The sequence below is a fragment of the Streptomyces sp. NPDC041068 genome (assembly GCF_040647455.1).
GTDB lineage: Bacteria > Actinomycetota > Actinomycetes > Streptomycetales > Streptomycetaceae > Streptomyces.
In genome coordinates this window covers 249,098-359,023 of sequence record NZ_JBEZCG010000002.1, presented here as the reverse complement: position 1 = coordinate 359,023, position 109,926 = coordinate 249,098, and the positions used below count along the sequence as shown (strand labels likewise).

The window sequence follows — 109,926 nt, the reverse complement described above, 5'->3', positions numbered from 1 at the left end:
GACCAGGAGACCGATCATGATCGCGAAGGAGAGGCCGTAGAGCCCCGAGCCGTGCCGGCCCGCCTCCTCCTGGTGGTCGGCGACCCGGTTCACGATGAGCGGCCCGAGGACTCCGGCCGTCGACCACGCGGTGAGCAGCCTGCCGTGGATGGCGCCGACCTGGTACGTACCGAAGAGGTCCTTGAGGTACGCGGGGATCGTCGCGAAGCCGCCTCCGTAGAAGGACAGGATCACCAGGGCGCAGCAGATGAACAGCGGCTTGGAGGTGTCCCCGAAGCGGGCGATCAGGAGGTACATGAGCGCGCCCACGCCGAGGTAGAGGCGGTAGACGTTCTTGCGGCCGATCAGGTCCGATGCCGAGGACCAGCCGATGCGCCCCGCCATGTTGGCGGCCGAAAGGAGCGCGACGAAGCCGGCCGCGGCGGAGACCGATACGGGCGTCCCGCTGTCCGCGAAGAAGTCCGTGATCATCGGGGCGGCCTTCTCCAGGATGCCGATGCCCGCGGTCACGTTCATGCACAGGACGACCCACAGGCACCAGAACTGCGGGGTGCGGACGGCGGACCGGGCGGAGACCTGAGGGCCGTCGAGCGCGCCGGGACCGCCGGGACCGCCGGGACCGCGTGCGCCCTCCGTACGCGGCACCCTCACCAGGAGCACGCCGAGCGACATGAAGACGGCGTACGTGAGGCCGTGCACCAGGAACGCGAGCGCGATGCCGTCCGAGTCCGTGCCGAAGGAGTCCAGCATCTGCGCGCTCCACGGCGAGGCGATGAGCGCGCCGCCGCCGAATCCCATGATCGCGATGCCGGTGGCCATGCCGGGGCGGTCGGGGAACCACTTGATGAGCGTGGAGACGGGCGAGATGTAGCCGATGCCGAGGCCGATCCCGCCGACGAAGCCGTAGCCGAACACGATGAGCCAGTACTGGCGGGTCGCCGCGCCGAGCGCGGCCAGCAGGAAGCCCGAGGAGAAGCAGACCAGGGCGACGGACATCGCCCAGCGCGGGCCGTTGCGCTCGACGAGGGTCCCGCCGAAGGCCGCGGAGAGACCGAGCATGACGATCCCCAGCTGGAAGGGGAGCGCGCTCTGCGTGCCGCTGAGGTGCAGCGAGGATTCCAGGGGCGGTTTGAAGACGCTCCAGGCGTAGGCCTGGCCGATGGACAGATGCACCGAGAGAGCGGCGGGCGGCACGAGCCAGCGGCTCCACCCGGGTGGTGCGACGAGGGGCCTCATGATCCCGAACGGTAGGAAGTGGCAGGGGTGTTGGGAAGGGGGCGCACGTACGGGATTCAACGACGCGCGCGAACCCTTGCCGCCCCAACTTCCATACTGTAGACAATATTCCGTCGACGTCTTTCGTCTTCTGTCTTCCGTCTTCGATCTTCTGTCTTCGATCTTCTGTCTTCCGTCTTCTCCCTCCGTTCCTTCTCCCTACGTTCCTCGGATCCCTCGACCGAATGGAGCGCCCCACCGTGAAAGTCGCAGTCCTCGGCGCCGGTGCGATCGGCGCCTACGTCGGAGCCGCGCTGCACCGCGCAGGCGCCGACGTCCATCTCGTCGCCCGTGGACCGCATCTGGCGGCCATGAGGCAGCACGGAGTACGCGTACTGAGCCCACGCGGCGACTTCACCGCACGGGCCCGCGCCACCGACGACCCGGCCGGGATCGGACCGGTCGACTTCGTCTTCCTGGGCCTGAAGGCCAACTCGTACGCGGCGTGCGGGCCGCTGATCGAGCCGCTCCTGCACGAGACGACCGCGGTGGTCGCCGCACAGAACGGCATCCCCTGGTGGTACTTCCACCGGCACGGCGGCCCGCACGACGGCCACCGCGTCGAGAGCGTCGACCCGGGCGGCGCGGTCAGCGCGGTGCTCGCGCCCGAACGGGCCGTGGGCTGCGTCGTCTACGCCGCGACGGAGCTCGAAGGCCCCGGCGTCGTACGCCACTTGGAGGGCACCCGCTTCTCCATCGGGGAGCCCGACCGGTCCCGCTCGGAGCGCTGCGCCGCCTTCAGCGAGGCCATGGTGGCGGGCGGTCTGAAGTGCCCGGTCGAGCCCGAGCTGCGCGGCGACATCTGGATCAAGCTGCTCGGCAACATCTCCTTCAACCCGATCAGCGCGCTCGCCCGCGCCACGATGCGCGAGATGTGCCGGCACGGCGGCACCCGCCGCGTCATCGAGATCATGATGAACGAGACGCTCGCGGTGGCCGCGGCCCTCGGCTGCGAGCCGGACATCTCCGTGGAGCGCCGCCTCGCGGGCGCCGAACGCGTCGGCGACCACCGCACCTCCACCCTGCAGGACCTGGAGCGCGGCAAACCCCTGGAACTGGACGTGCTGCTCGCGGCCGTCGTCGAACTGGCCGACATCACCGGGGTTCCGGTGCCGACGCTCCGCACCGTCCACGCCATCTCGGACCTGCTCGCACTGAGGACCGCCGCATGAACACCTCGAGGACCGCCGTATGAGCAAACGCGACCGCACCCCCAAGACGTACACCCGGCTCACCCACCCCCTGGTCCGCGACTCCCGCGCCGAGCCCTTCCGCAGGGCGACCTGGGAGGAGGCGCTGACCAGGGCGGCGGAGGGCTTCCGGGCCGCGCGCGGCGCCTTCGGGATGTTCTCCTGCGCCCGCGCGACCAACGAAATGAACTACGTGGCACAGAAGTTCGCCCGCGTGGTGATGGGCACGAACAACGTCGACTCCTGCAACCGCACCTGCCACGCGCCGAGCGTCGCGGGCCTGTCCGCGGCCTTCGGCTCGGGCGGCGGCACCTCCTCGTACGAAGAGGTCGAGCACACGGACGTCATCGTGATGTGGGGCTCCAACGCCCGCTTCGCGCACCCGATCTTCTTCCAGCACGTCCTGAGGGGCATCAGGAACGGCGCCCGGATGTACGCCGTCGACCCGCGCCGCACCAAGACCGCGGAGTGGGCGGAGAGTTGGCTCGGCCCGAACGTCGGCACGGACATCCCGCTGGCGCACGCGATCGGCCGCGAGATCATCCACGCCGACCTGGCCAACCGCGCGTTCATCGAGCGCGCGACGACGGGCTACGAGGAGTACGCGGCCCTCGTCGAGCCCTGGACGCTGTCGCTCACCGAGCGGGTGACGGGCGTACCGGCCGCCGCCATAAGGGAGTTGGCGCACGCGTACGCACGCGCCGAGCGGGCGCAGCTGTGCTGGACGCTCGGCATCACCGAGCACCACAACGGCACGGACAACGTCCGCGCGCTGATCAACCTGTCGCTGCTGACGGGCCATGTGGGGCGATACGGCTCAGGGTTGCAGCCCCTGCGCGGCCAGAACAACGTGCAGGGCGGCGGCGACATGGGCGCCATCCCCAACCGCCTGCCCGGCTTCCAGGACATCCTCGACCCGGACACGCGCCTGAAGTTCGAGTCGGCCTGGGGCACGGTCATCCAGCCCCGCCACGGCCTCAACCTGACCGAGATGTTCGAGGCGATGGAGGAGGGCACCCTCAAGGCCGTCTACTGCATCGGCGAGAACCCTGCGCAGTCGGAGGCGGACAGCGGACAGGCGATGCGGCGCCTCGGCGCGCTGGACTTCCTGGTGGTGCAGGACATCTTCCTCACCAGGACGGCCGAGTTGGCGGACGTGGTGCTGCCCGCGACCGCCGCGTGGGCGGAGACCGACGGCACCACGACCAACAGCGAACGGCGCGTGCAGCGGGTGCGCAAGGCGGTGCGGCCGCCCGGTGAGGCGCGCGAGGACATCGACATCCTCTGCGAGCTCGCGGGGCTGCTCGGCCACGACTGGAAGTACGCGGACGCGCGGGCGGTCTGGGACGAGCTGCGCTCGGTGTCGCCGGACCACTACGGCATGACGTACGACCGTCTCGAATCCCTGCAGGGCATCCAATGGCCGTGCCCGGACGAGGACCGGCTCGAACCGACGTATCTGCACGGCAGGTTGTGGGACGCGGACCCCGCGCGACGGGGCCGGCTCGCCCCCTTCGGGCTCGTCGAGCACGATCCGCCGGTCGACCTGACCGACGAGGCGTATCCGATCCGGCTGACGACGGGGCGGCGCCTCGACTCGTACAACACCGGGGTGCAGAGCGGGAGTTTCGCGTCCCCGCTGCGGCGCGGCGAGTACATCGAGCTGTGCCCGGAGGACGCCGAGCGGTACGGGGTCGTGGCGGGTGAGCGGGTGCGGGTCTCCTCGCGGCGGGGCGCGGTGGTGGCGCCGGTGTGGGTGGACCCGGGCCTGCGGCCGGGGCTTGCCTTCATGACCATGCACTTTCCCGACGAGGTCGACACCAACCAGCTGACGATCGAGGCGAACTGCCCGATCGCGGGGACGGCGGAGTTCAAGGCCTCGGCGATACGGATCGACAAGCTGACGGCGGCTGTGAGGTTGTGAGGTGACGTCAAGTGGATCTGCGCTTCGGTGACAGCAAACCGACGGACGAGGAGCGGGCGGCCGTCGACGCGGTGCTCGGGCCTCCCGATTCGGCGTGGGAAGGGGCCGACGACCGCAGTGACGCGGATCTGCGGTGGGCGCGGGGCGGGCGGGCGGCGCGGGAGCGGCGGGATCTGCTGCTGCCGGGGCTGCACACGCTCAACGATCGCGTGGGGTGGGTGAGCGAGGGGGGCCTGGACTATCTCTGCCGACGGCTGACGGTGCCGCCGGCGGAGGGGTACGGGGTGGCGACGTTCTACTCCATGTTTTCGGTGCGGCCGCGGGCGCGGACGGTGGTGCGGGTGTGCACGGATGTGGTGTGTGGGCCGGGAGCCGAGAGGCTGGCTCCCGTGCCGGGGGCGACGGTCGAGCCGAGCCCGTGCCTCGGCCTCTGCGAACGGGCGCCGGCGGCGCTGGTGGTGCGGGCGGGGCTGCAAGCGGATTCCTTCCCCGACCCCGCCCCTTCCCGAAACGGGGGCTCCGCCCCAGACCCCGCTCCTCAAACGCCGGAGGGGCTGAAGGATTCGACCCGGTCCGGAGATCATCCAGCCCGTCCGGCGATTGAGGACGAACTCGGCGAAGCCGGTGATCGACCGAGCCACGGGCCGGCGGAGCCGGATAGTTCGGGAAGGGGCGGGATCGGGGAAAGGAACCACGCCACCGCCACCATCGCCCCGGCCGCACCCGCCACCCTCGCCCAAGCCGCCCTCACCCCCGCCGACGCCCCCGCCGAACCCCCCGCCTCCCACGCCGTCCCCCAAGCCGGCCAGGACGGCCTGATCCTGCTCAAGAGGATCGGCGCCGTCGACCCCGCGTCCCTCGACGACTACCGCGCCCACGGCGGCTGCACCGCCCTCCGCCGCGCCTTCGCCATCGGCCCCGCCGAAGTCATCCGCGAGGTCACCGACTCCGGACTCGTGGGGCGGGGCGGCGCCGCCTTCCCCACGGGACGGAAGTGGCAGGCCACCGCATCCCAGCCCGACCACCCGCACTACCTCGTCTGCAACGCCGACGAGTCCGAGCCCGGCACCTTCAAGGACCGCGTGATCATGGAGGGCGACCCGTACGCGCTCATCGAGGCGATGACCATCGCCGGGTACGCGACCGGCGCCCACCTCGGCTACCTCTATCTCCGCGGTGAGTACCCCCGCGCCCTGCGCAGGCTGGAACACGCCATCGCTCAGGCCCGCACCCGCGGCCTCCTCGGCGACGACGTCCTCGGCCAGGGCTACGCCTTCGACATCGAGATCCGCCGCGGCGCGGGCGCCTACATCTGCGGCGAGGAGACCGCCCTGTTCAACTCGATCGAGGGGTACAGAGGGGAGCCCCGCTCGAAGCCGCCCTTCCCCGTCGAGAAGGGCCTGTTCGGCAAGCCCACCGCCGAGAACAACGTCGAGACCCTCGTCAACGTCCTGCCGATCCTCACCATGGGCGCCGAGGCGTACGCCGCCATCGGCACCGCGAAGTCCACGGGACCCAAGCTCTTCTGCGTGTCCGGCGCCGTGGCCAGGCCCGGCCTCTACGAACTGCCCTTCGGCGCCACCCTCGGCGAGCTCCTCGACCTCGCCGGGCGGCCCGACAACCTCCGCGCGATCCTGCTCGGCGGAGCCGCGGGCGGCTTCGTGCGCCCCGACGAACTGGACATCCCCCTCACCTTCGAGGGGACCAGGGAGGCCGGGACCACGCTCGGCTCCGGCGTCGTGCTCGCCCTGGACGACACCGTGCCGCTCCCCCGGATCCTGCTGCGCATCGCGGAGTTCTTCCGCGACGAGTCCTGCGGCCAGTGCGTGCCCTGCCGGGTCGGCACCGTCCGCCAGGAGGAGGCCCTGCACCGCCTTCTCCAGCGCAGGGGCGTCGACGCCGCGGACGACATCGCGCTCCTGCGGGACGTGGGGCGGGCCATGCGGGACGCCTCGATCTGCGGCCTCGGGCAGACCGCGTGGAACGCCGTGGAATCCGCCATCGACCGCTTGGGGGCGTACGAATGACCGCGAACCGCCCGAGGAAGGCGACCGTCGCATGACCGCCGTACCGCTTCAACCGCCGCGCCGCCTCGTCGAGTTCACCCTCGACGGCCAGGAGGCACGGGTCCCCGAAGGGGCCACGCTCCTCGACGCCTGCCGCGCCGCGGGCAAGGACGTGCCGACGCTCTGCGAGGGCGACACCCTCACCCCCAAGAACGCGTGCCGCGTGTGCGTCGTGGAGGTGGAGGGCGCCCGCACCCTCGCCCCCGCCTGCTCCCGCAGGGCCGAGCCCGGCATGACCGTCCGCACGGACACCGAGCGCACCCGCCACAGCCGCAGGATCGTCCTCGAACTCCTGGCTTCCTCCGTCGACTTGTCGATGACCCCGAAGGTCGCCGCCTGGCTCAAGGAGTACGAGGCGAAGCCCGACCGCTTCGGCCCGGACGCGGCCCGCCTGAACGAGGAGCCGAAGGTCGACAACGACCTCTACGTCCGCGACTACGACAAGTGCGTCCTCTGCTACAAGTGCGTCGACGCCTGCGGCGAGCAGTGGCAGAACACCTTCGCGATCTCGGTCGCCGGGCGCGGCTTCGACGCCCGCATCGCCGTCGAGCACGACGCGCCGCTGACCGACTCCGCGTGCGTGTACTGCGGGAACTGCATCGAGGTCTGCCCCACGGGGGCGCTGAGCTTCAAGTCGGAGTTCGACATGCGGGCGGCCGGCACCTGGGACGAGTCCGCGCAGACCGAGACGACGACCGTGTGCGCGTACTGCGGAGTCGGCTGCAACCTGACGCTGCACGTGCAGGACAATGACATCGTCAAGGTCACCTCGCCGCACGACAACCCGGTGACCCACGGCAACCTCTGCATCAAGGGCCGCTTCGGCTACCAGCACGTACAGAACCGGGACTGATCAAGACATGGGACGAGTCACGGAGCGACGCAAGGTGATCCGGATCCGGGACGGGCGCGTCTCGGAGCGGCCTGACACCCTCGTCGCCGAGGAACCTCTGGAGATCCGGCTGAACGGCAAGCCGCTCGCCATCACCATGCGCACCCCGGGCGACGACTTCGCGCTCGCGGCCGGTTTCCTGGTGAGCGAGGGGGTCCTCGGCAGCGCGGAGGACCTCCAGAACATCGTGTACTGCGCGGGCGCCACGGAAGATGGTGCGAACACCTACAACGTGGTCGACGTGCGGACCGCGCCCGGCGTCGTCCTGCCCGACATCACCCTCGAACGCAACGTGTACATCACTTCCTCGTGCGGCCTCTGCGGCAAGGCGAGCCTGGACGCGGTCCGCACCACGGCCCGCTTCCCGATCGCCGACGCTCCCCCGGTCCGGCTCGACGTCGACCTGCTCGCGAGCCTGCCCGACCGGCTGCGCGCGTCCCAGCGCGTCTTCGACAGGACCGGGGGCCTGCACGCGGCCGCGCTCTTCTCCGAGGAGGGCGAGCTCCTCGACATAAAGGAGGACGTGGGGCGGCACAACGCCGTCGACAAGCTGGTGGGGCGCGCCCTGCAGAGCGGCCGCCTCCCGCTGTCCCGCGCGGTCCTGCTCGTCTCGGGCCGCGCCTCCTTCGAGCTGGCCCAGAAGGCGGTGATGGCGGGCGTCCCGGTGCTCGCCGCGGTCTCCGCGCCGTCCTCGCTCGCCGTCGACCTGGCCGCCGAGACCGGCCTGACGCTGGTCGGCTTCCTGCGCGGGTCCTCCATGAACGTGTACGCGGGCGAGCACCGCGTCGCCCTGCGGGCCGCGGCCGCCCAGGGCTGACCCGGGGCCACCCGCCGCACGGCGGCGGCGCCCCGGCCGGCGGGGAGCGCCCCCTGCGCCGGCCGGGCCCCCTGCCGTGCGCCCCTACGCCTCCTGGCCGCCGTCGACCCCGGAGATCCGGCCCAGCATCTCCAGGAACCGCTCCCGCTCCGCGGCCGAAAGCGGCGCGAGGAGTTCGGCGTTGGCCTGTTCGGCCGCCCGGGCGCACCGCTTGACCGCGCGCCTGCCGCGCGCCGTGATCGTGATCGCGTTCTTGCGTCGGTCCGTGGGGTCGGGCGCGCGGTCGACGAGCCCGTCGGCCTGTAGGTCGTTGAGGACGCCGACCATGTCCTTGGGGTCCAGCGCGACGCTGCGGCCGAGCTCCGCCTGGGCGACCGGGCCGAGGTCGGCGACGGCGGACAGCACCACGTGATGCCACATCTTCAGCCCCTCGCGGGCCAGCGCGTCGGCGACCAGGCCGCGGCCGCGGGCGGCCGCGCGGCCGAGCAGCCAGCTGGGCAGGGTGCGGATGGTGCTGGGCGCGGGCGGTGTCGTGGGCATGGGAGAAGCCTAGCCAATAATCGTTGGACTTCCCAATGGATTCGGGCTTACCGTTGGGGCTCCCAACGATTCCTCGCATCAGGAGGTGGTGCGGATGCGTCGCGTCCGCTATGAGCACGGCGGCGGTCCCGAGGTCCTGTTCCTGGAGGACGCCCCCGTCCCCGAACCCGGCCCGGGCGAGCTCCTCGTACGCGTCGAGGCGGTCGGCGTGACCCTGCCCGTCGTCCGCAAGGTCCGCGAGGCCCGCGACCCGATCGCGCTCGGCGGCGAGATCGCCGGGGAGGTCGTCGCGCTCGGCGAGGGGGTCACCGGCCATGCGCCCGGCGACCGCGTCACGGGCCTCGTCTTCGGGCACGGGTACGCCGAGTACGCCCTGCTCCACACCGCGATGGCCTCACCCGTCCCGGAGGGCGCGAGCACCGTGGACGCGGTGGCCCTGGTCCGCTCCGGCCTCGTCGCGTACGGAGCGCTGGACGCCGCGCGACCCGAGCCCGGCGAGGCGGCGCTCGTCACGGCCGCCGCGAGCGGAGTCGGCCATCTCGCCCTGCAACTCGCCCGGTCGAGGGGCGCCTCGCGCGTCGTGGGCGCCGTGTCCGCCCCCGGCAAGGCGGACTTCGTGCGGGGGCTGGGCGCCGACGAGGTCATCACGTACGACCGCGAGGCGTGGGGTGAACCCGTCGACTACGCCCTGGACGCGGTCGGCGGCGATCTCCTCGCGCCCGCCGTCAAGTCCCTTGCCCCGCACGGCAGACTGGTCGCCTACAGCTCGGGCGGCGGCACGATCGCGGCGTACGACCTGCTCGTCGGCGCGAAGTCCGTCATCGGCTTCCAGATGGGGCTCATCGCGCGCGGGCGCCCCGAGGTGTACGAGGCGTGGCGGCGGGAGCTGTGGCGGCTCTTCGCGGCGGGCGAGCTGCGACCCGCCGTGCACGCGGAGTTCGCGCTGGAGGACGCGGCGAAGGCGCACGAGGTGATCGAGACGCGGAGCAACCTGGGGAAGGTCGTACTGATCCCCTGACGCACGGGGCACCCCTGACGCACGGAGCGCCCCTGCCGCACGGAGCACCCCTGACGCACGGAGCCTTCCTGGCGTACGGGCCCTTCCTGACGCACGGGTCCTTGTGGGGTTCTGACGGCCCAAGTAGCGTCTGTGGCGCGCACGTTGGACGTGGGATGTCAGGATGTCCGGTCACCTGACGTCCCGGGGCGCCATCGCCCTGCTCCGTCAACGCCATGAGTCGCCGTCGCCAGGAAAGGCGGACCGCACCATGCCATCGAGTCTCCGTGTACGCCTCAGATCGCTCCGCACCGCCGCCGCTGCCGTGACCGCGGTGACCGCCGTCGCTCTGCTGCCCGCGCCCTCGGCGCAGGCCGAACAGGACGTGCGGACACCGCCGTTCGAGCAGCAGGTGCTGTTCAAGGCCTCCCAGGACCCGGGGTACGCCTGCTTCCGCATCCCGGCCGTCGTGAAGACCACGAAGGGCACGCTGCTCGCCTTCGCCGAGGGGCGGGTCAACGACTGCAGCGACGCGGGCGACATAGACCTGGTACTCAAGCGCTCGCACGACGGCGGCCGCACCTGGGGCCCGCTCCAGGTGATCAACGAAGGCGCGGGCGACACGCACGGCAATCCGGCACCGGTCGTGGACCGCGAGAGTGGCCGCGTCCTGCTCGCGGAGACCTACAACACCGGCCGCACGGACGGCAAGAACTGCGACGTGCCGTGCGACCGCACGCCCCACCTCCAGTACAGCGACGACGACGGCCGCAGCTGGTCCGCGCCGCGCGACCTGAGCGACGAGATCCTGCCGGAGGACTGGAACTCCTGGTACGCGACCGGGCCCGTGCACGGCATCCAGCTGACCCGCGGCCGGCACGCGGGGCGGCTCGCCTTCGCCGTCAACGCCGAGACGTGGAACGGCAGTCGGGTCACCGTCAACCACGCCGCACTGATCGTCAGCGACGACGGCGGCGACCACTGGGAGATCGGCGCGACGGATTCGTACCCGATCGCGGACGACGGCACGTTCCGCCAGAAGCCGTCCGAGATGACCATCACGGAGCGGCCCGACGGGGCGGTGTACATCAGCGGCCGCGAGCAGGACGGCACCGACCTCGGCCACCGTACGCACACGATCAGCCGCGACGGCGGCGACTCCTTCGCCGCCCCGTTCCGCGCCGTCCCCGACCTCTACACACCCCAAGTGCAAGGATCGACACTGCAGTTCGGCGGACGCATGCTCCTCGCCTGCCCCGGTGACCCCGACCGCCGCCGCACGATGCAGATCCGCTCCTCCTACGACGGCGGCCGCACCTGGGACAGCGTCGACCGGGGCACCACGGTGACCACGGACTGGTCCGGATACTCCGACATGGTGCGGGCCGACCGCTCGCACGTCGGCCTGATGTACGAGGGCGGCGCGGTCGACGCGCGCGACGAGATCCGCTTCGCGCGGTTCACCGAGGACTGGCTGACGCCGCGCCGCGGCCCGGACCCGACGACCCGCGACCACGCGCCGGGCGCCCGGTCCGCCGCGGTGCTCGGCGGCGCCCGCGAGACCGCGGGACGCTTCGGCGGCGCGCTCGCCTTCGACGGCACCGACGACGCCGTACGTCTACCCTTCCGCACCCGACTGCCGCTCGGCACGAAGGACTTCACCGCCTCGCTGTGGTTCCGCTACTCCGCGACGACCGGCGAGCAGCCCCTGCTGTGGATGGGCGGCATCGGCACCAACCAGCCGCAGGTGTGGCTGCGCGGCGAGCCCGCGAACAACCGCGTGACCGGCCTGATCACCACGCGGGACGGCGCGGTGCCCCCGAGGTCCGCCTCCGTGCGCACCACGAGCGCGTACAACGACGGCCAGTGGCACCACATCGCGCTGCGCCGGGGCGCCGGAAGCCTCACGCTGTTCCTCGACGGCACACCGCTCACCACCGCCGACGTACCGGGCTCGGTCAGCCGCAACTCGCCCTTCGGCGTGCACGTGGGGCAACGGCTCGACAGTCGCGCCCACTTCGCCGGATCCATCGACGAAGTGCGGGTGTACGACAGGGCGTTGAACGACACCGAGATGAGGTCTCTGCGCACCACCGATGCCCTTGTGACACGGGACACCGTCGTCCGACTCCCCATGGACCACGTGCGCGGCAGCAACTAACGTCCCGGGCGTGTCCGCCCGAGAACGCCCCTCCGCACGGCCGCGCAGGCTCTGGCTCGTCCTGCTGCTCGCCCTGGCCTGCGCGGCCGTGCTGCTCATCGCCCTCCCGGAAGACGACCGGGAGGGCGATGCGGCATGCCGGCCCCGGACCGTGGCGTCCTGGCGGGCGGACGAGAAGGTCACCGGGGAGTTCGCGCGCTACGGCGACGACACGACCCGCACCGACGACTGGACCGGCGGGGACGGCACCCACTCGGTGCGGCTCCCCGACGGGCGCGTCCTGTGGCTGTTCTCCGACACCTTCCTCGGCCAGGTCCACGCGCCCCCGAACCCCGCGGGCCAGCCGCACACCTGGCGCGACACGAACACGCCGATGGTGCGCAACTCGGCCGTGGTGATGTCCCGTTCGGGCACCCTGCGGCGCACCATCGCCGCGCCACTCTTCCCCGACCCCGCGCCCCAGCAGTGGCGCTGGCCGGTGGCGGCGCGCGTGGAGCCCCGCTCCCCCGGCTCGGACGAGCAGGTCGTACGCGTCCTGCTGTGGACCCGCATGGCGAGCCAGGGCCCCTGGATCTACGGCGTGCCGGTCGCCACGGAGGTCGCCACGCTCTCGCTGCCCGACCTGCGCGTCGAGAACATCGTCAAGGTCTCCGACCAGCAGTCGGTGGGCGATCCGGAAAAGCGGGTCCTGTACGGCACGACGACGGTCGACGACGACGGCTGGACGTACGTCTTCGGCGGCACGGACGCCCAGGCGACCTCGCGCCCGACCTCGCACGCCCACGTCGCGCGCGTCCCGCACGGCAGGCTCGCCGAGGCCTCCGCGTGGGAGTACTGGGACGGCGAGGAGTGGGGCCGGGACAACGCGTCGCGGTCCGTCCTCGGGGACGGCAGGCGCAAGGGGGTGGGCAGCGCGTTCACGGTGGTGCGGGACGAGGGGACATATGTGCTGTTCACCATGGCCGCGGGCGCCGAGGGCCTGACGACCGTCACGTCGTACTGGTCCTGCTCCCCCACCGGGCCCTGGCACGGCCCGTCCAAGGGCCTCGAGGCACCCCTGCCGAGGGACGGCGCGGCACGCCAGGACACGGCCGCCTACAACCCACAGGTCCACGCGGCGCTCGGCGGCAAGGGCCGCTTCGTCCTCAGTTACGACGTGAACTGGCTGGACGCGACGCCCGCGAACGCCCAGGCCAACATCAGCCGGAACGTGTCGCTGTACCGGCCGCGGTTCGTGTCGCTGCGGCTCGCGGCGGCTCGCTGACGAACTCCTCCGGGTCCCGCGAGCGGCGCTTGGCGATGACCGCGCAGACCATCAGCTGCATCTGGTGGAAGAGCATCAGCGGCAGGACGGCGAGCGAGGCCTGCGCGCCGAACAGGACGCTCGCCATGGGCAGCCCCGCGGCCAGGGACTTCTTCGACCCGGCGAACTGGATCGCGATACGGTCCGCGCGGCCGAAGCCGAGCTTCTTCGCGCCGTACCAGGTCACGGCCAGCATGGCGGCGAGCAGCACCGCCTCGACGCCGAGCAGCGCGAGCAGCCGCAGCGGGGTCACCTGGTGCCAGATGCCCTGCACCATGCCTTCGCTGAAGGCGGTGTACACGACGAGCAGGATCGAGCCGCGGTCGACGTACCCGAGGATCTTCTTGTGCCGCGCGATGAAGCTGCCCACCCACCGGCGCAGCAGCTGTCCCGCCACGAACGGCACGAGCAGCTGCAGCACGATCTTGATGATCGAGTCCGCCGAGAAGCCGCCCCCGCTGTTGCCGAGCAGTGCCGCCGCGAGCAGCGGGGTGAGCACGATGCCGGCGAGCGAGGAGAAGGAGCCCGCGCAGATCGCCGCGGGGACGTTGCCACGGGCCATCGACGTGAAGGCGATGGACGACTGGATCGTCGACGGCACCAGCGTGAGGAAGAGGAAGCCGCTGTACAGGGCGGGCGTCAGGACGTACGGGACGAGCCCCTTCGCCGCGAGCCCGAGCAGCGGGAAGACCGCGAACGTGCAGGCGAGGACCGTGACGTGGAGCCGCCAGTGCTTGAGCCCGTCGAGCGCCTCACGGGTGGAAAGGCGCGCCCCGTAGAGGAAGAAGAGCAGCGAGACGGCCGCGGTGGAGGCGCCGGACGCGACATCGGCGGCGGTGCCGCGGGCGGGCAGGAGTGCCGCGATTCCCACGGTCGCGAGCAACGCCACGATGTACGGGTCGACCGGCATCCAGGACGGCCACTTCAGGCGTTTCACGGTGCTCCATGCTCTCGGTGCGGGGTCGTGCCCTCGTCATGATCCTCCTGTTCCGGGCGATCGGGAATCCCGTACACCGCTCTGACTGTCATCACGTATCGCGATGAGCGGGTCTAGGCTTGCGTCCGTGTACGACCCTTCGCAGCTCCGCACCTTCCTCGCGGTCGCCCAGACGCTGAGCTTCACACGGGCCGCCCGCCGCCTCGCCCTGCGCCAGTCGACCGTCAGCCAGCACGTGCGCCGACTGGAGGACGCCGTCGGGCGGCAGCTGTTCACGCGCGACACCCACAGCGTGGAGCTGACCGAGGACGGCGAGGCCATGCTCGGCTTCGCCCGCCGGATCCTCGCGGAGCACGAACAGGCGGCGGCGTTCTTCACCGGACGGCGTCTGGGCGGGCGGCTGCGGTTCGGGGCGTCGGAGGACTTCGTCCTCACCCACCTCACGGACATCCTGGAGTCCTTCCGGCACGACCACCCGGACGTCGACCTCGAGCTGACCGTCGAGCTGTCCGGCACGCTGCACAAGCGACTGGACGCGGGCAAGCTCGACCTGGTGCTCGCCAAGCGACGCCCGGAGGATCCGCGCGGCGAGCTGGTCTGGCAGGACGACCTGGTCTGGATCGGCGCCGAGCGGCTCCGCCTGGATCCCGAACGCCCTGTACCGCTGATCGTCTATCCGCCGCCGGGCATCACGCGCGCCCTCGCCTTCGAGGCCCTGGAGCGGCGCGGCCGTGCCTGGCGCGTGGCCTGTACGAGCGGCAGCCTGAACGGCCTGGTGGCGGCGGCCCGCGCGGGCCTCGGCGTGATGGCGCACTCGCGCGGCCTGATCCCGCCGGGCCTGGTCCGCGTCCCCGACCGAGCGGGCCTGCCGGAGCTCGGCCCGGTCGACTTCGTGCTCCTGCACGGCGAACGGCGCGCCTCCGCGCAGGAGGCGGCGGACGCCCTGGCGGCGGCGATCCTCGCGGGCGGGGACCCGCTGCGCCGGGGCCGGGGCTGACGCGGTCAGGGCCTCGGCGGCGCACGCCGAGCCAGGAAGATCATGCGGGTGCTGCCCGCCTCGGGACGCGGCTCGTCCACGCGGTGCGCGCCGGACAGCCGCAGGCCGCTCCCCGCGAGGGCGGCCGCGATCTCGGCCGGGGCGTAGGACCGCTGCGCATGGGTCTCGTACGACGTACCGTGCGGCCCGCGGCGCACGATGCGTACCCGCCGCACGCGTCCCCCGTACTCCCCGCCCTGGGTGATCATGTCGAAGACCGCGTGACCCTCCGGCTCGAGGGCGTCCGCGAACGCCGCCAGGGCGGTGCGCAGGTCCGGGGGCGCGAGCAGATAGTTCAGGGTGTCGAACTGGCAGGTGAGGAGGGCGACCCGGTGCGGGAGCCGCAGGGCGCGCAGGTCCTGGAGGAGGAAGCGGGCGCCGTTCCCGCGGTTCTTGGCGAGCGCCTCGGCGAGCATGTGCGGCGAGCGGTCCACGCCCCACACCGGGTGGACCCCGCGATCCCTGAGGTAGGAGACGAAGGTGCCGGTGCCGCAGCCCACGTCGGCGGCGGAGCGGAAGACGAGGCCGTGGTGGCGCTCGATCCGTTCGAAGGCCCGCCGGAGCCGGGCGAAGGCATGGTCGCCGAGCAGGGCGTCGTAGTCGACCGCGAGGGCCTCGTAGGGGACGGCCATCTCACGGCAGCGGCAGGACGAAGTCGATGTTGGCGGGCGTGACGATGGTGACCACGGTGCCCGCGGGGATCTCCTGTCCGGCGCGGTAGGGGCCTCGGTCACTGACGATCACGCCGCCGTGCCGTGTCAGCCTCGGGTACTCGAAGGCCTGGTTCCGTCGGAGCCCGCCGCCCGACTTGGCCTCGAAGAGCCTGAGTCCGCTGCGGGGCGAGAGGGAGCCGACACAGTCGATGATCACTCGGTTCCCCTGGCTGCGGCGGGGCCCCGGCTGCGTGGCGAACAGGTAGGCGCGCACATGGACCTCGCGGGCCGAGTACGGGAAGTTGCGCCGGACGCGGTCGCACACCACGTCCGCGAAGGGCGCGCCGGGCGGGCGGTCGCCGGGCTGCGGCTTCTGCCAGCGGCCCTGAGGGTCGCGGGCCTGTTCCCGGAACACCTCCTCCATGCGGGCCAACTCCCGTAGCCGCTTCTGCCAGCGGCCCTGAGGGTCGCGGACCTGCCCCCGCACGACGTCCTCCACGCGGGCCAACTCCCTTAGCCGCTCCTCCAGTTGACCCCACTCGGGGCGCGCCAGGGCCGCCGCTCGCGCCCGGAGCACCAGATAGTGGGGGTCCGCGCCCGGCGGGAACGGCGCCAGGGACAGCCTGCCCGTCCTCGCGTCGAAGAGCAGGGCGGTGCCGACCCCGGACCCGCCGATCAGGCCCGCGAGCTTGCCCGCCTCGGCGAGCGCCGCCCCGAGCGCGACGACCGCCGCACCGGTCACACCTGCGGCGACGGCGAGATCAAGGACCTGACGCGCGCGGTTGAGCAGGTCCTTCACCGAGATCCCGGGGCCCGTGTCGCGCGGGAAGTCGAAGACCTCGCGGGGCGGCGGCGGGCGCCGCCCCGGCAGGACCGGGGGCGGGAGCGGCGGCGGGAAGGGCCGGACCGGCGGGACCGGCGCGGGCACCCCCGGTATCCAGGGCCCCGGCCTCGGAGGCATGAGGACGGGCGGCGGCACGGCGGCTGGTTCCGGGGGCCGGACGAGGCGGGACCGCAGCTCCGCCCGTAGCGGCGTCGACAGCTCGCAGTCGAAGAACCCCGCCAGGGGGTCGGACAGGTCGTTGAGGCGCCCTGCGAGCCGCCGAGCCACAGGAGCGTCAAGTGCACTGAAAAGACGGCGTAGTTCATCCGCGCGCCGGGCCTGGAGGGCCGTCTGCGCCGCGGTGATCGGCAGCCGCAGCTGCGCGATCAGCGTCGCCGACGCGGCGTCGTGGGGTGTGCTCCGCCGGTTGTACGTCGCGCAGGTGGGCCGCGGCGGCCCGGCCGGGCCTTGCCCAAGTGCGCCTGACGGGCCTGGCGTTCGTACGTACACCATCGCGTCCCGCTCCTCGTGTCCGTCGTCGCTCACAGAAGGCCCGGCGCGCCCCCGAACCGGGTGTCGTACCAGTGCCGCCCCAGGATCCGCCCGCCCACCTCGGTCAGCTCGTCCGCGCGCGAGGCCCCCGTGTTGCGGACGGTGAACTCGACGACGGCGCCCTCCGCGAGCCGGATGTCGACCGGAAAGCCGGACAGGCCCCACGGGTTGATGATGTGGCCGAAGGAGAGATACGGGTCCAGGGGCTGTACGTCGCTGCGGATCTGCCACCGGTAGCCCGGCGTCGCCACCCGCCCCGGGTCGCGCGCGAACAGGTCGGTGAACTGCGCGAAGTACTCCAGGACCCCGCAGTGCGTCGACGGCAGCGCGAACCGCGCGAGCACCACCTCCTCCCCCGGGCCCGGCGCGGCCACGACACTGGAGCTGTCGAAGATCCGGGCGTCCAGGGGACGCCCGCAGACCTCGCACTGACCCACGCCGGCCCGTCCGCAGACCGTCATGGCAGCTGGCCGAGCATCTTGTAGCCGTGCAGGACGAAGAACAGCTGGGCGTCCTCATAGAGGGGGCCCTCGGACACCTCGTCCACGACGACGCGGATGGTGGACCGGGGCAGGAACAGCATCGGCTTGGCCATGGGCCTGAACGGTCGCACCCCGTCGGAGCTGCCGAGCCCCGCGATGTTGTGGATCGCCCGGTTCTGCAGCTCGCGCCCGCTGCCGCTGTCGACGATGCTGTACGTGAAGTCGATGCCGCAGAAGCGCGCGAACAGGCAACGGGCCGCGTCCGCCGGGTCGTTGAACGCCGCCCCGACCAACACGTCGAAAGGTGGCGGCAGTTGGATGGCCTGGCCGTTGATCACCCCGCCCGTGGGCGGCGCGGGGATGAAGCTGTAGCCGATCGAGGTGGCCACGAACGCGCCGTCGACACTGATGTTGACGGTGTCCTCGACCCGGTTGCCCGCACGGCCGCGCAGCCTGAGGACCGCCACGTGGTCGAAGGGGACCTCCTTGGTCGAGGGCTGCGCCCACGCTCCCCGTCCGTTGCCCCGGTCGGGGTAGCGGGCCGGGACCTGCCCGTACTGCTGGTCGTCCTGCATCGTGACCTCCAGGTCACCAGAGCGGCCGCCAGAGTTCCGGGGCCTGGGCGGGGCGGCGGAACTCCCTTGTCCTCGTGCCGCGTTCGCGGACGTAGCCGTCCATGCCGCCCGGCTCCTCGTCGGCGGAGAGCGGCTCGTCCCCCTCGCCGTAGCCGCGCAGTTCCTCGTCCTCGTCGGACGGCGGCTGCTGCGCGGGCTGCACGGGCACCATGGGAGGCGCGACGTACGGAACCGGCATGGCCCGCGGCATCGGTGGACGCCTGCCCCTGACGGCGCGCAGCACCTGGGGAAGATACCGGGCGGCCAGCGGCAGGACCGTCTTGGCCAGGGCGGGCAGCACCGACCAGAACCCCACCGGGGAGCCGAGTCCGTCGTACCCCTCCACCCACTGGTAGAGCCGCCCGTCGCGCCCCTGGCGCACCTCGCCCGGCACGCACCGGGCGGTGCGCGGGGCATGCTGCTGGTAGGCGTGGCCGAGGTCCTCGTACTGGGCGAGGTCGTCGTACGCGCCGACCTCCTCGTACTGACCGAGGTCGGCGCAGGCGCCGCACCCGCCGTGGGCGCCGCACCCGTCGAGGCCCTGGACGGTCATCAACTCCTCGTCCGCGAGGCCGTCGTAGCCGCCATGGCCGCCGTAGCCGTCGAGCTCCGCGTCACCCGCGTAACCCTCGTAGCCCGCGTAACCCTCGTAGCCCTCGTATCCGTCGTGGAACATGGTGGTTGCCTCCCTACTGGACGTCGCGCTCCAGGTAGCCGTCGAGGACCACCCAGATGTGCCGGGGGCCCGTCTCGTCCGCGACGGACGTGGGCAGTCCGCGCGGGAAGAGCATTTCGACCCGGAAGTTCTGCTGCGGTTCGATGAACACCGGCTCGGCGAAGCGGAAGGTGGCCATCGGGTCGGGCGTCCCGTGACTGAGCGGGGACGAGCCGTTGCCCGAGACCACGCCCGCTCCGGAGGGGAACAGGTACGTCGGCGCCGTGATCGCCTCCTTCTCGCCGACGAGCAGCGTCACCACGGAACTGAACACCAGGTCCGGGATGAAGGAGTCCGGATGGTCGCGCACCGGCGCCGTGTCGCTCACCACGACGCGCATCGCCCGCGCCTCGAAGGTGTTCAGACTGGGCAGCACGCCGGCTGCCTGCATATTGGTCTCCAGGCGGGTCTTGTCCTGCACGTCGACGAAGAAGCGGATGACCCGAGGATCGGTCATCCTGTCCTCGAAGCGGTCCTGTTCGTCGCGGAGGAAGAAGGCGTCGTACAGAGGGCTGTGCAGCTTCTCCTTGACGCCGGTCACCCGTGCCATCGCCTTGTGCTCCTTTCGGCTTTCAGCGGTACCGCGGGGATCGCGGAACACGCGAGTACGCGTACGGGGCGGGCCGCCAGTGGGGGTACCGACGCCTGTGGACGGGGGCCACGCGGAACGGGACCACCGGGTAGTACGAAGGCGCGAACCCGGCGTCCCAGGGCCCCTGGCCCGGCACTCCGGCGGTCGGCGCTCCCGGGTACCGGAGCGCGGCCGCGAGCCTGGCCGCCGTACGCGGCCGGTAGGCGGGCTGCAGGCCCGTCCGCCAGATCCTGCGCAGCACCTGGCTCACCCACGGGTCCCGGCCGAGCTGCCCCTGGGCGCGCAGCCCGGCCCAGACGGCCCGGACGCGCGGGTCGCGCGCGGGCAGCCCCTCCCGGCGTACGGCCGCGACCAGTTCCGCCGCCGGTCCCGCCGGCAGTTGGCCGAGGGTGCCGTCCACCGCCATTGCGTTCATGACACGCCCCTTTCGTGTTCGGTTTCGCGTACGGAGCGGAACGACCTTCTTCACCGGGCTGTCGGGCGCCCACCCCATGGGATGCGGCATCGTCGCGTCCAGGGCGATCCAGCGGCCCCGGTACTCGGCCTCGGGATACACGTGGGTGAACAGGCCGGGGCGGTCCGCGTCGGGCCCGACGAGCACGATGCGGACCTGGTGCCCGACAGACTGGAGCAGCGCGCCGATCAGGATCGTCATGTCGTCGCAGTCGCCCGCGCGCAGCTGGAGCATCCGCCGTGCGGAGTGCAGCAGTTCGACCCGGTGCGGGTCGCGGGTGTAGCGGACGGTCCGCCGCACCCACTCGAACAGGGCCCGGATCTCCCCGAGATAGTCCTTGGGTCGCACCCCTCGCTCCTTGAGGAGCCCCACCGCCCTGCGGCGTACGGTCATGTCCTTGCCGCCCTGGAGGATCAGCGACCTCATGTGCCACACGGTCCGCTCGGTCCCCGCGGCGCCGGACGGCACTCGATAGGTGGTGATGCGCATGCTCATCCCCGCACGCTGTCGATGAGTGCCCGCGCGCTCAGCCGCCGCGTGAAGCAGCCGCCCGAGGCCGGGTACACCAGCATGTCGGTGCGGTGCGCGGAGCAGAGCACCACGGTCGTGCCCGGGACGGTGGCCGCCGTGCGCGCCGCGAACGCCGCCGGGGCGCCGCCGTCTCCCGGCCCCGCCTCCAGGACCAGCGCGTCGGGGCGGCGAGCGGCCATCACCTCGGCCACCGTGTCCGCCCCGCACTCCTCGACCAGGATTCCGGGGTGCCGCAGGATGGACCTGATGCCGTGTCCCGCGATGCCGCCGAAGCCGACCACCAGTACGCGCAGCACATGTCGCCTCCCCTGGAGGGTCGTTCACGGCTCTGACAGGCTTCGACGCTAGGCCGGTGCCGGGCCGGGAACGAGAGTCCCGCGGGCAGCCAAAGGGACAGGCGGCGGGGCAGCCAGTGGGGCAGGCGGCGGGGCAACCAGTAGGGCAGCCGTCCGGGCACAGGGCCCGACAGCCGTGCCTACAGCGCGCCTTGGCGCACCACGATCGCCACCGCATGGGCCCGCGTGCGGCAGTTCAGCTTGGCCAGGGTGTCGTGCACGATGTTCTTCACGGTGCGCTCCGAGTAGCAGAGCGTGCCCGCTATCTCCCGGGTGCTGCTGCCCTCCGCGAGCAGCCTGAGGACGTCGAGCTCACGCCGGGCGAGCAGCCTCGCCGCCGCCCGCAGCACCAGGGGTTCGCCGCCCGCGCCGGAGAGGAGACCGGTGAGGACGGCGGGCGGCAGCGACCCCGCCCCCGACGCGACGGCGTCGACCGCGGCGACCAGCGAGTCGGGGGTCATGTCCGCCCGGACGAGCAGCCCTGTGAAGCCGTGTTCCAGCGCGGTGCGCACGAGTTCGGGGCGGGCCGTGTCGAGCACGCCGAGCCGCGGAAGTGGCCGCTCGGCGACGAGCCGGGCCAGCACGGCGAGCCCCGCCCCGTCCGCCTCGGTCAACAGGAGGGCGGCGGAGCCGAGTTCGGGCTCGGGACACAGGCGCGCGCTCTCCCCGACGATCACGAAACCGGCCCTGGTGAGGCAGTCGGCCATACCCCGACGGAAGATCACGTTCGGCTCGTCCAGCCACAGCGGGACTTCTGCGCGCTTCATCCGGCAAGCAGAGCAGCTCGCGGCTGCCCGGGAGAAGCGGCCACAAGGGCCGACCTCCGGGTACTCCGGGGCCGGCCTCTGCCCCGAAGGGCAGCCCGGCTTCCCCTGCGGGGCCCTTCACCGCATCCGCGTCATCCGCGTCATCCACGTCGGCTGCGTCAGCTGCGTCCTCCGCGTCAGATGAGCCCCCGCCGTATCCCCTCCGCCACCGCCTGGGCGCGGCTGCGGGCGCCGAGCCGGAGCTGCGTCTGGTGCACCACGCTCTTGACGGTGCGTTCGGAGAAGCCGATCCGCTCGGCGATCTCCCGTGTGCCGTACCCGTCGGCGAGGAGCCGGAGCACGTCCCGCATGCGTTCCGGCAGTACGCCGCCCTGTCCCCCGTCCCCTGCCCGCACCGGTGGCGGCAGCGGGCCCACGAAGAGACCGCACGCGGCGGCACGGACGGCGGCCAGCACCTGTTCCTCGGTGAGACCGGTGCGCGAGAGCACCGTGTCGGCCGGTCCTTGGGACGGCCGTCCGTCGGCCCTGCCCGGCTCACCGCAGATCAGCGTGGGCGGCCCGGGTCCTGTGAGCCCCGCGGCGGCGAGGGCCGACGCGAGGACGACGTCGACCGGTTCGGGTACGGGACCGGCCCGCGCGTCGTACGCGACGAGGAACGTCTCGTCGGTCTCCAGGCAGGCGACGAGTCCGCGGCGAAAGATGTCGTTCTCGTCCACCACCGCGACCCGGATCACCTTGCGGGGTCCGCTCCCGGACGCCCGACCGTGTCCGGACGCTTCCTGCGCCGCCACCACCCGACCACCCCCCGAGGGCAACAGAGCCCCTGCGCCTCGATTATTCGCGCACCCGCGCGGGCTGCACCAGTCCCGGCGGCTGGGGCAGCGGCCGCGGATAGGTGAGCTGCTTGAAACGCCGCAGGTAGGGCGCCGATTCCACGTGCCGCACGCCGTCGAGCGAGCCCAACTTGTCGCTCAGGTAGGCGTAGAGCTCACCCGTGTCACGGGCCACCACGCTCGCCATCATGTTGGCGGGTCCTGTGATCGCCGAGACATGGGCGATCTCGGGGTGCTCGGCCATCGCCCTGCCGACCGCGTCGAGCGCCCCGGGGTCGACGGTGACCCAGAGCATGGCGGCGGTGGAGAAACCGAAGGACGCGGTGTCGTACTCGGTGTCGATGTAGAGCGCGCCCGAGTCGCGCAGCGCCACGATGCGGCGCTTGACGGAGGACTCGGAGCGGCCGGTGAGCCGCTGGAGTTCGGGGTAGGTGACGCGGCCGTCGCTCTTGAGGGCGGCGATCAGGGGTTCGTCGTCGGGGGTGGTGCGGGCCGGTCCCGGGGCGGCCCGTGGTGCGGCGGGGCGCAGGGCGGCGACCTGGTCGTCGGTGAGCAGGCGCTGCTTGCCGATCCAGCCGGTGCGGCCGCCGTAGAAGCGGTGCAGGAGCTGGTGCGCGGTGATCTCGATGATCTGCCGGGTGCGCAGGAGCTTGCCGAAGAGCAGGTCGTCGTAGTCGCCGGGGTTGCGGGGCAGCGTCATGCAGACCACTTCGGTGCCCGCCGACGTGAGGTGCACCCAGGCCGTGTCGGGGCGGCGGGCCAGGGCCGCCGCGATGGCCTCGGCGCCGTCGGGCGCGCAGCGCAGGCGCAGCATCCACTGGTCGCGGCCGAGCCGTTCGGGGTCGCGGACGCCGACGATGCGCAGTCCGGCCTCGGCGCACATGCGCCGGTAGCGGCGGGCGACGGTCTGGTCGGAGACGCCGAGGACGCTCGCGATCCGGCTGAAGGGCGCCCTGCCGTCGACCTCCAGGGCGTGCAGGAGCTTGAGATCGAGCTCGTCGAACACTTCGGATTCCCTCACCTGATCACCTCTTGATGTCGGATTACGGCGCTGTGGACTCCCGCAGCACCGGGATCGTCCGTCACCACCTCATCGTACGAGGGCACGCACATCCGCCCGACGACGTGGGACGAGGAGAAAGAGGATGCGTACATGGGGGCCGCTCACCGCGGTGTCTCTGGGGACGTTCATGCTGCTGCTGGACGTGACGATCGTGGTCGTGGCGCTGCCCGACATGGCGCGGGCGCTGAACGCCTCGCTGAGTGATCTGCAGTGGGTCATCGACGGCTACGCGCTCGCGCTCGCCGCGCTGCTCCTGGGCGTCGGCGCCGCGGCCGACGTGCTCGGCAGACGACGGCTCAACGTCATCGGCACCGCGCTGTTCGCCGTGGCCTCGCTCGGCTGCGGGCTCGCGTCGGACGCGGAGCTGCTCGTGGCGGCCCGCGCCCTGCAGGGCCTGGGCGCCGCCGCGATGTTCGCCACGACGCTGCCGCTGCTCGGCGCCGCCTACCAGGGCCGTGACCGGTCGGTCGCGCTCGGCGTGTGGGGCGCGGTGAGCGGGGCGTCCGCCGCGCTCGGCCCGATCGTGGGCGGGCTGCTCACCGAAGGGCCCGGCTGGCGCTGGATCTTCTTCGTGAACCTGCCGGTGAGCGTGGCGTCGATCTGGCTGACGCTGCGCGTGGTGCCGGAGTCGAAGGGACCCTCCGGGCGGCGGATCGACTGGGCGGGCACGGCGGCGTTCGCGTGCTTCGCGGGAGCGGGCACGTACGGCGTGCTGCGCGGCGGCGCGGAGGGCTGGGCCTCGGCGGTCACCGGCACGGCCTTCGCGGTCTCGGCGCTCGCGCTGCTCTGCTTCGTCCTGGTCGAACGGAGCGTCGCGCACCCGCTCCTGGACCTGCGGCTGCTGCGCAAGCCCGCCTTCACCGGGGTGCTGCTCGGCGCGATCGGCTACAACGCCGCGGCCTTCGGCGTCATCCCGTACCTCTCCATCTGGCTGCAGACCGTGCTCGGCATGAGCCCGGTGCGCGGCAGCCTGGTGCTGCTTCCGCTCGCCGCGACGTCCTTCGTGGTGGCGGCGATCGGCGGTCGGCTGCTGCACGGCGTCGCGCCGCGCCTGGTCATCGGCGTGGGGCTGCTCCTGATCGGCGCGGGCGGTCTGTGCATGGCGGTGCTGGACGCCAGTTCGTCCTGGGTGGCGCTCACTCCGGGCCTGACGCTCGCGGGGATCGGCGCGGGCCTGGTGGCCCCCGCCCTCGCGGGTGCCGCGCTCGCCGCGGTGCCGCCCGCGAACTCGGGGATGGCGGGCGGCGCGGTCAACACGTTCCGCCAGCTCGGGTACGCGGTCGGCGTCGCCCTGTTCGGGACGGTGCTGACCTCGCGGATGCAGGACTCCCTCGGCCACGACGCGGCGCACACCGCGGCGGGCGGCGGCGCCTCGGCCCTGCACGGCACGGTCTCCGTGGACGCGGTGCGCTCGGCCTTCGCCTCGGGTCTGAACGGCGCGTCCCTGACGGCGGGCGTCACGGGCCTGGTCGCCGGGATCCTGGTCCTCGTACTGGTGCGCACGCCTCGGGAGGAGCCGGGAACGACGGCGGCTCCGGTCCGGGCGGCGGGAACTCCCGCCCGGACGGAGCGTGTCGAGGAGCACGTGGGGTGATCGGTTCCGCCGCGCGTCGGCGGCCGGACCGCCCCTGACCCGACCGGGCCAGGGGCGGTCCACGTCAGCCGCCCAGCGTGATCGCGGCCGCGATGGCCGGGCCGAAGGCGCCGCCGAGCTGGTAGCAGAGGCTGAACAGGCCGATCGCGGTGGGGCGTTGGGCCGTCGGCGTGGCCGCGGTCGCGTACACCGCGAGCGTCGCCTGGCCCGCGCTGGCGGTCAGCACGGCCAGGGTCGCGGCCAGCAGGAGCAGCGGTGCCCAGGGGGCGAGCGCGGCGGTGAACGGGGCGAGCACGCCGACGGTGAGCAGGATCGCCAGGACCCGGGGGCGGGTCATGCGGGCCGAGGCCGCGGCCAGCGCCATGGCGAGCGCCGATCCCGCGAGGAGGGCGACCAGCTGACCGGTGCCGATCGTGGAGGCCGACCATCCCGTGCGGTCGCGCAGCAGCTGCGGAACGGTGAACAGCAGGGTGAAGTACGAGGTGGCGAAGGCGCAGGCGAGCAGGGCGGAGAGCACGAACGCGCGGGTGCGCAGCAGGGAGACCGGGACGAAGCCGGTGGGGTGGGAGCGGATGTGCAGGGCAAGGAGCGCGGCCGCCACCAGAGACGCGGCCACTGCGGGGAGCGGATGGCGCGGAATGAGGACCAGCGCCGTCGCGGTCAGGACAAGCAGGGCGGCGCCCCGGCCGTCGAAGGGGGTGCTGTGCTTCGGTGCGGACAGGTCGGCGCGGCGCATGACCGCCGGCACGGCGAAGAGGGTGACCGCGCCGACCGCCAGGGACAGCCGCCAGGAGGCGGTGTCCGCTATCGCCGAGCCGAGCAGCGGGCCGACCGCCCCCAGCGTTCCGAAGCCCGCGGTGATCACGCCCATCCTGCGGACCGAGCCCGCCAGGCTCATCGCCGCGGTGACCAGGCCCGCGCCGCCCGCGGCCTGGGCCGCCCTGCCCGCCATGGCCAGGGGCAGCCAGGGCGCGACGGCGAGGACCGCGGTGCCCGCCACGATCAGGGCGGCGCTCAGCTTGAGCGTGACACCGAGGCCCTTGCGGCGCAGCAGGCCCGCCATCAGCGGGGTGCCGACGGCCATGGCCCAGGCGAAGACGGTGACGAGCCAGGTCGCGGTGGCCGTGCGGACTCCGAGCGACTGGGCCATGTCGGGCAGGATCAGGACGGGGCCGTTGGCGCTCGCGGCGACCGGGGTGGCCAGCAGAGCCAGCCATACGGCGGGCACTTGACGCGGGTCGGAGCCGGTTCGAGGTTCGGGTCGTGTCCGGGTTCCGGGTCGTGTCCGGGTTCCGGTTCGTGTCCGGGTTCCGGTTCGCGTGAGAACAGACATGGCAGGCAGCTCCGGCAGGTGGGGCGATCGGCGGGGAAAGGCGGTGCGGTCAGGAGCCGCGCGGATCAGACCGTCGTGACGACCTCGTCATAGGCGAGCCGCGGCGAGCGCGGGTACCAGGCGTCGGGGCCGGGGCGGCCGATGTTCACGACCATCAGCGGGGTGTGGTCGTCGTCGAGGAACTCCTTCCGCACGCCCGGGAAGTCGAGCCCGGTCATCGGCCCCGCGGCCAGCCCCGCCGCGCGCACGCCGAGAATGAAGTACGCCGCCTGGAGCGCCGCGTTGAGCAGCGCGGACTCCTCACGGACCCCGCGGTCGGCGAAGAAGAGGTCCTTGGCCTGCGGGAAGTGCGGGAGCAGCGACGGGAGTTCCTCGTGGAACTCGTTGTCGGCGGCGAGTATCGCGACCAGCGGGGCGGCCGCGGTCTTCGGCCTGTTGCCCTCGGCCATGAGGTCCACGAGCCGCCCCCGGGCCTCGGCCGACCGGACGAGGACCACCCGCAGCGGCGACTGGTTGTAGGCGGTGGGCGCGTACTTGACCAGGTCGTAGACCGCCTGGATCTGCTCGTCGGTGACCGGCTCGTCGGTGAACGTGTTGGCGGTACGGGCCTCGCGGAAGAGGAGGTCCTGGGCGGCGGGGTGGAGGGACAGCTCGGACATCGGGCGCTCCTGTCGTTCAGACTCGGCAATCTCAATGACGAGATAGAAGCATCCGACTTTCCCAGAGTCAAGTATCTCGAATCTAAGAGACTTATGACTGATAGAGTCCCATCCGAGAGAGTTCGTATCGAGAGGAGTGGCGGCGATGAGCGATGCGGTGGACGCGATCATCGGCCAGTGGGTCAAGGAGCGCCCCGACGCGGCAGGAGACCTCTGGCCGGTGCAGCTCTTCGGGCGCATCCAGCGGCTCGCCCTGGTCGTCGACAAGTCGGTGAAGGAGATCTCGGCCAAACACGGCCTCGACGTCGGCGAGTTCGACGTCCTCACCACACTGCAGCGCTCCGGACCGCCCTACGCCCTCACCGCGGGGACCTTCCTCAAGGCGTCCATGGTGTCGTCGGGCACCATCACCAACCGCGTCGACAAGATGGAGGCCAAGGGCCTGGTGGAGCGGGTGCGCGACGGAGGGGACCGGCGCACCGTCAAGATCCGCCTCACCGAGCACGGGCACGAGGTCACCCGGGCCGTCTTCACCGACCACCTGGCGAACTACGCGCGACTGCTCGCCGACGTGGACGCCGAGCTGGTTGACAAGGCCGGCGACGGCCTGCGCCAGGTCCTCGAGGCCCTCGGCGACACGTCCATCACCTGACGGCCGCCGCCGGGTGACGGCCACCCGAAGTGGCACCCGCCCACGAGGGGCGCGCACCCGTGGGGATCCGTCACCCACCCTCTGTGTGCCGCGTACAGATTCGGTGGAGATTACGCCACCGAAACTTACTCCAGCGTAAGTAAGTTGTCCGGCCCTTCCCCTTGTGGCCGCATTTCACCGGCTGACCTGTGCCGATGGTCCGCACCGAGCGCGCCGGAACCCCCTCCCGAAGCCGCGCGGCGTGGGGTACGGTCACGGCGCTGTGCGGAGCGCCACAAGGAGCATCATTGCGCGAGTTCACGAACCCTCCGATGGCGTCGGCGCCGCTGGTGGGCGGCCTTGCCGACGTCGTGTTCGACCATGCCCTTGAAGACCCCCTGCGCATCGCGTTCGGCCGCAAGACCGACGGGCGCTGGCACGACGTGACCTCGGCCGAGTTCCGCGACGAGGTGCTCGCCCTGGCCAAGGGACTGATAGCCCAGGGCGTGCGGTTCGGCGACCGCGTCGCCATCATGTCCCGCACCCGCTACGAGTGGACGCTGTTCGACTTCGCGCTCTGGAGCATCGGCGCCCAGGTCGTGCCGATCTATCCGACCTCCTCGGCCGAGCAGGTCTTCTGGATGCTGCACGACGCACAGGTCTCCGCCGCCATGGTCGAGCACGAGGACCACGCGATGACGATCGGCTCGGTGATCGACCGCCTTCCGCAGCTGCGCAGGCTGTGGCAGCTGGACGCCGACGCGGTGGGCGAACTGAACGGCGCGGGGCGCGACATCGACGACGAGGTGGTGCACCGCCACCGCCGCGCGGTCACGCCCGACTCGATCGCCACGATCATCTACACCTCAGGCACCACGGGCCGCCCCAAGGGCTGTCTGATCTCCCACGCGAACTTCATGTTCGAGGCGGACGTGATGGTGGCCCGCTGGGAGCCGGTCTTCCACTCCAAGCGCGGCGACGAGGCGACGACCCTGCTCTTCCTGCCGCTCGCGCACGTCTTCGGCCGCATGGTGCAGGTCGCCGCCGTGCGCGGCCGGGTCAAGATGGGCCACCAGCCGAACCTCAACGCGGCGGCGCTGCTGCCCGATCTGGCGGCGTTCCGGCCCTCGTTCATCCTGGCCGTGCCGTACATCTTCGAGAAGGTCTTCAACGCGGCGCGGCGCAAGGCGGAGAAGGACGGCAAGGCGGGCCCCTTCGACAAGGCCGTGGAGTGCGCCGTGCGGTACGCGGACGCGATGGAGGCCAGGGCCTTCGACACGGGTCCCGGGCCCAGCGCGGGGCTTCGCATGCAGCACCAGCTCTTCGAGAAGCTCGTCTACTCCAAGGTGCGCGAGGCGATGGGCGGCCGGGTGCGGCACGCGATGTCCGGCGGCTCGGGGATGGACCGCCGCCTCGGCCTGTTCTTCGCGGGCGCGGGCGTGACGATCTACGAGGGGTACGGCCTGACCGAGTCGACGGCGGCCGCGACCGCCAACCCGCCCGAGCGCACCCGCTACGGCACGGTCGGCCAGGCCATTCCCGGCACGACCGTGCACATCGCGGAGGACGGCGAGGTCTGGCTGCACGGCGGCAACGTCTTCCAGGGCTATCTCAACGACCCCAAGGCCACCGACGCGACCCTGCACGACGGCTGGCTGGCCACCGGCGACCTGGGCTCGCTCGACGAGGACGGCTATCTGACGATCACCGGGCGCAAGAAGGAGATCCTGGTGACGTCCGGCGGCAAGAGCGTCTCGCCGGCCCAGCTGGAGGAGCGGGTGCGCGACCACCCTCTGGTCGCGCAGTGCATCGTCGTCGGCAACGACCGCCCCTACATCGCGGCCCTCGTCACGCTGGACTCCGAGGCCGTGGAGCACTGGCTGACCATGCGCCGCAAGCCGATCATGGAGCCGGGCGACCTGGTGCGCGACCCGGACCTGGAGACCGAGGTGCGGCGGGCGGTCGTGGCCGCCAACACCCTTGTCTCGCAGGCCGAATCGATTCGTACGTTCCGCATACTGGCGCACCAGTTCAGCGAGGAGCACGGGCTGCTCACGCCCTCCCTGAAGCTGAAGCGGAAGGCCATCGAGCAGGCGTACTCGACGGAGGTCGAGGCGCTGTACCGCACCTGACGACGCGCCGCACCGCTCCCCGCGACGTGCCGTATCGTCCCCGCCAGCACAATCTGACGGCTCATCAATTACCGATGCGTCAGTTATTGACGCCTCATCAGGTCACGCACAGAATCAGCCCCACTTCGACTTCAGGGGGCTCGAACGTGTCGCGATCGATCCGCACCATCACCGCCGCCGTGGCGGCCCTGCTGCTCGCCACCTCCTGCAACTCCGCCTCCAACAGCGGCGGTTCACCGGAAGGCGGCGGGGCGAAGGAAGGCGGCTCCGTACGCGGAGTGACCGACGACTCCGTCAAGGTCGGCGGCATCGTCTCCATGACGACCGCGAGCGGCTACAGCAAGAAGGACACCGACCTCGGCGCGAAGGCCCGCTTCGACCGCGCCAACGCCGAGGGCGGTGTGCACGGGCGGAAGATCGACTACCTGGGCGCGGAGGACGACGGCCAGGACCCGGGCAAGAACCTCGCCGCGGCCCGCAAGCTCGTCCAGCAGGAGAAGGTGTTCGCCATCTCCCCGATGAGCTCGGTCACCTTCTCCGGCGCGGACTTCCTGCAGAAGCAGAAGGTGCCCACGTTCGGCTGGGGCACCATCCCGCCCTTCTGCGGACCCAGTTACATGTACGGATTCGGCGGCTGCATGGTGCCGATGCCCGGCGGCACCATCACGCAGAGCTGGCCCGAGGGCCTGAAGAAGGTCATGGGCGGCGCCAAGGGCAAGTCGGTGGCCATCCTCGCCAACGACAACGACGCGGGCACCTTCGCCATCCGCACCTACAAGCAGTCCTTCGCGGCTGCCGGGTACAAGGTCACGTACGCCAAGTCGACCGTCCCCGCCACCTCCGTGCCGAGCGACTGGTCGGCGTACACCAAGGAGATCCTGCGCTCCGACGGCGGCAGGGCGCCGGACGCGGTCGTCTCCGTCATGCAGACCCCGTACAACATCGGCCTGTTCACGGCGGTCAAGCGCGCCGGATTCAAGGGCGTCATCACCGACCCGACCGACTACGACCCCGGGCTGCTCGCCAAGAGCGCGACGAGGAAGGCCCTGGACGGCGTGCACATCCTCCTGGCCTTCCAGCCGTTCGAGCAGGACAGCGCGGACATGCGGCAGTTCAAGGAGGACATCAGGAAGGCGGCGGGCAAGGACGTGCCGCTCAACATGCACATGATGACCGGCTACATGTCGGCCGACCTCTTCCTCGCCGTCGCCGAGAAGGCGGGCAAGGACCTCACCGTCGACTCCTTCCAGCAGGCGGCGAACGGCTACTCCGACACCGACACCATGGTCGGTGACCGCAGCCTGCCCAAGGGGCAGAAGGAGTCGTTCGGCTGCGGCGCCCTCGTCCAGCTCAAGGGCGGGAAGTACGCGGTGTCGTCCCCCTTCACGTGCTACGAACCCATCCCCTTCACGTAAGGGCGGGCCGCCATGTCGGACCTCCTTGGATTCGTGCTGAGCGGTCTCGTCTCGGGCGCCCTGTACGCCCTCCTCGCGACGGGCCTCGTCCTGTCCTACTCGGCCTCCGGCCTCTTCAACTTCGCGCACGGCGCGACCGCGTACCTCTGCGCGCTCGCCTTCTACGAACTGCACTCCGGCTTCGGCTGGCCCGCCGTGCCGACGGCGCTGCTGCTCGTCGTCGTGGTCGCCCCGGCGCTCGGCCGGGGCCTGGACCGCCTGATGTTCCGCAAGCTGGCGCGGGTCGGCGAGACCGCGCAGATCGTGGCGACGATCGGTCTGCTCGTGGCGCTGCCCGCGCTGGGCCTGTGGGTGGTGGAGCTCCTTGAGGACGCGGGGGCCCCGGTCGAACCGGCGGAGAACCAGTTCGGTCTGCCGGGCGTCGGCCCGAGCCCCGCCACGTCCTGGCAGTTGGCGGACGGCGTCGGCATCGACTCCGACCAGCTGATCACCTGGGTGGCCACGGCGGTGGTGGCGGTCGGCCTGTGGATCCTGATGCGGCACACCCCGCTCGGCCTCAGGCTGCGGGCCGCCGTCGACAACCGCTCGCTGGTGGAGCTGCGCGGCATGAGCGCGGACCGGCTCTCGTCGGTGGCGTGGATGCTGTCGTCGGGCCTCGCGGGCCTGGCGGGCGTGCTCGCGACGCCACTGCTCGGCCTGTCCTCGCACGACTTCACCCTGTTCCTGTTCGTCTCCGCCACGGCCGCCGTCCTCGGCCGCTTCCTCTCCATCCCGCTCGCCTTCGCCGGCGGCCTCGGGCTCGGGGTGCTGCAGAACCTCGTGGCGGGTTACGCCGATTTCGCGGAGCGCATCACCGGCTTCCGCACGGCCGTGCCCTTCCTGATCCTGTTCGCCGGGCTGCTCCTGCTGACACGGCGGCAGCGGACGGCGGGCACGGCGGCGGTGGACGCACCGCCGATCGACTATCTCGCCGGGCGGTCGTGGGCGCGCAGATGGGGGCCGTGGGCACTGGCGGCGGTGCTGCTGGCCGTTGGTTTCTACACGGTGACGACCCCTTTCTGGAGCGGGATCCTCGCCCAAGGCCTGGCGATCTCCCTGGTGTTCATCTCCTTCACGGTGGTGACGGGGCTCGGCGCGATGGTGTCCCTCGCCCAGGCCACGTTCGTGACGGGCGCGGCGCTGGTGGCCGGTCTCCTGATGAGCCACGGCTGGCCGTTCGCCGCGGCGGCGCTGGTGGGCACGTGCGCGGCGGCGGCGCTCGGCGCGCTCGTGGCGCTGCCCGCGCTGCGGCTCGGCGGGCGCTCGCTGGCCCTCGCGACCCTGGCGCTCGCCTTCCTCGCCGATCAAGTCCTGTTCCAGATGGGGTGGTTGCGCAACGGCGACACCGGCTGGGAGATCCCCCGGCCCGTCTTCGGCCCCGTCGACCTCTCGGACGACCGGGCCATGGGGGTCGCGATGGTCGTCCTCGTCACGGCGGCGGTCGCGGCGCTCGGCGCGCTGCGGAACTCGGCCTCGGGGCGGGCGATGCTGGCGGTGCGGTCGGCGCCTGCGGCGGCGATGGCGTCCGGGGTGTCCGTGGTGCGGACGAAGCTGCTCATCTTCACCTTGTCGGCGGGGCTCGCGGGGTTCGGGGGTGTGATGTACGCGTCCTTCAACACCCGTATCACCGCTACCGACTTCACCGCGATGACGGGATTGATCTGGTTGGCGGTAGTGGTCGCGGCGGGGGTGCGGAGGCCGCAGTTCGCGGTGGTGGCGGGGCTCGTCTTCGCGATCGTGCCGCATCTGGTGACGGATTACGTGACGGAGTCCGTGCATCTTCCGGTGATTCTGTTCGGGCTCGCGGGGTTGGCGCTGGCGAATGATCCGGACGGGTATTGCGCGGCGGTGTCGGTGCGGATGCATCGGAGGAGGGTGCGGGGGGTGGGGGCCGGGGCCCGAGCGGGATCTCTTCCCCTGGCCCGCCCCTTCCCGAAAATTGCGGCTCCGCCGCGCGTGGCTCGGTTTATCGCGCTCCGCGCTCGTCCTCAAACGCCGGACGGGCTGGATCTTCCAGCCCCTCCGGCGATTGAGGAGCGGGGCCTGGGGCGGAGCCCCAGTTCGGGAAGGGGCGGGGTCGGGGAAGGAGAACCCGCCCTCGCACTCCACCGCCTGCACGCCGGATACGACGGCACCCCCGTCCTCCACGGCGTGGACCTCACCGTCCACTCCGGCGAGATCGTCGCGCTGCTCGGCCCCAACGGGGCCGGAAAGTCGACCACTTGCCTCGCCGCGGCGGGCCTGCTCGCATCGACGCAGGGCCACGTGTACATCGGCGGACGCGACGTCACCCGCCACGGCGCTGCCCACCGCTCCCGCTCCGGCGTCCTCCTCGCCCCCGAGGGCCGCGGCATCTTCCCCTCCCTCACCATCGACGAGAACCTCGCCCTGCACCTCGAGGAACGGGACGAACGCGACGCCGTGTACGAACGGTTCACCGGCCTCGCCGCGCGCCGCAAGGTCCCCGCGGGCTCCTTGTCCGGCGGCGAGCAGCAACTGCTCGCGCTCGCCCCGCTGCTGCAACACCCCCCGAAGGTGCTGATCGCGGACGAGCCGTCGCTCGGCCTCGCGCCCCGCGTGGTCGACGACGTGTTCCGCCTCCTGGTCGAACTCCGTGACGCGGGCGCGGGGTTGCTGCTCGTCGAGGAGAAGGCCGCGGAGATCCTCGGCGTGGCCGACACCGTGGCGTACCTCGCGCAGGGCCACGTCTCCTGGTGCGGCCCCCGCTCCGAGGTGCGCGCGGACCGCCTCACGGAGGCCTATCTCGGCATGGCGGCCGACGGCGGACAGCGGACGACGAAGGACGTGACACAGCCATGAGGGAGCGGGAGGCGTCCACACGGCAGAAACGAGAGACGCGGGACAGGCGGGAGTACGTCCTGGAGGCCGACGGCGTCGGCGTCCGCTTCGGCGGGATCCACGCCCTCGACGGCGTCGGCCTGACCGTCCGCCCCGGCGAGGTCTGCGGGCTCATCGGGCCCAACGGGGCCGGAAAGACCACCCTGTTCGACGTCCTGTCCGGCATCCGCAGACCCGACAGGGGACGCGTTCTGCTCGACGGGAGCGACGTGACGCGCCATTCCCCCGTGTGGCGCGCCCGCCGCGGGTTGCGCCGCACCTTCCAACGGCAGCAGCTCTTCGGGCAGTTGACCGTCACCGACAATCTCGTCGTCGCCCAGGAGTGGCGGGGCGGTGGCGGCGGTTTCGTCGCCGATCTCCTTGCGGCCCCGACCCGGCGTACGCACGAGAAGAGGCGGCGCGCGCGTGCCGCGGCCGTGCTGCGCGAGTGCGGCCTCGACGCGCTCGCCGGGCACTACGCGGGCGCGCTGCCGACGGGACAGGCCCGCACGGTGGAGCTGGCACGCGCGGTCGCTGACCCGCCAAGAGTGCTGCTCCTGGACGAGCCCGCGTCCGGGATGACGGCTGACGAGAGACGTCAACTGTCGGCTGTCATACGGCATCTCGCGGACGAGGAGGGCTGCGCCGTGCTGCTCGTCGAGCACAACGTCGCCTTCGTGATGGAGCTCTGCGCCCGCGTCGTCGTCCTCGACCTGGGCCGGGTCCTCGCGCAGGGCACGGCGGCCGAGGTGCGCGCGGACCCGAGGGTGCGGGACGCCTACCTCGGGACCGCGGGCGCCGACGGCACCGACGGCACGGCCGCCTAGCCGATCGTCACGCGGAAGATCTTGTCGGCGCCGTCGGGCTGTCCGCCCATGTTGTCGGCGTTGGTGGTGGACAGCCAGAGCGCGTTCGTGCCGGGCACGGTGGTGACGGCGCGCAGACGCCCGTACGCGCCGACGTAGTAGGACTTCGCGGCGCCGACGTCCTCGTTGCCGGCGTTGATCGGTATGCGCCACAGGCGTTGGCCCCGCAGCGCCGCCATGTAGACGGCGCCGTCGACGATCGCGACGCCGCTCGGCGAGGCCTCGGCGACGCCCCAGGTCTTCTTGGGGTTGGTCATTCCGGCGACGGAGCAGGTGCCTTCGCAGGTGGGCCAGCCGTAGTTCCTGCCGGGCTTGACGAGGTTCAGTTCGTCCGTGGTGTTCTGGCCCAACTCCGCTTCCCAGAGCCTTCCTCGGGCGTCGAACGCGATGCCCTGCGGGTTGCGGTGGCCGATGCTGTAGGCGTAGTTGCCGAAGGGGTTGCCGGGGGCGGGCGCGCCGTCCTTCGTCAGGCGCAGGATCTTGCCGTTGAGGGAGTTCTCGTCCTGGGCGAGGGCCGGCTCCTGGGCGTCGCCCGTGGTGGCGTAGAGGTGGCCGTCGGGGCCGAAGGCCAGGCGTCCGCCGTTGTGGTACTTGTTCTTCTTGATCCCCTTGAGCAGCGGTTCGTAGCCGGACAGGGTCGTGCCGTCGTACGTCATGCGGGCGATGCGGTTGCCCTCGGTCGAGGTGTGCATCACGTACACGTAGTGGTTGGTGTCCCAGTCCGGGTCGACGGCGATGCCCATGAGCCCGCCCTCGCCGCCCGTGGTCCGGGACTCGGGGACGGTGCCGAGCTGCTTCTTCTCCTTGCCGTCCTTCGAGACGCGCCACACCCGGAAGTCGTCGCGCTCGGTGACCAGGGCGGCCGATCCGTCGGGCAGCCAGGCGGTGCCCCAGGGGATGGTCCAGCCGGTGGAGACGGTGGTGACGTCGCCGGGTTCACCGGCGGCGGTGGCGGGTGCGGCTCCGGCGACCGCGGCCGGGGCGGAACCTGCCACCAGCGCGGCCGCCGCCGCGAACAGGACAGCTCTCTTCGTGACACCGTTCATGGGGGGGGTCCTCATCTCAACCAGGGTGGGGGGTTGGGGTGTTACGGGGTGGTGGAGTGTTACTGAGGCACGGCTTCCGCCGTATACGCGCGGTACACGTATCGCGGCACCGTCCCGGCAGGCGTCCTCGCCTCCTCCACCAGCGCGCGGACCAGGCCGTGGTCGGGCGAGCGGTGGCAGGCCGGGTCCGTACGGGCGGCGTCGCCGGTCAGGGCGTACGCCTGGCAGCGGCAACCCCCGAAGTCGACGGTGCGCAGCTCGCAGCCGCGGCAGGTCTCGCTCATCCAGGCCTCGCCGCGAAAGCGGGCGAAGGCTTCGGACTCCCGCCATATCCAGGCCAGTTGGTGCTCCCTGACGGTGGGCGCCGCCGGGCCGAGGAGGTCGGCCGCGGCCGGGCAGGGCAGTACGGTGCCGTCGGGGGCGACGGTCAGGGAGAGGGCGCCCCAGCCGCCCATGCAGGGTTTCGCGACGCCGTCCACGTAGTCGGGCGCCACCCACACCAGTTCCATGCGCCCCGCGAGCCGCTCGCGCCACCGCTCGACGCGCTCGCGGGCCCGCGCGACCTGGGCCGGGTCCGGGAGCAGGGCCGCACGGTTGCGCAGGGCCCAGCCGTAGAACTGCGTGTTGGCCAGCTCGACGCGGTCGGCGCGCCAGGCGAGGCCCAGTTCCACGAGGCCGTCGAGCGCGTCGAGGTTGTCGCGGTGCAGGACGGCGTTGAGACCGAGCGACAGTCCGGCCTCCGTGACGATCCGCGCCGCACGCTCCTTCGCGGCGAACGCCCGTGCTCCCGCGATACGCCCGGCCGCTTCGGGGTCGATGTGCTGCACGGAGAGCTGGACGCTGCGCAGCCCCGCGTCGACGAGCCGGGCGAGGCGCTCCGCGTGCAGGCCGACGCCGCTGGTGACGAGCTGTGTGTGGATTCCGGCGGTGTCGGCCGCGGCGACGATCTCGGCGAGGTCGCGACGCAACAGGGGTTCCCCGCCGGACAGATGGGTCTGCACCACACCGAGGTCCGCGGCCTGACGCAGCACGTCACTCCACTCGGCCGCCGTCAACTCCACTGAGCGAGCGGTCAGTTCGAGGGGGTTGGAGCAGTACGCGCAGCGCAGGGGGCAGCCGTGGGTGAGTTCGGCGAGCAGCGCCCAGGGCGGATCGGGATCGGTCATCTGAGCCATCCCTCGGAGCGCAACTGCCGCAGGAAGGGCGGCACTTCGGCGGCGACGGGCGCGTCGGGGTGGCGGCGCGCCAGCTCCGCGACGATGCCGTCGACGTCGCGCTCGCCGTCGCACAGGGCGACGATGCTCCCCGCGGCGCCCCGCAGGACGACGACGCGCTCGGGCAGGACCAGGAGATCGACGCCGCGCACCCGGTCGTGGCGGAGCACGACCGAGCGGGCCAGCTCGGGGCGCCAGAGGCCTCGTACGACATCGTGGGTGGTCATGGCGCGCCTCCGGGTCCGCGGTCCACGGCGTCGAGGAGCGACCACAGCACGTCGCACTTGAACGCGAGGGCGGCGACGGCCCGTTCCTGCTCCTCGCGGGTGCGGGCCCACTTCAGGACGAGGCCGAGCGCCTCCTGTCCGTCGCGGGCGCCCTGTCCGACGCGGCCGCGGAAGTAGGCGAGTCCGTCCGCGTCGATCCACGGGTAGTGCCGTTCGAAGGCGGCGATCCTGGTCCGCATCAGGTCGGGCGCGGAGAGTTCGGTGAGGGATGCGGCGACGGCGTCGAGCGCGGGTCTGAGCCGGCAGAAGTTGACGTATCCGTCGACGGCGAGCCGCACCCCGGGCAACACCCTGGAGGCGTCGAGGAGTTGCCCTCTTTCGAGCCCGGCCGCCCCGCCGAGCCGCAGCCAGCGCTCGATGCCGCCCTCGCCGTCCCGCTCCCCGTCGTGGTCGCGGATCCTGCGCAGCCAGCCGCGGCGCAGCGCGGGGTCGTCGAACTTGGCGAGGATCAGGGCGTCCTTGACGGGGATGTGCCGCTGGTAGTGGAACCGGTTGGCGATCCAGCGGCGTACCTCGTCGCGGGTGAGGGTGCCCTCGTGCATGCGTACGTTGAAGGGGTGCCGGTCGTGGTAGCGCTCGGCGGAGACGGCGCGCAGCCGGTCCGTGAGCTCGTCCGGGGTCCAGGGGTCGTCGGAGGCGGGGAGCCTCGCGGCGGTGGTCGTCACAGCTCGATCACCATCCCTTCCGCGGCGACTTCGATGCCCCACTCGGCGAGGAGCTTGTACTCCTCGGCGTGGGGGTCGCCCAGGGGGTTGGTGTTGTTGAGGTGGGTGTAGAGGACGCGGCCCGGCAGCCGTGTCAGGCGGTGCGCCGTGCCGGTGGGCCCCGCGATCGGGCGGTGTCCCATGGCGGTGGCGGTGCGGGCGGAGAACCCGGCGCGCACCGGTTCGTCGTCGTCCCAGAAGGTGCCGTCGACGATGACGCAGTCGGCGTCGTGGGCGGCCGCGTCGAACGCCGCGCTCCAGACGGCGAGGGACGGGGCGTAGAGCACGGTGCGGCCGGTGGCGGACTCGGTCAGGCGCAGCCCGACGGACCAGGTGTCCACCTCGGGTCCGGTCCCCGCGGCGTACCGCGGGCGCTTGGCCGAGATCGGTACGGCGGCGGCGCGGATCCCCGAGCCGCCGCTCAGCGGCAGCCCCTGTCCGGGGATCATTTCCCGCCACCGCACACGTGTGTAGGGCTCCAGGAGGGCGTCGAGGCGCAGCCCTTCGCGCACGGCGTCGCGCACGGGCGCGGTCGCGAGGAGCTCGACACCGTCACGGGCCTCGCGCAGCCGGGCGAGGCCGAGGGTGTGGTCGAGTTCGGCGTCGGTGAGGACGACCCCGGCGAGCGGGGTGCGCCGGGCGTCGGGTCCCGTGCTCGGGCGCAGGGCCGGGGTGGACTCGATCTGGTCGCCGATGTCGGGGGTGGCGTTGACGAGGTACCAGCGGTCCTCGCCCGCGTGGACGGCGAGTGCGGCGTGCCGGCGGCGGCGCTCCGGGTGGGCGCGTGCCCCGGTGCACACGGGGCACGCACAGTTCCACTGGGGCAGCCCGCCGCCCGCCGCGGTGCCGAGCACCTGCAGCAGCATGGCGGCGGGTCTACCGGTCGGCGAGGCGGTAGGCGGTGACTTCCAGGGCGGTGTCGACGATCGCGTACTCGGGGGTCTGCCAGCCGGTGGCGTCGGCGTCGGCCCTGCGCGTGGGCTCGTGGGCGGTCTTTTCCTGGTCGGTGGTGTGCATGTCGCTGCCTTTCCTGAAGAGGTGGGGTTTCAGGAGCGAGCAGGCACGTTCACATGGGTGTCCTGCGTTCAGTGATGTGCCGATGTGCCCCAGGGTCCCGGGGTGACGGAACACCGTCAATGGTCCGGACCGATCTGGCAGGAATGCGGCCAGGAATGCAGCACCGCCGCTGATCGTTGACCATGGGAGTACCACCCGACGACTTAAGGATCGAGAGCTCGTGAGCAAGGTCCCCCCGATCATCCTGAACAACGGCGTCGAGATGCCCCAGCTCGGATTCGGCGTCTGGCAGGTGCCGGACGACGAGGCCGAGAAGGCTGTCGCGACGGCGCTGGAGGCCGGGTACCGCAGCATCGACACCGCTGCCGTCTACGGCAACGAAGAGGGCACCGGCAAGGCGATCGCCACCTCGGGCGTGCCCCGCGAGGAACTGTTCGTCACGACGAAGCTCTGGAACAGCGACCAGGGCTACGACTCGACGCTGCGTGCCTTCGACACCTCGCTGGAGAAGCTGGGTCTCGACTACGTGGACCTGTACCTGATCCACTGGCCGCTGCCTTCCAAGGACCTGTACGTGGACACGTACAAGGCCTTCGAGAAGATCCAGGCCGACGGCCGCGCCAAGTCCATCGGCGTCTCGAACTTCCTGCCCGAGCACCTGGAGCGGCTGATCTCCGAGACGTCGGTCGTGCCCGCCGTCAACCAGATCGAGCTGCACCCGCACCTCCAGCAGCGCGCGTCCCGCGAGGTCCACGCCGAGCAGGGCATCGCCACCGAGGCGTGGTCGCCGCTGGGCCAGGGCAAGGGCCTCCTGGAGGTCCCGGCGATCGTGGCCATCGCGCAGAAGCACGGCCGCTCGCCCGCGCAGATCGTGCTGCGCTGGCACATCCAGCTGGGCAATGTCGTGATCCCCAAGTCCGTGACGCCGTCGCGGATCAAGGAGAACATCGACGTCTTCGGCTTCGAGCTGGACGTCGAGGACATGGCGGCGATCTCGGCGCTGAACGAGGACCGCAGGATCGGTCCGAATCCGGCGGAGTTCGACGTGGCCTGAGGCCCGCGCCTGTCAGTGGCTCGTCCGTACCGCCCTTGTTCAAGGGCGGCGCAGGCGGGCCACTCTCTCTTGCAGGGCGGCGGCCTTGTCCGTGGCACCGTACTCCCGGTACGCCTCCGCCAGGGCCTCGGCGACGGCGAGGGTCGCGGGGTGGTCGTCCCCCTGCACCTGGCCCCGCACCCGCAGGGACTGTTCCAGGAGCGGCACGCCCCGCGCCGTGTTCCCGTTCGCCCGGCACGCCCCGGCGAGCAGCTCCCGCACGGCCAGCGTCTCCGCATGCGTCTCCCCCAGGACACCTCTGCTGCGGGTGAGCACCTCGTCGTACAGGAGGACGGCTCTCCCTGTCTCGCCCGCCTCGACGTGGCACGATGCGAGGTCGGTCTGCGCGCGCAGCGTCCCCCGACGGGCGGGGCCCAGGGCCCGCCGGTACCCCTTCACCACGGATTCAAGACCGTCGACCGCCGCCCGGCCCCGGGCTGCCTGTGCCAGGGCCAGGCCCCAGCACACGGCGAGGGTGTCCGGAGCGTCCCTGCCCAGCGCCGCACGGCACGCGGCCAGCGTCTCCTCGTACTCCTCGACGGCTCGCTCCCTGCGCCCCCTCCTCCAGATACGCGTGCGCGAGGCGCGCCCGCAACTGCTCGGGCATCCACCGTCGCAGCCAGCATCCGACGTCGGCGTCCGGCAGGGGCAGCGCCTCCAGTTCGCGCAGCAGGCGGCACAGCGGGTCCTTGCCGACCACATGCTCGGCGACGTACCGGACGGCCTGCCAAGGGTCCGGAAGGCGGGCAGCGCGCGTCGGTCGGCGGGGAAGGCGCGGCGGGCGGCCAGCTCCAGGGCGCTCTGTTCGACGCGTACGCCGTCGAGCAGGGCCCGCAGTGCGCGGCGCGGCGCCTACGGAAGCCAGTCGATCGGCAGGAAGTCGTCGAGCTCCTCCCAGTGGCCGCGCAGGGTGTCGAGCGGCAGCATCCGTCCGGCGTACCCCTCGTCGTGGCCGCTGAGCACCGCGTCGGTGACGATGCCGACGACGAGGTCGGTCCCGGGGTCGTAGACGGCGGCGCCGCTGAATCCCTCGTCCAGGCGCTGCAGATGGGCGCGGACGACGTCGACCTCCAGCCACTCCTGACCGAGGAGCCGGTCGGCGCTGGTCGTCAGCGTGACGTGCTTGCCGTTCTTCTCGTGGCCCAACGGGAAGCCCAGGGCGCGCAGTTCAGGGGCCGGCGCACCCTCTGCGCGGCCGGAGCAGGTCGAGCGGAGCGAACGCGCACGGCGGCACGTCCAGCGCGTCGGCGAGCTCGACCACGGCCACGTCGCCGCGGTCGCCGAGGCGCCGCCAGTCGCCGGTCCACGCCACGGTGGCGGGCAGCGCGTCGGCGATACCGGGCAGTGTCACCAGGACCTGGGCGAGGCCCTCGACGACATGAGCACAGGTGATCAGGCGCGAGCCGTCGACCAGGACGCCCGCACCCCTGAGCACGCCGTCGACGGTGTCGATGCGGGCACGCCAGTGCATGGCGGTCATTGTCCCCCGGCGCGCTGTCCGGGTACATCGTCCTGCGCGGGCTGCGGCGCCGTCTCCCGCGACCAGGTCAGCTTGACGACCAGATGCCCCTCGGCCGCCGTCCTCGCGATGACCGCGCCCGCGGCCGCGCTGAGCTTGACGCCGAATTCCAGCTCGATCGCGTCGGGGTCGAGGGCCCGGTCGCGGAAGGTGCGCAGCGCGGACATCGCGGCGCCGCGCACATTGCCCAGTGCCGACTCGAAGCGCCCCTCGACGTCGTGGACCTCGCTGCCCTCGCTGCGCCGCGACACCGATCTGAACCCCGGGTCCCTGGAGTCCACTTCGACCACGACGGGCCCCTCGTCGGACTCCCACCGCATCAGTTCGCTCACGGGGCGGCTCCCTCGCTCGGTCGGCCGGGCCCGGCGGCCCGGCGGCCCGGCACTTCACGAAAGTACGCCAACCGGCCTTGCCGCACAGGCCGGTTGACGCCCAGTCACCCTTACGCGCCCTTCCCCCTTACGCGTCCTTCACCGCCACGTGCACCGTCTGCGCCGAGAGGACGAACAAGTCCGGGCGGCGGTACAGGCTCTGCGGGTCGTCCGCGTCCAGGAGGCGGTCGAAGGTGGCGGCGTCGTCCGGGGAGAGGCGGTCCGCCTGCATCTCGCGGCGGCGCGTGAACTCCGCCACCACATGGGCGCGGGCGTCGTCCGAGAGCGGGGCGGGCAGGTCGAGGAGGAAGCTGCGGGTGGCCTCGTACCGCAGACCGGCGGCGGTCAGGAGCGCCGGCCAGTCCTCCGTCGCGCCCTTGGAGTTGTCGAGCCCTTCCCGCATCCCGGTGAACCACTCCTCGTCGGCCGCCTCCAGGCGGGAGAGGAGCGCGGGGCGGCCGAAGCCGATGTCACGGGGGAGGTAGCGGGCGGTCAGGCCGCCTTCCAGGAGGGCGATGGCGCCGCCGGGCGCCAGGCGGTCGGCGAGGGCGGCGAGGGCGCCCGCCTGGTCACCGACGTGGTGCAGGGACCTGCACAGCCACAGCAGGTCCGCCTGCGGCACGTCGTCGATGGCGTCGGGGAGGGCGGCGCGCACCGTGCCGAAGCGGTCGGTGAGGCCCTCGGCCGCCGCGCGCTCGCGGGCGCGCTCCAGGAGCTTCTCCTCGGGGTCGGCCGCGACGACGCGCGCCTTGGGGAAGGCGTCGGCGAGCACGAGGGAGACGGCGCCGGGGCCGCTGCCGACGTCGACGACGACGCCGGGTTCGGGGACCCAGCGGGTCAGCCAGGTGGCCACCTCGCCGTACATGGGGGCGGCGATGCGGGCGAAGCGCTCCAGCATCTCGCCCATGGCGGACCAGTCCATGTCGTCGTGGCTGTGGCCGTGCCCGTGGCCGACGCCGTGGCCGTGGCCCGCGCCCTGCTGCCCGTGGCCCTGCCCGTGCCCGTGCCCGTGCCCGTGTCCGTGTCCGTGATCATGCCCCATCGTGTTGTGCCGCCTTCCGATTCTCTGCCCTCGTGGCCCTCGTAGCCCTCGCGCCCCTCATGCGGGTCGTGCGGGGACAGCACCAGCGTGCTCCCGGCTTCCGGTTCTCGACGAATGATGTTGCCGGTATCGCAAAAACTGGCAGCCGCGGGCTCCGCCGGGCGCCCGCTCAGCCCCGCTTCCGATAAGCCCGCAGGCTGAACTGCGGATCGGGCCGCGCGACCTCCTGGTCCGGCAGCCTCGCGAGGCCGGCCGCGAGGCGCTCGGCCAGCGGCCCGTCGGGCGGGATCCGCGTGAACCAGCCGCGGCGCAGGTCGTCGACCGTGGAGAGCGGGGTGCGGCCCTGCCCGTGGCCGCGGAACCCGGCCCGCCCCACCGGCACAAGGCCCCGCTCAGCCGCGAACGCGTCGACGTCGGCGGCGCGGTCGACCGCGGGCCGCACCGGGCGCGGAGCGAGGACGGCGTCGATGTCGCTGCCCACGTCGTGCGAGGCCGCCTTGTCGACGGTGGTGACGTAGACCCCGCCGGGCCGCAGCACCCGCGCACACTCGGCGACGACCTCCCTGGCCTCCTCGGCGCCGGACAGCAGGTGCAGCAGCCAGACGGTGCTCACCGCGTCGAACGCCCCGTCGGGGAAGGGCAGTCGGCGGCTGTCGCCGAGGACGACGGCGCCCGGTACCCGGTCGGCGGCCATCCGCGTCATGCGGTACGCCGCGTCGACCCCGGTCACCCGCAGCCCGTCGCGGGCGGCGAGGCGCCGCGTGACCAGGCCGGTCCCGCAGGCCACGTCCAGCAGCGTGCGGGCGTCGGCGGGCAGCAGGCCAAGGACGGCGGCCGCGGCCGCGGCGGCGCGGGGCTCGCCGCCGCGCGAGGCGTCGTAGCGGTCGGCCTCCTTGCTGTAGTCCAGCATCGCCGGACTCACTCGGCGCCGTGTGCGCGGGCGAACTCCTCGACCCTGCGGGCGAGTTCGAAGTCGAGGTCGGTGAGCGCGCCGCCCGCACTGTGCGTGTTCACCGCCAGCGTCACGGTGTTGTAGCCGAGCGTCAGGTCGGAGTGGTGGCCGAGTTCCTCCTGCGTCTGGGCGATGTGGACCACCAGACCGGTCGCCGCGAAGTGCGAGCCGAGGCGGTAGGTGCGGGTGATCCGGTCGCCGTCGAGGGACCAGCCGGGCAGTTCGGCGAGGCGGTCCTCGATCTCCTTCAGCGAGAGCGGTTCGGGGGTGGTCATGGCACGCTCCTTCCAGGAAGTCCGTCTCCAAGTCCATCTCCGGCTCACCCTGCCACAAACTGTTTCGATTACCGTCTACGTATGACAACCGCCGCGCCCGCCAAGGGGAACACCAAAGGCAAGGCCAAGGGGAACACCCAGGAGAACGCCTCCGGAGTGGGGCCGCTGCTGCGCGGCTGGCGCGAGCGGCGCCGCGTCAGCCAGCTGGAGCTGGCCCTGCGCGCCGACTCCTCCGCGCGGCACATCAGCTTCGTCGAGACGGGCAGGTCGCGCCCGAGCGAGGAGTTCCTGCTGCGCCTCGCCGACCACCTCGACGTACCGGTGCGGGAGCGCAACTCCCTGCTGCTCGCGGCCGGTTACGCGCCCCGCTTCCGCGAGACCCCGCTGGACGACCCCTCGATGGGCACGCTGCGCGAGGGCCTCGAACAGCTCCTCGCCGGCTACGAGCCCTATCCGGCCCTGGTCGTCGACGCCGCGTACGACGTGATCGCGGCCAACCGCGGTATCGCGATGATCATGGAAGGCATCCCCGAGCACCTGCTCCAGGGCCCACTGAACGCGATGCGGCTGACCCTCCACCCCGAGGGCCTCGCACCCAGGATCCGCAATCTTCGCGAGTGGCGCGGGCACCTGCTGCACCAGATGGAGCGGCAGATCGCGCTGCAGCGCTCGGACGCGCTGCGCGCGGTGTACGACGAGGTCGCGGCGTATCCGGTGGAGGACCCGGGGACGGACGCCTTCGCCGAGGGGACGGAGGTGCCGTACTTCGCGCTGCCCCTGCGGATCGAGCACGGCGGTCACGTCCTGTCCTTCATCTCGTCCATCTCGACGTTCAACACCCCGATGGACGTGACGGTCGCCGAGCTGGCCATCGAGACACTGCTCCCGGCCGACCCGGCGACGGTCAAGTTCCTGCAGTCACGCATGTCCTAGCGGCCCGGAGGGGATCAGGCCGCCCGCACCGCCCGCAGCGCCGCGTACTGCAGCACGGCGAAGCCGCCCACGGCAACGGCCTGGAGCGGGATCCACACCGTCCCGGCCGTGGTGGGCGAGAACCAGGCGGCGAGCGCGACGACGCTGAGCACCGCCCAGGCGGCGTTGATCTCGACGACCGCCTGAACGGCGAGCGTCGGCGGGCTCTTGCGCGCCCCGAGGAGCCCGACGCCCGCGGCGTACAGGACGAGCCCGACACCGAGGCCGAGCAGCAGCCCGGGGTCGACGCCGAGGAAGCGCCCGAGCGGCCCCGAGGCGGCGGCGTACGCGACGCCGTTGGCGGCGGTCACGACCGCGTCCAGGCCGAGGAAGCGGCGCAGCATCGTCGTCGGGTCGGTGGTGCGGGCCAGCGTGGCGAGGGGGTAGGTCGACGTGGTCATGGCGGGCTGCCTCCAAGCGGCGGTATGGAGCGGATACTGGTGGCGGATCCGGTCCCTGCGGGCCGGCCCTGATCCGTTGCCACCACTGTGCCGAGCCCGCGCCACCTGGTCGATTACGTGCGAGGTAATGCCCGTCCCGCCCGTCCGCAACCCGTACGGCGGCTGCCAGCAGGTGCCCCGGAGCCGCCGCACCTAGGTTCGATGGGAGGCAGACCTAGGGAGCTCCACGGTGACAGAGACGACCGAGCCCGCCGCCGCCCTGCTGCGGGCGGGGAAGTTCTTCCGGCGCGGCACCGCCGCCCCCGACCTGCACAGCGTGTCGCTGACCGGGGGAAGGGACGCGGACACCTTCTACCGGGACCGCTGGAGCCACGACAAGGTCGTGAACTCCACGCACGGCGTGAACTGCACCGGTTCCTGCCGGTGGAAGGTGTACGTCAAGGACGGCATCATCACCTGGGAGACACAGGCGACGGACTACCCGAGCGTGGGTCCCGACCGCCCCGAGTACGAGCCGCGCGGCTGCCCGCGCGGCGCCGCGTTCTCCTGGTACACGTACTCCCCCACGCGCGTGCGCTACCCGTATCTGCGCGGTGTGCTCCTGGAGATGTACCGGGAGGCGAAGGCGCGCCTGAAGGATCCTGTCCTCGCCTGGGCCGACATCCAGGGGGACCCGGAGCGCCGCAGGACGTACCAACAGGCGCGCGGCAAGGGCGGGTTGGTGCGGGCGAGCTGGGACGAGGCCGTCGAGATCGTCGCGGCGGCGCACGTCCACACGATCAAGACGTACGGGCCCGACCGCGTCGCCGGCTTCTCCCCCATCCCCGCGATGTCGATGGTGTCGCACGCGGCGGGGGCCCGCTTCATGGGCCTGATCGGCGCGCCGATGCTCTCCTTCTACGACTGGTACGCGGACCTGCCGGTCGCCTCGCCGCAGGTGTTCGGCGACCAGACCGACGTACCGGAGTCGGGCGACTGGTGGGACGCGGCGTATCTGATGATGTGGGGCTCGAACGTCCCCGTCACCAGGACGCCCGACGCGCACTGGATGGCCGAGGCCCGCTACCGCGGCCAGAAGGTCGTGGTCGTGGCGCCCGACTACGCCGACAACGCCAAGTTCGCCGACGAGTGGCTGCATCCGCATCCGGGCACGGACGGGGCCCTCGCCATCGCGATGGGGCACGTGATCCTCAAGGAGTTCTTCGTCGACCGCTCGACGGACTTCTTCACCGACTACGTACGCAAGTTCACCGATCTGCCCTTCCTGGTGACGCTGACCGAGCGCGACGGCGCGTACGTGCCCGCGAAGTTCCTGCGCGCCTCCGATCTGGGCGAGGACGGCGAGGGCGGCGAGTGGAAGACGGCGGTCCTCGACGAGACGACGGGGCAGCCGGCCGTCCCCAACGGCTCGCTGGGCTTTCGCTGGACGGAGTCGGGCAAGGGCAAGTGGAACCTGGAACTGGGCTCCATCAAGCCGCTGTTGACCCTCCACGGAGCGGACGTCGCGGCGGGCGTCGAGGTCCTGCTGCCCCGCTTCGACACCGAGGGCGGCACGCACGGCCAGGGCCGCGGCGAGGTCGTGCGGCGCGGGGTGCCCGCGACCCGGCTCGGCGGGCAGGAAGGGCCGCTGGTCACCACGGTCTTCGACCTGCTGCTCGCGCAGTACGGCGTCGGGCGCGAGGGGCTGCCGGGCGCGTGGCCCGCCTCGTACGACGACGCGGCCGCGCCGGGCACCCCCGCCTGGCAGGAGGTGCACACTTCCGTGCCCGCCGCCAAGTGCGTGAAGATCGCAAGGGAGTTCGCCGCGACCGCCGAGAAGTCGCGCGGGCGCTGCATGATCCTGATGGGCGCGGGGACCAACCACTGGTTCCACTCCGAGACGATCTACCGCGCGTTTCTCGCGCTGCTCCAGCTCACCGGTTGCCAAGGCCGCAACGGCGGCGGCTGGGCGCACTACGTCGGGCAGGAGAAGTGCCGCCCCTCCACCGGCTGGGCGACGCTGGCGAGCGCCAACGACTGGAGCAGGCCGCCGCGGCAGATGATCGGCGCCGCTTACTGGTTCCTCAACACCGACCAGTGGCGTTACGACAAGTTCGCGGCGGACGTCCTGTCCTCACCGCTCGGTGAGGGCCGCTTCGCGGGGATGACGGGCGCCGACTGCCTGGCCCTGTCCGCGCGTTCCGGCTGGATGCCGTCGTACCCGACCTTCGACCGCAACTCCCTCGACCTGGGCGCGACGACGGGCGACCCGGTCGCCAACGTCGTCGACGAACTCAAGGCGGGCACCCTGAAGTTCGCCTGCGAGGACCCCGACGCCCCCGAGAACTGGCCGCGGGTCCTCACGCTGTGGCGCGCGAACCTGCTTGGCTCGTCCGCGAAGGGCGCCGAGTACTTCACCAAGCATCTGCTGGGCACGCACTCCTCACTGCGGGCCGCAGAGGCGGAGCCCAACGAGCGGCCCTCGACGGTCACTTGGCGGGACGAGGCGCCCGAGGGGAAGCTCGACCTGCTCGTCTCGCTCGACTTCCGGCAGACGTCCTCGACGCTCCTGTCGGACGTGGTCCTGCCCGCCGCCACCTGGTACGAGAAGCACGACCTGTCGACCACGGACATGCACCCCTACGTGCACTCCTTCACCCCGGCCGTCGACCCGCCCTGGCAGGCCCGCACCGACTTCGACACCTTCCGTGCCATCGCGGACCGGCTGAGCGAGCTGTCCGTCGACCATCTCGGCGTACGCAAGGACGTCGTCGCCACCGCCCTGCAGCACGACACCCCGGGCGAGACGGCGCAGCCCGGCGGCATCGTCCTGGACTGGCGCAAGGGCGAGTGCGAGCCGATCCCGGGCAGGACGATGCCGGGCCTGACGGTGGTCGAGCGGGACTACACCGCGATCGGCGCGAAGTTCGCCTCGCTCGGCCCGCTCGTGGAGCAGCTCGGCCTGCCGGTGAAGGGCATCGCCTTCCACCCCGACCAGGAGGTCGAGGACCTGCGCGAGCGCAACGGCGTGGTGCGCGGCGGCCCCGCCGACGGACGGCCCGCCCTGGACACCGCGGTCAAGGCGGCCAACACGATCCTCGCCCTGTCCGGCACGACCAACGGCCGCCTCGCCACCCAGGGCTTCCACACCCTGGAGGCGCGCACCGGCCAGCAGATGGCGCACCTGGCGGCCGAGCACGAGGGCAAGCGCATCACGTACGCCGACACCCAGGCCGCGCCCGTCCCGGTGATCACCTCGCCGGAGTGGAGCGGCAGCGAGTCCGGCGGGCGCAGATACACGGCGTTCACGCTCAACACCGAGCATCTGAAGCCCTGGCACACCCTCACCGGACGCCAGCACTTCTTCATCGACCACGACTGGATGCACGAGCTGGGCGAGGCGATGCCCGTCTACCGGCCGCCCCTGGACATGAACCGGCTCTTCGGGGAACCACGGCTCGGCCCGGACGGCGAGAAGGAGGTGACGGTCCGTTATCTCACCCCGCACAACAAGTGGTCGATCCACTCCGAGTACCAGGACAACCTCTTCATGCTCTCGCTCTCGCGCGGCGGCCAGTCCATCTGGATGGCGCCCAGGGACGCGGACGCGATCGGCGTGAAGGACAACGACTGGATCGAGGCGGTCAACCGCAACGGCGTGGTCGTGGCGCGGGCGATCGTCTCGCACCGCATGCCGGCGGGCACGGTCTACATGCACCACGCGCAGGAGCGCACGGTGAACGTCCCCAAGGCGGAGAGCACAGGCAAGCGCGGCGGCATCCACAACTCCCTGACCCGTCTCATCCTCAAGCCGTCCCATCTCATCGGCGGCTACGCCCAGTTGTCGTGGGCGTTCAACTACCTGGGCCCCACGGGAAATCAGCGCGACGAGGTGACGGTCATCCGCCGCCGCAGCCAGGAGGTCACGTACTGATGAGGGTCATGGCTCAGATCGCGATGGTGATGAACCTCGACAAGTGCATCGGGTGCCACACGTGCTCGGTCACCTGCAAGCAGGCGTGGACCAACCGCGACGGCATGGAGTACGTCTGGTTCAACAACGTCGAGACCCGCCCGGGACAGGGCTATCCGCGCCGCTACGAGGACCAGGAGAAGTGGCGCGGCGGCTGGGAGCTGAACAGGCGCGGCGCCCTGAAGCTGAAGAACGGCGGGCGCATCAAGTCGCTCCTGGAGATCTTCTCCAACCCCAAGCTGCCGGAGATCAAGGACTACTACGAGCCCTGGACGTACGAGTACAAGAACCTCACCGACGCCCCGCTCGGCGACGACTACCCGGTGGCCAGGCCGCAGTCGCTGATCTCCGGCAAGCCGATGAAGATCGAGTGGTCGTCGAACTGGGACGACAACCTCGGCGGTGCCCCGCAGTACGGCGACCTCGACCCCATGGTGACCAAGACCCGTCAACAGGCCGCGGAGAAGGTGAAGTTCGCCTTCGAGCAGACGTTCATGTTCTATCTGCCCCGCATCTGCGAGCACTGCCTCAACCCCGCCTGTGTGGCGTCGTGCCCGTCCGGCGCGATGTACAAGCGGTCGGAGGACGGCATCGTCCTGGTCGACCAGGACCACTGCCGGGGCTGGCGCAAGTGCGTGACCGGCTGCCCGTACAAGAAGGTCTACTTCAACCACCGCACCGGCAAGGCCGAGAAGTGCACACTGTGCTACCCGCGCGTCGAGGTGGGTCTGCCCACGGTCTGCTCGGAGACGTGCGTGGGCCGGCTGCGCTATCTCGGCGTGATCCTGTACGACGCCGACAAGGTGACGGCCGCGGCCTCCGAACCCGATGAACACAAGCTGTACGAGGCACAGTTGGGCGTCTTCCTCGACCCCGACGACCCCGAGGTGCGGCGCGAGGCCGAGCGGGCCGGGATCGCCCACGACTGGATCGAGGCGGCGCGCCGCTCCCCCGTGCACGCCCTGATCAGCAAGTACAGGGTGGCCCTCCCGCTGCACCCGGAGTACCGCACCATGCCGATGGTCTGGTACATCCCTCCGCTGTCGCCGGTGGTGGACGCGCTGAACGAGACCGGCCACGACGGCGAGGACGCGGCGAACCTCTTCGGCGCGATCGACACGCTGCGCATCCCTCTGGAGTACCTGGCGGAGATCTTCACCGCGGGCGACGTGGGACCGGTCCGCTCCTCGTTGGAGAAGCTGGCGGCGATGCGGGCGCACATGCGGGCCATCAACCTCGGTGACCGGCCCGAGAGTTCGGTCGCCGGGTCGGTGGGCATGTCGGGCCCCGAGATCGAGGAGATGTACCACCTGCTGGCCATCGCCAAGTACGAGGACCGGTACGTGATCCCGACCGCGGCGGTCGCCGACGCGCAGCGCCTGGAGGAGTCGGCGCTGCCGGACTCGTGCAGCCTCGACTACGAGGACGGTCCCGGGATGGGCGGCGACGGGCCGTTCGGCCAGGACTCGGGACGCAGGCAGCTGCCGCTGGTCACCATCGAGAACTTCCACGCGCTGCGCAAGCGGCAGACCGCCGACACCGAGGAGGAGCAGGAGCGATGAACGAACACGCCGTGCTCTATCAGGCCGCCGCGCTGTGCCTCGCCTACCCGGACGAGGAGTTCCACGAGCGGCTGCCCCTGTTGAAGGCCGCGGCACCGCCGCGGTTCGACGGCTTCCTCGCGTACGCGGCCGCCACCGACCCGCGTGAGCTCGCCGCCCACTACGTCCAGGTCTTCGACTTCAAGAACCGGCACAGCCTGTACCTGAGCTGGTGGCGGGACGGCGACACGCGGCGGCGCGGCATGGCCCTGGTCCGCTTCAAGGAGGTCTACCGCGCGCACGGCCTGGAGTTCAGCGACGAGGAGCTGCCGGACTTCCTGCCGGCGGTCCTGGAGTTCTCCGCGCACGCGGGTCCCGTCCTGCTGACCGAGCACCGCGGCGGCCTCGAACTGCTGCGGCTCGCGCTGAGCGACTTCGGCACGCCGTACGCGGCGGTCGTCGAAGCGGTGTGCGCGACGCTGCCCGGGCCCTCGCCCAAGGACCGCGCGCAGGCGCTGGAGCTGGCCCGCTCGGGGCCGCCGCGCGAGGACGTCGGCCTGGAACCCTTCGCACTCATCGGGGAGCGACCCTCATGAACACGCTGCTGTGGGGCGCCCTCCCCTACATCGCCTTTGTCCTGCTCGTCGCGGGCACCATCTGGCGCTATCGGTACGACAAGTTCGGCTGGACGACGCGCTCCTCGCAGGTCTACGAGTCCAAGCTCCTGAACATCGCTTCGCCGATGTTCCACTACGGCATCCTGTTCGTGCTCGTCGGCCATCTGATGGGCCTGTTCGTGCCGGAGTCGTGGACGGACAAGATCGGCCTGACCGAGAGCGCGTACCACAAGCTGTCGCTGTGGGGAGGAACGGCCGCGGGCGCGCTCGCGGTGCTCGGCATCCTGATGCTGCTCTACCGCCGCCGCACGAAGGCGCCGGTGTTCCGCGCCACCACCGCGAACGACAAGGTGATGTACGTCGTGCTGCTCGCGGCGATCGTGATGGGCATGTGGGCCAAACTGACCAACTCCGGCCTCGACGAGGGGTACAACTACCGCGAGACGATCGCCCCTTGGGCCCGCAGCCTGTTCACGCTGCAGCCCGACGTGGACCTGATGGTGGGCGTCCCGCTCACCTTCCAGATCCACGCCGTCATCGGCATGCTGCTCTTCGCGCTCCTGCCCTTCACCCGGCTCGTCCACATGTTCAGCGCGCCGGTTCAGTATCTGTTCCGGCCGTATGTGGTCTACCGCAGCAAGGACCCCAAGCGGGTGGGGGCGCGGCCGGAGCGGCGGGGCTGGGAGCGGACGGGGTCGTGACGCGGGGCGTCAGCCCTTGCCCTCCTGCCCTCCCTTGCCCTCCTGCCCGTCCTTGCCCTCCTTCTCGTCGTCCACGATCTCCGCGTCCACCACGCCCTCCTCGGCTGCGGAGTCCTGCGGCGGCTGGTCCGTCGAGGCTCCGTCGCCCATGTTCGCGTACATGGCCTGGCCCATCTGCTGGCTCACCGCGGCGAGTTTCTCCGCGCCCGCCCGCAGGGCCGCCGTGTCGTCGGCGCGGTTCTTGAGCAGGTCCTTCAACTCGGCCGCCGCGGACTCCACTTCGGCCTTCGTGGCCGCGGGGACGCGCGCCATGTTCTCGGCGTTGTCGCGCAGGAACCGCTCCGTCTGGTAGACGAGCTGTTCGGCCTGGTTGCGGGTCTCCGCGGCCTCGCGGCGTTTGCGGTCCTCCTCCGCGTGCTCCTCGGCCTCCCTGACCATGCGGTTGATGTCGTCCTTGGGCAGCGCGGAGCCGCCGGTCACCGTCATGCGCTGCTCGCGGCCCGTGGCCTGGTCCTTGGCCGAGACGTGCATGATTCCGTTGGCGTCGATGTCGAAGGTGACCTCGATCTTGGGGACGCCGCGCGGCGCGGGCGGCAGCCCGGTGAGGTCGAAGACGCCGAGCTTCTTGTTGTACGCGGCGATCTCCCGCTCGCCCTGGAAGACCTGGATGCCGACCGAGGGCTGGTTGTCCTCCGCGGTCGAGAACGTCTCCGAACGCTTCGTGGGGATCGTGGTGTTGCGCTCGATGAGCTTGGTCATGATGCCGCCCTTGGTCTCGATACCGAGGGACAGCGGCGTCACATCGAGGAGCAGGACGTCCTTGACGTCCCCGCGGATCACTCCGGCCTGCAGGGCCGCGCCGAGCGCCACCACCTCGTCGGGGTTGACGCCCTTGTGCGGGTCCTTGCCGGTGAGCTCCCTGACGAGCTCCGTCACCGCGGGCATCCGCGTGGAGCCGCCGACCAGGATCACGTGGTCGACGGCGGAGAGCTTGACGCCGGCGTCCTTGACCGCCTGGTGAAAGGGCTGCTTGCAGCGATCGAGCAAGTCCGAGGTGAGCTCCTGGAACTGAGCGCGCGTCAGCTTCTCGGCGAGGTGCAGCGGGCCCTCCGCCGAGGCCGTGATGTAGGGCAGGTTGACGTCCGTCTCGCTCGACGAGGACAGCTCGATCTTCGCCTTCTCTGCACCCTCGCGCAGGCGTTGGAGGGCCATCTTGTCCTTGCCGAGGTCCACGCCGTGCGCGTTCTTGAACTGCCGCACGAGGTACTCGACGATCCGCTGGTCCCAGTCGTCGCCGCCCAGCTGGGTGTCGCCGTTGGTGGCCTTGACCTCGATGACGCCCTCGCCCATCTCCAGGAGCGATACGTCGAAGGTGCCGCCGCCGAGGTCGAAGACGAGCACGGTCTGGTCGTCACCCTTGTCCAGGCCGTACGCGAGGGCCGCCGCGGTCGGTTCGTTGATGATGCGCAGGACTATGAGGCCCGCGATCTCGCCCGCCTCCTTGGTGGCCTGGCGCTGGGTGTCGTCGAAGTAGGCGGGCACGGTGACGACCGCGTCGGTGACGTCCTCGCCGAGGTAGGACTCGGCGTCGCGCTTGAGCTTCTGCAGGACGCGCGCGGACAGCTCCTGCGCGGTGTAGCGGGTGCCGTCCACGGATCCGCTCTCCGGGAAGCGCCAACTCCCGTCGCCCATGTGTCGTTTGACGGAGCGGGCGGTGCGCTCCACGTTGGTGACCGCCTGCCGCTTGGCGACCTCGCCCACCAGGACCTCGCCGCTCTTGGCGAAGGCGACGACCGAGGGGGTGGTGCGCGCGCCCTCGGCGTTGGCGACGACGGTGGGCTCACCTCCCTCCAGCACGGCCACCACTGAGTTCGTCGTCCCGAGATCGATCCCGACCGCACGTGCCATGGTCCAGTCCCTTCCGCCGCGAGCCCAAGTCCCCCGTTTCCAGGTCTACTCCACTCCCCATCACAAAACTTGAGCGAGACCTTGTCAATGCCCGGAGGTGATACTGACCGGACGCGACGATGCCGCCACCCCCGAAGAGGCGACGGCATCGTCGACACGCGCGACAGACACGCGCGACAGACAGGCGCGACAGGCAGGCGCGGCCTCAGGCCAGCTTGGCCGAAAGCGTGATGGTCGTGCCCGTCAGGGCCTGGCTCACCGGGCAGTTGGCCTTCGCGTCCTCGGCGGCCGACACGAACGCGGCCTCGTCGAGACCCGGCACGGTGCCCTCGACGGTGAGGTGGATGCCGGTGATGCCGGTGCCGGGCTGGAAGGTCACGTCGGCGGACGTGGTGAGCCGGGTGGGCGGGGTGCCCGCTCCGGTGAGGCCGTGCGACAGCGCCATGGAGAAGCAGCTGGAGTGCGCGGCGGCGATGAGCTCCTCCGGGCTGGTCTTGCCGTTCGCCTGCTCGGCGCGCGACGGCCAGGACACCGCCTGCTCCCCGATGCCGGAGGAGTCGAAGGTGACGGTGCCCGAGCCCTCCGTCAGAGAGCCCTCCCAGACCGTGTGGGCGGAGCGCGTGGTTGCCACGATGCAGTTCCCTTCAGTGCGGTTCCGTGATCGGAAGTTCCGTGCCCCCCATCCGATCACACTCCGGATGAAAACGGGCCGCGCGGGCCCCCGCCCGGCACGCGATGTGTTCGAGCGGCGTGCGCAGGTACGGCTCTGCCGATACGAACACATTGTGTGCGACGCCGCGCCACAGAGGCCCCTGAGGTGCGGGAACAGGTCCGTGACAGGGGCCCAATGGCCGGAATGACAACTGGGCAACCCGCGTCGGCGGTGACACTTTGAGGCCCCCTCGCGCACGGAACGAGGAGATCCTTCCAGGGGGTATGGCCATGCGCATCAACTACTCGGACCACGGTCCGTCCCCGCTCGAACCGGAGAAGCCGGGAGCCGCGGGCACCCGCGACTCGACCTTCGGCTGGTGGGGTGCCTTCAGCATCCAGAAGTTCGTCAACCAGTCACCGCTCTCCCACACACACGCCGACGCCACCGGCTGGCTGGCGTACCTCCAGCAGTTCTACGACCGCAACTTCTGGTTCGCCGACGGCGGCGCGCAGGTGTGGGCGTACGAGGAGACGTACGACAACTGGCAGGACCGCTACGGCATGGACGCGGTCGTCGCCGTCTACCACTCGGGCCACGGCGGCATGGACGGCAACGGCGTCTTCTTCGCGCCGCTCGGCGGCGTCTGGGACGGCCGCAGCGACGCCATCTCCAACCGGATGGCGCTCGGCAACGAAAAGGCGAACTACGTCTTCTGGTCGACGTGCACCTCGCTGCGCGTCCTGTCGGGCCACTCCCCGATCCGCACCTGGGCCGGGCCCAACATCGGCTTCCGGATGATCTTCGGCTTCGAGACCGTCAGCATCGACAGTCCCGACTACGGCAAGAAGTTCTGGGAGAAGTGGCGGGCCGGACAGACGTTCTGCGACGCGTGGCTCAACGCCAGTTGGGACATCTACCACGGCCAGGCCCCGTCCGTGTGTGCGGTCGGCGCCACCCAGGCCGAGGCCACCAACCGCCTCAACACCGAGCGGAACTTCTTCCGCGAGCACGTGCCGGACAACTGGTACGCGTGGCGCTGGTACAACGCGCGCGAAGGCGTCAGGGAGCCGCTCGCCCAGCTCCCCGGGCAGCACAAGATCGTGCAGCTCGCGCCCCGCGACCCGAGCGCGGAGCTCGCCAGGATCGGGCAGTTGGCCGAGTTCCCCTCGGCCGCGCTGCAGGACGTGCAGGTCGAGCGGCAGGGCGTGCTCAACGCGACCTCCGGCGACCGGATCGTCTCCACGGGCCCGCAGGGCGTGCGCTGGGTCAGGCTCGCCGAGGGCAACCACCGCAACACCCAGCAGCTGCCCACCCAGCGTGCCGTCGACGCGGCGCGCGCGTTCGCCGAGCGGTACGCGGACGGCGCCCAGCTGGTCGTCGACAGCGTGCACGACCTGATGCAGAACTCCGGGACGAAGGACGGCTCCGAGGTCGGCCGCCCGGTCTCCCTGGAGACGCATGTGACGTTCCGCCAGGTCTTCGACGGCGTGCCCGTCATCACCCCGGGCCGCGGCCTGATCCGCGTCGGTCTCGACAACGACGGCACGGTCGTCCAGTCGCAGATCGCGACCCGCGAGGCAACCGGCGTCACGCGCGAGCCGAGCACCGAGGTCTCGCCGCCTCCGCCCAAGGGCGGCAAGGCGCCTGCGGCCCCGCTGGAGCGCGACCCGCGCAAGGCGCTCGACGCGGCGCAGAAGCGGCTGCTCGCCCACCTCATGGCGTCGTCCGCGGGCGACGAGGGCGGCAAGGGCGCGGCGGCGCAGCGCGCCCCCGAGGTCCGGGACGTCCCCGGCACCTTCGAGGTCGGCTACGAGATGGAGGGCAACGAGGCCTACCCCGCGGCCCGCAAGCTGATCGAGATCGGTCCGCAGGACGGCATGTTCAAGACACGCCGCTGGGTCGTCGCGCCGCTGGCGAGGTAGGCGCGACCGCGGGCCACCCCCGCCGTTGGGGGCGGAGGGGGCGGCCCGCCCTGAGGAACGGATCAGCCCTGTGAGGTGGCGGCCCGCTGCTTGCGGGCCGCCATCCACGCGTAGACGAGGACGCCGACGAAGAGGAACAGCACGCCCTGGTAGACGGCCGCGTAGCCGGACCCGGCGACGAGCCACATGGAGAACGCGAACGCGACGCCCGCGAGCACCGAATCCCGCACGAGACGCCCGCGGTTGACGCGCTCGCGCTGCCCGGAGACCAGGAAGTAGATCTGCGCGGCGGTGGCCAGGAGATAGGGCACGGTCGCCGTGAACGTGGTGATCAGGACCAGCGACTCGAAGACGCCGCCGGAGCCCGCCGTGTAGTTGTAGACGGTCAGGAGCGAGGCGAGGACGACGGTGACGAGGACGCCGACGGTCGGCACGCCGCGCTTCTTCTTGCCGAACGCAGCGGGGAAGAGCCCGTCCTTGGCGGCCGCGTACGGCGTCTGGGCGCTCAGCAGCGTCCAGCCGTTCAGGGCGCCGACCATCGAGATCAGCGCGGCGAAGGCGACCGCGGTGCCGCCCCAGGACCCGCCGAACATCACGTCGACGGCGTCCGAGAACGGCGCGGTGGAGGTCACCAGCTTGTCGTGCGCGACGGTCCCGAAGACGGCGAGGGTGCCGAGCAGATAGACCAGGGCGGCGCCGAGGGTGCCGAGGATGGTGGCGCGCCCGACGTTGCGCCGCGGGTCGCGCACCTCGCCGGCGCTGACGGCGGCGGACTCGACGCCGAGGTAGGAGAAGAGCAGGATCGCGGCGGCCGCGGAGACGGCCCCCAGCGGGCTGTCGTCACTCGCCTGGAAGGGCCCGAGGTTGGCGCTGTCGAAGAAGAAGAGCCCGCCGATCGCGACGAGCAGCAGTGGCAGGAACTTCAGGACGGTGGCGACCAGCTGGACGGCCCCGACGTACCGCGTGCCCGCGAAGTTGGCGAGCGCGGGAAGCAGTTGCAGGACCAGCGCGGCCAGGCAGGCGGTCCACTTGTGGTCGTTGACCGGGATCAGGACGTCCAAGTAGCCGACGGCGGCGACGGCGAGCGCGGCGTTGGACACCCAGGTGGTGATCCAGTACGACCATGCGGCGAGGAACCCGGCGAAGTCGCCGAAGGCCTCGCGGGCGTAGACGTAAGGACCGCCGGTGCGCGGGTCGCGCTCGGCGAGCCGCCCGAAGACGAGCGCGAGGGCGATGGCGCCCGCGGTCAGGACGGCGAACGCGACGAGGCTGACGGTGCCGAACGGCGCGACGGAGGCCGGGAGCAGGAAGATGCCACCGCCGATGATGTTGCCCATGACGAGGCACGTCGCGATCGGAAGCCCGAAGCGCCGGGAGTGCCGGCTCTGCGCCTCGGCGGGTTTCCCCTGCTCAGGGGCCGGAGCCGGCTGATCGGCCGCGGTTCCGGTGTGGTGCATGGGGTCGTGCCTCTCGTCGTGCCACGCGCCCGGGATCGCCGGGCGGATGCCATGGTCGGGCACGACGGACGCTGCTCAAAATCAGTGTGTTTTGTCCTGTACGACGCCGTCGACGGCCGCAAATGCTGTGCCGCCGGGGACTTCGGACGGGGAATCATCCACCGGAACCTCGGGGCCGAGGCCCTCGCTCAGCCAGCGGCGCAGCACGCGGTGGATCCGCTCGGCGCCCACGAGTTCCGCCCCGCCCGCGACCGGATCGGAGAGCGCGAGCGGCGACAGGAGGAAGGGGCGGGACTGCGCGCCGCCGAGGCCGCCGTGCGAGCCGATCTGCTCCTCGAAGGCGAGGACCTCGCCCTCCTCGGGGTCGTACCAGGAGTTGACCATGATGTCGGCGGTGTGCGGGAAGCCGTCGGTGCGGCGCACGGCGTCCGCGGCGCCCGGACCGAAGTCGGCGAGCGGCCCGAGGTCGGCGGGGTCCTCGTCCAGGTACACCTCTGCGCCGCGCGCCCCGAGGACGACGGGGCCGCGCCCCTCGCTGCGTACGAGGAGGAAGCCGATCCCCGGGTGGTTGGCGAGGGTGGGGAGCAGTGCCGGATGGCGGCGGTCGATCTCCTCGCGGGTCATGCGGTGCGGCACGTCGGGGAACGAGACGAGCCCGAGGTTGCCCGACGCCAGCACGATCGGCTCGGCACGGCGGGCCGGGCGGCGCTCGTCGGCGCCCTCCTCGACGGGCCTGCGCAGCGCGGCACGCACGGCCGACCTGGCCTCGGCACCGCTGTGCGTGCGCTGCGCCCTGCGCGGCACGGGAAGTCCGCAGCCCGCCCTGACGAGGTCGCCGAGGGTGAGGCCGTAGCGGGCGCGGAAGGTCTCCCCCGGGCTCTGCCCGTGGTCGGAGAGGACCACGATGCGGTAGGCGCGCGGCGCGTGGTCGGCGACCTGGTCGAGCAGCGCGAGCGAGCGGTCCAGGCGCCGCAGGACCTTCTCGACGTCGCCGCCGAAGGGGCCGGAGTGGTGCGCCACTTCGTCGTACGCGACGAGGTCGGCGTAGACCGCACTGCGCCCGGCGAGCATGTCCCCTATGACGGCGGCGACCACGACGTCGCGCTCGACGACGGTCGCGAAGGCGCGGATGAAGGGGTAGAGCCCGCCGCGGCCGATGCGCGGACGGCGCCGGCGGATCCTGGCGCGCGTGGACTCGCCGATCTCGCGGAACACCTCGGCGACGAAGGAGAGGGCGGTGCGCACCGCGTTGGCGGGGTCGGAGAAGTAGGCGAAGTACCCGGCGCGCGAGCGGTTCTCCTTGCCGCGGCGCGCGGCCATGGACAGGACCAGGGCGAGCTGGTCGGCGCCGCCGCTGAAGAGGTTGCCGCGGCTCGCGCCGTCGACGGTGAGGAGGCCGCCGTCGCCGGTGCGCCGGATCGCGCGGCGCTGCAGCTCCACGGCGGAGGCGGGCCGGTTGCTGACCATGACCTCGCCGGTGTCCTTCTCGTACCACCGGAAGGCGGGCACGTCGTGGTTGGAGCCGTGCAGGATGCCGAGCTGGCTCGCGCCGGTCTGGCTGGACCAGTCGGTGCGCCAGGGGGTGAGGCGGTGGGTGGGGGCGCCCTCCTCGCCGAGCCAGCGGGCGACGGTGGGCATGAGCCCCTTGCGGACGGCGGCTTCGAGCACGTCGTGCCCCACGCCGTCGAGCTGGATGAAGACGGTGCCGGGGGTGGTGGGACCGGGCGCCCCGTCGGCGCCGCGCCTCCTGCGGCGGTCGGCGAGGCGGTAGAGGCGGCGGCGGTAGGCGTCGTCGTCCCGCACGGCGAGGGCTCCGCCGGTGGCCGACGCGACGGCGGACATCACGGCGGCGACCACGACGGCGGTCTCCGCGCCGGCTTCGCCGCGGCCCTCGGGGATGAGGCTCAGGGCGAGCAGGAGCAGCGATCCGTTGAGGAAGAAGGCGAGCAGCCCGAGGACGAGCGCGGGCACGAGGAGCAGGGCCCGCACGAGCAGCGGCCACACCAGTGCGGAGAGCAGACCGAAGGCGCCCGCTCCGAGGGCGGCGGTGACCGCGATCCGGGTGGCGCTGTCGCCGTCGGCGGACTGGAGCTTGAAGTCCGGCAGGATCCCGGCGAGCACGAGCATCGTCAGGGTGCTGACGGCCCATACGGCGACCACGCGCCACAGAGCGCTGCCGACTCTCCGCCATCGCCCGTGCGCCACGCCTCGCCCTTTCACGTTTTTCACCCCGAACCGGACACCAGCGTGTCATACCCCGGCGGAGCCCACGGGCGGGTGGGAGGAACGGCACAGGAGGCGGCCTCAGCAGCCGTTGTACCCCGCGGTCGGCATCGAGAGCCGCCGGTGCACCCGCGCCTTCATCTGCGAGTCGTACGCGGGCTCGGCGAGCCCCGCCGTCTCGATCCGCACCCCCCGCCGCGCGCACTCCGCGGTGAACTCCTCCGCGGACCGCAGCGCACGCTCCAGGACCCTGCGGCTCGGCACGACGAAGAGGTCCACGAGCCCCGCCTCGACGTCGCCCCACAGGACGGCGTGGTCGGCGCGCAGGCCCCGTACGACGAGTTCGCGCGTGATCACGTATCCCTGGTCGGCGGCCCAGCGCGCGCACATCGCGTGCTGGCTGCGCGAGTCGACCAGGAAGGGGTCGGCGTCGAGTTCCTCCAGAGGCGTCAGGCTGGCAATCGCCGCCACACGCACCACGACGGTGCCGGCACCAGCGGCATCTCCCATGGCGTCCCCTCACCCTCGGCGTCAGCCCGTCGACCCTACTCCTGGCCGTAGGCTCGGAGACAGTCGCACGAAGGAGGAACCGGGTGCCCGTCGAGGTCACGTGGTGGGGACACGCCACCTGTACGGTCGAGGATTCGGGCGTCCGCGTACTGACCGACCCCCTGTTCGCCGGCCGCCTGGCGCATCTGAGGCGCCGCAGGGGCGCACTGCCGCCGCCTCACGCCGCGGTCGCCGACGTCGTGCTCCTTTCGCATCTGCACGCCGACCATCTGCACATCCCGTCGCTCGCCCGGCTCACGCCCGGCACCCGTGCGCTGGTCCCGCGCGGGGCGGCGCGCTCCGTGCCGGGGCTGACCCGCAGGCTGTCCCATCTGCGCTTCACCGAGGTCGTGCCGGGCGACGAGGTGCCGGTCGGCGACGGCAGCGGTGTTGTCGTACGCGTGGTGCGCGCGCTGCACGACGGGCGGCGGCTGCCCGTAGGACCGCACCGCTCGCCGGCCCTCGGCTATGTGGTGAGCGGAGAGGCCCGCACGTACTTCGCCGGGGACACCGGTCTGTTCGACGAGATGGCCGCCGAGGTCGGCGAGGTGGACGTGGCGCTGCTCCCGGTCGGCGGCTGGGGGCCCTGTCTCGGCCACGGTCATCTGGACGCGGGCCGCGCCGCCGAGGCGCTCGCGAGGATCGCGCCGCGCAGCGCCGTCCCGGTGCACTACGGAACGTACTGGCCGATCGGCATGGACGCCGTGCGCCCCCACGAGTTCCACGCGCCCGGCCAGGAGTTCGTGCGCCAGGCCGCGCGCCTGGCCCCCGAGGTGAGCGTGCACCGGCTCGCCCACGGGGAGAGCGTGCGGCCGGAGGTGGCCAAGTGATGCTCGCCGTGACCCAGGTGCCGCCGGAGAGCACGCAGCAGGCGGTCGGCTATCCCTCGCTGTTCCTGCTCGTGGTCATCGGCGCGCTGGTCCCCGTGGTGCCGACGGGCGCGCTGGTCAGCTCGGCCGCGGTGGTCGCCTTCCACCAGACGGCGCCGTTCTCGCTGCTCGTCGTCTTCGGTGTCGCGGCGCTCGCGGCGTTCGTCGGCGACGTCGCCCTGTACTGGCTCGGGCAGCGCGGCATGCGCTCCAAGAACGGCTCGCGCTGGCTGGAGGCGATCCGCGACCGGGCGCCCGAGGAGCGGCTCGAACAGGCGCAGGCCAAGCTGAAGGACCACGGCGTGATGGTCCTCGTCCTGTCGCGGCTCGTGCCCGCCGGGCGGATCCCGGTGATGCTGGCGTGCCTGATGGCGAAGATGCCGCTGCGCCGGTTCGCCCGTGGGGACCTGCCCGCGTGCCTCGCCTGGGCGGTGACGTACCAGCTGATCGGCATCCTCGGCGGCTCCCTCTTCAAGGAGCCGTGGGAGGGCGTCGCGGTGGCGGTGGCGCTGACGGTGCTGATCAGCGTGGCGCCGACGGTGTGGCGCAAGGTGCGCGGGGCCACCGCCTAGGCAAGCACCCGGGACGCCCCCACCGGCAGGTCCCACAGGTCCTCGCGGGGCAGGCCCGCCTTCTCCCAGGCCGCGCGGACCCGGGTGAGCGGTTCGAGGACCGGCTCGGCGGAGAGCAGGAACGTACCCCAGTGCATGGGCGCCATCCGGCGTGCGCCCAGGTCGCCCGCCGCGCGCACCGCTTCCTCGGGGTCGCAGTGCACGTCGCTGAGCCACCACCGCGGGTCGTACGCGCCGATCGGCAACAGCGCCAGGTCGATGCCGGGGTAGCGGGCGCCGATCCGCCCGAACCAGTGGCCGTACCCGGTGTCGCCCGCGAAATAGACCCGCTGCCCCTCGGTATCCGTGAGCACCCAGCCGCCCCACAGCGTCCGGCAGGTGTCGAGGAGGCCGCGCTTGGACCAGTGGTGGGCGGGCACGAAGTCGAAGCGCACCCCGCCCAGTTCGGCCGCCTCCCACCAGTCGAGCTCGGTGACCCGGGAGAAGCGGCGGCGGGTGAACCAGCGGCCGAGCCCGGCGGGGACGAGGACCGGGGTGTCCCTGGGGAGCCGTTTGAGGGTCGGCGCGTCCAGGTGGTCGTAGTGGTTGTGGCTGATGACGACCGCGTCGACGCGCGGCAGGGCGCTCCAGGCGACGCCGACGGGGGTGACGCGGGCGGGGGTGCCGATGATCCTGCGGGACCAGACGGGGTCGGTCAGGACCGTGAGGCCACCGATGCGGACGACCCAACTGGCGTGCCCCGCCCAGGTGACGGCGACGGTACGGGCGTCGACGCGCGGCAGAGGGCCCGGGGCGAAGGGCAGCCGCTGGATGTCGGTGAGCCCGTCGGGGCGCGGCCGCAGGGCGCCCTCGCGGGCGAACCTCGCGAACGCGCGCAGACCGGGCAGCGGCGCGGTCAGCCGGTCGGCGAACGACGTGGGCCACAGGCGGGTGCCGCCCGACGGGCGGGGTGGGGCAAGGGTGTCGGGTCCCTGGCCAGGACCCGAACGCACCTCCTGCCCCCGTGCTCGGCCGTGCGTCTGCTCCTGCGTCTGCTGCTGCGCCTGCTGGGTCACCGAGGAGGCTCCATTCGCTGTGCGTCTGCGCGGAGATCGTCGAAGGCGGATCCGAACATGCTCAACGCCCGCTCCACGTGCGGCAATTCCAGGGGGTCCGTCGCGGTGAGCGACGCCAGGCGTTCCTGCTGGGTCGCGCCGAGGAGCGGGCCGGTGGAAAGCCGTACGCGCAGGGCGTCGATGTCGTCGCCGAAGCGGTGGCCGCCCGGCGCGGGCATGCCGAGCCGTTCGCCGAGGAAGTCCTCAAGATCCTGCGCGTCGCCGACGCCGCGCGCGGCGAGGGCGGGCCGCAGGGGGCCGAGGTCGGCGTAGAAGTGGCGGCCGGCCTGCGGGGGCCGGGCGAAGGCGCCCGCCGCGAGCACGGCGCGGTGCGCGGCGACGGCCACGCGCGCGTGCAGCCGGACGGCCGCGGTCAGGCGCTCGGTCACCGGGTCCGGTTCGCCCAGTGCGTACGAGGCAGCGGCGGCGGCAGGTGCCGCGAGGTTCGCGCCGAGCGCGGTGAGGACGTCGAGGGTGCGGGCGCGCAGGGCGGCGCCCGCCGCGGTGGCGGGGAAGCGGGCGACGGCGGCGGGCAGCGCGGGCGGCAGGAAGGCCCCCGCCAGGTCGCAGACGACGGTCACCCGCTCGTGGTCCATCTCGGCGGGGCCGATCAGGACGGTGTCTCGGGGGTGGTGCAGGGTGTCGCGCCAGGTCTCGTCGCTGACGACGTGCAGCCCCTCGTCGGCGGCCGCCTCGACGGCCTCGTGCAGCACGTCGGGGGGCGCCACGGTGGCGGTCGGGTCGTCGGCGACGCAGAGCACGAGGAGGCGGGGTCTGCCGCCCTCGGCGCGGACGCGGCGGACGGTCTCCAGGAGGGCGTACGGGTCGGGGGCACCGCCGCACTCGGCGGGCGTCGGCACGTGGTAGACCCCGCGGCCGAGCAGCCGGGCCTGGGGCGCCCACCAGGCGGGGCAGGGGCGGGGCAGCAGGACGTCGCCGCCGAGGGCCGCCGTGAGGGCGAGCAGGAGGGGCGGGGCGCCGGGTGCGGCGACGACCTGGCCGCGCTCCACGGCCAGGCCGCGTCTGGCCCAGTAGCCGCTCGCCGCGTCGAGGAGGGCGGGGGCGCCGCCCGCCGGTTCGCACGGGGAGCGGCCCGAGGCGGCGGCCGCGGCCGCCGCCAGCTCGGGCAGGACCGGAAGACCCGGCTCCGGCGGGGGCGGCCCGTACCGGACGGGGCCGCGGCCCTCCGTTCCCGTCCGCCGCATCCGTACCTCCGTGCGCTCACGTGACTGTGCCCTGCCCCGTCGCACCGGTGCGTATCCGGGCACAACAGGACATGGCCGTACGTGCCCATCACAGCGCGCCCCCACCCCTCCCGCCCGCGCTGACCCCCGCCCGGGTGAGCCTCGCGTGCCACCCCGCGGGTGGTCGCGGCGGAGACGCGGCGGGGACGGCGGCGGGGACGGCGGCGGGGACGGCGGCGGGGACGGCGGCGGGGACGCGGAAGGCCCGGACCGGTCGGTGCCGACCGGTCCGGGCCCTTGTCGCCGCGTTCAGCCGGCCGACGGACACCCGCTCCGTTCAGCGGGCCAGCGACACCAGCTCCCTCTCCAGGCCCCTGCCCTTCGTCTCGACCAGTGCCGCGGCGACGTCCGCCAGCTTCTTGTTCGTCGTCTGGGAGATCCGCCGCAGCACGGCGAAGGCGGCCTCCGCGTCGCACGCGAGGACGTGCATGACGATGCCGCACGCCTGGTCGACGACGGGCCGGGTCCGCATGGCCGCGCCCAGCTGGTCCAGCTCGGTCAGCGCGGCGCGGTAGTGCCGGTCGCGCACGAAGCTGGTCGTGGCGAGGTCGCCGAGGGCCTGCGCGGGCCCGTGCTCGGCGTCGTCGAGCGCGCCGGGGCGGAAGCTGAACAGGCTCAGGGTGACCGTGAGTCCCCCGCGCTGGAAGGGCAGCGTGACGCTGGAGCGCACGCCGGAGTCGAGGGCCATCGCACGGTACTCGGGCCAGCGGTCGTCATGGAGCAGATCGTCGGAGTCGACCGGCGCGCCCCGCTCCTCGGCGGCGGGGATGGGCCCGTCGCCCGAGCGCAGCTGCACCGAGACGAGCCCGGCCAGGTCGGGGTGGGTGACCGCGGTGGGGTGCTCGTCGCCGCCGTCGGAGACCGTGGTGCTCGCTCCGCAGCAGCCGGGTGTGCAGCGCACGGCCTGTTCGGCGAGTTCGGAGAGCCTGCGGCCGGGTAGGGATGATTCCGGTCGAAGCAGGTCGGGATCCGGCAAGGGGGCCATGGCGTGTTCCTCCTCTCTCCTTCGGCTTCCCTCCGAGTCCTCCGGAAAACTGTCGCAGCGGTTAGGTTCGACACATGTCTCAAATGGAGGAGTTCGGTGAAGAGCTCGCGGATTTTCTGCGCCGCGTCTCGGAGTTGAAGTCCGCACGCTCCGTCCCGGCGGACGATCTCAGCACCGTGCTCGACGCGGCGATCTTCGAACTCGACCACGTGGCCGACCAGTTGTGGCCCGCGTACGAACGCTTCACCGCCGACGGCCCGCCGAGCGGAGCCCCGGCGGAGCGCGGGGACGAGCAGCGGCTGCTGCGGTCCCTGTTCCAGCGGCTGCCGCTGCCCGTCGCGTTGATCGACAGGGAGACCGTGGTCCGGCGGATGAACTTCGCCGCGACGGGCCTGACCAGGGTCCGCGCGGGCTATGCCACGGGACGGCCGCTGGCCGGTCTCCTGCTGCACGCGGACCGGGTCGCGTTCCGCTCGCAGACCGCCGCCGTCGCACGCGGTGAGGGCGACCGGAGCCTGACCGTCCACCTCCAGCACAGCCCCGACACCCCGGTCCGCGCGACGCTCACGGCGCTGCGTCCCGGCACCGAGACGCGCGTCTCGGTCCTCGTCGTCCTGCAGCCGTCGGGGACCCGCGCGCAGCAGCCGCGCGTGCCCGGCCCCGCGCCCGACCTCGGCGAGGCGACCCGGCACGCGGCCCAGCTCGACCTGGTGGACGCCATGACGTCGGCGCTCCTGACCGCGCCCGCCGGGGACAGGGCGGCGGTCCTGAAGCGGGCGTCCGCCGTCCTTCACGAGCGGTTCGCGGACTGGGTGATCGCCGACGAGGGCGCCGCGCGCCTGCGCCGCGTGACGGTCCTCGGGCCGCAGGGCGCCCCGGTCGACGACGTCCTCGCGCAGGACCCCGCCGCGTGCTCCCTCGTCGTGGAGGCGGCTCGCGGCGGGGCCTCGGCGCTTCAGGTGCGCCCGGAGGACCCCGACGCCTTCGGCAGGGACGCCTCCGGCGCACACGTCCTGGTCCGCGCCGAAGTCACGTCCCTGCTCTGCGTGCCGCTCGCCACCGGTCCCCAGGGCCCGGTGGACGGCGTCCTCACCCTCTTCCGGAGCGGGCCCCGGCTCGCCTTCTCGATGGCCGAGGCCCGAGTGGTGGACGTGATGTCGCGGCACATCGCGCTCGCCATGCGGCGCGGCGCTAGGCGGCGTCCCTCATCACCTGGTCCCGCAGCCGGTCGCAGCAGCGGCTGATCAGTCGGGAGACGTGCATCTGGGAGATGCCCATCTGCTCGGCGATGCGGCTCTGCGTCATGTCACCGAAGAACCGCATGTACAGGATGGTCCTTTCCCGTTCGGGCAGCTGCGCGATGCGCGGCTTGACGGCCTCGCGGTCGACGACGACGTCGAGCGCGGGATCGGGGCCGCCGAGCGCGTCGCGCAGCGCGTATCCGTCCTCGCTGCCCGGCAGTTCGGCGTCGAGGGAGAGCGCGGTGAAGCTGTCGAGCGCTTCGAGGCCGGTCGCCGCGTCCTCCACGCTCATGTGCGCGTGCTCGGCGATCTCGGCGGTGGTGGGGGCGCGCCCCGAGACCGTCTGGGAGAGGTCCTGACGGGCGAACCGCACGCGGTTGCGCAGGTCCTGGACGCGGCGCGGCACGTGCAGGGTCCACATGTGGTCGCGGAAGTGGCGCTTGATCTCGCCGGTGACGGTCGGGACCGCATAGCTCTCGAAAGCGCTGCCGCGCCGCGGGTCGTAGCGGTCGACGGCCTTGACCAGGCCGAGGGCCGCGACCTGACGCAGGTCGTCGAGGGACTCGCCGCGGTTGCGGAAACGGCCGGCCAGGCGTTCGGCCATGGGGAGCCAGGCCTCGACGATCTCGTCGCGCAGGGCGTCCCGTTCGGGCCCGTCGGGCAGTTCGACGAGCCGGGCGAAGGCCTCCGCGGTGTCGGGGGCGTCGTCGTGGGGATGCCGCTTCGTCCTGGCGGGTAACGCGGTGCTGGTATGGGATCGCATGGGGGTCGCAACTCCCTTGTGGGTGCCTTGGGATGGACGGTCACCGTGGGAGTGCGGGCGCGTCGGAACACGACGGGAGTCACACCCGGGGGCGAACAACGCGGTCGCTCCCACGGACGTGCCTCCGGTCCGAAGCACTGTCTCTGCGCCTGCCCCGCGCTTTCGGAGCCAAACACCGCGAGGTCGCCGTCGGGGTCTTCTCCCGCTCAGCGCTGTGCCGCCCCAGCCGTTCGCAGAGCCGGGGCGGCACCTTCATGCTGTTCATGCCGCGTCACGCGACACCGCCCCGTACGCCGTCGACCTCGTTCGGGTCCTTCGCGGGCGGCAGCAGCAACTCCTCGTACCGGCCGAGTGCCAGGATCACGCCCAGCAACACCACCGGGATGAACACAGCGAGAACCGCCATGACCCCATCCCTCCCAGATTTGTCGTGGGGGGTGCAGAGTGCGGGTCTCCCCGGCCCGAAGGCGCAAACCTCCGGTGGCGGCCGAGGCATACCGCTGTGGCACAGGGGTACTGCGAGCGGAGTCGTACAGACCCGATCCGAGGAACCACACAGGCCCAATCCGAGGAACCACGCAGGCCCCACCCGAGGAAAGCGGACCGGAAGAAACCAGGAAGTACGCAGGCAGGAAGGCCCAGCCATGGCTGATTTCGTAAGGGACGTCATGACCACGGGCGTCGTGGCGGTGCGCCCCGACGCTTCCCTGGTCGAGGCGGCTCAGTTGATGCGCGCGCAGGACATCGGCGACGTCCTGGTCGCCACGGACGGTCACGTCCTCGGTGTGCTCACCGACCGGGACATCACGCTGCGCGCCGTGGCCGACGGCGCGGATCCGCTGACGGTCAGCGCACAGGCGATCTGCACGCCCAACCCGGTGGTGGTGGCCCCCGACGACGCGGTGTCGGCGGCCGTCGACCTGATGCGCGACCACGCGGTGCGCCGACTGCCCGTCGTCGAGGACGGGCAGCCCGTGGGGATGGTGAGCCTCGGCGATCTGGCGCTCGCCCGGGACCCGTCGTCCGCGCTCGCCGACATCAGCGGAGCGGATCCGGACAACTGGCCGGGCATCGCCCAGGCTTGACCGGACCCCGGGCCGGACCCCAGGCTTGGCCAGACCCCCCAGGCCTGATCGGACCCGCTGATCAGATCCGGCCCGATCAGACCCGGCTCCGGCCCGATCAGACCCGGCGTCCGAGGAGGGCCAGCAGCTTCGTCCGGACGTCGGCGCCCGCGGGTGGCTCCACCGCGGCGGCGAAGAGTCCGCTCTTCTCCAACTCGGCGGCGTACGGCGAGATCTCCCGTACGGAGAAGTTCACGAGGGCGTCGGGCAGCGTCTCGTCGGCGCCGACAGCCCGCGACAGGTCCCAGGCGTGCACCACGAGGTCGGTCGTCATCTGCCCGCAGTAGAACGCCGCGGAGGTGTCCCCGAAGGAGAGGTGGACGGTGCGGTCCAGGGCGCCCGGTTCGCGGAAGGCGGCGCGCGACGCCGCGGCCGCGGTGTCCCAGGAGGTGACCGGGTCGGGCCCCAGCATGTCGCCGTCGAAGGCGTCCCCGACCGCCTCGACGGACGCTCCGTCACGGACCAGCGGCGGTACCCACAGCTGTTCGGACGCGAGGTGGTTCACCAGGTCGCGCACGGTCCACTCGGTGCAGGGAGTGGGGGCGTCCCACTGGTCGGTGCGGACGGCGTGCACCCGGTCGGTGAAGAGGTCGAGCGCCTCGGCGTGCCGGTCGAGCAGGGGCGGTTCGGCCTTGTCCGTCATGGGCCCGTGGTTCCCCTCTCCCGCGCTCCCGCACGGGTCCGTGCGGCGGCGATGGACCTGCGCGGGTGGCGGCGCAGATACTCGCCCTCCAGTTGCGCCATGCGTTCGTTGTGGGCCCGCAGGGCGTCGTTCGAACCGTGCAGCAGGGTCGTGTGGCGGGTGCGGTGGATCGTCTCCAGCTCCTTGATGAGCTGCTGGTCGTCCAGCCGCCCCGGGTCGACTCCGGTCATGGATCGCTCCGATCACTGTGGCGCGTCGCTCCCTGCCCCCCGGGTACCCGCCAGGCGCGTACTACCCAGGATGCACCGCGCACGGCCCCCGCGCGCCCCGCATGACGGAAGTGGCAGGCGGGCGCCCGTCTACCGCACGCGCTCGACGCGCCGCTCGTCCCACACCGGCTCCTGCGTCTCACGGACCCGGCCGTCGCTGCCGAAGACCAGGTACCGGTCGAAGGAGCGGGCGAACCAGCGGTCGTGGGTGACGGCGAGGACGGTGCCCTGGAACGCCTCCAGGCCTTCCTGGAGGGCCTCGGCCGACTCCAGGTCGAGGTTGTCGGTGGGCTCGTCCAGGAGCAGGGCCGTGCAGCCCTCGAGCTCCAGGAGGAGGATCTGGAAGCGGGCCTGCTGGCCGCCGGAGAGCCGCTCGAAGTTCTGCTCGGCCTGCCCGGTCAGTTCGTACCTCCGCAGCCGGGACATGGCCGCGCCGCGGTCCTGGGCGTGCTCGCGCCACAGGATGTCGAGCAGGGAGCGGCCCATCAGCTCGGGGTGCGCGTGGGTCTGCGCGAAGTGTCCCGGCACGACGCGCGCGCCGAGCTTCCAGAGACCGGTGTGCGCCACGGGGTTGTCGGTGTCGCCCGCGAGCAGGCGCAGGAAGTGGGACTTGCCCGAGCCGTTGGAGCCGAGGACGGCGACCCGCTCGCCGTAGAAGACCTCCAGGTCGAAGGGTTTCATCAGGCCGGTGAGCTCAAGGCCCTCGCAGGTCACGGCGCGCACACCGGTGCGGCCGCCCTGCAGGCGCATGGTGATGTCCTGCTCGCGCGGCGGCTCGGGCGGCGGCCCCGCCTCCTCGAACTTGCGGAGCCTGGTCTGGGCCGCGTGGTAGCGCGAGGCCATGTCGGGGCTGTTCTCGGCGGCCTGACGCAGGTTGCGCACCAGCTTCTTCAGCTGCTCGTGCTTCTCGTCCCAGCGGCGGCGCAGCTCCTCGAAGCGCGCGAAGCGCGCCTTGCGCGCCTCGTGGTAGGTGGCGAAGCCGCCGCCGTGCACCCAGGCCTCGGCGCCCTCGGGGCTCTGCTCGACGCTGACGATCTTCTCGGCGGCGCGGGCGAGCAGCTCCCGGTCGTGGGAGACGAACAGGACGGTCTTGCGGGTCTCCTTGAGCCGCTCCTCCAGCCAGCGCTTGCCGGGCACGTCGAGGTAGTTGTCCGGTTCGTCGAGGAGCAGGACCTCGTCGGTGCCCCGCAGCAGGGACTCCAGGACCAGGCGCTTCTGCTCACCGCCGGAGAGCGTGCGGACCTCGCGGAACTGGGCCTTGTCGTACGGGACGCCGAGTGCGGCCGTGGTGCAGATGTCCCACAGCGTCTCGGCCTCGTACCCCTGCACCTCCGCCCAGTCGGAGAGCGCCTGGGCGTACTGGAGCTGGGCAGCCTCGTCGTCGACCGTCATGATCGCGTGCTCGGCGGCGTCCACGGCCTCAGCGGCCTCGCGGATCCTCGGGTGGGACACGGAGACGAGCAGGTCGCGCACGGTCGTCTCGTCGCGTACGGAGCCGACGAACTGCGGCATCACGCCGAGCCCGCCGCTCACGGTGACGCCGCCGCCGTGCGGCTGGAGCTCGCCGGAGATCAGCCGGAGCAGTGTGGTCTTGCCCGCGCCGTTCGCCCCGACCAGGGCGACCACGGCGCCCTCGCCGACCCGGAAGGAGACATCACCGAGCAGCGCCCGCCCGTCCGGCAAGTAGTACTCGAGGTGTGCGGCTTCCAGATGTCCCATGAGGCGGATTCTCCGTGGCCGGAGGGCACCCGGGCAAACCGTTTCCGCGTACGGGGTGCGAGCGGCGCCGCCGAAGCGCCTCACCTGCGGCTTCACCGGGCGGTGGCCTGATTCGCGGGGCACGGGGTACACGCGTCGCCATGCCTGACTCCGTGGATGCCTCCGACATCGACCTGCGCCTGCCCGCCGCCGGGCACCGGCCGCTCAAGGCCCGCCTGGTCTCGCTCGACCGCCGGCTCTTCGAGGCCGTCGCCAGGCGGCACTGGCCCGGCGGCGACCGGGTGCTGCCCCGGCTCAGCCACAGCGCCAACCACGGCGTGCTGTGGTTCGCGACGGCCGCGGGGATCGCGGCGACCCGCACCCCGCGGGCCCGCCGCGCCGCCGTGCGGGGCGTGGCCTCGCTGGCCCTGGCCTCGGCGACCATCAACACGCTCGGCAAGCGCTCGGTGCGCCGGGCCCGGCCGCTGCTCGACGCGGTGCCGCTGATACGTCAGCTGAAGAGGCAGCCGGTCACCACGTCGTTCCCCTCGGGGCACTCGGCGTCCGCCGTCGCCTTCGCCACGGGCGTGGCGCTGGAGTCCCGGGCGTGGGGCGCGGCGGTCGCGCCGCTCGCGGCCGCCGTCGCGGTCTCCCGCGTCTACACCGGGGCGCACTTCCCGAGCGACGTCCTGGTGGGCGGGGCGCTCGGCGCGGGCGCGGCGTTCGCGGTGCGCGGCCTGGTGCCGACGCGGGCGCAGCTCGCCCCGCCCGGCCGCCCCCGCGTGGCGGCTCCTGCGCTGCCCGGCGGCGCGGGCCTGGTCCTGGTGGCCAATGCGCAGGCGGGCACGTCGGACCGGGTCAAGGCGCTGCGCAACGCCCTGCCGGACGCCGAGGTCGTCCTCGCCGAACCGGCCGATCTGGGAGCCGAGTTGGAGAAGGCCGCGGCGCGCGCAACGGTCCTCGGGGTCTGCGGCGGCGACGGCACGGTCAACGCCGCGGCCACGGTGGCCCTGCAGCACGGCCTGCCGCTCGCGGTGCTGCCCGGCGGCACGCTCAACCACTTCGCGTACGACCTCGGGGTCGAGGACGCGCGCGACCTGTCCCGCGCGGTGGAGGCGGGCGACGCGGTCGCCGTGGACATGGGCCGCTTCTCGACGCGGGAGGAGGCGGGCCCGGACGGCGTGGAGGGGTACTTCCTCAACACGTTCAGCCTCGGCGTGTACCCGGAGCTGGTGCGCCTGCGCGAGCACTGGGCGCCCCGCATCGGCGGCAAGGCCGCGTCCGTGCTCGCGGCGCTGAAGGTCCTGCGCTCCGACGAGCATCCGATGACCGCTCAGTTCCGGGGCAGCAAGCGGGCGTTGTGGCTGCTCTTCGCGGGCAACTGCACCTACCACCGGCCGGGCCTCACGCCGGGCCGCAGGCTCGACCTGGCGGACGGGCTGCTCGACGTACGCATCGTGCACGGCGGGCGCAGGCCGGGCGCGCGCCTGGTGGCCGCCGCGCTGACGGGCCCCGAGGTGCGCTCCCCCGCCCAGGCGGCCGTGCGGCTGCCGCGGCTGCGGGTGGACGGGCTCGGCCCGGACACGGCCGTGGCGTACGACGGTGAAGTCACCCGCGTCCAGGGCTCGTTGCTCATCGACAAGCTGCCGGAGGCGCTGACCGTGTACCGGCCGCTGTCGGCCGTCCGGTGATCACCCGACGGACCGGGCGATGACCATATACTGATACACGGGTCTCATTATTCGGCATGGCGGCGTACGGTGCCGTGTACACGTACACGAAGGAGTCGCTGTCATGCCGAAGGAGACCGCCGTCTACACGCACGGGCACCACGAGTCCGTGCTGCGCTCCCACACCTGGCGCACCGCCGCCAACTCGGCCGCCTACCTCGTCGGTTCGCTGAAGCCGCACATGAAGGTCCTCGACATCGGCTGCGGCCCCGGCACCATCACCGCCGACTTCGCGGAGCTGGTCCCCGACGGCCATGTCACGGGCGTGGACCACGCGCCGGACATCCTCGACGCGGCACGGGCGACCGCGGCCGAACGCGGCCTGGAGAACGTCGATTTCGCGGTCGCCGACGTGCACGACCTCGACCACCCCGACGACAGCTTCTGCGTCGTCCACGCCCACCAGGTGCTCCAGCACGTGGGCGACCCGGTGCGGGCACTGCGCGAGATGCGGCGGGTGTGCAGGCCGGGCGGCATCGTCGCGGTCCGGGACGCGGACTACGAGGCGATGACCTGGTATCCCGACACCCCCGCCATGGACGACTGGCTGGACCTGTACCGGCGGGTCGCGCGGGCCAACGGCGGCGAGCCCGACGCGGGGCGCCGCCTCAAGTCCTGGGCCCTGGAGGCCGGTTTCACGGACGTCACCGCGACCGCCGCCACCTGGTGCTACAGCTCCGCGGACGAGCGCACCTGGTGGAGCGGGCTGTGGGCGGACCGCACACTCGCCTCCACCTACGCCGAGCGGGCGAAGGAAGGGGGCCACGCCGACGAGGACCGGCTGCGCGCCGTCTCGGCGGCCTGGCGCGAGTGGGGCGGCCGCGAGGACGCCTGGTTCGCGGTGCTGCACGGCGAGATCCTCTGCCGGAAGTGACGCGCCGCACAGCCCGAAAGGGCGCGTAGAAAGGCAGTTCGGGGAAACCCGGCCAGCAGGAGGTAGACACTATGGTTCCTATTCTGCTGGTCCTTCTGCTGGCCCTCCTCCTCTTCGGAGCGGGCTTCGCCGTGAAGGTTCTCTGGTGGATCGCCATCGCTGTACTCATCGTCTGGCTGGTCGGATTCTTCATGCGGAGCACGACCGCCACGGGCACGAGGTCCCGTTGGTACAGGTGGTAGCGGCACTCCCGCAGCCAGCCCTGCGGCCAGTCCCGTAGTCAGTCGGTCAGTCCCTGGGAAGCAGGGGACCCAGCGGCCCGAGGTCCAGATTCAGGTCCTCGGGCCGCAGTCCGTACCGCTCCCTGAGCTCGGCCATCCGGTCCTCCAGGAGCATCAGCGTCAGCCCGATCCGCTCCTCCTGATCCTCCGTCAATTCACCGGTGTCGAAGCGGCGCACGGCCTGCCGCTCCATCAGCTGACGCAGCAGCTCGACGACGGTCAGGACCAGCTTGACCAGATCCCGCTCCACGGTGTCGGGGTCGAGGTCCATGCGCTTGCGGTCCACTGGGCGTTCGCGGTCCACTGGGCGTTCACGGTCCACGGGTCACTCCATCTCCCGCCAGGGCGAAGGGACTTGTTCGTTCACCGAGCTGATCAGAGCGTTGAGGTCGATGCGTACGAGGTCGACGTCCGCGATCCGCAGGGTGATGTCGCCCGCGATGACGACACCGCCGGCGAGCAGGCGGTCGAGCAGATCGACCAGGGCGATCTCGCGACGCTCGACGACGGTCATGCGCCGCCTCCGCTCTCGTCACCGGTGCCCGTGACGGTGTCGTCACCGGCGCCTTTGACGTTCTCGTCACCGGCGCCTTCGGTGATGTCGTCACCGGTGAAGGAGTAGGCCGCCCACGGACCCGTCAGCTCCACCCGCAGGCAGTCCGTCCCTCGCCCCTCGTCCTTCGTGCGGTCGACGAGTTCGACGAACTCCTCGGAGTGCGAACGCGGCACCAGATAGGCGGCGTTGAGGACGTTGCGGCCCGACGCCCGGGACAGCGCCGCGTTCTGCGGGGCGTGCAGCCGGGCGTCGTCGGCGTGCGAGGAGAGCTCCTCGTGCAAGCGCCGGGCGAAGGCCTCGGCCCGCTCCCAGCCCTCCTCGTGCGCCGCACGCTGCCGACGTCGCTGGCGCAGATAGTCGCGCCCCGTGCGGGGCCCGCGCCGCGCCGGCTCCTCCGCACGGCCCGTCGCGGACGCCGCCTCGCCCTCCACGTGGACCTTCACGCCCCACTCGACGCGCCCCTCGATCCGGTCGAGGACCCGCACGAAACGCTCCGCCTGGTCCTCCAGCATGGCGCGTACGCCGCTGTCGTCCCGGAAGACGGTGGCGAGCCGCAGCGGCAGCGGGCAGGTGACGGTGGCGAGCGCGGCGATCACGCGCTGGTGGGCGCGGGCCGTCTCGGCGAGCCAGTCCAGGTCCTCCAGGTGCGCGCGCAGCGCGTCCTGTGCGAAGTCCCGCTCCGGCACCGGGCCGACCAGGGCGACCAGGCCCTCGTGGCAGAGCTGTTTGGGCGGAACGCCGCCGACCCCGGTGAGATCGGCGGCGAGCGGTGCGGTGGGCGGGCGGCACACCGCGTAGACATAACGCAGTTCATCGTGTGCGACGCTCACGTGTCTCCTTCTTGGCGGGCGCGAGGGCCTGCAGCTCCTCCAGTTCCTCCACGCGCTGCCTCAACTCGGCGTTCTCCCGGGAGAGTTCGGTGCGACACGCCCCCGAGGAGAGCGCGGGGTCGTCCTCCCACCAGTCGATGCCCATCTCCTTGGCCTTGTCGATGGAGGCGACGACGAGGCGGAGCTTGATGGTGAGCAGTTCGATGTCGAGCAGGTTGATCTTGATGTCGCCGGCGATGACGATGCCCTTGTCCAGGACGCGTTCAAGGATGTCGGCGAGGTTGGCTCCGCCGCCGTCGCGCCCGTAGGGGTCGGGGAGCCGGCCGCCGTGGGCCGCCGTCATCGGCGGCCCCGCCCACCGCCGGCCTCGGCGTACTCGCGGCGCTTTCCTTCCCCCGCGTCCTCTTCGCCTTCGTACTCGTAGTCGGCGTCGGTTTCGGTTTCGGTTTCGGTTTCGGCGTCGCGAACGGCCTCGTCTTCGCCTTCGTACTCGTCCTCGTACTCGGCTTCGGCTTCGTCCTCGTACTCGGCTTCGGCATCGGTTTCGGCGTCGCGATCGGGCTCCGCCTCGTCCTCGGCGTCGTACTCGCCCTCGGGCTCCTCCCCGGCGTCCTCGCCCCGCTCCTCGTCCTCGTCGTACTCGCCCTCCGGCTCGTCCTCTTCGTGCGCCTCGGCCTCGGGGGCGTCCTGCTCGCCCTCGTCCCGCTCGTCCCGGCCCTCGCGCTCCTCCTCTTCCTCCGCCACCGCGTCCTCGTGGCTGCGGACGACCTCGCCGTCGCGGATCTCGCCGCGCCAGCCGTCGCTCGCCTCGCCGCGCAGCGAGATGTGCCGGGCGAAGTGCTTGAGGTCCAGGCGGGCCCTGCGGCCCTGCGCGCGCCAGATGTTGCCGGTCTTCTCGAAGAGGCCCTTCGGGTAGTACTCGATGATCAGCAACACCCGGGTGAGGTTCTCGGCGAGCGGGTGGAAGGTGACGACGCCCTTCGTCGTGCCCTTGCCGCCCTCGGACGTCCATGTGATGCGCTGGTCGGGAACCTGCTCGGTGGTGTGCGCCTTCCAACTGCGGTTGGACCAGAAGGCCTTGAGCTTCCAGTCGGAGTCCGTGTCGCTCGCCACGGTGGAGCCCTTGACGCCCTTGGCGAAGGTCGAGAACTCCTGGTACTGGGTCCATTGGTCGTACGCCTCACGGATCGGCACGCCCACGTCGACGTACTCCAGGATGACCGTGGGCTTCTGGCCCCCGCCGCCCTTCTTGCGCTTGCCGCCGATGTTCTTGAACGCGTTCTTCACGGAGTCCTTGAGGTGGCTGCCGCCCAGCTCCAGGGCGCCGCGCACCGGGCCCTTGCCCTCCGCGACCTTGCGGCCCGCCTCCAGGGCGAGCTTGCCGAAGCCGGGGCTCTTGCCGTCCGCGATGTCGTTCAGCTTGACGGTGGCGTCCCCGAGCCGGTGGCCCACGCCGACGAGCACGCGCTGGGCCTGGGCCATGAGGTAGGCCTGCGCCTCCTCCTTCAGGCGGTCGGCGGCCGGGCCGCGCGTGATGTCCTTCAGCGGTGACTCAGCCATGGTCGCGGCCTCCCTTCGACCGTCCCGCGCGGGCCGTCGAGGTCGCCCTGCGGGCGGTGCCGCGGGCCGCGGCGGTGGACTTCTTCTGGGCGGTCTTCTTCGCCGGGGCCTTCTTCGCCGCAGCCTTCTTCGCCGGGGCGCTCTTGGCTGCCGCCTTGGGGGCTGCCTTGGGGGCCGACGCCCTCTTCGGCGGAGCCTTCTTGCGCGGCGGCGACTCCTCCGACTCGGCGTCACCGGAGCCGCGGCCGTCGACGCTTCGTCCCTCGGAGCTTCGCCCCTCGGAGCCCCGGCCCTCGGACCGGCGGCCCTTGGGCTCGCTGTCCTCGGCGAGCTCGCCCTCGTCCTCGTACGCGTCCTCGTACGCGTCCTCGTACGCGTCTTCGTGCGCGTCTTCGTCCTTCCGCCCGGCCGCACCCTTCACCTCGTCCGGCACCACGCCGGAGAGGCGGTCCTGGACGCCGAGGGTGCGCTCGTGCAGGCGGTCGGCGAGGCCTTCCATCTGACGGTTCACGAGGGAGCCCGTCGCGGCCTTGCCCACGCCCCGCAGATCCTGGCGCAACTGGTCGCCGATCTCCTTGAACTGCGGGTTGTTCTCCAGCTGTCGGGTCACCATCGAAGCCAGTGCCTTCGGGCTCAGCTGCAGCCGTTTGCCGGCCACCATCGTGCCCACGGCGAACGCGAACTTCGCCTTCTTCGTCCGTCCCAGGACGTACCCCGCGCCCACGGCGAGGCCCACTGCCAGTCGGTTCATCACTCAGAAGTCCTGTTCTGTCCTGTGCTGCAGCCGCTCGAGGAGCTCGTCCTCGCGGCGCTCGAATTCGGCCTCGTCGATCTCGCCCGCCTCGAGGCGTTCCTCGAGGAGGGAGAGTTCACGACGGATGGCCGAGGGGTCGTAGTACTGCCGTTCCGCCTCGGTGATCACTTGTCTGAGCACCCAGAGGGAGCCGCGGGCCGGGGCGAGCGGCAGCAGGAGAATTTCGCCGATCAGTCCCACGCCGTCACCCCGCGGGTTCGGCGGGCCCCGGGTCGACGAAGCTGTACGGGGGCAGCGGACCGTGCACCCGCAGCTCCAAGTGGGGCTGCGTGGAACGGAGTTCATCGACCGCGCCGAGGAATCCGTCCGCCGACCCGCGGTCCACCAGGAACGAGATGTTGGCCAGCCACCCGGTGCCCTCGGGCCCCACGCCGACCGCTTCGGCGGCCGGTTCCAGGGCGCGGCGCACCTCGACGGCGTCGCTCGCCTCGCGGGCCCGCACCGTGGAGCTCACCATCTCGCCGAGCTGCAGCTTCTGCTCGTAACTGCCGCCGCCCTGGCGTTGGTTGGCCTCCACCATGGCGCGCAGCTCCGGGTTCTCGGCGAGGACCTGGTGGAGCACGGCCTGTTCGTTGTGGGTGGCCTTCACGTTGTACTCGACCTTGCCGTCGAGGGCGCGCAGGCGCTCCTCGTAGTGGTCGGCCCGCTCGCCGAGGACCGTGGCGACCGCCTCGTCGTCGGGGGCGAGGCTGCCGAAGCGCATCGGGAGCACGGCGCCCGCCGCGCCCGCCTCGGTCAGGACGTTCTGGTGGGCGAGCAGATCGCGCCGCTTGGGCTTGAGGTCGTCGGGGGCGTCGCTGACGATCGCGGCGAGCTCGCCCTGCTTGAGGACGCGCACGACGCACGCCGGGCGGCCGATGCCCTCCATGCCGTCGGGCAGCGCCGGGTGCGAGCTGCTCGCGATGCCGTAGATGTAGGTGCTCACTAGTCCTTCTCCTCCTTCCTGCGGGAGGTGGTGGAGCGGCGGGCCCTCGGCCGTTCCTCCGTCTGGCCTTCCTCACGGGCCTGCTTGAAGGCGTCCGAGATGGTCTCGGCGGCGCCGGAGAGCGCGCCCTTCGACTTGCCGCGGGCGCCGGACTCGGTGAGTTCGCCCATCAGGTCGGGCAGACCGGGGTTGCGGTGCGGCCCCGCTTCCAGGTCCAGGCGGTTGCACGCCTCGGCGAACCGCAGATACGTGTCGACGCTCGCGACGACGACACGGACGTCGACCTTGAGGATCTCGATGCCGACGAGGGAGACCCGTACGAAGGCGTCGATGACCAGGCCTCGGTCGAGGATGAGTTCCACGACGTCGTACAGGCCACTGGTGCCGCCTCCGCCGCCGGACTGTTGTGCCGGGACAACGGTCATGCCGAACGTCCCTCCTTGTCTGTGATGGCTTGGGTGTGCGTGCTGTGCGTACGCGGAACCGGGCGGCCTACTGACCGCCAGGGCCCTGCCCGTCCGAACGACCCCGCTCGTAGCGGCGGATCCTGCGGTAGCCGGTCAGCTCGCCGCGGGGGTCGAGGCGCACCTCGTAGCTCGCGAGCAGGCTCATCGTGTCGGGGACCCGGGCCAGTTCGAGCACCTCGATCTCCAACAGCCAGCCGTCATCGGTGCGTTCGAATGACGACACCGATTCGGACGTCATGCCGGTGAGTTCGGTGAGCTGGGTGCGGGCGTGCCGGAGCACCACCATGGGGCCGGGCAGCTCTTCGTCCGCGCTGTGGTTCCGCTGTGTGGCTTTGCTCGTGTCTGTGTCTGTGTCTGTGGTCTTGCGTGACGTATTCGCCATGGCCACCTCCGGGTCCGGGTGTCCTGGTGGGCGTTGGCCAAACCTCGTCGATCCTGTGACGTGCCGTCAGCCGCGCAGCGCCCGGAGCTTGCGGCGGGCCGGGCCGAGCGCGCGTCCCGAGCGCAGGGCGCCGGCCCACGGTTCGGTACGGGCCTGCTCGACGGCGTCGTCGATGGTCCAGCGGCGGGCGTGCACCGCGGGGTCCTCCAGCTGCTCCCACGCGAGGGGCACGGCCACGGGGGCGCCCGGAACGGACCGTACGGAGAAGGGGGCGACGGCGGTCTGCGCGTACGCGTTGCGTTGCACGTCGAGATAGAGGCGGTCGCCGCGGGCCTCCTTGCGGACGGCGGTGGTGAGGCGCTCGGGGTGGGCGGCCGCGAGGGTCTCCGCGACGTCCTTGGCGAAGGCACGGGCATCGTCGAAGTCGTGGTGGCCGTTGAGCGGCACGACGACGTGCAGGCCGCGCGAGCCCGTCGTCATCAGAGCGGACGCCAGGCCGACGTGGTCGAGGAGTTCACCGAGGAGCCGGGCCGCGTTCCGCACGGTCTCGAAGTCGTCCTTCGCCGGGTCTAGGTCGAAGACCAGCCGGTCGGGCCGGTCGATCCGGCCCGCCCTGGAGAGCCAGCGGTGCAGGGTGAGGCAGGCCTGGTCGGCGAGGAAGAGCAGCGTCGCGGTGTCGTCGCACACGGTGTGCGTGACGGTGCCGCCCTGCTTGGTGACCTCGGCGCGGGTGATCCAGTCCGGGTAGTGGTCGGGGGTGTCCTTCTGCATGAAGCGGGGTCCGTCGAGGCCGTCGGGGTGGCGCTCCAGCATCAGGGGGCGGCCGCGGAGGTGGGGCAGCATGAAGGGGGCGACGGCCCTGTAGTAGTCGAACAGATCCGCTTTCGTGCGGTCCTTGGTCGTGGGGTCCTTCTTGGTCGTGAGGTTCTTCGTCGTGCGGTCCTTGCCGCCGCCGTCGTCGTCACGGGCCGGGAAGAGGACCTTCTCCGGCCGGTGCAGCTGCACGGTGCGACGGCCGGCCCGAACCGTCCGTACGTCGTTCATGGGGTTCCCTTCACGATCTCTGCTGGTACTTGCCGGTGCTCCGAGGGGTGGCTGGCCCCACCTCGAAGTGGGGGCCTGGCGGGCGTGCCGCGGGCCCGCGGGGCCGGAAGGATCGGGGGTATCGACCAGCCGTCCCGCGCCGGGGGTCCGTCTCCCGCGCGGCAAGGACCGACCAGTGAGGCCCGCCATGACGCACAGCCCCGACCTGCACCGCGCCCCGCGCCCGCGGCCTCGCCCCCACGAGCCGTGGCTGCTGCCCCGCCTGCATCCGGGGGCCGACGAACCACCCGCTCCACCCGCTGTCAGAACCGCCTTCGCCCTCTGGCTCACGGCGGTCGCGGCCGGCGTCTTCGAGACGGTGCTCGCCGTCGCCGGTGCAGTGGCCGACGGCGACGCTTCGACCGGCGGACTCGTGAGCGGCCTGCTGCTGCGCATGGCGGTGTTCTCGGCGGCCGTCCTGGTCGCGGTGCGGATGCGGCGCGGCGCGAACTGGGCCCGGCTGACGCTGGCCGGCGGTCTCGGTGTCCTCGGCACGCTGTCCCTGGTGGTCGAGCCCGTGCGTTGGCTTGCCGACGGCCATGGGCTCGGCGACGCGGTCAGGGACGCGGGCGTGCTGGACGTCCTGTTCGGCGGGAGCCGCGTGCTGCATCTGACAGCCGTGCTCACGGCCACGGCCCTGATGTTCCGTCCCGCCGCGAACGCCTGGTTCAGGGCGGCGCGACACCACTGACCCCGCTCACCGCACCACCGCCCGCTCCACCAGCAGCCGCGCCGCCGCGGCGATCGAGGCCGCGTCGATTCCCGCGGACCTCAGCTGCTCCGCGGGCGTCGCCGAGCCGGGCATCGTGCGTACCGCGAGCCGTACCACGCGCGGTGTCGGCCTGCCGTCGCCGAAGGCGTCCATGACCGCGTCGCCGATGCCGCCCTCCGCCCGGTGGTCCTCGACCGTCAGCAGACAGCCCGTGCGCGCGGCCGCCTCGCGCAGCGTGGCGCGGTCGACGGGCTTGACGCTGTACAGGTCGACGACCCGCACCGCGATGCCCTCGCGGCCGAGCATCTCCGCGGCGGCCAGCGCCTCGTGGACGGTCACGCCCGCGGCGACCACGGTCAGCCGGTCCGCATCACTGGCGCGCAGCACCTTGGAGCCGCCGATCGGGAACTCCTCGCCGGGTCCGTAGATGACGGGCGTGTCCCCGCGCGACGTACGCAGGTAGCGAACGCCGTCGAGCTCCGCCATCCGCGCGACGAGCCGTCCCGTCTGGTGGGCGTCGCACGGGTACAGGACCGTGGAGTCGTGCACCGCGCGGAACATCGCCAGGTCCTCCAGGCCCATCTGGGAGGGCCCGTCCTGGCCGATCGCGACGCCCGCGTGCGAGCCGACGAGGTTGATGTCGGCGCCACTGACCGCCGCCATCCGCACGAAGTCGTACGCGCGCGTGAGGAACGCCGCGAACGTCGACGCGTACGGCACCCAGCCGCGCGCCGCCAACCCCACGGCGGCGGCGACGAGTTGCTGCTCGGCGATGTAGCACTCGAAGAAGCGGTCGGGGTGCTCCTTGGCGAAGTACTCCGACCGCGTGGAGTCGCCGACCTCGCCGTCCAGGGCCACGACGTCGCCGCGCGCGGTGCCGAGCGCGGCGAGCGCCTGGCCGAAGGCGGTGCGTGTCGCGACGGCGTCGCCGACTTCGTGGCGCGGCAGTTCGAGGTGTCCGCTGCGCACCGCGTGCATCGTCCGTGCGGCGGCGGGCCGTCGCACCTCCACTCGTACGTCGCGTACGCCGCCCAGCTCCGCGATGGCCGCATCCGCGTCCGGCAGCGGCTTGCCGTGCAGTCCCTCGCGGTTCTCGACGGCCGCGACGCCCTTGCCCTTGACGGTGCGGGCGAGGACCACGGTGGGCTGCCCTGCCGTGGATTCCGCCTCCTGGAAGGCACGGTCGACGGCGTCGGCGTCGTGCCCGTCGGTCTCGACGACGTGCCAGCCGAATGCCTTGAAGCGGTCGGCGTAGGCGCTCAGATGCCATTCGTGACGGGTCGGGCCGCGCTGGCCGAGGCGGTTGACGTCGACGATCGCGGTGAGGTTGTCGAGGTGTTCGTACCCGGCGTGCTCGGCGGCCTCCCAGACGGAGCCCTCGGCCAGCTCGCTGTCGCCGCACAACACCCAGACGCGGTAAGGGATCCGGTCGAGCCGCTTGCCGGACAGGGCCATGCCGACGCCGACGGGCAGCCCCTGCCCGAGCGATCCGGTGGCGACCTCGACCCAGGGCAGGGCGCGCGGCGTCGGATGCCCCTCCAGGCGGCTGCCCCGGTCGCGGAAGGTCAGCAACTCCTCGTCGGTGAGGGCCCCCGCCGCCTTGTACGCGGCGTACAGGAGCGGCGACGCATGCCCCTTGGAGAGGATGAAGCGGTCGTTGCCGGGGTGGTCGGGACGGTCGAACTCGTAGCGCAGGTGGCGGGCGATGAGCACCGCCATCAGTTCGGCGGCGGACATCGACGAGGTGGGGTGCCCGGAGCCCGCCGCGGCCGCGGCCCGGACGGAGTCGACGCGCAACTGCCGGGCCAGGATGTCGAGTTCACTGTCACTCATGGGGGTCCTCCTTTTCCGGTCGCTCACGGGGCTCCTCCTTCGCGTGCGGCTCCTGCCGTGGCGCGCCCGGCACCCGGGCCACCTCCGGCGACGCGGTGTCCAGCGGCACGGACCACGAGCGGACCAGGCCCAACTGCACGGCCTGGCGCGGCAGTACGGCGTCCAGGAGCCAGTCCGCGGCGACCCGCACACGGTTGCCGGGCATCGCCGCCAGGTGGTAGCCGCGCGTGACGGCACCGGCGAGCGGTCCCGAAAGGGGCAGGCCGAGCGGGTTGGCGGCGGCCTGGACACCGCCGAGGTCCACGGTGAAGCCCAGGTCGCGGTGGCGGTAGGAGCTCCGGGTGCCGACGCCGAGGGACGCGGCGACGTTGCGGCCCGCCGTCGCGCCCTGGCGCCAGGCGTGCTGCGCGGTCATGGACGTGTACTGGCCCGGCCTGTGCAGGTCGGGCACGGCCGCGGCGTCCCCGCAGGCGAACACCTCGGGGTGGCCCGGCACTTGGAGGTAAGGGTCGACGAGCAGCCGCCCCCACTCCAGGGGCCGGTCGAGGCCCTCGACGAGCGGGTCGGGCCGCACGCCGACGCACCAGACCAGCGTGCGCGTGTCGACGGAGTCCCCGTCGTCCAGGAGCACACCGTCCGAGGTGGCCTCCTTGACGGAGGTCCTGGTGCGTACGGCGACGCCGCGCCGCCGCAGCACGCGGTCGGCGGTGGTGGAGAGCCGTACGTCGAGTTCGGGCAGCACGCGGTCGGCGATGTCGAGCAGCAGCCAGCGCGGCCGTATGCCCTGCCGCAACGGCCGCTTGCGCACCAGGGCGTCCGTGAACAGCCTTCCGTGCGCGGCCAGTTCGACCCCGGTGTAGCCGGCGCCGACGACCACGAACGTGCAGCGGGCCCGGCAGGTCTCCGCGTCGGGCGCGGCGGTGGCCAGTTCGATCTGCCGGGTGATGTGGTCGCGCAGGTACAGCGCCTCGGGCATCCCGCGGAAGCCGTGCGCGTGCTCGGCGACGCCGGGCACCGGCAGCAGCTTGTTGACGCTGCCCACAGCGAGCACGAGGCGGTCGTACGCCAGCTCGCCTCGCCGCCCCTCGGGGTCGGTGTACGTCACCGTGTGCCGCTCCAGGTCGACGCCGTCGGCCTCGCCGAGCGCGAGGCGTACGTGCGCCAGCGTGCCGGAGAGCGAGACGGTGACGCGGCGCGGCTCCAGGACGCCCGTGGCGACATGGGGCAGCAGGGGCAGGTAGAGGAAGTAGTCGGTCGGGTTGAGCAGGGTGATGTCGGCCTTGTTCCGGCTCAGCCGGGACAGGGTGCGTGCGGTGCGGTAGCCGGCGAATCCGGCTCCGACGATGACGATGCGAGGTCGGCTCACGGTGTCCCTCCGGCGGGGTGGGAACCTCCCGCGTGCCCCTGCCCGGCGGGCGCCAAACTCCGGCCGTCGGTACCGGCTCCCCGCGCGGCGCGGGCACCGTTTGTGCCCGCCACTCGGGGTTACCCGCAGTCGTATCCGTCCTGGCCCGAACGCCATATCGGATCCGAACGCCATATCGGAGGTGCGTCCCATGCCCGAGTACGGATACTTCCTGGCGACCGAGGAGTTCGGCCCCGCGGAGCTGGTCGAGCAGGCCCGCATGGCCGAACAGGCCGGGTTCGAGGCGCTGTGGATCTCCGACCACTACCACCCGTGGAACGCGGCGCAGGGCCAGAGCCCCTTCGTCTGGTCGGTGATCGGCGCGCTCACCGAGGCGGTGTCGCTGCCCGTCCAGACGGCGGTGACCTGCCCGACCGTGCGGATGCACCCGGCGGTCGTGGCGCAGGCCGCGGCGACCGGCGCGGTGCTGACCGGCGGGCGTTTCCGGCTCGGCGTGGGCACGGGCGAGGCGCTCAACGAGCACATCCTGGGCGGGCCGTGGCCGCCGATCCACGTACGCCTGGAGATGCTGGAGGAGGCGGTCCAGATCATGCGGAACCTCTTCACCGGCGCGGAGGTCAACCACCAGGGCACGCACTACACCGTGGAGAAGGCCCGCCTGTACACGGTGCCGGACGAGCCCGTGCCCATCGACGTCTCCGGCTTCGGCCCCAAGGCGACGGCGCTCGCGGCGCGCGTCGGCGACGGCTTCGTGACGATGACGCCCGACGAGACGCTGGTGACCCGCTACCGCAAGGGCGGCGGAGGCGCCAAGCCCGTCAGCGGCGGCCTCAAGGTCTGCTACGGCCCGGACCGCGACGCGGCGGTGCGCCAGGCGCGCGAGCTGTGGGGCAGCCGGCTGCTGCCGGGCGAGATGGGCCAACTCCTGCCCACACCACGCCACTTCGAGCAGCTCGACCCGCTGCTCACCGACGACCTCGCGGCGGCCTCCTTCACCTGCGGCGACGACGTGGACGAGCACGTGGCGGCGCTGACCGCGTTCACCGACGCCGGGTTCGACCGGGTGTACGTCGGTCAGATCGGCCCGGACCAGCGGAGCTTCTTCGACTTCTACCGCACGAAGGTGCTGCCGCAGGTCCAGGACCAGTGACCGAGGAAAGAGAGAAAGCAGACCGAGGAAAGACACCCAGATGAAGCACGAAGTTCCCCTCGAACGGCCCGCCGTCTCCGCGTACACGGTGCCCGCGGACGGCCCCGAGGCCGACGGCACCTTCGCCTGGGACGCCACGACGATCGTCGTCGCCGAGATCACGGCGGGCGACGCGACGGGCACCGGCTGGACCTACGCCCCCGCCTCCGTCGCCGCCCTGGTCGAGGAGCAGCTCGCCCCCGCCGTCGCCGACCGCGACGCCCTCGACATCCCCGCCGCGCACGACGCGATGACGAAGGCGGTCCGCGACACCGGCCGCCCCGGAGCCGCCTCGTGCGCGATCTCCGCGGTCGACATCGCCCTGTGGGACCTCAAGGCGCGCCTGCTCGAACTCCCTCTCGTGCGCCTCCTCGGGGCGGCCCGCGACGAGGTCCCCGTCTACGGCAGCGGCGGCTTCACCACGTACCACGACACGCATCTGGCGGCGCAGCTGAACGGCTGGGTGCACGGGCAGGGCATCCCCCGCGTCAAGATCAAGGTCGGCGAGGCGTGGGGCCGGGCGGCCTCGCGTGACGTGTCCCGGGTCCGCACCGCGCGCGACGTGATCGGCCCGCAGGCCGAGCTGTACGTCGACGCGAACGGCGGCTACACCCGCAAGCAGGCGGTGCGTGTGGGCCGGGTGCTCGCGGAGCACGGCGTGGGCTGGTTCGAGGAGCCGGTGTCCTCCGACGACCTGCGGGGGCTCGCCCTGATCAGGGACGCGCTCGTGTGCGACGTGACGGCGGGCGCGTACGGATACGACCTTCCCTACTTCGCCCGCATGATCCCCTCGGTCGACTGCCTGCAGGTGGACGCGACGCGCTGCGGCGGCCTCACGGAGTGGCTGCGCGCGGCGGCCCTCGCGCAGGCGCACGGCCTGGAGGTCTCGGCGCACTGCGCGCCGCACGCGCATGCCGCGGTCGCCGCGTGCGTGCCGAACCTGCGGCACATCGAGTGGTTCCACGACCACGTCCGGATCGAGTCGATGTTCTTCGACGGCGCGCTCGACCCGACCGGGGGCGTGGTCCGCCCGGACGCCGGCATCGGGCACGGGCTGCGTCTGCGGACGGACGAGGTGGCGGAGTTCCGGGTCGTGTGAAAGGCCGTGGTCGCGGTCGTGCGAAAGGTCCGGGTCGTGTGAAACCCGGTGACATGTGAAACCCGGTCGCGTACAGGCCTGATCGCCTGCCAGGCTCCCCCTCATGCCCATGGGGAAAGCTGAAGTACTGCTCATCGGGGGCCGCTCGGGGGTCGGCAAGTCGTCGGTCGGCTGGGAGGTCGCCGCACAGCTGCGGGCGGCCGACGTCGGCCACGCGATGATCGAGGGCGACCTCCTGGACGCCGTGCACCCGACGCCGCCGGGCGACCCCGACCGCTCGGGGATCACCGTGCGCAACCTCGCGGCGATCTGGGCCAACTACACGGAGCTGGGCTGCCGTCGGCTCGTCTACACGAACACGGCGAGCGTGCTCGGCAGCGAGGAGTGGCTCTTCACCGAGGCGTTGGACGGGCCGCGCGTCATCCGTGTCCCCCTCACCGCGACGGACGCCACGATCGAGGCGCGTCTGCGGGCGCGCGAACTGGGCTCGGAACTCGAACAGCAGCTGCGCCGCAGCAGGTTCATGTCCCGCCACCTGGACGAACACGCGGCACCCGACGCCCACCGCATCCCCACGGACGACCGCGCGCTGACGGACATCGCGAAGGAGGTGGTGGGGGTCACGGGGTGGGGTGGTGGCGTGGCGGCAACGGCGTGAGGGTATTCAGGCGCCCGTAAGGGGCGCGGGGAGCCGCGCGAACAGCCGCACCCGACCCGCGCAGTCAGAACGAACTGCCCCCGCCGGTCAGGACTCCTTGGAGCCCGGCGAGGCAGGCGGCATCGGCGGGGGCGCGGGGACGCCGAGTCCCATGCCCGAGGGGTCGGACTGCATCGCCGTATCCGTCCGCACCGCAAAATCGCGGGCGCCCCGCGGCCGTGCCGCATTGCGCAGCAACAGCGCCGCGACACCGAACAGCACGGCGACAACGAGGGCCGCCGCCCAGTCCGGCATGCCGAGTGCCAGGGCGAGGCCGAGCGCCAGGGCGACCGCGGCGCCCGCGTAGAGGGCCGCGGCACCGGAGGCCGCGTACAGCGTGGCCTTGCGGCGCTGCCTCTTGGTCTGCTCGCGGAGTTCCTCGCGCAGCTCGGCGCGGATCGCCCGGACCAGTTCGTCGGTCAGGGACTTGTCGAGTCCGGTCAGAGGGTTCTCGGGACCAGTCATGGCGCCCGGGTACCCGCGGCCGGGGACGTCGTAACGGCGTACCGCATCGCACCGCACCCCACCCCACCACCCGGCAAACTCCGTGGAGCGCAAAGGGACATGCTCCGTAGAGTGCGGCCATGCCACTGATCATGCGGACCCACTACGTGTGCCTGGACTGCCGCCAGGGCTTCAAGCGCGAGAGCACCGGGCCGAGTCCGTGTCCGTCCTGCGCGGCGCCGATGATCGACGCGGGCGAACAGCTCGCGGTGCCGCCCCGCCGCGACACCGACGCCTGGCAGGCACTCGCGGCCGTCCTCGACGCCGGACTCCGCTTCCACCCCGCGTGCCGCTGCTGCGGCGACGGCCCCGGCTACCGGCCCCGGACCATGCGCGAGGTCCGTGACCGCGAAGAGGTCGCCGCACGCACCGGCCGCCCGCTCGCCGAAGTGCTCGCGGAGGCCGATCCCTGGCGGTGATTCCCCGATTCTCCCGGGGCGGTGGCGACGGAGCGGTCAATCATGAAAGCTTTCCGGCTATGGAGATCCTCGGAACCACACTGCGCATCTGCGTCGAGGACCTGGAGTCCTCCGTCGCGTTCTACGAACGGCTTGCGGGCGGCAAGGCGATGCGCTTCGAGCGCGGGGGCGTGTCCGTCGCCGCGGTCGGCTGCTTCCTGTTGATGAGCGGTCCCGCGAAGGAACTCGACGTGCTCCGCAAGATCTCGGCGACCATCGCGGTGCAGGACGTGGACGAGGCGGACGCGGTCCTGAAGTCCTCCGGGGCCCAGATCATCGCGGGCCCGCTGCCCACGCCCGCGGGCCGCAGCCTCATGGCGCTGCACCCGGACGGCTCCGTCTTCGAGTACGTGGACCGCCGCCCCGCGACCTGACCCGTATCCTCCACGGCGGGGCAGCGGGCCCCGGCCGGAACGGAGGACGGTGCACGTGGCAGGCAACACGGCGGGCGGCGGGGAACGGACGTCGCTGAGCGCCCAGGCGCGCGAGGCCGTCCGGCAGCGGATCGTCGACCGGCGCTACGCACTCGGCGCGCGCCTCGTGGAACGCGAGGTCGCCGAGGAGCTGCGGATGTCCCGCGTCCCGGTCCGCGAGGCACTGCGCTCGCTGGTCGCCGAGGGCCTGCTCGAACTCCTCCCCCACAGCGGCGTCCGGGTGCGCCGCCTGGACCGTGACGACGTACGTCATCTGTACGAGGTGTGGGAACCCCTGGCCGTCCAGGCGTCGCGGCTCGCGGCGCGCCGGGTGGCGCAGTGCGCACCGGAGGAGCCGCCGGGCCTGGCCGCGCTCCGGGCCACCCTGGACCACGCCGAGCAGGCGTCGGACGCGGACGACGGGCCGCGCGAGGTCGCCGCGCACACCGCGTTCCACGAGGGCATCGTCGCCCTCTCCGGCAACCCGCTCCTCGCCCGCACGATGGACCAGCTGAGCTGGCAGCTCCAGCTCCTCTTCGGCATCCGCGCGGAACCGGCCCACATGCGCTCCCAGCACCGCCTCATCCACGACCGCATCGCGACGGGCGACGAGGAGACGGCCGCGGCCATCACCCTGCTTCACGTACGGGACAGCCAGACGGTGGCCCTACGGTCGCTCTTCGAGGGGCCCGGCGAGGACGGGGAGAACGGAGAGAACCGGGAGAACCGGGAGAACCGGGAGAACCGGGAGAACGGGGAGAACGGGGAGAACGGGGAGCGCTGACCCCGTCGGCGTCCACTCTGTATACCAAAACCCTCGAAGCCTGATCACTTTCCAGGGTTTGCCCCGCAATATCCCCGACTGTCTCCAGCCACTCTTGCAGGCTCCCTTCACTTGGTATACAAACTGGCGGACGTCTCTCCTCCGCTCTTTCTCCCCAGGAGTCGCCCGATGTGCGTCGAGAACACCCCGCCCCCTCCCTCCCGGCTCACCCGGCGCGGGATCCTCGCCGGTGCGGCCGCGCTCGCGGGGACCACGGCCGTCCTCTCCGCCACCGCGCCCCGCGCCTCCGCGGCGGGCGGCTCCGGTGACGGCGGCGGCCACGGCCTCGGCCTCGGCGGTGACCTGGTCATCGAGGGCGGTACCCTTCTCGACCCCGCGACGGGCGAGGTCACCGAGGACGCCGTGGTCGTCATCGCGGGCGGGGTCGTCCGTGCCGCGGGACGGCGGGGGAAGATCCGGGTGCCCGAAGGCATGGAGGTGCTCGACGCGCACGGCCGCTGGGTCCTGCCGGGGCTCGTCGAGTCGCACATCCACCTCAACACCGCCGCCGAGGCACGGGACGCCGTGCTCCACGGCGCCACCAGCGCCCGCAGCGGCTCGACCAACTTCTACCAGGACATCGCCGTACGGGAGCTGGCCCGCCAGGCCCCGCACCTCGCCCCCCGCCTGCGCGCCGCCGGCGTCTTCGTCACGCCCGACCTCGGCGACACGATCCTCGCCGACCCCGACCTGACCCCGCTCGCGAAGCTCCGCGACGGCGTCCGCTCCCCCGAGGCGCTGCGCCGCGTCGTCGAGATCAACCTCGCCCGGGGCGCCGACGTGATCAAGACCCGCGTCAACGAACGCGCGGGGCTCCCCGAGCAGGACCCGCTGGCCCAGGTGTACGACCGCGAGCAGCTGTCCGCCGTCGTCGCGGCCGCCAAGCGCGGCGGCAAGGGCGTCCTCTGCCACAGCTACAGCGAGAAGGGCTGCCACGACGCGGTCATGGCGGGCATCCGCTCGCTGGAGCACGGCGTGTTCGTCGGCGAGCGTACGCTGCGCGAGATGCGGCGCAGGGAAACGTACTTCACCCCGACCCTCACCGCGATCGCCGGCCTCGCCGAGTCCTCCGACCCGGTGCTCGCCGAGCGCGGCCGCACCTATCTGCCGGTCCTCGAGCGCGCGGTGCTCGCCGCCCACGAGCTCGGCGTGCCGCTTGCCGCGGGCACGGACTCCTCCGGCGGCAAGGTCAAGCCGATCGGCCGCGAGGTGGAGCTGATGCGCGAGGCGGGACTGCCCGCCCTCGACGCCATCCGCACCGCCACCACAAGTGCCGCGCGCCTCCTGGGACTTCAGGGCCGCGCGGGGCGTCTCGCGCGCGGCTTCGCCGGTGACGCGATCCTCCTGGACGGCGACCCGCTGGCCGACGTGAGCGTCCTCAAGAAGCCCGTGCGCGTGGTGCGTTCGGGCATCGCGCTCTGATCACCGACCACCCGCCACTCACTGAAGGAGTACCCATGACCCCGCTGTCCCGCCGCGGTGTGCTCGCAGGCGCCGCGGCCATCGCCGGCACCGGCGCCACGACCGCGTACGCCGACACCCGCGACCGCGACGACCGCGGCGAGCACGGCGACCGGCACCGCTCCAAGACCGTGGTCTTCAGGAACGTACGCCCGCTCGGCGCCAAGAAGCCCGTGGACCTCACGGTCGTCGACGGACGGATCTCGGACCGGCCCGCTCCCAAGGGCACGGACGTCGTCGAAGGCGGCGGCCGCATCGCGCTGCCCTCCCTCGTGGACGCCCACATCCACCCCGACAAGACGACGTGGGGCGGCGACTGGATCACGCGGAAGCCCGCGAGCGGCATCGCCGACTACGTCGCCCAGGACGTGGAGCTGTTCAAGAGCCAGTCCCGCACGGTCGGCGAGCGCGCGTACGGCCTGATGGCGCACGCCGTGACCCGCGGCACGCGCGCGATGCGGGCCCACGCGGACGTGGCCCCTGCCTACGACCTGGCGGGCCTCGAAGGGGTCGCCGCGGCGCGCAAGCGGCTGAAGCACGCGCTCGACGTCCAGATCGTGGCGTTCCCGCAGCACGGCGTGGTCCGCACGCCCGGCACGGCCGAGCTCCTGGAGGAGGCGGCCCGCTCCGGCCTCGTCGACCACATCGGCGGCATCGACCCGATCAGCTTCGACCACGCGATGGACGAGCAGCTCGACCTGGTCTTCGACCTCGCGGACCGGCACGGCATCGGCGTGGACATCCATCTGCACGACCGCGACGAGAAGGGCACCGAGGTCCTTCGCGCCATCATCGACCGCACCCGCGCGCTGTCGCTGCGCGGCAAGGTCACGGTCAGCCATGTCTTCTGTCTGCCGAACCTGTCCGACACCGAACTGGGCCGGATGGCCGCCGACTTGGGCGACCTGAACATCTCCCTGACGACCGTCGCGCCGAACGAGTCACTGGTCCTGCCCATCGCGAAGCTCCAGGAGCACGGGGTGCGGGTCGGGCTCGGCTCGGACGGGGTGCGCGACGCGTGGAGCCCGTTCGGCAACGCGGACATGTTCCACCGCACGCACATCCTCGGCTGGGTCACCGACGTACGCCTCGACGAAGAGCTGACGGACTGCTTCCACGTGGGCGCGCACGGCGGCTCGGACGTGATGGGCCTGCGCCGCGCGGACTTCACGCCCGGAGCACCCGCCGACTTCGTCCTCGCGCGGGCCGAGTGCGTGCCCCAGGTCGTGGTGGACATGCCGCAGCGGGATCTCGTGGTGCACGGCGGCCGCGTGGTGGCGCGGGACGGCGAGCTGGTCTGACGTGACACGGGGGCGCCGGCGCGCACAGGCCTGCACGTACAGGGCCGGCACGCACAGGGCCGGCACCCCCTCACCTCACCCTTGCGGCGGCCGCATCCTGAAGTCGTACCGCTCCGGTATCTCCTCGCCCGTCGCCGCCGCCCACAGGTCGCCGAGCTCCTCCGCGCCCTCGCGGAGGTCCGCCGCCTCGAAGCCGGACTCGAAGACGGCACGCACCGCTGCCATGTCACCCTCTGCGTAGAGGAGTTGAGCCTCAAGGAGCCTGAAGCGGCCCTCTTCGCGTGTCGCTTCGTGCAGCCGCTCCCAGACCGTGCGGGCCGCCTCCGGACGGCGCGCGTCGAGCAGCGCCGTGATGGCCTCCGCGCCGAGCGCCGCCGTCGCCGCCGTCCAGACGACGCCGTCGTCGCGCCGCTCCTGGCACAGGTCGTCGAAGGCTTCCGCGTACCGGTCGGCGGCCCGCTCCGTGTTGCCCTCCGCGTGGTCGGCGACGGCGAGGCAGCGCAGCAAAGGCCAGCGCGAGGGCGCCAGTTCCAGGCCCCGCTCCCAGCTGCGCACCGCCTGCGCCCGGTCGCCCGCGTGCCACTGCGCGATGCCCAGGTGGTACTCGGCGAGCGGTCGCGCGGGCGCGGTCTCCAGCATGTCCCGCCAGTGCGGCGCGACCAGCGTCGACCCCGGCGGCACGACCTTGCGCGGCTCGGGCACCGCGCCGGTCTGCAACAGCTCGACCCACGGCGCCTGTTCGGGGCCGAGCGTCGACGCGTCGAAGGGCGTGCCCGGCAACTTGTACTCGGCGCGCAGGACTTCGAGCGCGCCCCAGCCCGAGCCCACGGCGAGCACCTCGCCGGGCTCGGCGTCGGCGCGGGCCAGCCACGCCTCGTACGCGGCGTCGACCGCGTCCCTCGGCAGCGCGTCCGCGAGCCGGGCCGCCACCTCGCCGCGCGCGCCCGCCCAGTCGCCGTGCACGCGGTCCGCGGGCGCCGACAGCGGCCCGTACGACTCCAGCCAGCTGAATTCGGCCTCGGCGTCCAGGCGTACGTGTTCGAGCTGGGTGCGCGCGAGGCCCGACTGGATCTCCGCGTAGCCGCCGGTGCCCGGCTCGGTGAGCCACTCCTGCCAGCGGCGTCCGCCGGTGCCCGTTCCCCAGAGGAAGAGCTTGCGGCCGCGCGGCAGGTCGGTGGAGGTCTGGACGAGGCCGTGCCCTTCCTCGTCGAGCGCGGCGATCCACCGCCGCTCGCCGTCCGGCACGTCGTAGAAGTAGTCGGCGGGGTACTCGCTGCGCCTCGGGTAGGTGCGGTCGGCGCCGTCGTACTCCGGCACGGGCACCTTGCTCAGCCCGCCGGGGTAGGCGAAGCGCCAGGCCTCGTCGGCGGGGGCGAGCACCCTGCGCTCGTCGGGCACCGCGATGTTCGACCACCAGTAGACGGGGGCGGACCTCTCGTGCGGATTGCGGATCCGGACGCCGACGTGCAGGAAGTCGGAGCCCTCGGGCAGCCACAGGTCCACCTGGAAGGGCAGGTCGCGCAGCCGCTCCCACTCCCACAGGCGCAGCATCTCGCCGCCGTCGGGCCCGGCCACACGGGCGGCGTGCACGGGCGCGCAGGACAGGGTGGTGTGGCCGGTGGCGCCGATGTTCCACTCGATGCCGCCGGAGAACCAGGCGCCGTTGAGCGCGAACGCGGCGGGCTGCAACACCGGGTTGCGGTAGAGCAGTTCACGCCCGGTCGGCTTGTGGAAGAGGGAGTGGACGCGTCCGCCGTACCCGGGCAGGACCGTGGCGCGCAGCCGGTCGTTCTCGACGACGATCACGTCGAGCCGGGTCTCGGTGCGCTCGCGCCCGTACCCGTCGAGGACCCGGGTGGGCAGCGGGGAGCGCAGCGGTTCGTACCCGAGCTGCCGGGCCATGTCGCGCGGCAGTCCCTCCTTGTCGCGCTCGTCCAGGGTGTGGACGGCGCGCAGCGGCAGCAGCGGCGGCAGCGGGTTCTCGGGCCCCGACTCGGCGGCGGGCAGGGTCAGTACGTCGCGTCGCACGGTGGTCTTCACGATCACCATGGAACACGTTCACCGCGGCGCCGACCAGAGGGTGCCCAGGTCAGGATTGCGCAAAAGCGTCCACGACCAGGTCGGCGAGCAGATCCCCCGCCGTGCCGTCCGGGTCCAGGTCGGGGTCGTAGATGGTGACGTTGAGCCCGACGCAGCGCGGCGAGCGCACCAAGGGCCGCAGCAGCGCAAGGAGTTCGCCCGGCAGCAGACCGCCGGGGTCGGGGCTGTCGACGGCGGGCATCACGGACGGGTCGAGGACGTCGGCGTCCAGGTGCACCCAGAAGCCGTCGAGGACGGGCACCTCCAGGGTCTGTGTCACGGCGCGCGCGATGTCGTCGGCGCCCCACTGCCTGATCTCGCCGACGGTGGCGTTGGAGATCTTCAGCTCGGTGAACTCGGCGCGGTCCTCGTCGTCGTCCCGCATCCCGAAGAGGCGTACGTCCTCGTCCCGCAGATAGGGCCGCAGCCCCTCGATGTCGGTGAGGTCGTCCTGCCCGCGCCCGGTCGCGAGGGCGAGCTCCTCGCCGCCCGCGGCGCCGATCCGGTCGGAGTTGCCGGGGTGGCGGAAGTCCGCGGAGCCGTCCACCGCGGCGATTCCGTACCGCCCGATGCGGCGCAGTGCAAGCGCCGCGCCGAGTTGGATGGAGCAGTCCCCGCCGAGCACGACGAGGAAGTCACCGGCGCGGACGTGGTGTTCGATACGGTCGGCGAGCTTCACGGTGTACGCGGCGATGGCGGCCGCGTTGAAGACGCCGTCGCCCTCCTGCCAGGTGCCGCGGTCGTAGCGCGGCGGGACCACGACGCCGCCCTCGAAGGCACCGAGGCGCCGCAGGATGCCCCGCTCCCGCAGGGCTCCTGCCAGCTTGTAACAGCCGGGGACGGTGCCCGGAGCGGGTGGGCGAAGGCCCAGGTTGGAGGGGGCGTCGACCACCACGATATTCCGCATGCGGCCCATCCTCGGCGACGTAGGCTGGCCCTTTCAACAGTGTTTGAGCACGGTGTTTGAGCACAATATTCGAGCACGGTGTTTGAGCACGATGTTCGAGCACACCGTCGATCGGGAAGAGCAGATCAGGACATGGGCACGCAGCACACCTACCGGGTCATCGTCCGGGGAACCTTCGACGGCCTGACGGACACCTCGCGCGCCACGCTCCTCGCCGAGGTCGAGGACCACGGCCTGACGCAGATGAGGTTCACGCCGGAGGGCTCGCTGACCTACGACCGCGCGCTCAAGCACTTCTCGTACCGCTTCGTGGTGCTCTCGGACGCCGAGGACGGCGAGGAGATGGCGGGGGCGCTCGCCGAGGAGAAGGCGGAGGGTCTCCTCGCGGGCCTCGGTCACGGCTTCCGCGACCTGCGGTCCACCGTGACCGACATGGACACCATGAAGATCAACCGGAAGCCGGCGCGCCGCTGATCCGCCCCCGCGGCATGTCGGCGGTGACCGCCCAGCGTTCGTGGTCTCGCCAGGCCCCGTCGATGAAGAGGAAGTCCGGCGAGAAGCCTTCGAGGCGGAAGCCGGCACGCTGGACCAGCGCGAGCGAACCGGAGTTGCCGGGCTGGATGTTGGCCTCAAGGCGGTGCAGTCCGAGCTCGGTGAAGGCGTACGTCATGACGAGCCCGAGCCCCTCGGACATCAGGCCGCGCCCCGCGGCGTGCGCGAAGGCGCCGTATCCCAGGGCGCCGCACCGGAAGGCGCCCCGCACGATGTTGTTGATGTTGATGAACCCGCCGATGGCACCGCTGTCGCGGGCGCAGACGAGGAACCCGGCCTTGGTGGGGTCCTCGATGAGCACGCCCGCGTACGCGCGATAGGCGTCGTCCGTGGCCGGCGGGAAGAGCCAGGGGCTGTGCAGCTCCCGGCTCTCCCTGGCGCGTGCGGTGAACTCGGCGCCGTCCGCGGGGGCGAAGTGGCGTATGCCCACGCGGGGGCCTTCGGCGAGATAGGTGGCTCTGTCGAACATCGGGCCACGCTATCCCCAGCGGCGTCACGCGGGCGGCGGCACCTCCCAGCGCTGCCAGGCGACGTCCGCGCAGTTGCGCAGGTTGATCCCGGCGTGCTCGCTGGGGTCGCCGTTGTTCCGGATGCTCAGGCACTGGCCGTTGACCTGGGTGATCAGATGTGAATTGGCCACGTCCCAGCGCTGGTTGGCCTGGCCGTGGCAGTCGCCGACCACCTGGGCCGGGGCGTCGGGCTCGCCGTTGCGCACGTCGAGACAGTGCAGCTCCGCGCGGTTGCGCAGGGTGTGGCCCTGCCAGAACCAGAGCTGGTTGCCGGTGCCCCGGCAGGTCTGTACTTCCACGTTGTCGCCGTTGGAGGCCAGGCACTTGCCGTGCAGGCCGCTGCGGGTGTCGAAGTCTCCCGCGAGTGCCGCGCGCGCGGCCCGGCGTGTGGTCGGCCGCGTAGCCGGCCTGCGAGGCGGTGAGAAGGGGCAGGGCAGCGAAGACGAGCGCGGCCATGCCGCGCATCAGGTTCTTCGCCACGAAGCAGGGTGTATCGGGCGGAGGACGGGTTCCGGAATGGCCCAGAAGCGGAACCCATCCGTCCGAGTGAACGAATTCACTGCCGGAACGGCCCAGCGCGAAACTGCCGAAACGACCCTGCGCGACCCTTCTGACCAGCTACTTCTTCGGGCACTTCTCGCCGTTCTTCACGACGCCGATGGTGACCGTCTGACCGGTGAGCTGTTTGCCCGCGGCCGGCGACTGCGTGCAGACCTTCCAGCTCAGCGGCCACAGGACGTGCCGGTTGAAGCCGCTGGCGTCGTGCACGTCGACCCGGGTGCGGTAGTCGACGGCGGAGAAGACGTGCATCAGGCCCCGTCCCCGGAAGTCCGGCATCGGCGGACCCGCGGCGGCCGCCGTGGTGACCGCCACGAGGGTCGCCGCGGCCGCGCCGCCGACGACCACTCCCGCGCGCTTGAGCTGCACCTTCACTTGCGCCTCCTGACGAAATAGGCCCCGCACAGCGCACCGATCACAGCCGTGCCGAGCAGAGCCATCCACAGGGGCAGGGTCACTTCGGGGATCAGCAGTCGGATCTTGGTGTTGCGGGTGTTCTCGAAGATGAAGACCAGGGTGAGGACGGCGACCGCGATCACGGCCACCCTGCCGGGCGTGAACAGGCCGCTGCCCGAGCCGCCGCTCTTGGAGCCGCCCGTGGAGGTGTTGGGGCTCATGGTGTGACCCTTCCGTCGGAGGTACGCCGCCTCCCCCGGCACCAGCATGGGCAGCTGGGCCGGGTTCGCGCGCGGTGGGCGTGTCTCCGGGGTGGGGCGGTGGGCCATGCGGGTGACGTCAGTGCCCGATCGCCGTTGACGTCAGGGCCGGATCGCCGGTGCCGTCAGTGCCCGATCGCCGGTGCCGTCAGCGTTCGGTACGTCTCCTACTCAAGCGCCGGTACGTCCAGCGTCAGCGTGCCCGCGTCCGCGTCCAGTTCGCCCGCCACGCCGAACGGCACCGTCAGGGCCCCCTCGCAGTGCCCGAAGCCGAACTCCTCGACCACCGGCACGCCGAGCCCGCCGAGGCGGTCCACGAAGAGCGCGCGCACGTCGTCGTACGGACCGCACTCCTCCCATGAGCCGAGGGCGATCCCCGCGACTCCGTCCAGCCAGCCCGCGCGCAGGAGTTGGGTGAGGATACGGTCCAGGCGGTAGTCCTCCTCGCCGATGTCCTCAAGGAACAGCAGGCCGCCGCGCGCGGACGGCCGCGCCCCCGGCGTGCCGAGGTCGGCGGCGAGCAGCGACACGCAGCCGCCGAAGGTGACTCCCCTGGCCCGGCCGCCGACCAGCGCCCCGGCCCGTGCCGGGTCGGCCCGCACCACCTGGGCCGCCTCCGGCGTGAAGAGCGTCGTCCGCAGGTGTTCCTGCGCCCGCGCGTTCTTGAGGAAGTCGGTCACGGAGGTCATCGGGCCGTGCAGCGTGGCGATGCCGAGGCGTGCGGCGAAGGCCTCGTGCAGCGCGGTGATGTCGCTGTAGCCGAGGAACACCTTGGGCCCAGCGGTCCGCGTCGCCTCGCGCAGCGCCGCCCAGTCGACGAGGTCCACCATCCGCTGGGCGCCGTACCCGCCCCTGGCGCAGAACACGGCGGACACGGACGGGTCGCACCAGGCCCGCTCCAGGTCTCGGGCGCGGTCGGCGTCCGCAGCCGCGAGGTAGTCCAACTGCCCGTGCCGGTCCAGGACATGGGGCATGACGAGCGGTTCCAGGTCCCAGCCGCGCAGGATGTCGAGGCCGGCCTGGAGGGCGTCCTCGGGGACGGGGCCGCTCGGTGCGACGACGGCGACCCGCGCGCCGGGAACGAGGCGCGCGGGCCGTGCGAGGGGTCTCACTTGGCGAGCTCCAGAGTGGGGACGCGGCCCGCGAGGTCCAGTCTGAACACCTGGGCGTACAGGGAGAGTTCGGCCTCCAGGGCGCGGACCATGGTGTCGGAGCGGCGGAATCCGTGCCCCTCGCCCTCAAAGGCGATGTAGGCGTGCGGGACGCCGCGCCCCTCCATCTTGGCGAGGAACCGCTCGGACTGGGCGGGCGGGCAGACCACGTCGTCCAGGCCCTGGAGCAGCAGGAACGGCGTGGTGATGCGCTCGGCCCGCTCGACGGGCGAGCGCTCCGCGTACCGCCCGGGGACCTCGGCGAGGGGGCCCACGAGGGACTCCAGGTACTGCGATTCGAGGTCGTGGGTCTCCGACGCGAACGCGGTGAGGTCGAGCACCGGGTAAATGATCGTCCCGCAGGCGTAGACGTCGGTGCCGGCCAGCGAGACGGCCGTGGTCCAGCCGCCCGCGCTGCCGCCGCGGATCGCGAGCCGGCTCCGGTCGGCGGTGCCCTCGTCGGCGAGAGCGAGGGCGACGGCCGCGCAGTCGTCCACGTCGGCGATGCCCCACTGTTCGCGCAGCCGGTTGCGGTAGGCGCGCCCGTACCCGGTGGAGCCGCCGTAGTTGACCTCGGCGACGCCGATGCCGCGCGAGGTGAAGTAGGCGATGGCCAGGTCGAGGACGAGCGGCGAGCGGCCGGTGGGGCCGCCGTGCGCCCACACCACATACGGCGGGAGCTGGTCGTCGGGCGCGATGTGACCGGGGTTGTGCGGGGGGTAGATGTGCGCGTGGATCTCCCTTCCCGCGGGGCCGTAGAACGTACGGATATGCGGTTCGGGATAGTACGTGGGGTGCACCGGGTCGTCGTGGGCGGCGCCGACGACGCGGGCGCGCCCCGTGCCCGTGTCCAGTTCCACGACTTCGTACGCGCTACGCGGGCTGGCGGCGACGCCGAGCACGCGGGGGCCGTCCGCGGCGACGGTCGCGGACCACTCCGTCCAGGGGCCCGCCGCGTCGACGACCTCGCCGGTCTCGGGGTCGAGTATGCCGAGCGAGGTGGCGCCCTTGCCGTGCACGACGGCGACGAGGCCGCTGTCCAGCGGTGCGAACCAGCTCAGGCCGATCTGCCAGAGCGGACCCGCGAACTCCTCCTCGCGCGGGCAGAGCGGCTCGGCGACGGCACCGCCGTCCGGCGCCGTGCGGTACAGGTTCCACCAGCCGGTGCGGTCGCTCGCGTACAACAGCCGCCCGTCGTGGGCCCATTCGACCTGCGCGATCGACTCGTCGGGGCCGCCCGCGAGGGTCCGCGGCGTGCCGAAGGTGCCGTCCTCGCGCACCTCGGCGACGAGGAGCTCGGTGCCGTCCCACGGCATGCGGGGGTGGTCCCAGGCGATCCAGGCGGCCCGGGTTCCGTCGGGCGAGAGGCGGGGGCCCGTGACGAACCGGTGCGTGCCGTCGGAGAGTTCGCGCACCGCGCCTCGGTCGTCGGCCGCCGAGCCGTCCAGTGGCACCGCGGCGATGACGCGCCGCACGTCGGTGGGCCCGTCCCCCGTGAACTCCTCGAGGACGCACCAGACTTCGCCCCGTTCCGGGCACAGGAGGGGGTCGGCCCAGCGCAGTCCGCCGCCCACGGCGGAGACCGGAGTCAGGGGGCGTGGCGGGGTGTCAGGTGCGTCCGGCTCGTACGCGTAAAGACGCTGGTCGGCGAAGTCCGCGAAGACCAGCAGCGGCCCTTCGGGGCGGTCGGCCCCGGTCCAGGCGCGGCCGCCGTACTCGACGACGCGGGTGCGCACGTTCCACGGTGCGGGCAGCACCGAGCGCTCCTCGCCGTCGGGCAGGCGCCGCACCAGGGCGCGCCGCCCTCCCTCGGTGGGCCGGGGCTCCGTCCACCAGGCCTCGCCCCCGACGAATCCCACGTGTCCCGGGGCCCCGTCATGGGAGGCGGCGAGTTCGGCATCGATCGGTGACGGCCATGATCCGTAGGCCCGGGTCTGCATCATGTCCTTTACTTCCCCCATTTTTCCTAGGCCGTACGCAGAAAGCGGTCGAGGACACGGACGCCGAAGTGCAGTGCGTCGACCGGGACGCACTCGTCGACGCCGTGGAAGAGCGCCTGGTAGTCGAAGCCCTCCGGTGTCCTGAGCGGCGAGAAGCCGTAGCCGGTGATGCCGAGCCGCGAGAACTGCTTGGCGTCCGTGCCGCCCGACATGCAGTACGGCACCACGTGGCCCTCCGGCGCGAACTCCTGGACGGCCGCCCGCATGCGCGCGTACGTCGGCGAGTCGACCGGCGCCTGCAGCGCCACCTCGCGGTGGTGGAACTCCCAGTCGACGTCAGGGCCGGTGAGCCGGTCAAGCGTGCGACGGAACTCTTCCTCGCCGCCGGGTAGAAAGCGGCCGTCCACGTAGGCCACCGCCTCCCCTGGGATCACATTCACCTTGTAACCCGACTGCAGCATCGTCGGGTTGGCGCTGTTGCGCACCGTCGGCGCGACCAGATCGGCGGTCGGTCCGAGCTTCTCCAGGAACTGGTCGACGTCGAAACCGGGCGCCTCGGGGTCGGTCTCCAGGCCGTACAGCGTGGCCAGTTCGACGAGTGAGGCCCGCACGGTCGGGGTGAGCCGCACCGGCCACCGGTGCTCGCCGATGCGGGCGATGGCGGCGGCCAGCCTGCTCACCGCGTTGGCGCGGTTCACCTTGGAGCCGTGGCCCGCCTTGCCGCGCGCGGTGAGCTTGAGCCAGCCGGTGCCGCGCTCGCCCGCCGCGATGGGGTAGATCTGGTTGCCACGCCCGTCGTGGAAGGTGAAGGCCCCGGACTCGCTGATGCCCTCCGTGCAGCCCTCGAAGAGGGAGGCGTGGTGGTCGGCGAGGAATCCGGAGCCGTCGACCGCGCTGGCCTCCTCGTCGGCGGTGAACGCGATCACCAGGTCGCGCCGCGGGCGGACGCCGGACCGCGCCCAACTCCGCACGACGGACAGGATCATCGCGTCCATGTTCTTCATGTCGATCGCGCCCCGGCCCCAGACGATGCCGTCGCGGACCTCGCCGGAGAACGGGTCGACGCTCCAGTCGGCGGCCTCGGCGGGCACGACGTCCAGGTGGCCGTGGACGAGGAGTGCGTCGGCGCCGGGGTCCGTGCCCTCGATGCGGGCGACGACGTTCGTGCGGCCCGGGGTGCGCTCCAGGAGCGTGGGTTCCAGACCCGCGTCCGCGAGGCGCTCCGCGGCGTACTCGGCGGCGGGCCGCTCGCGGCAGTCGCCGCTGCCGCGGTTGGTGGTGTCGATGCGGATGAGCTCGCTGGTGAACGTCACGACCTCGTCGAGTGCCCGCGCGTCCACCTGGTCGTCTCTCCCCCGGCCCTGCTCCCGACCGGTCGTCTCCCGGCCCTGACCCTGGTCACCCATACTGCTCCTCCACGGCGGCAGAGGCGATCGTCGTAACCGCCTTGAAGGTACGAATCCCCTCGTACATGGTCTCGCTGTCATAGGCGACCTTGCGCTCCCCCGTACGGCGCACTCCCGGTACGACGGTCGAGGCCATCGACAGGTGCTCGGCGTCGAACTCGACCTCGACGGTGAACGGGCCGCCGACGACCGGCTCGTGGCGTGCGGCGAGCGCCGCGGCCTGCTTCGCCGCGGCGCGGATGTCGGCGGCGGTGCGGGCCGGGGTGCGGCAGACCGCCGCGTACCGCGAGACGTGGTCCTTGACGGCGACCTTCAGGGCGCCGGGCGCGTAGCCGAGGGCGTCCTCGCAGGCCAGGTCGTCGCCGGTGACGAGCACCACGGGGACGCCGTACTCGGCGACGACATGGGAGTTGAGCAGTCCCTCGCTGGCCCGGACGCCGTTGACCCAGACGCCGGTGATCTGGTTGGCGAGGTAGGTGTGCGCGAGGACGCCCTCCATGCCGGCGCCCGCGTGGTACCCGATGAACGCGATGCCGTCGACGTCGTCGTGCTGCACACCCTCCACCATGGAGAGCGACTTGTGCCGGCCCGTCAGCATCTGCGCCCGCTCGTCCAGCTGCTCCAGCAGCAGATTGCGCATGGTCCAGTGCGCTTCGTTGATGAGCACCTCGTCGGCGCCGCCGTCGAAGAAACCGAGCACGGCGGCGTTCACGTCCGAGGTGAACATCGCCCGGCACCGCTCCCACTGAGGGGTGCCGGGCAGCACGTCCGCCGGCCAGGTCACTCCGGTGGCGCCCTCCATGTCGGCGCTGATGAGGATCTTCATGGGGCGCCACGTTACGCGCGAATGAAGGAGCGGACCAGGAAGACCTGTGCCCCGTTCCCGCGGTGCGGCACGTGGTCAGGAGGCCGGAGTCAGGAGGTCGGAGTCAGGAGGTCGGGCGGACCACCACCGCCTCGGCGCTGACGCGGCCGCCGTACCGGAAGGTCAGGACGAACGGGATCCTGTCGCCCACGCTCAGCGGAGCACGCGTGCGCGCCATGACGTCCACGCCCAGCGGGGCCATGGTCAGGCCTTCGCGGGCCGGGACTGCGGCCGAGTCCAGCATGCGCATGGTGGCGGCCCCGTCGCCCGCGGCGGTGTGCCGGCCCAGCATCACCTCGTCGAGGACCGGGGACGTCACCGACGTCAACCGGTCGTCGGAGCCTCCCGAGTTGGTGATGCGGAAGAACGCGGCGGTCTCCTTCCTGTCCCCCGTCGGCAGATAGATCGTGCCGGGCTCGACCTCGACGCGGGCCGGGCTGCCCGCCGCGCCGGACCCGGTCCACGCGGTGAGTGCTCCCAGGGCCACGGCGCAGGCCGTCAGGGGCGCGAGCGCGGCGAGGGAGGCTTCGCGGAGCCTGCGGCGGGACGGCCGCCAGGGGTTCTGTTCGGCGGTCGTCATCGCGCACCTCCTCGCGCGGCGGTCGAAGGTCTGCCGGACCGTGCGGCGGTCGCGGGCCTGCCGGACCGGCCGGCGGTCGCGGGCCTGCCCGGCGCCGGGTTCCACGTGCGCAGCCGCAGGCTGTTGCCGACCACCAGCAGCGAGCTCGCCGACATCGCCGCCGCCGCGACCATGGGGTTCAGCAGTCCGACCGCGGCGAGCGGCACCGTGACGGCGTTGTAGCCGAAGGCCCACAGGAGGTTGACGCGGATCGTGGCCAGGGTGCGCCGGGCGAGGCGGACCGCGACCGCGACGGCCTCGATGTCTCCGCGCACGAGCGTCACGTCGGCGGCACCGATGGCCACGTCGGTGCCGCCGCCCATGGCGATGCCGAGGTCGGCGCAGGCCAGCGCTGCGGCGTCGTTCACACCGTCGCCGATGACCGCGACCCGACGGCCGTGCTCCCTCAACTCCCTTACGAGGGCAGCCTTGTCGTCCGGTGTGCAGCGGGCGTGGACCTCGTCGACGCCCAGGCCTTCGGCGACGGCGCGGGCGGTGGCCTCGCGGTCGCCGGTGGCGAGGACGGGGCGTACGCCGAGGCGGCGCAGCCGGTCCACGGCGCGGTAGCTGCCGGGCCGCACCAGGTCGCCGACCGCGACGACCGCCTCGGGGACGCCGTCGACGCGGATCAGGACCGGGGTGCGGGCGGCGGTCTCGGCGTCCGCGAGCGCGCCGGCCAGGGCTCCCGTCAACTCGTCCCCCGGGGCGATGACTTCGACCAGGCGCCCGCCGACCAGGCCGCGTACGCCCCACCCCGCCAACGCGCGGAACTCGCTGACCGGCGGCAGGGGTTCTGCCTGTTGTGCGTACGAGGCGATGGCCCGGCCCAGCGGGTGTTCCGAGCCCTGCTCCACGGCTCCGGCGAGGCGCAGCGCCTCGTCCTCCCCGATGCCGTCGGGCGCCGCCGTGATGCCGGTGACGCTCATCTGCCCGGCGGTGAGGGTGCCGGTCTTGTCGAGGACGACGGTGTCGATGTGCCGCAGGGTTTCGAGGGCCTGCGCGCCGCTGACCAGGACGCCGAGCTGGGCGCCGCGGCCGGTGGCGGCCATCAGGGCGGTGGGGGTGGCAAGGCCCAGGGCGCACGGGCAGGCGACGACCAGGACCGCCACGCAGGCGGTGACGGCCGCCTGGGGATCGGCTCCGGCGCCGAGCCAGAAGCCGAGCACCGTGGCGGCGAGCGCGAGCACCACCGGCACGAACAGGCCCGCCACCGCGTCGGCGAGCCGCTGCGCCTTCGCCTTGCCCGCCTGGGCCTCGGTCACCATGCGTGTGATGCGGGCGAGTTGGGTGTCGGCGCCGACGGCCGTGGCGCGGACGAGGAGCAGCCCGCCCGCGTTGACGGCGCCGCCGGTCACGTCCGCGCCCGGCGCGACCTCGACCGGTTCGCTCTCCCCCGTGACCAGCGACAGATCCACGGCGGAGCTGCCCTCCACGACGACACCGTCGGTGGCGACGCGCTCGCCGGGCCGCACGAGGAAGGCCTGCCCGAGCCCCACCTCGCGTACAGGGACAAGGCGTTCACTGCCATCCTCCTCCCGCACGGTCACGTCCTTGACGGCGAGCCCCGCGAGGGCGCGCAGCGCGACTCCGGTCCCGTGCCGGGCCCGCGCCTCCAGGTACCGCCCGGTGAGCACGAACAGCGGCACGCCGACGGCCGCCTCCAGATAGACGTGCGCGGTGCCGTCGTCCGCGGAGGGCAGCAGACTGAACGGCATCGTCATCCCGGGCACGCCCGCACCACCGAGGAACAGTGCGTACGCCGACCACCCGAACGACGCGACGACGCCCAGCGAGACCAGGGTGTCCATGGTCGCGGCGGAGTGCCGGAGTCCGCGCAGCGCACGCACATGAAACGGCCAGGAGCTCCAGCTGACAACGGGCGCGGCCAGCACGAAGCAGAGCCACTGCCAGTTGCGGAACTGCAGGGCGGGCACCATGGAAAGCACCAGCACGGGCAGGGCGAGCAGAGCGGTGAGGAGCAGCCGCTGCCGCTCCGGGTCGAAGCGGGATTCCTCCGGCTCCGGGCGTGCGCCGGGCTCCCCGGACTCCGCATCGCCTCGCCGGGGTTCGGGGCTCGGCCGTTCCTCCTCCGGCTCGGGAGGCAGGGGCAGTTCAGCCGTGTACCCGGCCCGCTCCACCGCGGCGATCAGTGCGCTCGGCTGCACGTCCGGTGGATGGCTGACCCGGGCGAGGCCCGTCGCCAGGTTGACCGTCGCGCTCACGCCGTCCAGGCGGCCGAGGCGCTTCTCGACCCTGTTCACGCAGGCCGCGCAGGTCATGCCGCCGACGGCCAGGTCGGTGCTGACCAGAGCTGTGGCACTCATCAGTGGCCTCCCCCGTGCATGCCGCCCATGTCACCCATGCCACCCGTGTCACCACTGCCTCCGTGACCACCGCCGCCGTCGGAGTCCTTCACGCTGCCGTGCATACCGGGCGCGACAGGGCCGACGGCCTTCCCCACGGCGTACGACACCGCGAAGACCAGCACGAGCAGCAGCACAAATCCGCAGAGCGCGGGCGGCGGCAGGAGTCCGTGCCATCGCTTCTGGTCAGCCATCACCGCTCCCGGATCGTGCGAAGACGCGGATCGACCGGATCCGCGCCGCCTCAGGAGTCGGGTGGGTGCGCGCCCGAGTTCCCGCACCCCCGGGTGGCGTACGTCACACGCCCTCGGCCGGTCCGCACGGGCCGCACACGCCGCTGAGCTCCAGGGTGTGCTCCAGCTCCGCGAAGCCCGTGGTCTCCCCCAGGCGTTCGGCCCACGCCTCCACCTCCCGCGCGTCCACCGCCCGACTCCGGCCGCAGCGGCGGCAGATGAGGTAGTGCCGGTGTTCCTCGGTGGGGCGCCGGAGGTAGAGGCGTTCGCCGGTGTCGTCGCGTACGACGTCGACGAGTCCCGCGCGGTCCAGGTCGCGCAGCGCGCGGTAGACGGTGGTGAGGCCGACCGCGCTGCCGGCCCCGGCGAGCAGGGCGTGCAGCTCCTGCGCGGAGACGAACTCGCTGCAGCGGCCGAGGGTTTCGAGGACGGCGGTGCGCTGACGGGTTCTGCGTACGCCTGTCTGGCGCACCCCTTCGCGCGTGCGACCCGGAGCGCCGGTCACGGCACGCCCTCGCCGATCTCGGCCGGCGCGCCTCCACCAAGGGCCGTCGGCACCGACAGCCCCGCCCCGCACGACGCGTTCCCGAAGCTCAGCGTCCGATAGACCGTCACGCCACCCGCCAGTTCCGCGCACGCCTGCGCGGCGGCGGTGACGCGGCGCGTGTACGCCGGGTCCGTGGCGTCGATCAGCACCCCGAGCGTCGTACCGCTGTGGCCGACCGCGACGCCCAGGCCGCCGACCTCGCGGCAGATGGCCCGCATCGGGTCCAACAGGCGTTTGTGGCGCAGGGTTTGGTTCATCAGGGCGCTGCGCGTCGCGATGCGTCCGACCTCCGCGAGGTCCTGGCGGCGCACGGCGGTGGTGAGTCCGTCGAGGAGACCCGCGTAGGCGTGCCGGTCGGCCGTCGTGAACGGCTTGGGGATGCGGTTGAAGTCCACCGTGTCGACCGAGCCGCCCTCGTCGACGCCGACCACGGCCATGGCGGGCAGCGAGCCGAGGACCGCGCGGAGCCGCACGCTGCGGTGGTGGAAGGCGACGATCGCGGGGTAGAGCACGCCGTCGGTGGGCTCGATGCGGGACAGGAGCCGTTCGATCCTGACGGGCGGCATGGCGACGTCGAGGGCCCGACCGACCGCCCGCGCGGTGGCCACCAGGTCGGCGGAGGAGCTGGCGAGCCCCTTGCCCTCGGGGATCACGCTGTTGACGGTGAGCACACCGCCGGGCGGGGAGCCGGGCCTCCGCGGCGCCAAGTCCGCGATCATGCGGGCAAGTTGGAGCGCCTTGGTCTTGTGTGCGGGCCGGACCTCGATCTCCCCCGAAGCGGACCCCTGCCGGAACGTGGCCATCGTCCAGCGGGCCACCGGCAGCGTCACGAGGAAGTCGCCGTCCTCCTCGGGCAGCACCCCCTGGAGCAGTTCACCGAAGGTGCCGAAGGCGGTGCCGACCCCCGTCACGGGCGGCGCCCCCTGGCGCGGCGGGCGAGGCCGGGCCCCGGCCTCCTGGAACAACTTCACGCGACTCCTCTCGACGGCGCGAGGCACACGACGCGTCACACAGCGCGCCACACGGCACGCCACCCCGCGTGCACCAGTGTGCCGAGCTTACCCGGTCTTGACAATCATTTTCATCTGGTGTGATGCTCTCGGCGTTCCCGGGGGCCGCCCGCACGGCGTCCGCACTCCCCGGGCCCCTCCCTGCCCTCACGTCCCTACGGGGGATCTCTGCCATGCACGCACACATCGCGGAAGCGGTGAAGAAACCCGATCTCATATCCCTCGCACCGGATCTGGCCTGCCTCCGGTTCGAGACCATGAAGATCTACTCGGCCCTCGGCGCCGTCCGGCACCTGCTCGAATCCGGTGCCGTCCGGCCGGGCGACACACTCGTCGACAGCTCCAGCGGCATCTACGCGCAGGCCCTGGCCCTCGCCTGCCACCGCTACGGAATGAAGTGCCACATCGTGGGCTCGACCACCGTCGACCGCTCGACCCGGGTGCAGTTGGAGATACTCGGCGCCACCCTGGAGCAGGTCGCCCCCTCCAAGAACCTGCGCCTGGACCAGGAGTTGAGAGTGCGGCGCATCGCCGAGATCCTGGCCGACAACCCCTCGTACCACTGGATGCGGCAGTACCACGACGGCATCCACTACTACGGCTACCGCGAGGTGGCCGACACCATGGACGCGGACCTTCCCCGAGGCCCCCTCGCGCTGGTCGGCGGCGTCGGCTCGGGCGCGTCGACCGGGGCTCTCGCCACGTATCTGCGCGAGGCGGGCCGTGATGTGTCGCTCATCGGCGTACAGCCCTTCGGCAGCGTCACCTTCGGCTCCGAGCACGTCGCCGACCCGGACATGATCATCGCGGGGATCGGCAGCGCCATCACCTTCCAGAACGTCCGGCACGAGCTCTACGACCGCGTGCACTGGGTGAACTTCGACAGCGCCGTCTCCGGCGCGGTCGCCCTGCTGCGCACCACCGGCATCTTCGCCGGGCTCTCGGCGGGCGCCGCCCATCTCGCCGCCCTGTGGGAGCGGCGCAGGGACGACTCGCGTACGTACGTCTTCATCGCGGCCGACACCGGGCACCGCTATGTCGAGAGCGCCTACGCCCGGCACGAACAGGCCCTGGACATCGACGAGTTGAAGCCGCACGAGATCACCTCGCTCGACGAGCTGCGGCATCCCTGGTCCACGACGGCCTGGCCGCCCGCCGCCGCGCCCTGAGCGGCCCGAGCACCGCTCCCTCCCG

General features: G+C 72.2%; 112 protein-coding genes and 1 pseudogene (1 of these 113 running past the window's edge). 40 read left to right on the top strand and 73 right to left on the bottom strand.

Annotation, left to right across the window (positions count from 1 at the left end):
• Positions 1-1,236, bottom strand: the 5' portion of a protein-coding gene (locus AB0B50_RS05495) for an OFA family MFS transporter (RefSeq protein WP_362325990.1). 96 nt of this gene lie to the left of the window's left edge; only the first 1,236 of its 1,332 coding nucleotides appear in the window; the start codon lies at positions 1,234-1,236; its stop codon lies off the left edge, out of view.
• A gap of 239 nt (positions 1,237-1,475) precedes the next feature.
• Here AB0B50_RS05495 and AB0B50_RS05490 point away from each other — a divergent pair, with 239 nt between their 5' ends.
• The 5 genes from AB0B50_RS05490 to fdhD are packed head-to-tail and all read left to right on the top strand — an operon-like array spanning position 1,476 to position 8,164.
• Positions 1,476-2,447 carry a 2-dehydropantoate 2-reductase gene (locus AB0B50_RS05490; protein WP_362325987.1) on the top strand — a complete coding sequence of 324 codons (972 nt, stop codon included), beginning with the start codon at positions 1,476-1,478 and terminating at the stop codon, positions 2,445-2,447.
• A 19-nt stretch (positions 2,448-2,466) separates the two neighbouring features.
• On the top strand, positions 2,467-4,389 hold the full coding sequence (locus AB0B50_RS05485; RefSeq protein WP_362325984.1) for a molybdopterin-dependent oxidoreductase: 1,923 nt from the start codon (positions 2,467-2,469) through the stop codon (positions 4,387-4,389).
• An 11-nt stretch (positions 4,390-4,400) separates the two neighbouring features.
• Positions 4,401-6,416 carry an NADH-ubiquinone oxidoreductase-F iron-sulfur binding region domain-containing protein gene (locus tag AB0B50_RS05480; RefSeq protein ID WP_362325981.1) on the top strand — a complete coding sequence of 672 codons (2,016 nt, stop codon included), beginning with the start codon at positions 4,401-4,403 and terminating at the stop codon, positions 6,414-6,416.
• A 31-nt stretch (positions 6,417-6,447) separates the two neighbouring features.
• Positions 6,448-7,308: a 2Fe-2S iron-sulfur cluster-binding protein gene (locus tag AB0B50_RS05475; RefSeq protein ID WP_362325978.1), complete on the top strand. Its 861-nt coding sequence runs from the start codon at positions 6,448-6,450 to the stop codon at positions 7,306-7,308.
• Positions 7,309-7,315: 7 nt separating this feature from the next.
• Positions 7,316-8,164 carry a formate dehydrogenase accessory sulfurtransferase FdhD gene (gene fdhD, locus AB0B50_RS05470; protein WP_362325975.1) on the top strand — a complete coding sequence of 283 codons (849 nt, stop codon included), beginning with the start codon at positions 7,316-7,318 and terminating at the stop codon, positions 8,162-8,164.
• Positions 8,165-8,248: 84 nt separating this feature from the next.
• On the opposite strand, the gene AB0B50_RS05465 is transcribed toward fdhD, so the two are convergent.
• Positions 8,249-8,704, bottom strand: a complete 456-nt coding sequence (locus AB0B50_RS05465; RefSeq protein WP_362325972.1) for a MarR family winged helix-turn-helix transcriptional regulator — start codon at positions 8,702-8,704, stop codon at positions 8,249-8,251.
• A 94-nt stretch (positions 8,705-8,798) separates the two neighbouring features.
• Here AB0B50_RS05465 and AB0B50_RS05460 point away from each other — a divergent pair, with 94 nt between their 5' ends.
• From AB0B50_RS05460 to AB0B50_RS05450, 3 genes are all read left to right on the top strand, one after another.
• Positions 8,799-9,722 (top strand): zinc-binding dehydrogenase, encoded by a 924-nt coding sequence (locus AB0B50_RS05460; RefSeq protein ID WP_362325969.1) that lies wholly within the window; start codon positions 8,799-8,801, stop codon positions 9,720-9,722.
• Positions 9,723-9,972: 250 nt separating this feature from the next.
• On the top strand, positions 9,973-11,862 hold the full coding sequence (locus AB0B50_RS05455) for a sialidase family protein (RefSeq protein WP_362325966.1): 1,890 nt from the start codon (positions 9,973-9,975) through the stop codon (positions 11,860-11,862).
• 10 nt (positions 11,863-11,872) lie between these two features.
• Positions 11,873-13,126: a DUF4185 domain-containing protein gene (locus AB0B50_RS05450; RefSeq protein WP_362325963.1), complete on the top strand. Its 1,254-nt coding sequence runs from the start codon at positions 11,873-11,875 to the stop codon at positions 13,124-13,126.
• On the opposite strand, the gene AB0B50_RS05445 is transcribed toward AB0B50_RS05450, so the two are convergent.
• Entirely contained in the window at positions 13,062-14,075 is a 1,014-nt protein-coding gene (locus AB0B50_RS05445) for a bile acid:sodium symporter family protein (RefSeq protein ID WP_362326832.1), read from the bottom strand. The genes AB0B50_RS05450 and AB0B50_RS05445 overlap by 65 nt on opposite strands.
• Positions 14,076-14,229: 154 nt before the next feature.
• Between AB0B50_RS05445 and AB0B50_RS05440 the strand changes: the two genes are divergently transcribed.
• Positions 14,230-15,099, top strand: a complete 870-nt coding sequence (locus AB0B50_RS05440) for a LysR substrate-binding domain-containing protein (RefSeq protein ID WP_362325960.1) — start codon at positions 14,230-14,232, stop codon at positions 15,097-15,099.
• Between the two features lie 5 nt (positions 15,100-15,104).
• On the opposite strand, the gene AB0B50_RS05435 is transcribed toward AB0B50_RS05440, so the two are convergent.
• The 11 genes from AB0B50_RS05435 to AB0B50_RS05385 all read right to left on the bottom strand — a co-directional run bounded on the left by AB0B50_RS05435 (position 15,105) and on the right by AB0B50_RS05385 (position 23,510).
• Positions 15,105-15,770 carry a class I SAM-dependent methyltransferase gene (locus tag AB0B50_RS05435; RefSeq protein ID WP_362325957.1) on the bottom strand — a complete coding sequence of 222 codons (666 nt, stop codon included), beginning with the start codon at positions 15,768-15,770 and terminating at the stop codon, positions 15,105-15,107.
• A gap of 1 nt (position 15,771) precedes the next feature.
• On the bottom strand, positions 15,772-17,127 hold the full coding sequence (locus AB0B50_RS05430) for a hypothetical protein (RefSeq protein WP_362325954.1): 1,356 nt from the start codon (positions 17,125-17,127) through the stop codon (positions 15,772-15,774).
• A gap of 29 nt (positions 17,128-17,156) precedes the next feature.
• Entirely contained in the window at positions 17,157-17,627 is a 471-nt protein-coding gene (locus AB0B50_RS05425; protein ID WP_362325951.1) for a hypothetical protein, read from the bottom strand.
• On the bottom strand, positions 17,624-18,223 hold the full coding sequence (locus AB0B50_RS05420; protein WP_362325948.1) for a hypothetical protein: 600 nt from the start codon (positions 18,221-18,223) through the stop codon (positions 17,624-17,626). The genes AB0B50_RS05425 and AB0B50_RS05420 overlap by 4 nt, the downstream gene beginning before the upstream one ends.
• Positions 18,224-18,236: 13 nt before the next feature.
• A complete protein-coding gene (locus AB0B50_RS05415) occupies positions 18,237-18,938 on the bottom strand; it encodes a hypothetical protein (RefSeq protein WP_362325945.1) in 702 nt (233 codons plus the stop codon).
• 13 nt (positions 18,939-18,951) lie between these two features.
• Positions 18,952-19,527 (bottom strand): hypothetical protein, encoded by a 576-nt coding sequence (locus AB0B50_RS05410; protein ID WP_362325942.1) that lies wholly within the window; start codon positions 19,525-19,527, stop codon positions 18,952-18,954.
• A 22-nt stretch (positions 19,528-19,549) separates the two neighbouring features.
• Entirely contained in the window at positions 19,550-20,518 is a 969-nt protein-coding gene (locus tag AB0B50_RS05405; RefSeq protein ID WP_362325939.1) for a transglutaminase-like domain-containing protein, read from the bottom strand.
• Positions 20,515-20,850, bottom strand: coding sequence for a hypothetical protein (locus tag AB0B50_RS05400; RefSeq protein ID WP_362325937.1), 336 nt, complete (start codon positions 20,848-20,850; stop codon positions 20,515-20,517). The genes AB0B50_RS05405 and AB0B50_RS05400 overlap by 4 nt, the downstream gene beginning before the upstream one ends.
• Before the next feature lie 179 nt (positions 20,851-21,029).
• On the bottom strand, positions 21,030-21,656 hold the full coding sequence (locus AB0B50_RS05395) for a response regulator transcription factor (protein ID WP_362325934.1): 627 nt from the start codon (positions 21,654-21,656) through the stop codon (positions 21,030-21,032).
• Between the two features lie 176 nt (positions 21,657-21,832).
• Entirely contained in the window at positions 21,833-22,447 is a 615-nt protein-coding gene (locus AB0B50_RS05390) for a LuxR C-terminal-related transcriptional regulator (RefSeq protein WP_362325931.1), read from the bottom strand.
• 43 nt (positions 22,448-22,490) lie between these two features.
• Positions 22,491-23,510, bottom strand: coding sequence for an AsnC family transcriptional regulator (locus AB0B50_RS05385; RefSeq protein WP_362325928.1), 1,020 nt, complete (start codon positions 23,508-23,510; stop codon positions 22,491-22,493).
• A gap of 124 nt (positions 23,511-23,634) precedes the next feature.
• Between AB0B50_RS05385 and AB0B50_RS05380 the strand changes: the two genes are divergently transcribed.
• The gene (locus tag AB0B50_RS05380; RefSeq protein ID WP_362325925.1) at positions 23,635-25,146 is read left to right on the top strand and encodes an MFS transporter; all 1,512 of its coding nucleotides are present in this window, start codon (positions 23,635-23,637) and stop codon (positions 25,144-25,146) included.
• A 64-nt stretch (positions 25,147-25,210) separates the two neighbouring features.
• Here the strand turns inward: AB0B50_RS05380 and AB0B50_RS05375 are convergent, their stop codons facing one another.
• Together AB0B50_RS05375 and AB0B50_RS05370 are read right to left on the bottom strand one after the other, a co-directional pair.
• Entirely contained in the window at positions 25,211-26,374 is a 1,164-nt protein-coding gene (locus tag AB0B50_RS05375; protein ID WP_362325922.1) for an MFS transporter, read from the bottom strand.
• Between the two features lie 170 nt (positions 26,375-26,544).
• On the bottom strand, positions 26,545-27,138 hold the full coding sequence (locus tag AB0B50_RS05370) for a malonic semialdehyde reductase (protein WP_362325919.1): 594 nt from the start codon (positions 27,136-27,138) through the stop codon (positions 26,545-26,547).
• A gap of 145 nt (positions 27,139-27,283) precedes the next feature.
• On the opposite strand from AB0B50_RS05370, the gene AB0B50_RS05365 reads away from it, so the two are divergent.
• The 5 genes from AB0B50_RS05365 (at position 27,284) to AB0B50_RS05345 (ending at position 35,020) form a co-directional block, all read left to right on the top strand.
• Entirely contained in the window at positions 27,284-27,790 is a 507-nt protein-coding gene (locus AB0B50_RS05365; RefSeq protein ID WP_362325917.1) for a MarR family transcriptional regulator, read from the top strand.
• A gap of 287 nt (positions 27,791-28,077) precedes the next feature.
• The gene (locus AB0B50_RS05360; RefSeq protein WP_362325914.1) at positions 28,078-29,901 is read left to right on the top strand and encodes an AMP-binding protein; all 1,824 of its coding nucleotides are present in this window, start codon (positions 28,078-28,080) and stop codon (positions 29,899-29,901) included.
• A gap of 146 nt (positions 29,902-30,047) precedes the next feature.
• Positions 30,048-31,316 (top strand): ABC transporter substrate-binding protein, encoded by a 1,269-nt coding sequence (locus tag AB0B50_RS05355; protein ID WP_362325911.1) that lies wholly within the window; start codon positions 30,048-30,050, stop codon positions 31,314-31,316.
• A 12-nt stretch (positions 31,317-31,328) separates the two neighbouring features.
• Positions 31,329-34,175: an ATP-binding cassette domain-containing protein gene (locus AB0B50_RS05350; protein ID WP_362325908.1), complete on the top strand. Its 2,847-nt coding sequence runs from the start codon at positions 31,329-31,331 to the stop codon at positions 34,173-34,175.
• Complete coding sequence (locus AB0B50_RS05345) at positions 34,172-35,020, top strand: ABC transporter ATP-binding protein (RefSeq protein ID WP_362325905.1); 849 nt, start codon at positions 34,172-34,174, stop codon at positions 35,018-35,020. Before AB0B50_RS05350 ends, AB0B50_RS05345 begins: the two co-directional genes overlap by 4 nt.
• On the opposite strand, the gene AB0B50_RS05340 is transcribed toward AB0B50_RS05345, so the two are convergent.
• From AB0B50_RS05340 to pqqA, 6 genes are read right to left on the bottom strand one after another with little or no spacing between them, the layout of a single operon-like run.
• Positions 35,017-36,105, bottom strand: coding sequence for a PQQ-dependent sugar dehydrogenase (locus AB0B50_RS05340; protein WP_362325902.1), 1,089 nt, complete (start codon positions 36,103-36,105; stop codon positions 35,017-35,019). The genes AB0B50_RS05345 and AB0B50_RS05340 overlap by 4 nt on opposite strands.
• A 59-nt stretch (positions 36,106-36,164) precedes the next feature.
• The gene (pqqE, locus tag AB0B50_RS05335; protein ID WP_362325899.1) at positions 36,165-37,271 is read right to left on the bottom strand and encodes a pyrroloquinoline quinone biosynthesis protein PqqE; all 1,107 of its coding nucleotides are present in this window, start codon (positions 37,269-37,271) and stop codon (positions 36,165-36,167) included.
• A complete protein-coding gene (gene pqqD, locus AB0B50_RS05330) occupies positions 37,268-37,546 on the bottom strand; it encodes a pyrroloquinoline quinone biosynthesis peptide chaperone PqqD (protein WP_362325897.1) in 279 nt (92 codons plus the stop codon). Before pqqD ends, pqqE begins: the two co-directional genes overlap by 4 nt.
• Positions 37,543-38,271 (bottom strand): pyrroloquinoline-quinone synthase PqqC, encoded by a 729-nt coding sequence (gene pqqC / locus AB0B50_RS05325; RefSeq protein WP_362325895.1) that lies wholly within the window; start codon positions 38,269-38,271, stop codon positions 37,543-37,545. Before pqqC ends, pqqD begins: the two co-directional genes overlap by 4 nt.
• On the bottom strand, positions 38,268-39,176 hold the full coding sequence (gene pqqB / locus AB0B50_RS05320) for a pyrroloquinoline quinone biosynthesis protein PqqB (RefSeq protein WP_362325893.1): 909 nt from the start codon (positions 39,174-39,176) through the stop codon (positions 38,268-38,270). Before pqqB ends, pqqC begins: the two co-directional genes overlap by 4 nt.
• Before the next feature lie 10 nt (positions 39,177-39,186).
• On the bottom strand, positions 39,187-39,327 hold the full coding sequence (gene pqqA / locus AB0B50_RS05315; RefSeq protein ID WP_362325890.1) for a pyrroloquinoline quinone precursor peptide PqqA: 141 nt from the start codon (positions 39,325-39,327) through the stop codon (positions 39,187-39,189).
• Positions 39,328-39,589: 262 nt separating this feature from the next.
• On the opposite strand from pqqA, the gene AB0B50_RS05310 reads away from it, so the two are divergent.
• Positions 39,590-40,381, top strand: coding sequence for an aldo/keto reductase (locus AB0B50_RS05310; protein WP_362326829.1), 792 nt, complete (start codon positions 39,590-39,592; stop codon positions 40,379-40,381).
• Positions 40,382-40,420: 39 nt separating this feature from the next.
• Here AB0B50_RS05310 and AB0B50_RS05305 read toward each other — a convergent pair whose 3' ends face one another.
• The 8 genes and pseudogenes from AB0B50_RS05305 to AB0B50_RS05270 form a co-directional block, all read right to left on the bottom strand.
• Complete coding sequence (locus AB0B50_RS05305; RefSeq protein WP_362326826.1) at positions 40,421-40,888, bottom strand: tetratricopeptide repeat protein; 468 nt, start codon at positions 40,886-40,888, stop codon at positions 40,421-40,423.
• Positions 40,889-40,912: 24 nt separating this feature from the next.
• Positions 40,913-41,122 (bottom strand): annotated as a pseudogene (locus AB0B50_RS05300) (hypothetical protein); the annotation flags it as partial.
• 150 nt (positions 41,123-41,272) lie between these two features.
• The gene (locus tag AB0B50_RS05295; RefSeq protein WP_362325888.1) at positions 41,273-41,566 is read right to left on the bottom strand and encodes a hypothetical protein; all 294 of its coding nucleotides are present in this window, start codon (positions 41,564-41,566) and stop codon (positions 41,273-41,275) included.
• A 22-nt stretch (positions 41,567-41,588) separates the two neighbouring features.
• Positions 41,589-41,891, bottom strand: a complete 303-nt coding sequence (locus AB0B50_RS05290) for a hypothetical protein (protein WP_362325885.1) — start codon at positions 41,889-41,891, stop codon at positions 41,589-41,591.
• 5 nt (positions 41,892-41,896) lie between these two features.
• Positions 41,897-42,271, bottom strand: coding sequence for a CU044_2847 family protein (locus AB0B50_RS05285; protein WP_362325882.1), 375 nt, complete (start codon positions 42,269-42,271; stop codon positions 41,897-41,899).
• 127 nt (positions 42,272-42,398) lie between these two features.
• A complete protein-coding gene (locus tag AB0B50_RS05280; RefSeq protein WP_362325879.1) occupies positions 42,399-43,352 on the bottom strand; it encodes a class I SAM-dependent methyltransferase in 954 nt (317 codons plus the stop codon).
• A gap of 169 nt (positions 43,353-43,521) precedes the next feature.
• The gene (locus tag AB0B50_RS05275) at positions 43,522-44,262 is read right to left on the bottom strand and encodes a class I SAM-dependent methyltransferase (RefSeq protein WP_362325876.1); all 741 of its coding nucleotides are present in this window, start codon (positions 44,260-44,262) and stop codon (positions 43,522-43,524) included.
• An 8-nt stretch (positions 44,263-44,270) separates the two neighbouring features.
• Positions 44,271-44,579: a 4a-hydroxytetrahydrobiopterin dehydratase gene (locus tag AB0B50_RS05270; protein WP_362325873.1), complete on the bottom strand. Its 309-nt coding sequence runs from the start codon at positions 44,577-44,579 to the stop codon at positions 44,271-44,273.
• Between the two features lie 81 nt (positions 44,580-44,660).
• Here AB0B50_RS05270 and AB0B50_RS05265 point away from each other — a divergent pair, with 81 nt between their 5' ends.
• Complete coding sequence (locus tag AB0B50_RS05265; protein ID WP_362325870.1) at positions 44,661-45,512, top strand: helix-turn-helix transcriptional regulator; 852 nt, start codon at positions 44,661-44,663, stop codon at positions 45,510-45,512.
• 14 nt (positions 45,513-45,526) lie between these two features.
• Here the strand turns inward: AB0B50_RS05265 and AB0B50_RS05260 are convergent, their stop codons facing one another.
• Complete coding sequence (locus tag AB0B50_RS05260) at positions 45,527-45,952, bottom strand: hypothetical protein (protein ID WP_362325867.1); 426 nt, start codon at positions 45,950-45,952, stop codon at positions 45,527-45,529.
• Positions 45,953-46,181: 229 nt separating this feature from the next.
• On the opposite strand from AB0B50_RS05260, the gene AB0B50_RS05255 reads away from it, so the two are divergent.
• The 4 genes from AB0B50_RS05255 to narI are packed head-to-tail and all read left to right on the top strand — an operon-like array spanning position 46,182 to position 52,763.
• The gene (locus AB0B50_RS05255; RefSeq protein ID WP_362325864.1) at positions 46,182-49,865 is read left to right on the top strand and encodes a nitrate reductase subunit alpha; all 3,684 of its coding nucleotides are present in this window, start codon (positions 46,182-46,184) and stop codon (positions 49,863-49,865) included.
• Positions 49,865-51,466, top strand: a complete 1,602-nt coding sequence (gene narH / locus AB0B50_RS05250) for a nitrate reductase subunit beta (RefSeq protein WP_362325861.1) — start codon at positions 49,865-49,867, stop codon at positions 51,464-51,466. The genes AB0B50_RS05255 and narH overlap by 1 nt, the downstream gene beginning before the upstream one ends.
• On the top strand, positions 51,463-52,041 hold the full coding sequence (narJ, locus tag AB0B50_RS05245; RefSeq protein WP_362325858.1) for a nitrate reductase molybdenum cofactor assembly chaperone: 579 nt from the start codon (positions 51,463-51,465) through the stop codon (positions 52,039-52,041). Before narH ends, narJ begins: the two co-directional genes overlap by 4 nt.
• Positions 52,038-52,763, top strand: coding sequence for a respiratory nitrate reductase subunit gamma (gene narI, locus AB0B50_RS05240; RefSeq protein WP_362325855.1), 726 nt, complete (start codon positions 52,038-52,040; stop codon positions 52,761-52,763). The genes narJ and narI overlap by 4 nt, the downstream gene beginning before the upstream one ends.
• A gap of 9 nt (positions 52,764-52,772) precedes the next feature.
• Here the strand turns inward: narI and dnaK are convergent, their stop codons facing one another.
• Positions 52,773-54,671, bottom strand: coding sequence for a molecular chaperone DnaK (gene dnaK, locus AB0B50_RS05235; protein ID WP_362325852.1), 1,899 nt, complete (start codon positions 54,669-54,671; stop codon positions 52,773-52,775).
• A gap of 205 nt (positions 54,672-54,876) precedes the next feature.
• The gene (locus AB0B50_RS05230; RefSeq protein WP_362325849.1) at positions 54,877-55,302 is read right to left on the bottom strand and encodes an OsmC family protein; all 426 of its coding nucleotides are present in this window, start codon (positions 55,300-55,302) and stop codon (positions 54,877-54,879) included.
• 311 nt (positions 55,303-55,613) lie between these two features.
• Between AB0B50_RS05230 and AB0B50_RS05225 the strand changes: the two genes are divergently transcribed.
• Positions 55,614-57,248, top strand: coding sequence for a DUF6345 domain-containing protein (locus AB0B50_RS05225; protein WP_362325846.1), 1,635 nt, complete (start codon positions 55,614-55,616; stop codon positions 57,246-57,248).
• Between the two features lie 62 nt (positions 57,249-57,310).
• On the opposite strand, the gene AB0B50_RS05220 is transcribed toward AB0B50_RS05225, so the two are convergent.
• The 3 genes from AB0B50_RS05220 to AB0B50_RS05210 form a co-directional block, all read right to left on the bottom strand.
• Positions 57,311-58,705 (bottom strand): amino acid permease, encoded by a 1,395-nt coding sequence (locus AB0B50_RS05220; RefSeq protein ID WP_362326823.1) that lies wholly within the window; start codon positions 58,703-58,705, stop codon positions 57,311-57,313.
• Positions 58,706-58,786: 81 nt separating this feature from the next.
• Positions 58,787-60,910 carry a phage holin family protein gene (locus AB0B50_RS05215; protein ID WP_362325843.1) on the bottom strand — a complete coding sequence of 708 codons (2,124 nt, stop codon included), beginning with the start codon at positions 60,908-60,910 and terminating at the stop codon, positions 58,787-58,789.
• A 99-nt stretch (positions 60,911-61,009) separates the two neighbouring features.
• Complete coding sequence (locus tag AB0B50_RS05210; RefSeq protein WP_362325840.1) at positions 61,010-61,438, bottom strand: hypothetical protein; 429 nt, start codon at positions 61,436-61,438, stop codon at positions 61,010-61,012.
• A gap of 83 nt (positions 61,439-61,521) precedes the next feature.
• Here AB0B50_RS05210 and AB0B50_RS05205 point away from each other — a divergent pair, with 83 nt between their 5' ends.
• Both AB0B50_RS05205 and AB0B50_RS05200 read left to right on the top strand, forming a co-directional pair.
• Entirely contained in the window at positions 61,522-62,307 is a 786-nt protein-coding gene (locus AB0B50_RS05205) for an MBL fold metallo-hydrolase (protein ID WP_362325837.1), read from the top strand.
• Positions 62,307-62,918, top strand: coding sequence for a DedA family protein (locus AB0B50_RS05200; protein ID WP_362325834.1), 612 nt, complete (start codon positions 62,307-62,309; stop codon positions 62,916-62,918). The genes AB0B50_RS05205 and AB0B50_RS05200 overlap by 1 nt, the downstream gene beginning before the upstream one ends.
• On the opposite strand, the gene AB0B50_RS05195 is transcribed toward AB0B50_RS05200, so the two are convergent.
• The 3 genes from AB0B50_RS05195 to AB0B50_RS05185 all read right to left on the bottom strand — a co-directional run bounded on the left by AB0B50_RS05195 (position 62,915) and on the right by AB0B50_RS05185 (position 66,241).
• The gene (locus AB0B50_RS05195) at positions 62,915-63,910 is read right to left on the bottom strand and encodes an MBL fold metallo-hydrolase (protein ID WP_362326820.1); all 996 of its coding nucleotides are present in this window, start codon (positions 63,908-63,910) and stop codon (positions 62,915-62,917) included. The two genes, AB0B50_RS05200 and AB0B50_RS05195, sit on opposite strands and share 4 nt — an antisense overlap.
• Positions 63,911-63,969: 59 nt before the next feature.
• Positions 63,970-65,217, bottom strand: a complete 1,248-nt coding sequence (locus tag AB0B50_RS05190; RefSeq protein WP_362325831.1) for an aminotransferase class I/II-fold pyridoxal phosphate-dependent enzyme — start codon at positions 65,215-65,217, stop codon at positions 63,970-63,972.
• A 316-nt stretch (positions 65,218-65,533) separates the two neighbouring features.
• Entirely contained in the window at positions 65,534-66,241 is a 708-nt protein-coding gene (locus tag AB0B50_RS05185; protein WP_362325829.1) for a GAF and ANTAR domain-containing protein, read from the bottom strand.
• Between the two features lie 74 nt (positions 66,242-66,315).
• Here AB0B50_RS05185 and AB0B50_RS05180 point away from each other — a divergent pair, with 74 nt between their 5' ends.
• Positions 66,316-67,485 carry a PAS domain-containing protein gene (locus tag AB0B50_RS05180; protein ID WP_362325826.1) on the top strand — a complete coding sequence of 390 codons (1,170 nt, stop codon included), beginning with the start codon at positions 66,316-66,318 and terminating at the stop codon, positions 67,483-67,485.
• Here AB0B50_RS05180 and AB0B50_RS05175 read toward each other — a convergent pair.
• Both AB0B50_RS05175 and AB0B50_RS05170 read right to left on the bottom strand, forming a co-directional pair.
• The gene (locus AB0B50_RS05175) at positions 67,433-68,245 is read right to left on the bottom strand and encodes an RNA polymerase sigma factor SigF (RefSeq protein ID WP_362325823.1); all 813 of its coding nucleotides are present in this window, start codon (positions 68,243-68,245) and stop codon (positions 67,433-67,435) included. The genes AB0B50_RS05180 and AB0B50_RS05175 overlap by 53 nt on opposite strands.
• Before the next feature lie 271 nt (positions 68,246-68,516).
• Entirely contained in the window at positions 68,517-68,651 is a 135-nt protein-coding gene (locus AB0B50_RS05170) for a hypothetical protein (RefSeq protein ID WP_362325820.1), read from the bottom strand.
• 238 nt (positions 68,652-68,889) lie between these two features.
• Here AB0B50_RS05170 and AB0B50_RS05165 point away from each other — a divergent pair, with 238 nt between their 5' ends.
• On the top strand, positions 68,890-69,330 hold the full coding sequence (locus AB0B50_RS05165) for a CBS domain-containing protein (RefSeq protein WP_362325817.1): 441 nt from the start codon (positions 68,890-68,892) through the stop codon (positions 69,328-69,330).
• A gap of 97 nt (positions 69,331-69,427) precedes the next feature.
• Here the strand turns inward: AB0B50_RS05165 and AB0B50_RS05160 are convergent, their stop codons facing one another.
• From AB0B50_RS05160 to AB0B50_RS05150, 3 genes are all read right to left on the bottom strand, one after another.
• Positions 69,428-70,012, bottom strand: a complete 585-nt coding sequence (locus AB0B50_RS05160; protein ID WP_362325814.1) for a TIGR03086 family metal-binding protein — start codon at positions 70,010-70,012, stop codon at positions 69,428-69,430.
• Complete coding sequence (locus AB0B50_RS05155) at positions 70,009-70,242, bottom strand: DUF6158 family protein (RefSeq protein WP_362325811.1); 234 nt, start codon at positions 70,240-70,242, stop codon at positions 70,009-70,011. Before AB0B50_RS05155 ends, AB0B50_RS05160 begins: the two co-directional genes overlap by 4 nt.
• 129 nt (positions 70,243-70,371) lie before the next feature.
• Entirely contained in the window at positions 70,372-72,000 is a 1,629-nt protein-coding gene (locus AB0B50_RS05150) for an ATP-binding cassette domain-containing protein (protein ID WP_362325808.1), read from the bottom strand.
• 140 nt (positions 72,001-72,140) lie between these two features.
• Here AB0B50_RS05150 and AB0B50_RS05145 point away from each other — a divergent pair, with 140 nt between their 5' ends.
• The 3 genes from AB0B50_RS05145 to AB0B50_RS05135 all read left to right on the top strand — a co-directional run bounded on the left by AB0B50_RS05145 (position 72,141) and on the right by AB0B50_RS05135 (position 74,825).
• The gene (locus AB0B50_RS05145) at positions 72,141-73,670 is read left to right on the top strand and encodes a phosphatase PAP2 family protein (protein WP_362325805.1); all 1,530 of its coding nucleotides are present in this window, start codon (positions 72,141-72,143) and stop codon (positions 73,668-73,670) included.
• A gap of 103 nt (positions 73,671-73,773) precedes the next feature.
• Complete coding sequence (locus tag AB0B50_RS05140) at positions 73,774-74,583, top strand: methyltransferase domain-containing protein (protein WP_362325802.1); 810 nt, start codon at positions 73,774-73,776, stop codon at positions 74,581-74,583.
• Positions 74,584-74,654: 71 nt separating this feature from the next.
• On the top strand, positions 74,655-74,825 hold the full coding sequence (locus AB0B50_RS05135; protein ID WP_362325799.1) for a hydrophobic protein: 171 nt from the start codon (positions 74,655-74,657) through the stop codon (positions 74,823-74,825).
• Positions 74,826-74,871: 46 nt separating this feature from the next.
• Here AB0B50_RS05135 and AB0B50_RS05130 read toward each other — a convergent pair whose 3' ends face one another.
• The 11 genes from AB0B50_RS05130 to ligD form a co-directional block, all read right to left on the bottom strand.
• Entirely contained in the window at positions 74,872-75,135 is a 264-nt protein-coding gene (locus AB0B50_RS05130) for a gas vesicle protein K (RefSeq protein WP_362326817.1), read from the bottom strand.
• A 54-nt stretch (positions 75,136-75,189) separates the two neighbouring features.
• Positions 75,190-75,378: a gas vesicle protein gene (locus tag AB0B50_RS05125; RefSeq protein ID WP_362325796.1), complete on the bottom strand. Its 189-nt coding sequence runs from the start codon at positions 75,376-75,378 to the stop codon at positions 75,190-75,192.
• Entirely contained in the window at positions 75,375-76,250 is an 876-nt protein-coding gene (locus tag AB0B50_RS05120) for a GvpL/GvpF family gas vesicle protein (protein WP_362325793.1), read from the bottom strand. Before AB0B50_RS05120 ends, AB0B50_RS05125 begins: the two co-directional genes overlap by 4 nt.
• Positions 76,231-76,593: a gas vesicle protein gene (locus tag AB0B50_RS05115; RefSeq protein WP_362325790.1), complete on the bottom strand. Its 363-nt coding sequence runs from the start codon at positions 76,591-76,593 to the stop codon at positions 76,231-76,233. The genes AB0B50_RS05120 and AB0B50_RS05115 overlap by 20 nt, the downstream gene beginning before the upstream one ends.
• Positions 76,590-77,810 (bottom strand): SRPBCC family protein, encoded by a 1,221-nt coding sequence (locus tag AB0B50_RS05110; protein WP_362325787.1) that lies wholly within the window; start codon positions 77,808-77,810, stop codon positions 76,590-76,592. The genes AB0B50_RS05115 and AB0B50_RS05110 overlap by 4 nt, the downstream gene beginning before the upstream one ends.
• Entirely contained in the window at positions 77,803-78,561 is a 759-nt protein-coding gene (locus AB0B50_RS05105) for a hypothetical protein (RefSeq protein ID WP_362325783.1), read from the bottom strand. Before AB0B50_RS05105 ends, AB0B50_RS05110 begins: the two co-directional genes overlap by 8 nt.
• Positions 78,562-78,564: 3 nt before the next feature.
• Complete coding sequence (locus AB0B50_RS05100) at positions 78,565-78,804, bottom strand: gas vesicle protein GvpG (RefSeq protein ID WP_362325780.1); 240 nt, start codon at positions 78,802-78,804, stop codon at positions 78,565-78,567.
• Positions 78,805-78,808: 4 nt separating this feature from the next.
• Entirely contained in the window at positions 78,809-79,549 is a 741-nt protein-coding gene (locus AB0B50_RS05095) for a GvpL/GvpF family gas vesicle protein (protein ID WP_362325777.1), read from the bottom strand.
• Entirely contained in the window at positions 79,549-79,974 is a 426-nt protein-coding gene (locus tag AB0B50_RS05090; RefSeq protein ID WP_362325774.1) for a gas vesicle structural protein GvpA, read from the bottom strand. Before AB0B50_RS05090 ends, AB0B50_RS05095 begins: the two co-directional genes overlap by 1 nt.
• Positions 79,975-80,041: 67 nt before the next feature.
• Positions 80,042-80,398: a gas vesicle protein gene (locus tag AB0B50_RS05085; RefSeq protein ID WP_362325771.1), complete on the bottom strand. Its 357-nt coding sequence runs from the start codon at positions 80,396-80,398 to the stop codon at positions 80,042-80,044.
• A gap of 66 nt (positions 80,399-80,464) precedes the next feature.
• Positions 80,465-81,442 carry a non-homologous end-joining DNA ligase gene (gene ligD, locus AB0B50_RS05080; RefSeq protein ID WP_362325768.1) on the bottom strand — a complete coding sequence of 326 codons (978 nt, stop codon included), beginning with the start codon at positions 81,440-81,442 and terminating at the stop codon, positions 80,465-80,467.
• A 187-nt stretch (positions 81,443-81,629) separates the two neighbouring features.
• Between ligD and AB0B50_RS05075 the strand changes: the two genes are divergently transcribed.
• Positions 81,630-82,172, top strand: coding sequence for a hypothetical protein (locus AB0B50_RS05075; RefSeq protein ID WP_362325765.1), 543 nt, complete (start codon positions 81,630-81,632; stop codon positions 82,170-82,172).
• Positions 82,173-82,178: 6 nt separating this feature from the next.
• On the opposite strand, the gene AB0B50_RS05070 is transcribed toward AB0B50_RS05075, so the two are convergent.
• On the bottom strand, positions 82,179-84,026 hold the full coding sequence (locus tag AB0B50_RS05070; protein WP_362325762.1) for a transketolase: 1,848 nt from the start codon (positions 84,024-84,026) through the stop codon (positions 82,179-82,181).
• Positions 84,019-85,392: an NAD(P)/FAD-dependent oxidoreductase gene (locus tag AB0B50_RS05065; RefSeq protein ID WP_362325759.1), complete on the bottom strand. Its 1,374-nt coding sequence runs from the start codon at positions 85,390-85,392 to the stop codon at positions 84,019-84,021. Before AB0B50_RS05065 ends, AB0B50_RS05070 begins: the two co-directional genes overlap by 8 nt.
• Positions 85,393-85,582: 190 nt before the next feature.
• On the opposite strand from AB0B50_RS05065, the gene AB0B50_RS05060 reads away from it, so the two are divergent.
• The 3 genes from AB0B50_RS05060 to AB0B50_RS05050 all read left to right on the top strand — a co-directional run bounded on the left by AB0B50_RS05060 (position 85,583) and on the right by AB0B50_RS05050 (position 88,338).
• On the top strand, positions 85,583-86,542 hold the full coding sequence (locus AB0B50_RS05060) for an LLM class F420-dependent oxidoreductase (protein WP_362325756.1): 960 nt from the start codon (positions 85,583-85,585) through the stop codon (positions 86,540-86,542).
• A gap of 40 nt (positions 86,543-86,582) precedes the next feature.
• The gene (locus tag AB0B50_RS05055) at positions 86,583-87,680 is read left to right on the top strand and encodes an enolase C-terminal domain-like protein (protein WP_362325753.1); all 1,098 of its coding nucleotides are present in this window, start codon (positions 86,583-86,585) and stop codon (positions 87,678-87,680) included.
• A gap of 109 nt (positions 87,681-87,789) precedes the next feature.
• Positions 87,790-88,338 (top strand): hypothetical protein, encoded by a 549-nt coding sequence (locus AB0B50_RS05050; RefSeq protein ID WP_362325750.1) that lies wholly within the window; start codon positions 87,790-87,792, stop codon positions 88,336-88,338.
• A gap of 87 nt (positions 88,339-88,425) precedes the next feature.
• Here the strand turns inward: AB0B50_RS05050 and AB0B50_RS05045 are convergent, their stop codons facing one another.
• Positions 88,426-88,842 carry a phage holin family protein gene (locus AB0B50_RS05045; RefSeq protein ID WP_362325747.1) on the bottom strand — a complete coding sequence of 139 codons (417 nt, stop codon included), beginning with the start codon at positions 88,840-88,842 and terminating at the stop codon, positions 88,426-88,428.
• 119 nt (positions 88,843-88,961) lie between these two features.
• Between AB0B50_RS05045 and AB0B50_RS05040 the strand changes: the two genes are divergently transcribed.
• From AB0B50_RS05040 to AB0B50_RS05020, 5 genes are all read left to right on the top strand, one after another.
• Positions 88,962-89,300: a deoxyxylulose-5-phosphate synthase gene (locus AB0B50_RS05040; protein ID WP_362325744.1), complete on the top strand. Its 339-nt coding sequence runs from the start codon at positions 88,962-88,964 to the stop codon at positions 89,298-89,300.
• 59 nt (positions 89,301-89,359) lie between these two features.
• Positions 89,360-89,713, top strand: coding sequence for a VOC family protein (locus tag AB0B50_RS05035; RefSeq protein ID WP_362325741.1), 354 nt, complete (start codon positions 89,360-89,362; stop codon positions 89,711-89,713).
• A 55-nt stretch (positions 89,714-89,768) separates the two neighbouring features.
• Complete coding sequence (locus AB0B50_RS05030) at positions 89,769-90,536, top strand: GntR family transcriptional regulator (RefSeq protein WP_362325738.1); 768 nt, start codon at positions 89,769-89,771, stop codon at positions 90,534-90,536.
• Between the two features lie 168 nt (positions 90,537-90,704).
• The gene (locus AB0B50_RS05025) at positions 90,705-91,997 is read left to right on the top strand and encodes an amidohydrolase family protein (protein ID WP_362325735.1); all 1,293 of its coding nucleotides are present in this window, start codon (positions 90,705-90,707) and stop codon (positions 91,995-91,997) included.
• Between the two features lie 35 nt (positions 91,998-92,032).
• Positions 92,033-93,337: an amidohydrolase gene (locus AB0B50_RS05020; RefSeq protein WP_362325732.1), complete on the top strand. Its 1,305-nt coding sequence runs from the start codon at positions 92,033-92,035 to the stop codon at positions 93,335-93,337.
• Between the two features lie 75 nt (positions 93,338-93,412).
• Here the strand turns inward: AB0B50_RS05020 and AB0B50_RS05015 are convergent, their stop codons facing one another.
• The gene (locus tag AB0B50_RS05015) at positions 93,413-95,386 is read right to left on the bottom strand and encodes a DUF5107 domain-containing protein (RefSeq protein WP_362325729.1); all 1,974 of its coding nucleotides are present in this window, start codon (positions 95,384-95,386) and stop codon (positions 93,413-93,415) included.
• A 40-nt stretch (positions 95,387-95,426) separates the two neighbouring features.
• Positions 95,427-96,323 carry an arginase family protein gene (locus tag AB0B50_RS05010; protein ID WP_362325726.1) on the bottom strand — a complete coding sequence of 299 codons (897 nt, stop codon included), beginning with the start codon at positions 96,321-96,323 and terminating at the stop codon, positions 95,427-95,429.
• Positions 96,324-96,455: 132 nt separating this feature from the next.
• Between AB0B50_RS05010 and AB0B50_RS05005 the strand changes: the two genes are divergently transcribed.
• Complete coding sequence (locus AB0B50_RS05005; RefSeq protein ID WP_362325724.1) at positions 96,456-96,797, top strand: DUF6204 family protein; 342 nt, start codon at positions 96,456-96,458, stop codon at positions 96,795-96,797.
• Here AB0B50_RS05005 and AB0B50_RS05000 read toward each other — a convergent pair.
• The 13 genes from AB0B50_RS05000 to AB0B50_RS04940 all read right to left on the bottom strand — a co-directional run bounded on the left by AB0B50_RS05000 (position 96,772) and on the right by AB0B50_RS04940 (position 108,633).
• The gene (locus tag AB0B50_RS05000) at positions 96,772-97,344 is read right to left on the bottom strand and encodes a GNAT family protein (RefSeq protein WP_362325720.1); all 573 of its coding nucleotides are present in this window, start codon (positions 97,342-97,344) and stop codon (positions 96,772-96,774) included. The two genes, AB0B50_RS05005 and AB0B50_RS05000, sit on opposite strands and share 26 nt — an antisense overlap.
• 24 nt (positions 97,345-97,368) lie before the next feature.
• The gene (locus tag AB0B50_RS04995; protein WP_362326814.1) at positions 97,369-97,821 is read right to left on the bottom strand and encodes an RICIN domain-containing protein; all 453 of its coding nucleotides are present in this window, start codon (positions 97,819-97,821) and stop codon (positions 97,369-97,371) included.
• A gap of 181 nt (positions 97,822-98,002) precedes the next feature.
• Positions 98,003-98,317 (bottom strand): hypothetical protein, encoded by a 315-nt coding sequence (locus AB0B50_RS04990; protein WP_362325717.1) that lies wholly within the window; start codon positions 98,315-98,317, stop codon positions 98,003-98,005.
• On the bottom strand, positions 98,314-98,559 hold the full coding sequence (locus AB0B50_RS04985) for a DUF1049 domain-containing protein (RefSeq protein ID WP_362325714.1): 246 nt from the start codon (positions 98,557-98,559) through the stop codon (positions 98,314-98,316). The genes AB0B50_RS04990 and AB0B50_RS04985 overlap by 4 nt, the downstream gene beginning before the upstream one ends.
• Before the next feature lie 206 nt (positions 98,560-98,765).
• On the bottom strand, positions 98,766-99,710 hold the full coding sequence (locus AB0B50_RS04980) for an LD-carboxypeptidase (protein WP_362325711.1): 945 nt from the start codon (positions 99,708-99,710) through the stop codon (positions 98,766-98,768).
• On the bottom strand, positions 99,707-101,689 hold the full coding sequence (locus tag AB0B50_RS04975) for an LpqB family beta-propeller domain-containing protein (RefSeq protein WP_362326811.1): 1,983 nt from the start codon (positions 101,687-101,689) through the stop codon (positions 99,707-99,709). Before AB0B50_RS04975 ends, AB0B50_RS04980 begins: the two co-directional genes overlap by 4 nt.
• A 26-nt stretch (positions 101,690-101,715) precedes the next feature.
• Complete coding sequence (locus AB0B50_RS04970; protein ID WP_362325708.1) at positions 101,716-103,095, bottom strand: M20/M25/M40 family metallo-hydrolase; 1,380 nt, start codon at positions 103,093-103,095, stop codon at positions 101,716-101,718.
• Complete coding sequence (locus AB0B50_RS04965; protein WP_362325705.1) at positions 103,088-103,921, bottom strand: M55 family metallopeptidase; 834 nt, start codon at positions 103,919-103,921, stop codon at positions 103,088-103,090. Before AB0B50_RS04965 ends, AB0B50_RS04970 begins: the two co-directional genes overlap by 8 nt.
• 103 nt (positions 103,922-104,024) lie before the next feature.
• Positions 104,025-104,540: a copper chaperone PCu(A)C gene (locus tag AB0B50_RS04960; protein ID WP_362325702.1), complete on the bottom strand. Its 516-nt coding sequence runs from the start codon at positions 104,538-104,540 to the stop codon at positions 104,025-104,027.
• Entirely contained in the window at positions 104,537-106,903 is a 2,367-nt protein-coding gene (locus AB0B50_RS04955; RefSeq protein WP_362325699.1) for a heavy metal translocating P-type ATPase, read from the bottom strand. The genes AB0B50_RS04960 and AB0B50_RS04955 overlap by 4 nt, the downstream gene beginning before the upstream one ends.
• On the bottom strand, positions 106,903-107,136 hold the full coding sequence (locus tag AB0B50_RS04950; RefSeq protein ID WP_362325696.1) for a hypothetical protein: 234 nt from the start codon (positions 107,134-107,136) through the stop codon (positions 106,903-106,905). Before AB0B50_RS04950 ends, AB0B50_RS04955 begins: the two co-directional genes overlap by 1 nt.
• Before the next feature lie 103 nt (positions 107,137-107,239).
• The gene (locus AB0B50_RS04945) at positions 107,240-107,680 is read right to left on the bottom strand and encodes a transcriptional repressor (protein ID WP_362325693.1); all 441 of its coding nucleotides are present in this window, start codon (positions 107,678-107,680) and stop codon (positions 107,240-107,242) included.
• Positions 107,677-108,633, bottom strand: a complete 957-nt coding sequence (locus tag AB0B50_RS04940; protein ID WP_362326808.1) for a kinase — start codon at positions 108,631-108,633, stop codon at positions 107,677-107,679. Before AB0B50_RS04940 ends, AB0B50_RS04945 begins: the two co-directional genes overlap by 4 nt.
• Positions 108,634-108,905: 272 nt before the next feature.
• Between AB0B50_RS04940 and AB0B50_RS04935 the strand changes: the two genes are divergently transcribed.
• Positions 108,906-109,901 carry a pyridoxal-phosphate dependent enzyme gene (locus tag AB0B50_RS04935; RefSeq protein ID WP_362325690.1) on the top strand — a complete coding sequence of 332 codons (996 nt, stop codon included), beginning with the start codon at positions 108,906-108,908 and terminating at the stop codon, positions 109,899-109,901.
• Positions 109,902-109,926 lie beyond the last annotated feature (25 nt).

Bases quoted from the DNA above. Each gene is read 5' to 3' on its own strand.
- AB0B50_RS05485 (WP_362325984.1), top strand. From the start codon at position 2,467: ATGAGCAAACGCGACCGCACCCCCAAGACGTACACCCGGCTCACCCAC.
- AB0B50_RS05475 (WP_362325978.1), top strand. From the start codon at position 6,448: ATGACCGCCGTACCGCTTCAACCGCCGCGCCGCCTCGTCGAGTTCACC.
- fdhD (WP_362325975.1), top strand. From the start codon at position 7,316: ATGGGACGAGTCACGGAGCGACGCAAGGTGATCCGGATCCGGGACGGG.
- AB0B50_RS05465 (WP_362325972.1), bottom strand. From the start codon at position 8,704: ATGCCCACGACACCGCCCGCGCCCAGCACCATCCGCACCCTGCCCAGC.
- AB0B50_RS05460 (WP_362325969.1), top strand. From the start codon at position 8,799: ATGCGTCGCGTCCGCTATGAGCACGGCGGCGGTCCCGAGGTCCTGTTC.
- AB0B50_RS05455 (WP_362325966.1), top strand. From the start codon at position 9,973: ATGCCATCGAGTCTCCGTGTACGCCTCAGATCGCTCCGCACCGCCGCC.
- AB0B50_RS05445 (WP_362326832.1), bottom strand. From the start codon at position 14,075: ATGCCGGTCGACCCGTACATCGTGGCGTTGCTCGCGACCGTGGGAATC.
- AB0B50_RS05435 (WP_362325957.1), bottom strand. From the start codon at position 15,770: ATGGCCGTCCCCTACGAGGCCCTCGCGGTCGACTACGACGCCCTGCTC.
- AB0B50_RS05430 (WP_362325954.1), bottom strand. From the start codon at position 17,127: ATGGTGTACGTACGAACGCCAGGCCCGTCAGGCGCACTTGGGCAAGGC.
- AB0B50_RS05425 (WP_362325951.1), bottom strand. From the start codon at position 17,627: ATGACGGTCTGCGGACGGGCCGGCGTGGGTCAGTGCGAGGTCTGCGGG.
- AB0B50_RS05420 (WP_362325948.1), bottom strand. From the start codon at position 18,223: ATGCAGGACGACCAGCAGTACGGGCAGGTCCCGGCCCGCTACCCCGAC.
- AB0B50_RS05415 (WP_362325945.1), bottom strand. From the start codon at position 18,938: ATGTTCCACGACGGATACGAGGGCTACGAGGGTTACGCGGGCTACGAG.
- AB0B50_RS05410 (WP_362325942.1), bottom strand. From the start codon at position 19,527: ATGGCACGGGTGACCGGCGTCAAGGAGAAGCTGCACAGCCCTCTGTAC.
- AB0B50_RS05405 (WP_362325939.1), bottom strand. From the start codon at position 20,518: ATGAGCATGCGCATCACCACCTATCGAGTGCCGTCCGGCGCCGCGGGG.
- AB0B50_RS05395 (WP_362325934.1), bottom strand. From the start codon at position 21,656: ATGAAGCGCGCAGAAGTCCCGCTGTGGCTGGACGAGCCGAACGTGATC.
- AB0B50_RS05380 (WP_362325925.1), top strand. From the start codon at position 23,635: ATGCGTACATGGGGGCCGCTCACCGCGGTGTCTCTGGGGACGTTCATG.
- AB0B50_RS05370 (WP_362325919.1), bottom strand. From the start codon at position 27,138: ATGTCCGAGCTGTCCCTCCACCCCGCCGCCCAGGACCTCCTCTTCCGC.
- AB0B50_RS05365 (WP_362325917.1), top strand. From the start codon at position 27,284: ATGAGCGATGCGGTGGACGCGATCATCGGCCAGTGGGTCAAGGAGCGC.
- AB0B50_RS05350 (WP_362325908.1), top strand. From the start codon at position 31,329: ATGTCGGACCTCCTTGGATTCGTGCTGAGCGGTCTCGTCTCGGGCGCC.
- AB0B50_RS05345 (WP_362325905.1), top strand. From the start codon at position 34,172: ATGAGGGAGCGGGAGGCGTCCACACGGCAGAAACGAGAGACGCGGGAC.
- AB0B50_RS05340 (WP_362325902.1), bottom strand. From the start codon at position 36,105: ATGAACGGTGTCACGAAGAGAGCTGTCCTGTTCGCGGCGGCGGCCGCG.
- pqqE (WP_362325899.1), bottom strand. From the start codon at position 37,271: ATGACCGATCCCGATCCGCCCTGGGCGCTGCTCGCCGAACTCACCCAC.
- pqqD (WP_362325897.1), bottom strand. From the start codon at position 37,546: ATGACCACCCACGATGTCGTACGAGGCCTCTGGCGCCCCGAGCTGGCC.
- pqqB (WP_362325893.1), bottom strand. From the start codon at position 39,176: ATGCTGCTGCAGGTGCTCGGCACCGCGGCGGGCGGCGGGCTGCCCCAG.
- pqqA (WP_362325890.1), bottom strand. From the start codon at position 39,327: ATGCACACCACCGACCAGGAAAAGACCGCCCACGAGCCCACGCGCAGG.
- AB0B50_RS05310 (WP_362326829.1), top strand. From the start codon at position 39,590: ATGCCCCAGCTCGGATTCGGCGTCTGGCAGGTGCCGGACGACGAGGCC.
- AB0B50_RS05290 (WP_362325885.1), bottom strand. From the start codon at position 41,891: ATGCACTGGCGTGCCCGCATCGACACCGTCGACGGCGTGCTCAGGGGT.
- AB0B50_RS05280 (WP_362325879.1), bottom strand. From the start codon at position 43,352: ATGGGGCATGATCACGGACACGGACACGGGCACGGGCACGGGCACGGG.
- AB0B50_RS05275 (WP_362325876.1), bottom strand. From the start codon at position 44,262: ATGCTGGACTACAGCAAGGAGGCCGACCGCTACGACGCCTCGCGCGGC.
- AB0B50_RS05270 (WP_362325873.1), bottom strand. From the start codon at position 44,579: ATGACCACCCCCGAACCGCTCTCGCTGAAGGAGATCGAGGACCGCCTC.
- AB0B50_RS05265 (WP_362325870.1), top strand. From the start codon at position 44,661: ATGACAACCGCCGCGCCCGCCAAGGGGAACACCAAAGGCAAGGCCAAG.
- AB0B50_RS05260 (WP_362325867.1), bottom strand. From the start codon at position 45,952: ATGACCACGTCGACCTACCCCCTCGCCACGCTGGCCCGCACCACCGAC.
- narH (WP_362325861.1), top strand. From the start codon at position 49,865: ATGAGGGTCATGGCTCAGATCGCGATGGTGATGAACCTCGACAAGTGC.
- narJ (WP_362325858.1), top strand. From the start codon at position 51,463: ATGAACGAACACGCCGTGCTCTATCAGGCCGCCGCGCTGTGCCTCGCC.
- narI (WP_362325855.1), top strand. From the start codon at position 52,038: ATGAACACGCTGCTGTGGGGCGCCCTCCCCTACATCGCCTTTGTCCTG.
- dnaK (WP_362325852.1), bottom strand. From the start codon at position 54,671: ATGGCACGTGCGGTCGGGATCGATCTCGGGACGACGAACTCAGTGGTG.
- AB0B50_RS05225 (WP_362325846.1), top strand. From the start codon at position 55,614: ATGCGCATCAACTACTCGGACCACGGTCCGTCCCCGCTCGAACCGGAG.
- AB0B50_RS05220 (WP_362326823.1), bottom strand. From the start codon at position 58,705: ATGCACCACACCGGAACCGCGGCCGATCAGCCGGCTCCGGCCCCTGAG.
- AB0B50_RS05210 (WP_362325840.1), bottom strand. From the start codon at position 61,438: ATGGGAGATGCCGCTGGTGCCGGCACCGTCGTGGTGCGTGTGGCGGCG.
- AB0B50_RS05200 (WP_362325834.1), top strand. From the start codon at position 62,307: ATGCTCGCCGTGACCCAGGTGCCGCCGGAGAGCACGCAGCAGGCGGTC.
- AB0B50_RS05190 (WP_362325831.1), bottom strand. From the start codon at position 65,217: ATGCGGCGGACGGGAACGGAGGGCCGCGGCCCCGTCCGGTACGGGCCG.
- AB0B50_RS05185 (WP_362325829.1), bottom strand. From the start codon at position 66,241: ATGGCCCCCTTGCCGGATCCCGACCTGCTTCGACCGGAATCATCCCTA.
- AB0B50_RS05180 (WP_362325826.1), top strand. From the start codon at position 66,316: ATGTCTCAAATGGAGGAGTTCGGTGAAGAGCTCGCGGATTTTCTGCGC.
- AB0B50_RS05175 (WP_362325823.1), bottom strand. From the start codon at position 68,245: ATGCGATCCCATACCAGCACCGCGTTACCCGCCAGGACGAAGCGGCAT.
- AB0B50_RS05170 (WP_362325820.1), bottom strand. From the start codon at position 68,651: ATGGCGGTTCTCGCTGTGTTCATCCCGGTGGTGTTGCTGGGCGTGATC.
- AB0B50_RS05165 (WP_362325817.1), top strand. From the start codon at position 68,890: ATGGCTGATTTCGTAAGGGACGTCATGACCACGGGCGTCGTGGCGGTG.
- AB0B50_RS05160 (WP_362325814.1), bottom strand. From the start codon at position 70,012: ATGACGGACAAGGCCGAACCGCCCCTGCTCGACCGGCACGCCGAGGCG.
- AB0B50_RS05155 (WP_362325811.1), bottom strand. From the start codon at position 70,242: ATGACCGGAGTCGACCCGGGGCGGCTGGACGACCAGCAGCTCATCAAG.
- AB0B50_RS05150 (WP_362325808.1), bottom strand. From the start codon at position 72,000: ATGGGACATCTGGAAGCCGCACACCTCGAGTACTACTTGCCGGACGGG.
- AB0B50_RS05145 (WP_362325805.1), top strand. From the start codon at position 72,141: ATGCCTGACTCCGTGGATGCCTCCGACATCGACCTGCGCCTGCCCGCC.
- AB0B50_RS05140 (WP_362325802.1), top strand. From the start codon at position 73,774: ATGCCGAAGGAGACCGCCGTCTACACGCACGGGCACCACGAGTCCGTG.
- AB0B50_RS05135 (WP_362325799.1), top strand. From the start codon at position 74,655: ATGGTTCCTATTCTGCTGGTCCTTCTGCTGGCCCTCCTCCTCTTCGGA.
- AB0B50_RS05130 (WP_362326817.1), bottom strand. From the start codon at position 75,135: ATGGACCTCGACCCCGACACCGTGGAGCGGGATCTGGTCAAGCTGGTC.
- AB0B50_RS05125 (WP_362325796.1), bottom strand. From the start codon at position 75,378: ATGACCGTCGTCGAGCGTCGCGAGATCGCCCTGGTCGATCTGCTCGAC.
- AB0B50_RS05115 (WP_362325790.1), bottom strand. From the start codon at position 76,593: ATGACGGCGGCCCACGGCGGCCGGCTCCCCGACCCCTACGGGCGCGAC.
- AB0B50_RS05110 (WP_362325787.1), bottom strand. From the start codon at position 77,810: ATGGCTGAGTCACCGCTGAAGGACATCACGCGCGGCCCGGCCGCCGAC.
- AB0B50_RS05105 (WP_362325783.1), bottom strand. From the start codon at position 78,561: ATGAACCGACTGGCAGTGGGCCTCGCCGTGGGCGCGGGGTACGTCCTG.
- AB0B50_RS05090 (WP_362325774.1), bottom strand. From the start codon at position 79,974: ATGACCGTTGTCCCGGCACAACAGTCCGGCGGCGGAGGCGGCACCAGT.
- AB0B50_RS05085 (WP_362325771.1), bottom strand. From the start codon at position 80,398: ATGGCGAATACGTCACGCAAGACCACAGACACAGACACAGACACGAGC.
- ligD (WP_362325768.1), bottom strand. From the start codon at position 81,442: ATGAACGACGTACGGACGGTTCGGGCCGGCCGTCGCACCGTGCAGCTG.
- AB0B50_RS05075 (WP_362325765.1), top strand. From the start codon at position 81,630: ATGACGCACAGCCCCGACCTGCACCGCGCCCCGCGCCCGCGGCCTCGC.
- AB0B50_RS05070 (WP_362325762.1), bottom strand. From the start codon at position 84,026: ATGAGTGACAGTGAACTCGACATCCTGGCCCGGCAGTTGCGCGTCGAC.
- AB0B50_RS05060 (WP_362325756.1), top strand. From the start codon at position 85,583: ATGCCCGAGTACGGATACTTCCTGGCGACCGAGGAGTTCGGCCCCGCG.
- AB0B50_RS05055 (WP_362325753.1), top strand. From the start codon at position 86,583: ATGAAGCACGAAGTTCCCCTCGAACGGCCCGCCGTCTCCGCGTACACG.
- AB0B50_RS05050 (WP_362325750.1), top strand. From the start codon at position 87,790: ATGGGGAAAGCTGAAGTACTGCTCATCGGGGGCCGCTCGGGGGTCGGC.
- AB0B50_RS05045 (WP_362325747.1), bottom strand. From the start codon at position 88,842: ATGACTGGTCCCGAGAACCCTCTGACCGGACTCGACAAGTCCCTGACC.
- AB0B50_RS05040 (WP_362325744.1), top strand. From the start codon at position 88,962: ATGCCACTGATCATGCGGACCCACTACGTGTGCCTGGACTGCCGCCAG.
- AB0B50_RS05035 (WP_362325741.1), top strand. From the start codon at position 89,360: ATGGAGATCCTCGGAACCACACTGCGCATCTGCGTCGAGGACCTGGAG.
- AB0B50_RS05025 (WP_362325735.1), top strand. From the start codon at position 90,705: ATGTGCGTCGAGAACACCCCGCCCCCTCCCTCCCGGCTCACCCGGCGC.
- AB0B50_RS05020 (WP_362325732.1), top strand. From the start codon at position 92,033: ATGACCCCGCTGTCCCGCCGCGGTGTGCTCGCAGGCGCCGCGGCCATC.
- AB0B50_RS05015 (WP_362325729.1), bottom strand. From the start codon at position 95,386: ATGGTGATCGTGAAGACCACCGTGCGACGCGACGTACTGACCCTGCCC.
- AB0B50_RS05010 (WP_362325726.1), bottom strand. From the start codon at position 96,323: ATGCGGAATATCGTGGTGGTCGACGCCCCCTCCAACCTGGGCCTTCGC.
- AB0B50_RS05005 (WP_362325724.1), top strand. From the start codon at position 96,456: ATGGGCACGCAGCACACCTACCGGGTCATCGTCCGGGGAACCTTCGAC.
- AB0B50_RS05000 (WP_362325720.1), bottom strand. From the start codon at position 97,344: ATGTTCGACAGAGCCACCTATCTCGCCGAAGGCCCCCGCGTGGGCATA.
- AB0B50_RS04985 (WP_362325714.1), bottom strand. From the start codon at position 98,559: ATGAGCCCCAACACCTCCACGGGCGGCTCCAAGAGCGGCGGCTCGGGC.
- AB0B50_RS04975 (WP_362326811.1), bottom strand. From the start codon at position 101,689: ATGCAGACCCGGGCCTACGGATCATGGCCGTCACCGATCGATGCCGAA.
- AB0B50_RS04970 (WP_362325708.1), bottom strand. From the start codon at position 103,095: ATGGGTGACCAGGGTCAGGGCCGGGAGACGACCGGTCGGGAGCAGGGC.
- AB0B50_RS04965 (WP_362325705.1), bottom strand. From the start codon at position 103,921: ATGAAGATCCTCATCAGCGCCGACATGGAGGGCGCCACCGGAGTGACC.
- AB0B50_RS04960 (WP_362325702.1), bottom strand. From the start codon at position 104,540: ATGACGACCGCCGAACAGAACCCCTGGCGGCCGTCCCGCCGCAGGCTC.
- AB0B50_RS04955 (WP_362325699.1), bottom strand. From the start codon at position 106,903: ATGAGTGCCACAGCTCTGGTCAGCACCGACCTGGCCGTCGGCGGCATG.
- AB0B50_RS04950 (WP_362325696.1), bottom strand. From the start codon at position 107,136: ATGGCTGACCAGAAGCGATGGCACGGACTCCTGCCGCCGCCCGCGCTC.
- AB0B50_RS04935 (WP_362325690.1), top strand. From the start codon at position 108,906: ATGCACGCACACATCGCGGAAGCGGTGAAGAAACCCGATCTCATATCC.